Source organism: Rahnella ecdela (genome assembly GCF_019049625.1).
GTDB lineage: Bacteria > Pseudomonadota > Gammaproteobacteria > Enterobacterales > Enterobacteriaceae > Rahnella > Rahnella ecdela.
Map to the genome: position 1 here is coordinate 57,672 of NZ_JAFMOY010000128.1, position 115,343 is coordinate 173,014.

Sequence of the window (115,343 nt, forward strand, 5' to 3'; positions counted from 1 at the left end):
CTGGCGAATACCCTGAAAAACACCGTGAATACCGCCATTCAGCAGCGTACAGCCGTGGGGATCTCCGGTTTGCTGATTGCGCTTTATTCCGGTATCAGCTGGATGGGGAATCTGCGTGAGGCCATCCGCGCCCAGTCGCGCGATGTGTGGGAACGTAATCCGCAGGATCAGGAAAAGATTTACCGCCGCTATATCCGCGACTTTATTTCACTGACCGGGCTGGTGCTGGCGCTGATTGTCACGCTGTCGCTGACGTCGATCGCCGGTGCCGCGCAAAAAACCATTGTTGATGCGCTGGGTCTGGGCGGTATCGAATGGCTGCGTCCGGTGATGACCAGCATCACGCTGGTGATTTCGATTGCCGCTAACTATCTGCTGTTCCTGTGGATTTTCTGGATGCTGCCACGCCACAAGCCGCGCAAAAAAGCGCTGCTGCGCGGCACATTACTGGCGGCGATTGGCTTTGAGGTGATCAAATTCGTGATGACCATGACGCTGCCAAAACTGGCCACTTCGCCTTCCGGCGCTGCGTTCGGTTCGGTTATCGGACTGATGGCTTTCTTCTATTTCTTCGCCCGTCTGACGTTATTTGTGGCGGCGTGGATAGCCACTGCAAAATACAAAGATGACCCGAAAATGCCGGATCCGCGTCAGAAAGCAGGCAAAAATGGAAAAAACACCACGGAAAACGACAGTGAATACACGCCGGACAACCTCATCGTGCCAGATGAAATGCATATATCCGCCGTTAATTCTGACAATGAACCAAAAAAGCAGTGAATAATGCCAGATAAGGTATTATGGCACCCTTTAAACCAGAATAACTGACTGAGCGCCGTACTTTTATTTCGCGGTTTTGCAGTCAGTTACTCTGACTTTTACCCATTCGCCAAACTTATGATTGGCGAAATCCCACCCGGCTAAAACATTCCCCCGTTCCGGCTTTAAATGCGCTTTTTCCGGCCTTCCGCTGCGTTGAAATACCGCCCTGCTCTGCATAAGATGCCTTTTCGATATACATTTATTTACATTAGATCCCTCCCACTCATTACAAATAAGAAACACTTATGCAAGCCACTATCACTCCAGAATTAGAAGCTGACGCCAACCTGGTGAGTCAGAACTCCCGCGGCAAAGTTATCGTGGCATCGCTAATCGGTACGGCCATCGAATTCTTCGACTTTTATATTTACGCCACTGCCGCGGTCATTGTTTTCCCGCACATTTTCTTCCCGCAGGGTGATCCGACGGCCGCCACGTTGCAGTCTCTGGCCACCTTTGCCATCGCCTTTATCGCACGTCCAATTGGCTCTGCACTGTTTGGTCACTTCGGCGATCGCGTCGGGCGTAAAGTTACCCTCGTGGCCTCTTTGCTGACGATGGGCGTGTCTACCGTGGTCATCGGCCTGCTGCCGACCTACGCGACCATTGGCGTCTTCGCCCCGTTACTGCTGGCGCTGGCGCGTTTTGGTCAGGGTCTGGGACTGGGCGGTGAATGGGGTGGCGCTGCGCTGCTCGCCACCGAGAATGCTCCGGCGAAAAAACGTGCTCTGTACGGTTCTTTCCCGCAGCTTGGCGCGCCGATTGGCTTCTTCTTCGCTAACGGCATGTTCCTGCTGCTTTCGTGGCTGCTGACGGACGAACAGTTCATTTTCTGGGGCTGGCGTGTGCCGTTCCTGCTGTCTGCGGTGCTGGTGATCGTCGGTCTGTACGTGCGTGTTTCCCTGCACGAAACGCCGGTATTCGCCAAAATTGCCAAAGCCGGTAAACAGGTGAAAGTGCCCATCGGCACGCTGTTCACCAAATACAAAAAAGCGACGCTGCTGGGCACTTTCATCATGGTTGCGACGTACACGCTGTTCTACATCATGACCGTGTATTCACTGGGCTACGGCACTGCCGCGCAACCGCTCGGGCTGGGGATTCCGCGTAACGAATTCCTGCTGATGCTGATGCTTGGCGTGATCGGTTTCGGCGTAATGGTGCCGGTTGCCGGTCAGCTGGCGGATAAGTATGGCCGTCGCAAAACCATGATTTGCATTACGCTGCTGATGATCGTCTTCGCGCTGTGCTTCCCGACTATTCTGGGTGCCGGTTCACAGGCGCTGGTGATGGTGTTTCTGCTGTGCGGATTTATGGTGATGGGGCTGACGTTCGGTCCGATGGGCGCCCTGCTGCCGGAACTTTTCCCGACAGAAGTTCGTTATACCGGCGCATCCTTCTCCTATAATGTGTCTTCGATACTGGGTGCGTCCGTCGCGCCGTATATCGCCACCTGGCTGGCAACCCATTACGGGTTGTTCTACGTGGGCGTGTATCTGGCCTCGATGGCAACGCTGACACTGATCGCGCTGCTGTTGTCCAAAGAAACTGCCCATCAGTCACTGTAACTGACCCGACACCGTGCCCGGTATGCGCCCGGCACGGTGCCTTCAGCGAAGGTTCCTTATGCGCTTACGACGATTTATCCTGCCTGTTCTGATCCTGCTTATCGTTACTGCTGCGGCCTTTTGGTATTTCTGGCCTCATACGTCCAATCCCAACGCCCTGTGGAACATCATCAGCAAGAAGTGCGTGCCGAACCAGCAAAGCACGGGCAAACCTGCCCCCTGCGCGCAGGTCGATGAACAGCAAGGTTTTGTGGTGCTGAAAGACCTGAACGGCCCGCTGCAATATCTGCTGATGCCGACTGCACGCATCACCGGTATGGAAAGCCCTGCGTTACTGGAACCCGTCACGCCGAACTTTTTCAGTCAGGCGTGGAATGCGCGACATTACATGGCGGATAAATACGGAAAACCGATTGATGACAGCAATGTCTCGTTGGCTATCAACTCGCAATACGGTCGTTCGCAGAATCAGCTGCATATTCATATTTCCTGCCTGTTACCGCAGGTGAAAACCACGCTGAGCAAAGACGGCGGGCAGATGGGATATAACTGGCAGGAGCTGCCCGATAAACTGCTCGGCCACACCTATCTGGCGCGCAAAGTCACCGCTTCTGAACTGAATCAAAAAGGCGCTTTCCGTATTCTGGCTGAAGGCGTGCCTGAAGCAGATAAGAAGATGGGGCATTTCGGCATGGCAATGGTCAGTCTGCCCGGTGGCGACTTCCTGCTACTGGCAAGCGAACGTGACTTGCTGAAACTCAATAACGCCTCGACCGAGGAAATCCAGGACCATAAGTGCGCGGTACTGGATCCGCTGCCTCAGCCTTAAAACCCTATCCCGGCCTCCCCCTTCTCAGGGGGAGGAGTTTACTCAACAGGACTATTTCTCTTTCATCTGCTGCAATATCGGACCGCACTGGTTTTCTTCATTATCGCTTGGGGAAATCAGGGCGAGTAATGCAGCGGCTGGAGCCACCACCGCGCCGAGTGCGACAGCGGCTGCACCACGGGCAATCAGCGGCCCCGGTTTCACACCGGCATCCGGATTTTTGTAGGTGCCGCGCACGTATAGCGGTGAACGCAGGGTCAGGATACGTACGCCCTTACTTTCCGGGTTGATCGACAGATCCAACCGTTCGGTCGCCATATTGGTGTTGCCGGTAATGTTGATCACCGCATTTTCGGTGTCGAACACAAACAGCCTTGGTGTCACCAGCCCGTTCTTCACGTTGACGTTGGCAGCAGCGCAGTTGATCGCCACTTCGTCATCGCCGAACAATTTGCTGACCACGTAGTTACCCACATTCAGCCCCGCCAGTTCCATCAGCCCGCGGCTGATCACGCCGTCGTTGATGAGGATTTTCATATCACCGTTGCTGGTGCCCAGCAGCGCCGCAACGGAGTTCCCGGTACCGGTCAGCGTGGCGTCACCGTTCAGGTCGCCCAGACTGCGCTCCATCGACTGCACGCTTGGCAGCAGCTGTTTCAGCTTCAACTTACGGGCATGAATGTCAGCCCGCGCCTGCATCGGTGATTTGTCGCCTTCAAGACGGATAGTGGAATTCAGGTTACCGCCCGCCACACCGAAACGCAGCGGATCCAGCAGGATTTCACCGTCGGTAAGTTTCAGATGGGTACTCAAGTCACTCAGCGGCAGAGATTTTCCGTGCTCGATACGTTTGGCGCTGAACTTCACATCGGCGTCCATAACGCGCCAGCTCTTGGTATCGAATTTCTCCACCGGCAGTACTTTATCGGAAGGCTGGCGGGTGGTTTCCCCACGTTTGGCTTTGTCTTTATTGGAATCAGCACCAATCAGCGGCGCGAGATCCGCAAAGCGCAGTTGTTTGGATACCACATCGCCGGTCAGTTTAGGGCGGGGTTTGCTGGCCTGATAGGTCAGTGAACCGTGAATATCGCTGTCACCAATTTCGCCGTTAAAGTTCTGATAACGGTAAATCGCGCCGTTTTTACCGTGTAACGTCGCCGATAAATGGCCGTCAGTAGAGTATGGTGGAGTTTGCGGCAACAGCACGCCGGTCAGACCGTACAAATCAGACAGCGTCTGACCGGAGAATTTCAGGCGTAAATCCAGACCGCCAAAATTCATCGGATCCTGCAAGGTACCGGCTACCGCCACCCGCGTATTACCGGAGCGTACGTCGGCCTGTAACGGGAACAACGCGTCAGGGTCTTTCAGCGCCAGCATACCGCCGATTTTACCGCTGCCGGAGAGCGATTCGCCGTTGTATTTACCCTCAACTTTCCAGCCAAAAACGTACGGCGGAGTTTTGGTTTTCGGCGCGTCTTTTTTATCGCCAACCACTTCGGTAAACGGCAGCGGTTTACCCAGCGGATCAATCACAGCGCGGAAATCGGCTTTCAGCTTCGCGTCTTTATAATCGATTTGTCCGCGGTCAAACACGATGTCATTGAGGGTAAATGACCAGGCTGAAGGCGGCTGTGCCGGGTCTTTGGCGTCGCTGTTGGCAAGATTAAACGTCCAGTTATTTTTGCCATTATCGAGGCGCAACAGCGAAGCATCCGGTTGTTTCAGCCAGATACGCGGAATAAGGACTTCTTTATGAAGCAGCGCGAGCGGCGCAATGCTGGCGTCTACGCGGGCGAGTTTCACCATCTGCGCGTCTTTCTCGCCGGTCTGGACGTCGGAAGGATTGCCGAGCACGATATCTTCGGCATGAATATGCGGCCACGGAACCCACGCACGCCAGCCTGCCTCATCTTTCTGACGCGACCAGTCCACGCCTAAATTGCCGCGAATGGCGAAAGTACGGTTCAGTTCAGCGCTGACCTTTTGATTGATGGTAGGTTTGAGGCGGTTCCAGTCGAAGGTCGCGATAAAAATCACGACAGCGATCAACAGAATCACAATGATGCCCACAACCCAGGAGATCACTTTACCTGTGCGCGTCATAAAGCTGTTCCTTTCAGACAGTTAACGAATCCCAGAGTTTAACCATAGTTGAATTCGTCACAGCTTGCCGGAAACGGCAGGGAAAAAGGAAGTGAATCGGGGCGGGAAAGCAGGCAATAAAATCAAGTAAATCAGCAAAATAACAATGAATCACACCCCCTCTGCGCACCGGGCAATTTGAGACTTCGCCTCAGCGGGTAAGGTGTGATCCATTATCCTTTGAAATGTATTGGCAGGTTATCGAGATTGTCGAACGTCGCCGGACGCGCCAGAAAATAGCCCTGAGCGGCGAGCGCATCAGAATTACAAACCATCGCCCATTCCGTGGCAGTTTCAACCCCTTCGATGATCACGCCTTTGCTGTAGCGGTTCATCAGCGTCACCAGCGTGTAAAACAGGCGTGAGCCCTCTTCGCTCTGTCCCAAAAGAATAAACAAATCGCGGGCGATTTTGATGTATTCGTAATGCCAGGTGGTGAAAGAAGAAAAGTTAGCGATCCCTTGCCCAAAATCGTCGAGCCATAACCGGTCCGATTGCTCAATTTGCGACAGCGGAATACTCAGCGCGTGTTCAGCACTTTCGACCAGCTCAAAACGCACGTAAGGCATCGCGTTGATTTGCGCTTGCAGTGCCATGTCAGATTGCAGCATTTCCAGAACCTGACCATCGACGTTGATAGAAGCCAGTAATTCGTGGTCGATGAACAGGCTTTGCCAGCGCTGTAACAGGTCGAGTTGCTCCTGCACAATTTGCAGGCGCTTGCCCACGGCTATCGCAACGAAATATTCTTCTGGCGAAATGAATTTGTGCGGATCCGCAGGGTGGAAAACCCCGGTCAGCAGTTCAATCCCTAACAGCTTTCCTGTCGTGCGATAAATGGGTTGAAAACGGTACACTCTCTGACACTGACGCCAGTAAGACTGTGCTTTTACGCGTTCAATCGCAGTAAAAGAAGGCGTAATCAGCCCTAACATCATCTTAGTTATCATATTTTTCTGCCGTCATGAATAAGAATCAGATCATCAGGGGACATGCGGCAACATGTGTTGCGTGACTACGATGGGTTCCATGTCTGCAAACCGGACTTCAGAGAAGCACGTCGTTTCATGGCGGCAAAGTAGCCCGGTTTCCTGGCTTTCATTAGTAGAGTTATCTATCGGCGTAGCGAGCAGAAACTTTAATCACTCCGCATTTCTCTGCATGATTTGCGCATAAAAAACCCAAAAACCGGGCTGGAAGTTCCTTTTTGCAGGCTCTACATTAGGATGTTAGAAACATTTTTTTGACGTTTTATTTACAATCCGGAGAGAGAAATGCCTTACGTAAATATCAAAATCACCCGTGAGGGGGCGACGGCAGAACAGAAGAAGGCCCTGATTGCCGGTGTGACGCAGTTGCTGGTGGATACGCTGGGTAAGAACCCGGCCAGCACTTTTGTCATTATTGATGAGGTCGATACCGATAACTGGGGTCTGGGTGGCCGCCCGGTGACTGAACTGCGAAAAGAAAGTCAGTAACATCTCCAGGTGGAAGTGCTGCTGCTTCCACTTTTCCCTTCGTTTTCACTTCGCTTTTTCTTCTTTTTTCTATCTCCTGCACAAAAAATAAAACCTCGTTTTAATTTAATTGACTGACCGCATTCTTATGAAGAGACTAGAGCGCAATAATGACGGTCTTTTCTTTCCTTTCGTTTTAATGCTTCAGACATAGGCCAGGTACAATGACCCGCAAAAACATTGCCGTTATCGGCGAATGCATGATCGAATTATCTCAGAAAGGCGATGCCCTCCACCGTGGTTTTGGTGGCGACACGCTGAATACATCTGTTTATATTTCCCGCCAGGTTTCCCCGGATGCGCTGAACGTGCATTACGTTACCGCGCTCGGCACTGACAGTTTCAGCAATGAGATGTTGCAGGCGTGGCAGAAAGAAGGCGTGGACACGAGTCTGACTCAGCGTCTGGAAAACAAACTGCCTGGCCTGTATGTGATTGAAACCGACGACACCGGCGAGCGCACGTTCTACTACTGGCGCAATGATGCCGCCGCGCGTTACTGGCTCGACAGCCCGCAATCCGAAGAGATTTGTCAGAAGCTGGCAGAGTTCGACTATCTGTACCTGAGCGGTATCAGCCTTGCTATCCTTAACGATGAAAGCCGTGACCGTCTGATGACCCTGCTGAAAGCCTGCCGTTCACGCGGTGGCAAAGTCATTTTCGACAATAACTACCGTCCGCGTTTGTGGGCCAGCAAAGAACAGACGCAGGCCGCGTACAACGCGATGCTTTCCTGCACGGATATCGCTTTCCTGACGCTCGACGACGAAGACATGTTGTGGGGTCAGAAACCGTATGAAGAAGTGATTGCGCGCACTCACGCGCTGGGTGTCAGCGAAGTGGTCGTGAAACGCGGAGCCGACAGCTGCATCGTGTCCAGCGCCGAAGGCGAGCAGCATGATGTGCCAGCCGTGAAATTGCCGAAAGAGAAAGTGATTGATACAACCGCAGCAGGCGATTCCTTTAGCGCCGGATATTTAGCAGTGAGGCTCACCGGTGGCAGCGCGGTGGAGGCGGCAGTGCGCGGGCATGAAACGGCAAGCACCGTGATTCAGCATCGCGGGGCGATCATCCCGATGGAGTTTATGCCGGGGCGTGCATAAGGCGGTTTGTTTACCCCTCCCCTTCGCAGGGGAGGGAGCCGATCAAGACCTTTATTGCGTCGCCGCCGAAGCCGCCGGCACCTCGGTTGCCGGTGCATCTGCCGCCGGAGTTGTCTCTGCCGGCGCCATCACTTTGTCATACACCGCCCGCAGTTCACCTGCATTCAGCTCAGGTTCGCCCTTCGGCTGTGCAATAAGCATGGCTGGTTCACGGGAAAGCTGCTGTTTCAGCTCCTGATTCAGTACCGGTAACGTCAGCGTGGAAAGGAATTGCTGACGCAACTGCTGGTACTGCTCTGGCGCAATATCCACGACGCCGTTCTGCTGCGAGCGCAAACGCTGGCTCATCAGTACATCTGTGTCTGTGCGGGCGTAGGTCGCGAAAAGTTTGCTCAGTTGATCGTTCTTCTGCGCAATCAGCGCATCAAACTCAGACTGTGAAATACCTTTATCACGCACCACCAGCAATTCTTCGGACAAACGCTTAAACAGCTCGGCAAGTTTCGCCTGTGGCGCTTCGATGCGAATCGCACACTGGGCGCGCTGATATTGCACGTTGCAGTCAAAACCCAGTGCCGGACCCGGTGTGGTGGCATCTTTCTTCGTTTCGAAAGCGCTTTTCAGAGCTTCCTGCAAATGCCAGAACAGCGCCTCACGGGCTAAATCACTGCGCCAGTATGCAGAAAGCGCCTGTGAATCCTGAATCGGCTGCCAGACGTTGTCCCACATTAACGAGAGGCGATCCTGAGTCAGATTTTCATCCATCACTGTCATCGACCTGGTGGTGACTTCCGAAAGCGTCGGCAAGGTTTGTGGCGTCTGACGGCTGCCCTTGAGCACGGAGAAGGTCCGGTTGATTTGTTCGCTTAGACCACGTCCGTCCACATTCCCGACCACAAACAGCGTCATTGCATCCGGGGTATACCATTGATGATAGAATTTGATTAATGCTTCGATATTGACGGGTTTTGTCGGTAACTGATCCGGACTGTGGCCGACCAGAGTCGAACCTGCCATACGCGCACGCCACCAGGCATCCTGCGTATTTTGCGGTAAAGAACCCACCGGATCCTGCGTTTCCTGACGCGCAGTGCTGACAAGCGCCGGTGTCACAGAAATTTTACCGGCAGTATTCGCCAGCCAGTTCAGCGCATCCTTGAGAAGATCAGGACGGTTATTGGGCAGGCTCAGGTTGTACATGGTGAAGTCGTAAGAACTGACAGCCGGTGGCAGCGGGCGCTGCGGATTAATACTTTGCTGCCATAAAGACTGTAACTGAGACGTGCTGAATCCTTCGCTGTGCATCAGTGCCAGACGCGGAAGGAAATGGGCATAGCCCGATTGCTGGGATGATTCTGCCAGCGAGCCGGTGCGAACCACCAGGCGTAATTCAATACGATCGCTCGGGCGTTGCGGCGTGGTCAGCAACTGCCAGGTAAACCCATTGTCCAGCTTGCCCTGCTGCCAGGCAGGATCAGGCTGTAATGCTTCAGCTTGCACATGACTTGCGGCTGCTGCCAGCAACAATCCACCAATGAGTAAACGGATTTTGGTGCCCTGCATGTGAACCCCTACGTAATGACAATCTAATTTTAAATTTGCTGTCCTGCCGGTGTCAGTTGACTCGCCCACAGGAACTGAATGCGTAAGTTTAAGGACGAAAAATACAGCCCTTCGTTAGACCGCGCTTTTTCTGCAAAGTCGCGCAGTCATCAAAAATATTCTGGGAATTATCGCCGGATGCGGCGTTCTGCGGACATATTATGAAGATAATCCACCGGTTACATCAAGTAACCGGTGGATATTAGGGGGATTTGAGGCTAAAAAGATGCGTTTTTAGAAACGTTTAACGATATTTTCGTCCATCATCAGGCCATTATTCAGAAACCTGAGGCGGACTTCTCAGCCTCTGTCAGACCTTTCTGGCCGTTCAGTGTCGCTTTTAACTGCCCCTCATCGAGCTGATCGCACCATTTTGCAACCACGATAGTCGCTACACCGTTACCCACTAAGTTGGTCAGCGCACGCGCTTCAGACATAAAGCGGTCAATCCCCAGAATCAGCGCCAGACCCGCAACCGGCAAGTGCCCTACCGCCGAAAGTGTTGCAGCCAGGACGATGAAACCGCTCCCCGTCACCCCCGCCGCACCTTTTGAAGACAACAACAGCACCACAATCAGGGTGATCTGATGCCAGATATCCATGTGGGTATTGGTGGCCTGAGCGATAAACACCGCCGCCATCGTCAGATAAATCGAGGTGCCATCCAGATTGAAGGAATAGCCCGTCGGGATAACCAGTCCGACGACTGATTTCTTACAGCCCAGGCGTTCCATTTTATCCAGCATACGCGGAAGTGCGGATTCAGAAGATGACGTCCCGAGAACGATCAGCAGCTCTTCTTTAATGTAATTAACAAACTTGAAGATGCTGAAACCGGTAAAGCGTGCGATAAGCCCGAGCACCACCACAACGAACAGAATACAGGTCAGGTAGAAGCACAAGATAAGCTGGCCGAGTTGCACCAGAGAACCGACGCCATACTTACCGATAGTGAACGCCATCGCCCCGAAAGCCCCCAAAGGAGCCAGACGCATAATCATGTTGATGATGCCGAAAATGACCCCTGAGAAGCTTTCAATCACATTGAAAATCAGCTGGCCTTTGTGGCCCATGCGGTGCAGCGCAAAGCCAAACAGCACAGCAAACAGCAGTACCTGCAAAATATTACCGCTGGCAAACGCGCCAATCACGCTTGATGGGATAACATCAAGCAGGAAAGGAATGATGCCCTGGCTTTGTGCCTGTTCGGCGTAAACCGCGACGGCTTTGGCATCCAGCGCGGCAGGATCGACGTTCATTCCCGCGCCCGGTTGCACGATGTTGACGATCACCAGCCCGATAATCAGCGCCAGAGTACTCACGATTTCAAAATAGAGCAGCGCGATGGCCCCTGTGCGTCCCACCGCTTTCATGCTTTCCATGCCTGCGATACCGGTGACGACGGTACAGAAGATGACAGGCGCGATGATCATTTTGATTAACTTAACAAAACCATCACCTAACGGTTTCATTTGCGCGCCGATATCCGGATAAAAATGCCCCAGCAGCACGCCCGCAGTAATTGCTAAAAGAACCTGAAAATACAGACTCTTGAAGAGTGATTTTTTCATGAATACCCATCCTGAAGTGAGTGCATCGCCCTTGGTTTTTTAAGATCAAAGATAATGAGGCGAGTGCATTGAAGTAACATCAACACAACATGATGGAAATATTTCGTTTATCTGTGCAATGACGACTCATGAAAAACCAGAGCGGAAACCATTCAGCGCGGATTTAAGTAAGTAAAGAAACCAAAGAGAGTCACAAAAGTGGCCGGCAGGAGGGAGGTTTCCTGCCATTCAGAGCATTCAGGAAGGCTGACAGAATTTGCGTTCGAATTCTTTTTTGGAAAGCGGCGGGGAGAATAAATACCCCTGTCCGAGGTGAATATTTTCGTTCAGCAGCCACAAGCGCTGCTCTTCAGTTTCAACTCCTTCGGCGACCAGCTGGATATTCATCGCACGCCCGATAGACGCCACAATGTTCACCATGACTTCGTCCTCAGGCAGAACGCTGACAAAGCTGCGGTCGATTTTGATGACATCAATCGGCAGCGACCGCAGGCGGTTGAGATATTCAAGACCGGAATAACCCAGGCCAAAATCATCCAGTTCAATCGACACGCCCGCTGCGCGTAATTCGCTCAGTAGCACGAGCGCGCGATCCAAATCTTCAATTCGCGCCGTTTCGGTAATTTCCAGAACCAGCTGTCCCGGATTGATTTTGTAGCGACTCAGCAGGCTGCGCAATTCCGGCAGGAAATTACGCTGCTGTACCTGAACGCCGGAAAGATTAACCGATAAGGGCAGCGTGATCCCGCGCTGTTGCCAGTCCGCGAGTATCTGGCAGCCGAGCTCCAGAATTTTGTATCCCAGCAGACTCATCACGCCAATTTCTTCAGCCAGCACGATGAAATCGCTTTCCAGCCCGTAACTGCCATCAGCCATTTTACGTCGCAGTAAGGCTTCCGCGCCGACCACTGCACCGGTTTTCATATTCATCTGCGGCTGGATAAACAGCGTGAAATCGTTTTGCTCCATGGCATGCAGAATTTCGTTTTCCTGCAATAAGCGTTTCTGAATCTTTTCGGTCAACTCAGGTTCGAAGAATAAAATCTGATTTTTACCCAGCTGATAAGCGGAAAGTCTGGCGGCTCGCGCGTTAGACATCATCTGCTGCGCACTTACCGGGTATTCGTCCGTGTGCTGAACGATGCCAATACTGCCCGTCGGATGCAGCGACATATTACCCGCGTGACTTTCCTGCGGTGCATTAATGCGTTCCATGATTTGTCGCGCCAGCCGCATCGCCATAAAGGGACGCGCGATATCTCCCGCGAGCAGAGCAAATTCGTTGTAACTCAGACGCGCCATCAGGCAGTGTTCTGGCAGCACCTCCATAATAGAAGATATCAACGGGCAATCGACATGGCCGTCATCGCGCAGGCTTTCGATGCCGATCAGCAGCAGGTGGAAACCTTTTTCCGGCTCCGCTGAACTGAGCCGCTGTTGCAGGCGCTGCACGAACTGTTCTTCATTATTAAGACCGGTTTCAGAACGCGGCAACGCGCTTTCACTATTTTGCGGTAATTTTTCTCGCTGTTGCTGATTGCGGTTATAGCTGCGTACCAGCATACCGATTTCGTCATCTTCATGACGTTCAGGCAAGGTCAGCTGATGATAAGGAACGTCGCTTTCCGGCAGGGATTCCAGCTCGCTGGCTATCGTTCGCAGCGGTTTGACGATCAGGCGATTAATCACCCAGCTCAGGGAAATCGTCAGGATCAGCGCCAGCAACAGATAAGTGGTCAGCATGGTCGACAACGCACTGACGATAAACTGATACATCCGGTAGGAGTCAGCCTGCAGGACCAGAAAGGCCAGCGGTTTTGGTGCTTTGGGGCTGGCAGCAGCAGAATAAAGAGGTACTGAAATGGTCACCGGCAAATTAAACCCGCGGATAACCCATTGCGGCACGGGGCGGCCAGGCGGGAAATGCGTGTGCAACGCCGCGATTTGGTTTGGCATCACCACATCGGCACGACTAAGAATACCCACCGGTTGCAGCGTATTGAGGATATCCTGAGTTTCTTCCAGATCGACATCCAGTACGGCTTGCGACAGCGGTTCACGAACAGAATGTGCAATATTTTCAAGTTGCTGGGCGTAATCGTCCCTCCTCTGTTGCACAAAGTGAAACAGCTGGATGACGATAAAGATACAGATAGTAAATGCAGCGATGCCTGATACCGCCGCCATCTGTTTGATCGTTAATGAACGCCTGACCCGCAACTTAATTCTCCATCAACCGCAGACACGTTTTGACCCGCTTACCTTATCAGGAACGGTACTTCTGCGCAGTATACCTTATAACGGGTTATTACGAGGCCCAACTCAATATTTTGGCTATAAAAAACAACATGTTTGCCGGAATGCTTCTACACTAATTACCCGTTAAGATAATTAACTTACGAAAAACATACATTACAAAGCTTAATCGGATACCCACAGAGACAGAACATCCCGAGTTCAGCACAACTTATGAAGTTTATGCACCATACATCACAAAAAAGACAAACTTTTCCACTATTTTAAGACAAACAAGCAGCAAAATAAAACTAAAAACCTTTAGCAACAGCGAGTTATGTAGCCATCCTTTTTATACGGGAAATTCCTATTTTTTGTAAAAAATGCTCTATGCTGTAAAAGAACTGATATATTAAGACGAGTCTTATTCCCATATAAAACTTTAAAAAAATTAAACTTTTCACTCCCTTTGTTAACGGCCATTCAGGGTCGTTTTGACGTCCAGAAAACACCGATATATATAATCCTACCGGGCGGGATTTATGAATAAATATGACGATATTAAACGTTTTATGGATAAGACGAAGTTGGAAAAGCTTGATTATAAAGAGCTTAATGAAAAATCAACGGGTGAATCTATCACCGGTTCAATGAACCAATGGACGTTGATTAAACAAGTCTCAGCCAGCGAAGAGCCTGCCGGGCCTCTCGATAATGGCCGTTCGACGCAACCGACCCCTCAATCCATTTCCGCGGATGAATTTTCGCTATCTGCTGCACATACGGTGAATGAACATCAGGCTGCACATCAGATTGCGCAGCCATCTGTGATGCACGCGCCAATGTCCTCAGAAGTTACGCCTCCGGCTGCCGGATTTGGCTTGCTGGATGCGCTGCGTGAAACGCTGCCACCGGCAGCGGTAGCATCTACAAATCCTGCGCCTGCAGCACCGGCGCCAGTACAAACGGTGCAACCCGTGACGCAACCGGGTCAGCATCAGCCTGTTCACACGGCACCGACGTTACACGCACAGTCTGTTATTCCTGACAGCGGTTCGGGTTTGCTCGATTCGCTGCGTAAAGCCATGCCTGAAGCACCAAAATCTCCGGTTCCTGCTCAGGCTCAGCCCGCGCCGGTTCAGGTGTCTCAGCCAGTGCAACAACCGGCCGCGACGGTGTATCACCAGCCGCCGGTACAAAATCCAGCGCCCGCTTACAGCCCTGCGCCTGTGCGCAGTCCGGCGCCAGTGGTGTCCGCGTCCCCGGCGTCAGCTGATGTTAACCAGCGCTTTAAACAGATGTTTAAACAGAGGGCTCCGCAGCCTGCAAGTGCTTATTTACATCGCGACACACCGCTTCAACCATTGTTAGAGATGATTGCCTCATGCCGTTAGTTTGCGTTTGTTCACCGAAAGGTGGGGTAGGAAAAACCACGGTGGCCTCCAACCTGGCCTATTCGCTCGCCCGCAGTGGCAGCAAAGTGCTGGTCATCGATTTTGATGTGCAGAACGCCCTTCGCCTGCATTTCGGTGTACCTATTTCCGATACCCGCGGTTTTGTGGCCGGTTCGGGTAATGAATCCGACTGGAGCCAGTTTATTCTCAAGGCCGGTTCCAATACGTTTGTATTGCCTTATGGCGAAGTCACCGAAGACCAGCGTCTGGAGTTTGAACACCAGCTGGCGACAGATCCGCATTTTTTACAGCGCGGATTAAATACCGTCCTGAATTATCCGGGTTTAATTATTATTGCTGATTTTCCTCCGGGTCCAAGTCCGGCATTAAAAGCGGTTCAGTCTATTGCAGATTTACATGTCGTGGTCATGCTTGCAGACACCGCGTCATTATCTTTATTGCCGTTAATGGAAAAGAACAAATTAATAGGCACGCCTCTTAATAATAAGAAGGGTGAATATTACGTCGTTAACCAAAGTGACACCCGCCGGACATTAAGTCGCGATGTCACGCAATTTTTCGAACAACGTTTAAACGAAAGATTATTAGGCACAATCCACAGGGATGAATGCGTGCCAGAGGCCAATGCCTCGCAGCGCTCTATTATTGATTTCAGTCCGGTATCTGCTTCCGCATTTGATATTGAACTGATCAGCAAAAAAGTCGCCGCCATTTTAGGGATTAAAGTTGGTGATGGTGAATTACACGCCGCGCCTAAATCTGGCAGTTATTAACTATCACTGTTAACAGCGACCCCAAAGCGATGAATAAATTCCTGTTTTCCTTACTTGTGCTTCTGCTGCTGCCGGTGGCAGCAGTCATCATCATCACCCCGATGGACAGCCAGAAGCAGTACATTTTTGGCCTGATCAGCATCGGGCTTTTATTCCTGCTCGGCATCAGTAAAAGCCGTCGTATTAGTGTGGTCATGGTGATCATGTCCATAATAATGTCGACGCGTTATATTTACTGGCGCGCCACGGAAACACTGCATTTTAATTCCACGATTGAAGCTATTTTAGGGATCGGGTTATTCCTCGCGGAGCTGTACGTCTGGCTGATTTTATTGCTGGGCTATCTGCAAACCACCTGGCCGTTAAAACGCACTATCGAACCGTTGCCGGACGACATCAGTTTGTGGCCCACCGTCGACGTGTATATTCCTTCTTATAACGAAAGCCTCGACGTGGTTCGCGATACCGTTCTGGCGGCGCAGTGCATCGATTATCCGAAAGATAAAATCAAAATTTACGTGCTGGATGACGGTAAGCGCGACGAATTTGCTGTGTTCTCAGCGGATGCCGGCGTGGGTTATATCACCCGAAATGATAACTCCCACGCCAAAGCGGGTAACCTGAACCATGCAATGAAACTCACCAAAGGCGAGCTGATTTGCGTGTTCGACTGCGACCACGTGGCCACCCGCGCATTTTTACAGGCTACCGTCGGCAGTTTCCTGAAAGACCCGCGTCTGGCACTGATCCAAACGCCTCACTATTTCTATTCGCCTGATCCGTTCGAACGTAACCTTTCCGCTGGCCGCACTATGCCAAACGAAGGCGCCCTGTTCTACGGCCCGGTTCAGCAAGGTAATGACAACTGGAACGCGACATTCTTCTGCGGCTCCTGTGCGGTTATCCGCCGTGTGGCGCTGGAAGAAGTCGGCGGATTTGCCGTAGAAACCGTCACCGAAGATGCTCACTCTGCGCTGAAAATGCAGCGTCGGGGCTGGAATACCGCGTTTCTGGATATTCCGCTGGCAGCCGGTCTGGCAACGGAACGTCTCGGCCTGCACGTCATTCAGCGTACCCGCTGGGCGCGCGGCATGACGCAGATTTTCCGCGTCGATAATCCGTTATTTGGCCGTGGCCTGAAATGGCAACAACGTCTGTGCTACCTGAACGCCATGCTCCACTTCCAGTTTGGTCTGCCGCGCGTGGTCTTCCTGACCGCCCCGCTGGCGTTCCTGCTGTTTAACCTGAACATCATTTCCTCGTCCGCCAGCCTGATTTTCGCTTACGCGCTGCCGCACCTGGTGATGTCGCTGTACATCAACTCCCGCATGAATGGCCGTTTCCGTTATACCTTCTGGGGTGAAATTTATGAAACCGTCATGGCATTCCACCTGATCCTGCCAACGATCGTGACCCTGTTCGCGCCAAAACGCGGCAAGTTCAACGTAACGGACAAAGGCGGTTTGCTCGATGTCGGCTTCTTTGACTTCAACATCGTAAAACCGCATCTGATTGTCGCCATTCTGATGATTATCGGCATCGGATACGGCGTGGTGCGCGCCATCTTCCACGATTACTTTGCCATTGATCCCAACGTTATTGCGCTCAACGTCGCGTGGGGCAGCTTCAGCGTGCTCATCCTGCTGGCGGCGATTGCGGTGGCGAAAGAAACCCGTCAGGTGCGTAAAACCATCCGTATTGATGTGGCGATCCCGGCCATTATTCATTACGCCAACGGGATTTCACTGCGCACAACCACCATCGATATGTCGATGGGCGGTGTGCAGCTGGTGACGCCGGATGTGCGTTATCTCGAAGAAGAAATCGAAGAAGTGGAAATCCAGCTTTCATCAGGCGCCGAGAGTTTCCCGGTCAGCCAGGTCAGCGGAAATAAAGAGCGCATTCGTCTGCAATTTGAAAACCTGCCGCTCTCGAAACGTCGTGAACTGGTGCGGGTGGTGTTATGCCGTGCGGATGCCTGGATTGGTGAAGAATACCCGCCAGATAACCCGTTCAAATCACTGCTCAGCATCATCCGTTGCGTGTTCGAGTTGTTCTACAACACGTGGAAAGAACGCCGCGCTAAAACTAAACCCGCTGACGCCACCAGCAAGAGTGAAGCAGCATGAATCGACCACGTAAACCGACCGTAAAGCGCCGTTTCTCTGCTGTGCCGGGCTCATCCCTGCTCAGGAAAATCACCACCGGTTTATTACTGACGTTCAGCAGTCTGCCGTTCACGCAGGCTGAAGAAACGCCTGCACCGGCGGTTGATCCTGCCACCAGTTTACCTGCCGCACCGTCGTGGCTGCCGCCGGTGACACCAATGCCGGAAGACACCGCAACGCCGGCCAGCAATGCTATACCCGCAACGTCTGCCCCGGCGACTTCCGCTGACGCGCCACAGGCCGATACCACACCGGTGAACAACAGCAGTTCGCTTTCCGCGCCCGTGGCTCCCGTGACCGATCCGGGGGCTGCACCTGCGCCGGTTGTTCCGCTGGTTCAGCCAGTCACCAGTAATATTACCGTGGCAGAAATGGGCCAGCCAAACGGCCTGACCCTCAGCGGCGGCCAGTTACAGTCAGGCATTCTATTCACGCTGCCTGCGGATGAGGTCGTGACAAACGCCCATCTTTCGCTGGCACTTAAAATTTCTCCGGCGCTGATTGCCCGCGATACCACACTCGAGTTGATGCTCAACGGCCAGCCGCTGGGTAATCTGCCGCTGAATCAGAGCAGCAACGGCGGCGATGTTTACGATCTGGACATCCCGTCTGCGATGGTGGTGTCCAGCAACAACCTGAGCTTCCGCGTGCATGACAGCAACACCATGACCTGCGAGAAAGATCAGTCGGACAAATACTGGGTCACGATTTTGCCGACCACCAGCATTGGTCTGGAAGGTCAGCAGCTGAATATCGGCCGCAATCTGGGTAATTTCCCGCGTCCGTTCTTTGATGGCCTGCAAATGCAGGAGTCCAAAATCACCATGGGCTTCTCGGCGTCGATGAAACCCGGCGATGTCAGCGCAGCGGCGATGGTCTCTTCTTATCTCGGCATGTTGTCTGATTATCGCAGCGTCGATTTCCCGGTCATTCTGAACGATTTGCCCGATCAGAACGGGATTCTGTTCGGCAAGCCGGGCGATAAAATCGGTTCGTTGACGCTGCCACCCAGCAACGGGGCATCCATTCAGATTATCGATAACCCGATTAATCCGGTCTACAAACTGCTGCTGGTGCTCGGCAATGACGACAATGAACTTCGTCAGGCCGCGTATCGCCTGATCAACGGCGGTTTGCCGAATAACGTCGATCATCTGGATGTCGCGCAGCAAACCATTCCTGCGAGCAAACCGTATGACGCGCCGCGCTGGATTGACACGTCACGTCCGGTAACGCTGGGTGAACTGGCGGGCAAAGATCAGGATTCACTGATTTCTAACGGGATTTACCACGACGGTATTCAGGTGGCGTTCCGCGCCGCGCCGGACTTGTTCATGTGGGATGGTCACAATATTCCGGTGCGCATTGATTATCGTTTCCCGACGGAAAACTGGATTGATGAAGATAACTCGAGACTCAATGTCTCCATCAACAGCAATTATCTGCACAGCCTGACGGTGAACAAAGTCGGCCTGATCGAGAATATCTGGCGTCGTCTTGGCGGCGACAGCCGTCAGGAACGTTACACCATTCAGCTCGCGCCATACCTGATTTACGGGGATAACCAGCTGCAATTCTATTTCGACATCAAGCCGAAAAAAGATGCGCCGTGCAGCATTCTGACCAGCGATAACATCAAGAGCCGTATCGATCCGAAATCCTTCATCGACCTGAGCGGAAGCTATCACTTCGCCCAGTTACCGAACCTGTCGTATTTCGTCGGTGCCTCTTATCCGTATTCCAAGCTGGCTGATTTCTCCGACACCCTGATGCTGTTGCCACAAGCGCCGACGGCGGATGAAATTCACACTTTGCTGAACCTCACTTCACGCGCAGGTAAAGCCACCGGAGTGCCGGTCAATCACGTTCAGGTGGCCTTTGGTCTGAAAGGTGACGAACAAAATAACCCGCTGTTTGACCGCGATATTCTGGCCGTCACCACCCTTGGCGACACGCCGTTCAATCAGCAGTTGCTGGCTGATTCGCCGTTTAGCGTCAATGCCAGTTCGATGGGCGTGAAAACGCCAACCGAAGTGCAGCGACTCGTGGCCTGGCTGACCGGTGACTGGTACCGCCAGCCAGTGGATGCTGACCGTTATCTGTCCTCGACCGGCGCGTGGCGCGGCTTCGTCAGTTACCGTTCGCGCTGGTCTAACGATCACGTGGTCGTGGTCGCGACCGGCACAGACGATCAGCAGTTGCTGAAAATCCATAACGATCTGAAATCGCCGAAAATTAACGCCAATGTGCGCGGTGACCTGGCGATCATTACCGATGAAAACGGCATCCGCAGTTTCTCCGTCGGCCAGCAATTCCCGACCGGACAAATGCCGTGGTACATGATGGTGCTCTGGTACGCCAGCACGCATATTGTGATCCTGTCGCTGATTGCCACCCTGCTTTCGCTGGTAATTGGACTGAGCCTGTTCGTTGTCCTGCGTCGTCATGCGGCTAAACGTCTGGGTCAGAAATGAAAAGCATCGGCTGTATAACAATAACAATGAAAGTCGCCTGTATTTCAGGCGACCCTCTGGCGATTACCGGAGCTGGAAAATGAAAAAACATAAACTGTCCCTGGCGGTGATCAGGGCTATTTATCTGGTAGGGATCGCCGGAGTCGCAAGTTTTAGCGCCGCTACATTTGCAGCGGACACCACCAATCCTGCCATGAAAGCCCTGTTTGATCAGGCCGCTTACTGGCACGAACGCGCGCATGATGATCTGGCCAAAGACGCCTTGCAAAAAGTGCTGCTGGTGGAACCGAACAATGCGCAGGCGATGTATCTGATGTCGCTGTATTCCATGCAAAGCGGCGATAAAGCGACAGCCAATCAGTGGCGCGAGAAGCTGGTCAGCGTATCACCGGACGATCCGCGGCTGGCGTCGCTCAACAGCGCCAAAGCGATGCAGTCTATTCCACCGGCTCAGCTGGCTTCTGCCCGTCAGATGGCGGCGCAGGGGAACGTCAGCGGTGCGCTTTCGGCGTATCGCACTATTTTTAACGGCAACCAGCCACTCGACAGTCTGGCGACCGAATATTATCTGACGATGGCGGGCGACAAATCGCTCCAGCCGCAGGCGATTGCCGGATTACAACAGCGCGTCGCCTCACGTCCGGATGACACACAGGCACGTCTCGGACTGGGTAAAGTGCTGACTTATCAGGAATCGACCCGTCGCGATGGCATTAAGTTGCTGAATACCATGGCCGGTTCCAGCACCGAAGCGGATCGGTCGTTGCGCCAGGCGTTACTGTGGATGGCACCGCAGGAAGGCGACCGTGATTTGTATCAGGGTTATCAGGCGCGTCATCCTAATGACACCGGCGTAATGGCCTATTTCCAAAAAAACATTGGCGGCGCGGCGAAAGGTCAGGGCTTTACTGCGCTGAACAGCGGCGACGTCACCAGTGCAAAATCCAAGTTTGAAACAGTGCTGGCTGATAACCCGAATGACGCCGATGCACTGGCCGGTCTGGGTTATATCGCCCAGCGCAGCGGCAACTTTGAACAGGCGTCGCAATATCTGAGCAAAGCCGCCGCACAGGGCGGCCCGAACAGCGCGCAGCTGAGCAATCAGGCGCAGGATTCGGCGTTTTACGCGCAGTTAGCCAAAGCCAAAGACGCTGCGGGTTCCGGCAGTTACGATGCGGCGCTGGCGGCTGTCACCCCGCTGACGCAGGTCGGTGGCGAGAAAGGTCAGTCTGCCAGCTTATTGCGTGCGGATATTCTGCGCCGCAAAGGCGATCTGGCTGGGGCTGAGCAGCAATACAGTGCGCTGGGCGATAACGCCGATGCCCGCGCCGGATTGTATTACGTGCTGCGTCAGCAAAACAAAACCGCCGAAGCGAACCAGGTTCTGAAAACCCTGCCAGCCGGATTGCAGGCCAAGATGAACCCGCCGACCGTGGCGGATGTTATCGAGCCGATGCGCCGTCAGGCCGCACAGGCGGTGGCAAACAACGATCCGCAGCGCGCACTGAATATTCTGCAACAGGCGCAGGAACGCCAGCCGTCGAACGTCTGGGTGAAACTGGATATGGCGCGCATCCTGCAATCGCAGGGTCAGACCGCGCAGGCGCAGTCGATCATGGCACCTTCTTCGCGTCCGGGCGCGTCTTCAGCGGATTTGTACGCAGCAGCGCTTTTTGCTTCCGAAACCAAAAACTGGTCCACCGCCAATGCCCTGCTCTCGCGCATTCCGCGCAACAGCCAGAATCAGGGAATGCGTGAACTGGCGCAGCGCGCCAACTTCAATGCGCAGATGGCGGATGCCGAAAGCTATCTCCAGCAGGGCAATACGGCAGCGGCGTCGAATACGCTGCGTGCACTGGCACAAAATCCACCGACCGAACCGGCAGATGTCGGCGCACTGGCGAAAAACCTGGCAGCTTCCGGTCAGCTTCCGCTGGCGGTGCAGCTGGTGCGTCAGAACATGCGTCAGGGCGTCAAGGGCAATGCAGGAGATTATGCCGATCAGGTCACCGTGCTCAATCAGGCGGGTCTGAGCAACGAGGCGCAAGCCTTCCTGCAAAATCCGCAGATTCAGTCCGGCACTTCACCGACCGCGCTGGCGAATCTGCGTAACGGTTTCGTGATCACTCAGGCTGATCAGCTGCGCGAGCAGGGTCAGTACGCCGCGGCTTACGACAAGCTGGTCGTCGCATTGCAGGCGGATCCGCAAAACCGCGACCTGATGCTGGCGATGGCGCGGTTGTATCAGTCTGGCAAACTCAATAAACAGGCCGGTCAGGTTTATAACTACCTGATGAGCAACGATACACCGACGCAGGATGCCCGCGTCGGTGCGATTAACGTGGCACTGGGCGAAGGCGATAACCAGCGGGCAAAAACCCTGATGGAAGGCCTGACCGGGCCGCGTACACCAGACCGCCTGCTGTTAGAAGCACGCGTTGCCGAAGCACAGGGCGATCACCAGCAGGCGCTGGCGTTACTGCGTTCCGCGAAGGGCAAGATGATCGGGCTGGAAGGCGCGGACAGTTCGGCGCAGGTCGCCGGATTGCAGATAAGCGACAACCCGTTCATCAACCGTTCAACGCGCACTTCGGCTTCACGTCCGGCGACGCAATCCTCTTACGGCACCGTGTTGCCGTGGCAGGTATCTGATCAGGTTTCCACGCCGGGGAATATTCCGGCAGCCACTGCACAACCCGCAGCCGTGGCGCAACGTAATGCGACTGAAAAACAGATCGACGAAATGCTCGACGATTTGCAGGGCAAAACGGCCACATGGGCGCAGGGCGATATGTCGATTCGTGGTCGTGACGGTGAAAGCGGTCTCAGCCAGCTAACCGAAGCCAAAGCGCCGATGACCTTTGCCTTCGTGCCGTTTGATACGTCCCGTCTCAGCATCGGCGTCACGCCGGTTTCTCTCAGCGCTGGCAGCCCTTCCGGCACCGGCAACTCCCGCTTCGGTCAGGGCGCACTGGCGGCAGCGCAGTCTGCGCAAAAAGACGTGGCAGCCGCCGCAGCAGCAGCCGGTCTGGATATCGCCAACTACAGTACATTTGCCAAATTGCAGGCGGCTGCCGCGGCGAATTCCAGTACCAACTGTACGTCAGCCAACGCCACGTCCGATCAGTGCGTAGCGTACAACACCATTACCGGCACGGATCCGACAACCTATTCTGCGCCATCCGCTGGCAATCAAAGCGCGACCGGCGTGGAAGTAAACGCCGCGCTGACCGGAGACAGCTATAAAGCGGATATCGGTAGTACACCGCTCGGGCAGGATCTGAACTCGCTGGTCGGGGGCGTGCAATGGGCACCGAAACTGACGGACTTCACCACCCTGCGCGTGACGGCTGAGCGTCGCGCCGTCACCGACAGTATTCTGTCTTACGTCGGGACCAAAGATAATTACAGCGGCAAGGAATGGGGTCAGGTCACCAAAAACGGCGGCAGTATCAATCTGTCCTACGACGATGGCGACGCCGGTTTCTATGCTGAAGGCGGTTACTACAGCTATCTGGGTAATAACGTGAAGAGCAACCAGTCGGTGAACGCCAATGCCGGTCTGTATGTCCGCCCTTACCGTTACGACGATCGCGAGCTGAAAACCGGTATCAACGTCGGTTACATGAACTTCGACAAAAACCTCAGCTACTACACCTATGGTCAGGGCGGTTACTTCAGCCCGCAAAACTATGTCAGTGTCTCCTTCCCGGTGGAATACACCCAGAAGTATGACGACTGGGATCTGAAACTGTCCGGCGCGGTGGGTTATCAGTCTTATTCTCAGGATAAGAGCGCCTACTTCCCGAATAACCCGGACCTGCAGAAACAACTGGAAGATCTGGTGGCAGAAGGTTACGGCACTGAAGCCTATTACGGCGGTAAAACGCAGAACGGCATCGGCTGGAATGCGGGCGTGGGCGGTAATTATCATCTGAACAAAAACATGCAGATTGGCGGCAAGGTTGGCTACGATACTTTCGGCGATTACAACGAAAGTACAGCGCAGGTCTACTTCCGTTACCTGATGGGTCAAAATTAATCGCGGTGAAATAAAACCATGCAAGAACATAACTATACTCAGGTCGCGCAGGAATATTATCGCCAGCGTCATACCACACCGGGCTGGCAAAGCCTGGTGCAAGTACTATTTTCAGGTATTCTGGCCTCCGCCGACGACGAAGATGGTCGTCGTTTTCTCACGCTGATGGGAAATAATCTGGCGCGTCAGCATCAGCTTCCGGCCTCTGCGACACTGGGCGAGCTGGAAGACAATATCAATCACATCCTCAGTCGTTTCGACTGGGGTGTGGTGAAACTGGAAGCCACCCAGCAACAGCTGGCGCTGGTCCACATTGCGTGGCCGGTGTCACCGCAGGGGCAGGATGACGAACTCTGGCGCATTGCGCTGATTTCTCTGTTCGAAGGTCTGTATGCACAGTGGTTGTTATCGCAGGGCGGACAGTCGTATGTTCCGCTGCGCTGGCAGGAAAGCACACCGGAAGGCGCGTTCGTTTTCCGTTATCAAAATGGTTTGTAAGGGATCCTTATGTTGTTATTGCGACGCTACAGTCTGGTGCTGTGGTTCGGCCTTGTTTTCGCGTTTTTCAGCTCTGCCGTAATGGCTCAGGACTCTGGCTGGTCAGCGTACAAAAGCCGCTTTCTGATGCCAGACGGGCGCATCATTGATACCGCCAATAAAAACGTCAGTCACACAGAAGGCCAGGGATTCAGCATGCTGCTGGCGGTCTTCAATGACGATCAGGCGACATTCGACAAACTCTGGCAGTGGGCGAATAACGCGCTTTACCGCAAAGATATCGGTCTGTATTCCTGGCGCTATGACCCGAACAGCACCCCGCATGTGGCGGACACGAACAATGCCTCTGATGGCGATACGCTGATGGCCTGGGCGCTGCTGCTGGCGGGCGATAAGTGGAACGACAGCCGTTACACCAAAGCTTCCGAAAAATTGCAGGCGGCGCTGATCAAATACAATGTGATTGATTATGCCGGCTATAAAGTGATGCTGCCGGGCGTGAAGGGTTTTAATCAGACCAGCAACGTGACCGTCAATCCGTCCTATTTCATCTTCCCAGCGTGGCAGGCGTTTTATGCGCACAGTCATTTAAAAGTCTGGAAGGATCTCGATGAAAGCGGTACCGCAATGCTCAGTAAAATGGCGTTTGGCGAATTCCGCCTGCCGACCGACTGGGTGGATATGCAGGCTGATGGCACCATGAAACCGGCAAGCCGCTGGCCAACGCGTTTCAGCTACGATGCCGTGCGCATCCCGCTGTATCTCGGCTGGGCGCATCCTGGCAGCCCGCAGCTGGCACCGTTTATCCTGTGGTGGCAGAAATCGCCACGTAACACGACGCCCGCCTGGATTGATGTTATGACCGGTACTAAAGCCAGCTACAACATGTCGCCGGGTCTTTTAGCCATCCGTGATTTCACTATGGCCAACGCCGGAGCCATTAGCCCGAACCTGGCGCCGAAAGACGATTACTACTCTTCGACTCTGCAACTGCTGAGCTGGTGGGCAAGTCATAAAGGGTAAATACGATTTGAAATAACCCCCACTATTTTTATAACGTGTTGGGTTAATGAAGACAACACCACAAAATGGATTTTATTATTCATTTTGTGGCTACTTCACTATTTGGTCATTACCTATTAAATAAGAAATTTTATTATTTTCATCATGAATAATTGTCATTATATCATTATATTCAAGGCATCTTTCTTCTGACTTTACTTCATCAAAACAATAAAGTTTTCTGTTAGAAAAAGAAAACCAATTTGAATTATCTTGAGATACTTTCTTAAATCCATTTCCGCCATCTGTTACAGAAATGTAATAAACTCCATTTTCTTCAGGCTTCGGTAAACCATATTTCTTTTTAATAGCGCCTTCGTGAACTTCCCACCAGATTATTTTACCTTCCTGGGTCAAAGGAGGTTGTTTGACCACAATAACCATTGCGCCTACATCTTGATCTACATGTATAATTTCAGGGTTTCTGGTTATAAGTCGAAATATAAAAAGTGCAGCCAGCAGAACGCACACTGTAATGTTTTTTTTGCTCATCACTAACTGGCCAATCCATTTGATACAATGGCGTAAAAATATCCTTATCATTTTGTTATTGAATCCCCGCCGATATAGTAATTTGTTTTTTTATCCATTCCGTTTTGAATCATCATTAAATTATTTTTTTCAATGCATCTTTTTTCCGATTTAATTTCATCAAAACAAATCAGATCATTCCTCGATAGCGAATACCATGACGAAAAATCAGCTTCTGATACTTTTTTAAATCCCTCGCCGATATCTGCGATTGCTACAGAATAATAACCATACTCATCAACATCAGATATCTCACGTTTTTTCAGGAGACTATCCTTGTTGTTTTCCCACCAAATTATTTTACCGATCTGAGTTATAGGGAAATTTTTTACAACTATGTCAGTAACCCCTTCTGCATGGTGTACGAAAATTATTTCTGTTTTTCTAAAAAACAAGAAGTATGCTGATAAAGCAAAACATAGAACAGTGACTATCACTACTATTTTTCTCATGGTTTTCCACCTGACAGATAAATATCCGTTTCCATTTCAGTCACAAAAAGATATTTTTCATTTTCATAACTTACTCCTTAAAAAACCAACTGATAACCATTCCATTTTTTATAAAAATATTTTCATTTAGTAACGTAATCTCCCTTTATAAAATAGTCTGTTTTATTTTTCATTCCATTATGAATCTGCATAAGGAAGTTTTTCTCAATGCATCGATCCTCTGACTTGATCTCATTAAAACAATAGAGATCGGTATGTTCAAAACTAAACCAATATAAATTAGCTTCTGTAACCTTCTTAAAACCATCACTCCCATCTAATATAGAAACATAATAATTACCAGCAGCATCTACTCTTGGTAATTGATATTTAGCATTCATCATATCCTTATTATTTTCCCACCAGTAAATCTTACCCCACTGCGTAATGGGAAAGTTTCTAACTATGATGACGGTACTATCTTCATCTTCGTGAACATAGATAATTTCCGGTTCTCTTAAAACAAAAAAACAAGTTACTATAATGAGTATAAAGATTATGAAGATGCCGGATTTTTTATTCATCTAATGCCTCCTTTAATAGAAATATTTGCTTCCATCTCAGTCGTAAATGGTTTAAATCCCAATTTTTCCCAACGATGCAAAACAAACCAGATTCGGAAAAAACGTAACATTTTAAATTGAGGATTTGAAATATCTTTCTTATCCAACCCAAAATGATCCTGAACTTTATAATTAATAACTGCCTGATATTCATTTTTGACAATCGAGAGTGACGTCAATGTTATCTGAGTGGCATAAGTATCGTGTACGGTGATCCCCATACCATTAAAGTTATCTTTGAATCTTTTGAATTTTGGAAGGAAGCAGGACTGTAAATTTTTTCTAAGCAATACTTCTATATCTTGAGCGTGACGGTTATTTCCCCAATTTATGTCATTAAGCAGGGTCTTCTTTATAGTATTTAAACTGCTAATCTGGGAAAAATCATATCTAATCTGTCTCTCAAGTGCCATATTCAAAAGATAATCCCTGAATGGCAACCCGCTGTTCTTTTGCATATGGTTGATCATCTTCACGATCAGTCCGCTGTAAACACCATATAACGCGAAAGGCTTAGACAGTTCCCTCATTTCATCAAAAAGAATATCGCTGCATTGTTTCACTGAAAGCGTACTTTTTATTTCCGGATAAGGTTGAAGAAGACGTGACGCCTTTTTTGGAAAGTAATCAATGAGTAAAGAAGATGGCCGGTCGGGAAAATTAAAACCCGAAAAAGGAGAGGCTTTTATCTCTTCAATTTTAGTCAGGGTTTACTCTTGCTGAAACATCATTCAGATGAAAGACAGACCTGAGTTGCTGCTCCGTCATATCACCATACTGCAAATCATCTGAGGACCTCGCTCCTGCGGGTGTAGTATATATTCTGGCAGGCAATCTGATCTGTGGCATATCAATCCCTTTTGAATAAACTCCAACGGCTCCATTCATAAAGCGAATAGATAGAATTCGCCTATGTTAAAACAAAATAAATTCACGAAAATAATCCATCGTGTTATTTTGTGGTGGTCATTACCTTAGTGTTATTGTTTAAATAATTATTGATCTGGATTGCAAATTTTAATAATTAAATAATAAGTATACTTAAAAACAGTTAGCGCACTCCTCCCGGCAATGTGGAGAAAGTTATTATGATCCGTTACGATAAAAAGTAAGCTGGGTTTGTTTGGCTATAATAGCTAACATAATGCTGTCTTTCGAAACGAGAAGAAACTGTGAAAATAATCCCACCCGAACGCCCGGAAGCGTCAATTCAGCGCCTGATTTCTGCCCTTATGCCGGTAAGTACGCCGGTGAGCGTGGTGCCGCGCAAAAGATTGTCATGGTCGTATCAGGGCAATCCGCAGTTTTATTTGTTCCTGGAAGGCGAAGTTTCGGTTCTGCGCGCCACTGACGGACTGGTTATGGCCACCGCCTATGATCCGCTGCTGTTTGGCGTGGCTGAAGCGATGCAGGGGATTCATTGCCAGACATTACGCGTCGATACGCAGGCAATAATTCACCGCACCGATGCCGCGCAGGCGATGGCGATTTTCAGCAAAAAAAACCTCTGGCAGGATGTCGCAGCGGCGCTGTCCTACTTCAGCAGTTATCTTTTCTACCGTGATGCGCTGGTCGTGCAGCAACGTACCTACTCAGTCATCAGCAACCATTTACAGGAGATGATCCAGTTACCTCTTGAGACCCGTTTGCGCATCTCCATTCTTGAATATATTCAGGAGAGAACGCACTTATCCCGCAGCACTGTACTAAATATTATTCATGCCCTTAAACAAGGCGAATATATCTCGACAAGTCGTGGCGGATATTTACTGGAAATGAAACCTCTACCAGAAGAGTTTTAATAACTGTGCAGATATTAATAATTCTCATTCCCCCAAAGTTTAGATTTAAACGTATTATCCTTTCAAAACGCCGGATTTTTTAATTAGTATCCCCCCACACAGCATCATGCACATTAGATTCTGCCCTGCAGTGGCAGAAGAATCCGGGGAATAATATGAAAAAAACTCTTATCGCTTTAATCGTGGTAAATGTCTGCGCGGTTTCCAGCGTTTATGCCGCAGCTGACACCAATACCTGGTACGGCGGCGCAAAACTTGGCTGGTCTCATTACTTCGATGCCAGCGGCAAAGGTGATTTCAACGATAACGTCAGTCAGGCGACGGATTTTGACTTCGACAAAGATAATGTCAGCGGTGGCGTATTTGGTGGCTATCAGGTCACTTCCTGGCTTGCCGTAGAAGGAGGTTACGACTACCTCGGTAATATGAGCATTCATGGCAATCACGGCGTTTCCGGCACAACGATGGAAAGTCAGGGTCTGCAAATGTCGCTAAAAGCCAGCTACGGCCTGACCGACAGTTGGGATCTCTATGGTCGTGCCGGTGCGATGGCCTACCGCGCTGAAACCAAAAATGCCGGTCACAGCAATATGGAAACAGGCATACGTCCGCTGGCAGCCGTCGGTACAGAATATGCGTTTAACAAAAACTGGGCAGGCCGTCTGGAATATCAGTGGGTCAGCAACGTGGGCAATTCCAATCAGATTGGCGTGAGCAGTGATATAAGCTCCGTCTCCGCAGGTGTTGTGTATCGCTTTGGTCAGCATGACGAAACCCCGGTTGCCGTTCCTGTCGCTGTTGCAGCAGAGGCAGCACCAGAAGTGACTACCTTCAACATGAAATCTGACGTCCTGTTCGCTTACGATTCAGCGACGTTGACGGCTGAAGGTAACGCAGCCATTACTCAGCTGTATAACAGCCCGGAAATGCAGGCTGCCAAAAACAGCTCCACGATGGTTATCGGCTACAGCGATCGTCTGGGTTCTGATCAATACAATCAGCAGCTCTCTTCAAAACGTGCTCAGGTTGTTGCTGATGCACTGATTGCTCAGGGTCTGTCAGCTCAGAATGTCAGTTCAGAAGGCCGCGGCAGCAACGATTCCGTCACCGGTACCCAGTGCGATAATGGTATGCCTTCTGCGCAGCTGAAGGATTGCCTTGCGCCAGATCGCCGTGTCGTGATTGAAATCACCGGTCAGAAGTAAGTTCCAAATTTTCCCTCTGCCGGCTGCTAAGTGGCGAATTTATATCGTGCTCAGAAGCCCGCCATGCGGATAAACGAACCATTAATGTGGTAGCAGTAACCTCAATAACCGATCTTCCTTCACACCGAGATCGTAGAAATAGCATCCAATATTTCATTAAGTCCCTTTGCCCGATACTTGTTATCGGGCTTTTTTTTGGCATTTTTTCAGGCTACGCCCATAAAAAAACCCGCGAATTCGCGGGCTTTTTCATTTCTGCTGTTAAACCGGTTTACGCCACAGTCTGCGTTGTCCCGGTTTCATCCTGATCAACAGCAAAACAGGCAACGAGCTGGTCGCCGTACTGCTTCAGCTGCGGCTGGAACTGTTTGCAGGTGCCGAACGCACGGCGGCAGCGGGCGTTGAACGCGCAACCGGCTGGCGGATTCAGCGGGCTTGGCAGTTCACCGGTCAGCTTGATGCGTTCACGGCGATCGTCCGGATTCAGACGCGGCGTCGCGGACAGTAATGCCTGCGTGTACGGATGGCGCGGATTGCTGAAAATGGCGTCTTTCGAGCCCTTCTCCACGCAGCGGCCGAGATACATCACCATTACTTCGTCAGCGATATGCTCCACCACGGACAAATCGTGAGAGATGAAAACGTACGACAGCCCCAAATCCTGCTGCAAATCCATCATCAGGTTCAGTACCTGTGCACGCACGGAGACGTCGAGTGCCGACACCGGTTCATCGGCGATCACCACATCCGGATCCAGCATCAGACCGCGGGCGATAGCAATACGCTGACGCTGACCGCCGGAGAACATGTGCGGATAACGGTCGTAATGTTCGGTTTTCAGGCCGACTTTCGCCATCATCGCCAATGCTTTCTCGCGACGTTCTTCGCGGGTCAGTTGGGTGTTGATCAGCAAAGGTTCTTCAAGGATCTGGCCGACTTTCTTACGCGGGTTCAGTGATCCGTAAGGATTCTGGAACACGATTTGGATCTTCTGACGGCGCAACTTTTCAGCCGTCGCATCAGGTTTCAGCAAATCCTGCCCGCGATAATAAAGTTCACCGCCGGTCGGCACTTCAATCATGGTCAGCAGGCGACCCAGCGTGGATTTACCACAACCGGATTCCCCGACCACCGCCAGCGTTTTACCGCGTTCGAGCGTAAACGAAACGCCGTCGAGCGCTTTCACCGTGCGTTCCTGGCCGAAGAAGCCCTTCTTCACCGGGTAATGTTTTTTCAGGTCAATCGCGTGCAGCAGCGGCTGCGATTGGGTGTTATCAGGACTCATAAGTAGGTCTCCCGGCATCATCCAGCGGATAATGGCACTTCGACTGACGCCCGTTTGCGAGGTCACGCAGCGCAGGTTCTTCTTTACGGCAACGGTCAGTTGCATACGGGCAGCGCGGATTCAGCAGACAGCCGTTAGGACGGTCATATTTGCCCGGCACCACGCCCGGTAATGACTGCAAACGGGCTTTGTCAGTGGAGAATTCCGGCAGTGAGCGCAGCAGCGCCTGAGTATACGGATGACGCGGCGCACGGAAGATTTCCGTGGCTTTGGCCGATTCCACTACCTGACCGGCGTACATCACGATGATGTGATGCGCGGCTTCCGCCACCAGTGCCAGGTCATGGGTGATCAGCATCAGCGCCATGTTTTCTTTCTGTTGCAACTCAAGCAGCAGCTCGATGATCTGCGCCTGAATTGTCACGTCGAGCGCAGTGGTCGGCTCATCGGCAATCAGCAGTTTCGGACGACAGGCGATGGCCATCGCGATCATCACGCGCTGGCTCATCCCGCCGGAAAGCTGATGCGGATACACGTCGAGACGTGAAGCCGGATCAGGAATACCGACCAGATTCAGCAAGTCGATAGTGCGCTGACGACGGGTCTTTTTGTTGCCGCCCTGATGCACCTTGATGGCTTCCATAATCTGGAAACCGACGGTGTAGCACGGGTTGAGGCTGGTCATCGGATCCTGGAAAATCATCGCGACTTCGGCACCGACAATCTGACGGCGCTCTTTTTCGCTGATGCCCTGCAGGTTGCGGCCACCGAACTCAAGTTTTTCCGCCATCACTTTGCCGGGGAAGTCGATAAGCCCCATCAGCGCCAGTGAACTGACCGATTTACCGGAGCCGGACTCACCGACAATCCCGACCACTTCGCCCTGTTTCACGCTGTAACTGATACGGTCTACGGCGCGGAACGGCGTCCCTTCGTCACCGAAGTGAACGGAAAGTTTATCCACGGTCAGCAACGTTTTGCCGACCTGAACGTCATTCATTAATGTTGTTTCCATCTCCAACCCCTTACTGCTTAAGTTTAGGGTCGAGGGCATCACGCAGGCCATCACCCATCAGGTTAAATGCCAGCACCGTCAGCAGTATGATCACGCCAGGGAAGGTCACAACCCACCAGGCACTTTGAGCAAACTGTAAGACGTCTGACAGCATGGTGCCCCACTCCGGCGTTGGCGGCTGTGCGCCCATACCGAGGAAGCCCAACGCTGCCATATCGAGGATGGCGTTGGAGAAGCCGAGCGATGCCTGAACAATCAGCGGCGCTAAGCAGTTAGGTAAAATGTTGACGAACATCTGACGGGCAGAACCGGCACCGGCAACGCGCGAAGCGGTCACGTAGTCACGGTTCACTTCCACCAGCACCGCAGCGCGGGTTAAACGGACATAGTGCGGTAAGGCAACGAACGTCAGCGCCAGCGAGGCGTTGACTATTGACGGGCCGAAAATCGCCACCAGCACCAGCGCCAGCAACAGGCTTGGCAGCGCCAGCATGATATCAACCACACGCATGATGATGGCGTCCACCACACCGCCGTAGTAACCGGCAAACAGGCCGAAAACCACGCCGAGGATCAGCGAAAGTACAACGACCAGACAACCGACCAGCAGCGATAAACGCGCGCCGTACATCAGACGCGTCAGAATATCGCGGCCCACGTCGTCGGTGCCCAACAGGAATTTCCAGCTGCCGCCTTCCATCCAGACCGGCGGGCGCAGCAACGCGTCACGGAACTGTTCAGCAGGCAGATGAGGTGCAATCACGTTCGCGCCAATTGCAATGACCAGCATGATAATGATGTAAGCCAGGCCGACAACGGCCCCTTTGTTACGCTTGAAGTAATGCCAGAATTCGCGCATCGGCGGCATCGGCACTGGCGCAGCCGTCACTAACTCGTTAGCGACCGGCTCAGTGGTTTGAGACATTGTGCGCCCCTTATTTCTTGTGGCGAATACGCGGGTTGACCACGCCGTAGAGCACATCTACCAGCAGGTTAACCACGATGATCAGAGTAGCGACCAGCAACACCCCGCCCTGTACGACCGGATAGTCGCGGCGCTGGAGTGCGTCGATCAGCCACCGGCCGAGTCCCGGCCAGGAGAAGATAGTTTCCGTCAGGATAGCGCCACCGAGCAGCGTACCGACCTGCAAACCAATGATGGTTACCACCGGCAACAGTGCATTGCGCAATGCGTGGACGACGATGACCCGCATACGGCTGACGCCTTTGGCGCGCGCGGTACGGATATAGTCTTCACCCAGCACTTCCAGCATGGAAGAACGGGTCATACGCACAATCACCGCCAGCGGAATGGTGCCCAGAACGATAGCCGGTAAAATCATGTGCATCACGGCATCGACGAAATCACCCGGCTCGCCCCAGAACAGCGTGTCGATCAGCATAAAGCCGGTCAGCGGCAGGCTGTCATCCAGGAATACGGTATCGCTTATTCGCCCCGATACGGGCGTCAGATTAAGCTGTACCGAGACCAGCATCACCAGCATGATCCCCCACCAGAATATGGGCATCGAGTAGCCGGTCAGTGATATTCCCACGGCCGTGTGGTCGAATATCGAGCCCCGTTTTACCGCCGCCAGCACACCCACCGGAATACCGACAATGATCGCGAAAATCATCGCACAGATGCCCAGTTCCAGAGTGGCTTTAAAGCGCGGTACGAATTCCTGCCAGACAGGGGTGCGGCTTTTTAAGGAGGTGCCCAGGTCGCCATGCAGCACCCCGTTCACGTATTTGAAATATTGCTGGTAAAGAGGCTTGTCGAGCCCCATATCTGCCATCAGCTGGGCGTGACGTTCGGGGGAAACCCCGCGCTCGCCTGCCATGATGGTGACCGGGTCGCCTGGTATCATGTGTACGAAGGCAAAAGTCAGCAAAGTAATGCCGATAAACGTTGGGATAACTAACCCCAAACGTCGGAGTATGAACTGCAACATATCCCGTACTCTCTGTATAAAATGCCCGGAAAACCGTAGCTCGCCGGGCTTATTGTGGCTCACATTTCTTTCTTGAGAATCAAGGCGGTACTGAATGGCCCGCGAGCAAGGCGGAGGAGCACAGCAATCAAGACATACCTTCAGGTAGGCGAAGATTGCGAGCACCACACAACGCAGCTCCCGGGTTATTCAGTAGGCGATCACTCCATTGAGACGTTTTCGAAGTGGTGTTTGCCTAATGGATCAACGACATAACCTTTGACTTCTTTACGAACAGGTTCGTACACGGTGGAGTGAGCGATGATCAGCGCAGGTGCCTGGTCATGCATCACAACCTGAGCCTGCTGGTACAGCGCAGCACGTTTGGCGTGATCAGATTCAGCACGGGCTGGCTGGATCAAATCTTCAAACGGCTTGTAACACCAGCGGGAGTAGTTGGAACCGTCTTTAGCTGCAGCACAGCTGAACAGGGTCGCGAAGAAGTTATCCGGATCCCCATTGTCGCCGGTCCAGCCCATCATCACAGACTGGTGCTCACCGTTCTTGGCACGCTTGAGGTATTCGCCCCACTCGTAAGTCACGATGTTGGCTTTCACGCCAATTTTCGCCCAGTCAGCCTGGATCATCTCAGCCATACGACGTGCGTTCGGGTTGTACGGACGCTGTACCGGCATCGCCCACAGATCGATAGTGAAACCGTCCGGGTGACCTGCTTCTTTCAGCAGTTCTTTGGCTTTGGCTGGATCATACGGGTAATCCACCACGTCTTTGTTGTAGCCCCACATTGTTGGTGGGATCAGGTTTTTAGCTGGCTGGCCAGCACCCTGATAAACCGCATCGATGATGGCTTTTTTGTTCACAGCCATGGTCAGTGCCTGACGCACTTTCACTTCATCCAGTGGTTTTTTCTCAACGTTGAAGGACAGATAACCCACGTTCAGACCTGGTTGTTGCATCAGGTTGATGGATTTATCTTTTTTCATTGCTGCGATGTCAGCCGGGTTCGGGTACGGCATCACCTGGCATTCATTTTTCTGCAATTTCGCGTAACGCACGGAAGCGTCAGGCGTGATGGAGAAGACTAAACGGTCGATCTGCGGCTTGGTGCCCCAGTAGCCCGGGAATGCTTTGTAGAGGATGCGTGAATCTTTCTGGTATTGCACAAGCTGGAACGGACCGGTACCGATTGGATCCAGGTCAACTTTCTCAGGCGTTTTCGCTTTCAGCATGTTGTCAGCGTATTCCGCAGACAGGATTGAAGCGAAGTCCATCGCCAGGTCAGCCAGGAATGGAGACTCAGGGCGGTTCAGTACGAACTGCACGGTGTTGTCGTCCACTTTCACGATCTTGTTGATCAGATCGCCCATACCCATACCTTCGAAGTATTCGTAGCTGCCGCCAGAAACACCGTGGTAGGCGTTATTTTTGTCCAGCTGGCGCTCGAAGGAGAACACAACATCGTCGGCGTTGAAATCACGGGACGGTTTGAATTCCTTGTTGTCCTGCCATTTCACGCCTTTGCGCAGATGGAAGGTATAGGTTTTGCCATCGGCAGAGATGTCCCACTTTTCAGCCAGACCAGGCTGGATTTCAGTGGTTCCGATTTTGAATTCAACCAGACGGTTGTAGATAGGCACGGAGCTTGCGTCATACGTGGTGCCTGAGGTGAACAACTGAGGGTTAAAGCCTTCAGGTGAACCTTCAGAACAATACACTAACGTTTTTGCCTGGACACTGGCCGCAACGGTCAGCGCAATCAGGCCCATACTGAATTTCAGTAGCCCCGACTTACCTAAAGAGATTGTCATCGCTTCTGCTCCATCGATTAATGGTGATGTGGATGTGTGTGTTGTGTATACAGCTCACGTCACCCTTTATTTTTATTTGCGGGTGACTGTGTTTGCTCGTGTGCTGCAATAAGTCCAACCAGAGCATGGTGAACTGCCATTTTTTTCCTGCGATCTGTAAAGTATTCCTTACAAAAGCTTACCGGAAATAATCACTGGTCTTCCTTGGGGCTATCAATTTGGCAACTCCTATCCTTGACGTCAATATAACCATCAGGCATTTACACAGACTGTGAGTTACAACAAACAAACATAAAAAAACATTTCTTTAACAGAATCAGGATGAATGTTCAGTCTGAACATCAAATAACCACACAATCCACTTAGTAAAAGAATATTCCTGGGGGTTTTGCCCATATTATTTCCCTAAAAATTTCTGGCTAAATGATGAATATCTAAACGGTTATTTTTGAGATTGGGGTGGAAACCAGCTGAAAATGCTGAGAAGTGCAGCAAACGGTTGCGGCCATTCAGGGAACTTGTTTGCTACGGCACCGGCAAAAGACCCCAAAATAGCGCATATGCACACTGGTGGTGCAGGTGATTATCTGTGCGGGTTTTGGCTGTTTTCTCGCCAACAGGGATATGGCAGACGGACATTGCTTGAAACCAATATGTTAACCAAATTTTAAATTTTGGCGTAGTTATTGCTAGTATTTACGCGCTCATCCCTCGCCAGATTTGCACGCGGGTTCCTAAAAACGGTCATCGGCTCAAACCTCCTTCGGAGGTTCTCATCCTCATTTACTACAGACGAAAAAAAACCTGCTTTAAAAGCAGGTTTTTCAAATGTGGTCGGCGAGAGAGGATGACGCGCATCTTCGATGCTTGCCCTGCGGGTCGTTGCTAAAGCAACGTTGTCTCGCTTCGCGCGGCTCAAACCTCCTTCGGAGGTTCTCATCCTCATTTACTACAGACGAAAAAAAACCTGCTTTAAAAGCAGGTTTTTCAAATGTGGTCGGCGAGAGAGGATTCGAACCTCCGACCCACTGGTCCCAAACCAGTTGCGCTACCAAGCTGCGCTACTCGCCGAATGGGGCGCATCTTACTGCGACCCCCTCAGAGCGTCAACGGCTTTTTATAACATCCGAACTGACTGACCAGATTTTATCCGATACGCCGTCAAAACAACCTATAGCTTCTGTTCTGCCTGAGGTTTTGCACACCAGTTGTTGGCAGGATTGATACCGCCGTCAGGCGAGGTATAGCCCAGACAACCCAGAATTGAGTCGAACAATTCAACGTGACGTTTCTTCGCCCCCACCCGCTGTTGCGCCTGTAACTGCTCAAACGCCAGTTTGTGGTCCGGTTGCTCGAGGAAACTGTCAGATGCCCATACCATCATCGGCACACGGAATTGCTCCGGCGGTGCCATCTCACGTGGCGTACCGTGCAGATGCGAATTCTCATCAATCGATTCACCGTGGTCAGAGGCATAAAACACCAGCGCTTTCTTATCACGTAGCTGATCGATCACGTTATCGATGAAGGTATCGGTGTACAACACGCTGTTATCAAAGGCATTGATCAGTTCCGCTTTGGTACAGGTATTGCTCTTACATTCCGGCGTATAACGGGCATAACTGCGCGGATAACGTTGCGAATACAGATAATGAGAGCCTTTGGTATGCAGGATCACCAGATGCTTACCTTTAGGGTGCGTCCTCAGCGATTCCTGTAACTCATTGACCAGCAACATGTCATCGACCGGCTTCCCGTCGTTACGCTTTTCAGAAGCGATGATTTCGCGGAAAGAAAAGTTATTGGTATCCGCGTTGTTGTAGAACCATAGCTCGCTTTGCATGGCGAACAACTCTGAGGTGAAGCCCAAAGACTTCATCACAGCAAAAATGTTCTGCTCTTTCAGGGTGCGCTGCGGGTTATCCGCGGTACCGCCTTCGCGCACAAACATACAGCGCAGCGAGAGCTTGGTCGCGGTATCGCAGGACGTGCCACGGAACGCCACGAGATTCTTCTCTTTCGACAAACGCGGCGTGGTGTCGCGCTCATATCCCAGAATGCCTAAGTGATCCCAGCGGGTGGTTTCACCGATGATGAAAACGACGTAGGTATCGTCGATATCGGCGGGCGGCACATAAGTGAATTCCTTCGCCGGATCAAAATAATTGCCGGCATCCTGGCTCTCATTAACCTGCGTATAAGCATATAAACCCAGCGCAGCCAGCCAGTTTGATGGCAGATAAGAGTGCGCGACGACGCCGCCATAACTTGGCAAGTCGACGTTGGTTTTCTTCTCATTCACACTTTGCTCGTGGTCGAGATAACGCAGCGGCAGCCAGACCAGCAATGCTGTCGCCAGCAGAACAATCAATGGCAACGCACGTTGGCCGGGCGTTCTTATCTGTTCATTCAGTGTCAGGCTCAGGCTGTTTTTCCAGATAAGGAACAACGGAACCGCACTGACCAGCGCCATCCAGACAAACAAATGCCACCCGATAATTTCTTTACTGAGGTCGATATCCGTAGTCATGACAGAAACGACAATGCCGTAACCGATCACCACGTTGAACATCACCATGTAATAACTGGCGGCCACCGAAATCAGCACCAGTAACGTGGCGATTATGCGGAAGAACAGTTTTCCCCCCAGCGAAATTAAACGCAGGACGAAAAAGGTAAACAGGACGATGGCACACACTTCGGTGACAGCCTGAACCAGTTCAACAGAAGTGAAATGATTAACCAGAGCGGCAAAGCGGCGTTGAAACACGGAGACATTCAGGAAAATGCCAATGTAAATCGCTAACAATAAAGAGATATTTTGCTGCGATAGAGTCTTCACTCTATTCATGTAATGTGGTTTTCCGGAAGTTTTTTGAAAGATTCTGAATCATTGTGACATGTTTATGCCCGTCGAGTTCACGGAATATGCTGAGATTACGTTTATATACATACCCGCATGAACATCGGGAAAGAAGCGCTCTGCAAAGGAAATCAGGTGATCAGGGAGAGTATTTCAGGCATGAAAAAGGAGGCCGGAGCCTCCCTGATATTTCATTAAAACGCCCTGGTGAAGGCGGTATGACAAAAATTACTTAATATTCAAGGTTACATCGATGTTGCCACGGGTCGCATTGGAATACGGGCAAACCTGATGGGCTTTCGCTACCAGTGCTTCGGCTTCACTGCGCTCGAAGCCCGGCAGGGTGATATCAAGCTGAACCTCGATACCGTAACCGCCAGGAATTGCACCGATACCTACTGCACCTTCAATTTTCGCATCCGCAGGGATCTTAATCTTTTCCTGGGCTGCCACAGCTTTCAGTGCGCCGAGGAAACAAGCGGAATAGCCCGCTGCGAACAGCTGCTCAGGGTTGGTGCCGCCGCCCATACCGCCCATTTCTTTAGGAACACCCAGTTTGACGTCAAGAACGCCGTCGTCAGAAGTCGCACGACCATCACGGCCACCGGTAGCTGAGGCATGAGCACGATACACAACTTTTTCAATAGACATATTTCGTTCCTTAATCAGTGAGAGTTATAAAATACTAAACGATTTAATAGCACACTACTTATTTGATTCTATCAAACGAGTCTGTGATGCTCCTTCAGACTCGTCTGTTTAACACTCTTCAAAACCAAGTTTTACGCTTTATCCTGAAGTTTAGTCCGCAAGACTTCCAGCTGCTGCTTCAGCGCCACAATCTCGCCAACTTCACATTCGGTCGCACACAAAATGGCTTCGGGGATACCCTGCGCTTTTTCGCGTAACGCCCTGCCTTCTGCGGTCAGGGAAATAATCACCTGGCGCTCATCGGCTTTCGCCCGCTGACGCATCAGCAAACCGGCGGTTTCCAGACGCTTTAACAGCGGCGTTAAGGTGGCAGAATCGAGAAACAATTTTTCGCCGATTTCAGATACCGTCACTTCATCACGTTGCCAAAGCACCAACATCACCAGATATTGCGGATACGTCAGATCGAGTTGCCCGAGCAATTTTCGGTAAACCTTATGCAGCGCCAGGTTCGCAGAGTACAGCGCGAAACACATCTGTTGATCCAGATGCAGCATGCTGTTTTGTGTTGAATCGGTGTCTGTTGTCATGTTCATGTCGCCAATATATATAGTGCGCTATATTATCGCAAGCTATTTTTTATCTGAACGGAGCCGGTCCGGATCAGAACCCTTCAATTCGCTGCAACATATACGGATAGAAAGGGTTAGACGAAACGCGCATCAGCTGATCCATACTGACCACCAGCGCACCGCTTTCACCCCGCGCGGCCAGTGTACCAAGCCGGAGCCCAAATTGCGCCGGACCCTGCGGATTGCGCCCGTACAGTGAATCGTCTGTCGGAAAAGGCAACGCGACATGCGAAAGCGAATAAAACTCAGAGGGATAATTCAGCCCGAGCGGCATAACGGAAGTGCTGTTCTGCCCCGCCAGCGTGGTTTTCGCTACTGTGGCCGCGTCATCCGGCGAAGCATTGGTAATCACCGTCGTCTGATAGGCACGGGCAGGTGCAGGCAACAGGCGTTCCACGGCGGTATCCGATGAAGGGCGCAGCAGCGGGCCGACGTAGGCACTGCGATTAATATCAAACAGAACCAGCTGGCTGCCATTGGCGGGAAGCTGATTAAACAACGCCGTCACCACCGCGCGGGCACTGACCGTAGAATCGACCACCGACTGAAAAGCCAGCACGGGCGGCAACTGTGCCAACTTGCCGTTCTGCGCATCTTTACTGATCTGCTGCTGCAAAACATGGGTTAGCAGATAGGACTGACGCGCCGCTTTCACCGGAAATGAATTGTATTTGAAAGGATTAAATTCCGGCATCAGATTCAGCCAGGCAGTTTTGGCAAAGGCCGGAAAAATTGCCGGCCAGCCCGCATATCCGGCAAAGCGGGCAAAGCTCGTCACGCCAATCATCGGGGAAATCAACACCACACGGGCTGGTCGCGCCAGCGCCGGATCATCGAGCGAATCCAGCGTGTATTTCATCGCCAGCGCGCCGCCGTTGGAGAAACCTACTAGTTGCAAAGGCACATCCGCGCCGGCTACACGCCGCGCCTCACGAATTGCCAGCCTGGTCGCCGCCATCCATTGCTCCCAGTCCACGCTGGTCAGCCCGCCCGGCACCGTGCCGTGTCCCGGCAGGCGGATACCGACTGCGACAAATCCACGACGGCGATAATCCTGCGCAATATGCCGCAGGCTGTAAGGCGAATCGGTCAGACCGTGCAACAGCACCACCGCGCCCACCGGTTTTCCATCCGGCATCAGCTCATAAGACCGGTTCCAGTCTTGCGCAAAATGTTCAGGATAAATCGGGCTGCGATCGTAATAACGGTTCAGCGGGATACGGTCTTCTCTGTCGAGTTTGTCCGTCACTTCCTGCTTTACCTCAACAAAAGCCCGCTGCTCGGCGCGCAGATAGGCGGGCCAGTCGCTGTTATCCAGTTGCTCGGTACTCAGCTCGTCCGGCACCAGTTTGTGCCACGGCTCAAGCGGCGGCCCCTGCAAGGCGTCATAAGTCCGCACACCCAAAAGAGTAATAATCACCAGAATCAGCGCCAGTAACAGTTTTTTCAGGCGTTCATAAAGACGACGAAGTTGCATCAGGTCGGAGATTCCTAAAGAAAGTTTGGCGCAAAGATTGAGTTAAAAAATATGCCGCTTCTGAGCAATAAGAGAAACACCATAATGTTATCAGGATTGGTGAGGACGGCGCGAAGCGCAAATTTTCGCCCCATTTTTGTTCAGTTGCATTCCCTCTGTGGTGCAACAAATATACAACACGGTCATGCAACAAAACATAAACCCAACAAAATCAATGAATAATAATCTGGCACAGGCTTTGCTTAGATGAATTCAATCTTGTATACCAGATGGGATTCTAAAAATGCCTTCAGCTTCAGACACCGTCGTATCACCCTTTCGCGGTTTTACCTTGCGGGAATGGCAGCAGCATTACCGCAGCGCGCCGGACAGCCTGCGCACCACACTCTCCCTGGTTCTGGGAAGTTTGAGTCAAACCGATAATGCCTGGATTTATCTCGCCACGGCAGAGCAGCTTGAAGCACAAATCATCCGTCTGGAAACCCTGCGTGATCAGGCCGAAGGTTCGCTGAGCGCCCTGCCACTGTTTGGCGTACCGTTCGCCGTCAAAGACAATATGGATATCGCAGGCTGGCCGACGACGGCGGCGTGCCCGGCCTTTGCCTATACCGCAGAAGCCGACGCCACCGTGATTGCCAACCTGAAAGCCAGAGGCGCGGTTGTCGTCGGTAAAACCAATCTTGATCAGTTCGCCACCGGACTGGTCGGCACCCGCTCCCCTTACGGCGCGGTGCGCAATACGTTTAATCCTGATTACGTCAGCGGCGGCTCCAGTTCTGGCTCGGCCTCCGTTCTGGCTCGCGGTCTGGTGGCGTTTTCATTGGGTACCGACACCGCCGGCTCCGGTCGCGTGCCGGCTGGTTTTAATAATGTCGTCGGACTGAAACCGACCAAAGGCTGGCTATCGAATACCGGTGTGGTGCCGGCCTGTCGCCTCAATGATGCCGTTTCCATTTTTGCGCTCACCGTGGGCGATGCCCAGACCGTTGCCCATGCCGCTGGCGGATATGACGCCGCCGATGCCTATTCACGTAAAAACCCGCATACCTCGCCGGTGGCCTTTCAGGCACAGCCGCGCATCGCCATTCCTGACCGTGTGGAATTTTTTGGTGATGATTTGGCACAGGCGGCTTTCAGTGAGGCACTCGATCGCCTGCAACACAATGGCGTTACCCTGGAAACGATTGACTTCACGCCGTTCCGCGAGCTGGCGGAGCAGTTGTATTACGGCGCATGGGTGGCTGAGCGCACTGTGGCCGTCGGCGAAATTTTCGAAGAAAGCCCGGTGGTGATGGACCCGGTGGTGCGCGCAATTGTCGCCAACGGCCTGAACTACACCGCGTGCGACGCCTGGCGCGCCGAATATTTACGCGCTGAGCTTTCACGCAAAATCAATCTGGCGCTGGAAGGATTTGATGCGCTGGTGGTGCCGACCTCGCCGACCATCCGCACGCAGGAAGAGATGGTGCAGGAGCCGGTGCTCTACAACTCGCAGTTCGGCATTTACACCAACTTCACCAATCTGGCGGATTTGTCCGCGCTGGCGCTGCCTTCAAGTCTGCGCGCCGACGGCCTGCCTGCCGGTATCACGCTGATCGCCCCTGCCTGGCACGACGATGCGCTGGCGAACTTTGGCCGTCAGTGGCAGCGAAGCCTGAGCCTGCCGCTGGGTGCAACCAGGCTGGCGATGAAGCCCGAAGAATTCATGACTTCCGCGCCAGCCAGCGCTGCCAGCGTGCGCGTCGCCGTGGTGGGTGCTCATCTGACCGGTATGCCACTCAATTTCCAGCTCACCAGCCGGAACGCGGTGCGCGTCGAGCAAACCACTACCGCCGCGACCTACAAACTTTACGCCCTCGCCAACACCAAACCGCCAAAACCCGGGCTGGTGCGGGCTGAAAGCGGCAGCGCAATTATCGTCGAATTGTGGGATATCCCGCTGGCGCGCTTCGGGGAGTTTGTTGCTGAAATCCCCGCGCCACTTGGTATCGGATCGCTCGAACTGGCCGATGGTCGCATCGTAAAAGGCTTTATCTGCGAGCCTTGGGCGATCCCGGAAGCCACGGATATCACGGCATTTGGCGGCTGGAGAAGTTACATCCAGAGCCTGAATTCTTCACCGGTAAAAAGCTGAGGGCGTGCACATGTTTAACACCGTTTTGATTGCTAACCGTGGCGAAATCGCCTGCCGCGCCATCCGCACGCTGAAACGTCTGGGCGTCACTAGTGTGGCTGTTTATTCCGACGCTGACCGCAACGCACCACACGTCACACAGGCCGATATCGCTATCGCACTGGGCGGCGAAAAGGCCAGTGACAGCTACCTGATGATCGACAAAATTCTGGCCGCCGCGAAAGAAACCGGCGCACAGGCAATTTATCCGGGATACGGCTTTTTATCCGAAAGCGCAGAATTCGCCGACGCCTGCGAAGCAGCGGGAATTGCGTTTATCGGCCCCACCGCCGGACAAATCCGTGAGTTTGGCCTCAAACACCGCGCCCGCGAATTAGCCGGAGCCGCGAATGTGCCGATGACGCCGGGCACCGGTTTGCTCGCAAGCATTGAAGATGCCGTGAAAGCAGCCGCAGACATCGGTTACCCGATCATGCTGAAAAGCACCGCTGGCGGCGGTGGCATTGGCCTGACACGCTGTGACGATGAAGAGGCATTGCACGCCGCATGGGACAGCGTGAAGCGTCTCGGCGAGCAGTTTTTCCGCGATGCCGGGGTGTTTCTGGAACGCTTTGTCGATCGCGCCCGTCACGTCGAAGTGCAAATTTTTGGCGACGGTAAAGGCCGCGTGGTAGCGCTCGGTGAACGCGACTGTTCGTTGCAGCGTCGTAATCAGAAAGTGGTGGAAGAAACGCCTGCGCCGAATCTGCCGCAGGCCAGCCGCGAAGCATTACACCGCGCCGCCGTGCAGCTGGGTGAATCGGTGAATTACCGCAGCGCCGGAACCGTCGAATTTATCTATGACGCCGCGCGCGACGAATTTTATTTCCTCGAAGTAAATACCCGTTTGCAGGTCGAGCATCCGGTCACCGAAATGGTCACTGGTCTGGATCTCATCGACTGCATGCTGAAAGTCGCCGCAGACGAACCTCTCGACTGGCGAGCGATGGAAAAAGCCCCGCAGGGTGCGTCGATGGAAGTGCGCATTTACGCCGAAGATCCGCTGAAGAATTTCCAGCCGAGCCCCGGCGTTCTGACCGAAGTGTTTTTCCCCGAAGACGTGCGCGTTGACGGCTGGGTGTCTACCGGCAGCGAAGTGTCAGCGTTTTACGACCCGATGATCGCTAAACTGATTGTTCATGGCACTGACCGTCAGGACGCGCTGGCAAAAATGTCGGCCGCGCTTGCCGCTACACGTCTGCACGGCATCGCCACCAACATTGATTATCTGCGCCAGGTAGTCGGCACGCCGGTTTTCCGCGACGCCCAAATGTGGACACGCATGCTCGACAGTTTTGCTTACGCGCCAAACGCCATCGAAGTCATTGCGCCCGGCACGTACAGCAGCGTACAGGATTATCCGGGCCGTCTCGGTTACTGGGATATCGGCGTGCCGCCGTCCGGTCCGATGGATGATTTTGCCTTCCGTCTCGCTAACCGCATTGTCGGTAATCATCTTGATGCTGCGGGTCTGGAATTCACGTTACAGGGGCCGGTGCTGCGTTTTCATTGCGACGCCATTATCGCGCTGACCGGCGCACGCTGTCCTGCCACGCTCGATGGCGAACCGGTTTCTTACTGGCAGCCGGTGGATGTAAAAGCCGGTCAGACGCTGACACTGGGACGCGCGACGCAGGGCTGCCGCACCTATCTCGCGGTGCGTAATGGTTTCGACGTGCCGGTCTATCTCGGCAGCCGCTCGACCTTTGCGCTCGGGCAGTTTGGCGGGCACGCAGGCCGCACGCTGCGCGTCGCCGATATGCTGACCGTTTCGCAGCCGGAACTCGCCGCCTGCACCACGCCTGCGCCGGTCGGTCTGCCGCAGGCAGCAGCGGAAAATATCGTGCCGCCTTACGGTGATATCTGGAATATCGGCGTGCTTTACGGGCCGCACGGCGCACCGGATTTCTTCACCAGAGAATCCATCGACACTTTCTTCGAATCCGAATGGCAGGTGCATTACAACTCCAACCGTCTCGGCGTGCGTCTGGTCGGCCCGAAACCACAATGGGCGCGGCAGGACGGCGGCGAAGCCGGTCTGCATCCGTCGAACGTGCATGACTGTGAATACGCCATTGGCGCCATCAACTTTACCGGCGATTTCCCGGTGATCCTGACCCGCGACGGGCCAAGCCTCGGCGGTTTCGTCTGCCCGGTCACTATCGCGAAAGCCGAATTGTGGAAAGTCGGACAGGTGAAACCGGGCGATAAAATCCGTTTCCATCCAATCAGTTTTGAACAGGCGCAGGCGCTGGAACTGGCGCAGCAGGGCACGCTCGATTCGCTGATGCCGATCAACGCAATGGCATTGCCGGTGCCGTCGCTGCTGCCCGATACCACCGCCTCCGCCACAGTTCTCGCGGCACTTCCGGCCACGGCAGATCGTCCATCGGTGGAATACCGGCAAGCCGGCGACAGCTACGTGCTGATTGAGTACGGCGATAACGTGCTGGATCTGGCAGTGCGGATGCGTATTTACCTGCTGATGAACGCCATCAAAGCCGCCGGTCAGCAGGGCATTGAAGAACTTTCTCCGGGCGTGCGTTCGCTGCAAATCCGCTACGACAGCCGCGTGCTGCATCAGACGGCGCTGCTCCAGCATTTACTGACGCTGGAACACAACCTGACCGATGTCAGTCAGCTCAAAATCCCTACCCGCATCGTGCATATGCCGATGGCTTTTGAAGATTCCGCCACGCTCGGCGCGGTCGAGCGTTATCAGCAAACCGTGCGCGCCGACGCGCCGTGGCTGCCGAATAACGTCGACTTCATCCAGCGCACCAACGGACTGGCGAGCCGCGATGAAGTGAAAAACATCATTTTCGATGCCAGCTATCTGATCCTCGGACTCGGCGACGTGTATCTCGGCGCGCCGTGCGCGGTGCCGGTCGATCCGCGCCATCGCCTGCTCAGCTCCAAATACAACCCGGCGCGTACGTTTACCGCCGAAGGTACGGTCGGCATCGGCGGCATGTACATGTGCATCTACGGCATGGACTCACCGGGTGGCTACCAGCTGGTTGGCCGTACGCTGCCGATCTGGAACAAGTTCCTGAAAAACGAGCAGTTCAAAAACGGCGAGCCGTGGCTGCTGCACTTCTTCGATCAGGTGCGCTTCTACGAGGTCACCGAAGCCGAACTGGACATTCAGCGCGAAGCGTTCCGTGAAGGCCGCGCGCAAGTTCGTATCGAAGAGACCGAATTCGATTTTGCGCAATATACGCAATTTCTTGCCGACAACGCCGCCGATATTGCTGATTTTCGCGAGAAACAGGCTGAAGCCTTTACCCGCGAAGTGGCGCACTGGCACGAAGCCGAAAGTGCAGCAGTGGAAGCCGCCGCCAATGCCGTGCAGTTAGTAGAAGACGATGCGGGTCAGGACGGTCATTTAGTCAGCGCCGATCTGAACGGTAACGTCTGGAAAATCCTGGTGGAGCCGGGTCAGCAGGTCGAAGAAGGCCAGCCGCTGATCGTCGTCGAAGCCATGAAAATGGAACTCTCGGTAAACGCGCCGTGCGCCGGCACCGTACTGAAAATCAGTTGCCAGCAGGGCCGCCCGGTCGGGCCGGGTGATGCCTTGCTGTGGCTGGACGCAGCCGTTTAACGCTATCGACAAAAAGGGAATATTCCATGCAACTGACGGGCCCGAAATCTTCACGCAGTAAAAGCCGTCCTGAAGGACTGGCGGAACGTATTTATCAGCAACTGAAAGACGACATTTTCAGTTTCCGCCTGCTGCCGGGTGACCGGTTCAGCGAAAACGACATCGCCGATCGCATGGACGTCAGCCGCACGCCGGTGCGGCAGGCGCTGTTCTGGCTGGAACACGAAGGCTACGTCGAAGTGTTTTTCCGCAGCGGCTGGCAGGTTCGCCCGTTCGATTTCGACTTTTTTGAGCAGCTTTACGATCTGCGCATTGTGCTGGAACTGGAAGCGGTGAAACGTCTGTGCGCTCTTCCGTCGTCCTTGCAGCCTTTGCAACTGGCCGAGCTGAAAACGTTCTGGGTCGATCAGCCGCAGCTGGCAGACGGCCAGCTGGTTTCGCGCTATGACGAAGAGTTTCACATGACACTGGTGGCGGCGGCGGGTAACGCCGAAATGGCGCGCATCCACCGTGAGCTGACGGAGAAAATCCGCATCATCCGCCGGCTGGATTTCACCAAAGGTGAGCGTGTGAACGCCACTTACCAAGAACACGCGAGCATTTTGCTCGCCATCATTCATCAACACACTGAGGAGGCACAGCGCCAGCTACACGATCACATTGCCGTCAGTAAAGCCGAGGTGCGCAAAATTACTCTGCATATGCTGCACCGGGCGCGGGCGGAGAGTGACGAGGGCAACCCGTCATGACTTTTTTAAATGTTTTTTCGACTTCCTACATAACAGCGTTCTCTTAACTTTTTCCAGAGGGTACATCTATGCAACGTCGACGTTTTATTAAAGCCTTTGCTCTTTCCGCTACCGTAGTCAGCATGGGCTTAGCCTGGAGCGCGCAGGCTGCCGACACCATCAAAGTCGGTATCATGCATTCGCTTTCCGGCACCATGGCCATTTCAGAAACCCCGCTGAAAGATGTGGCGCTGATGACCATTGACGACATCAACGCCAAAGGCGGTGTGCTTGGCAAAAAACTGGAACCGGTGGTGGTCGATCCGGCGTCTAACTGGCCATTGTTCGCTGAAAAAGCCCGCCAGTTGCTGACGCAGGATAAAGTCGCGGTGGTGTTCGGCTGCTGGACGTCGGTGTCGCGCAAATCGGTGCTGCCGGTGTTTGAAGAGCTGAACGGTCTGCTGTTCTACCCGGTGCAGTACGAAGGCGAAGAGATGTCGCCAAACGTGTTCTACACCGGCGCCGCGCCTAACCAGCAGGCTATTCCGGCGGTGGAATATCTGATGAGCGAAGACGGCGGCGCCGCCAAACGCTTCTTCCTGCTCGGCACGGACTACGTGTATCCGCGCACCACCAACAAAATCCTGCGCGCCTTCCTGCATTCCAAAGGCGTGAAAGACAGCGACATCGAAGAAGTCTATACGCCGTTCGGTTACAGCGATTATCAGACCATCGTGTCCAACATTAAGAAATTCTCCGCAGGGGGCAAAACCGCGGTGATCTCCACCATCAACGGCGATTCCAACGTGCCGTTTTACAAAGAGCTGGCAAATCAGGGCGTGAAAGCGACCGACGTACCGGTGGTGGCATTCTCCGTCGGCGAAGAAGAACTGCGCGGCATCGACACCAAACCACTGGTGGGTGATCTGGCCGCGTGGAACTACTTCCAGTCTGTTGATAACCCGACCAACAAGAAATTCGTCGCCGAATGGAAGGCCTACGCCAAAGCTCACAAACTGCCAAACGCCGATTCCGCTGTTACCAACGACCCGATGGAAGCGACCTATGTCGGCATCCATATGTGGGCGCAGGCGGTGGAAAAAGCCGGGACGACGGACGTGGATAAAGTCCGTGCCGCGATGGCCGGACAGACCTTCGCTGCACCTTCCGGTTTCATGCTGACCATGGATAAGACCAACCATCACCTGCACAAACCGGTGATGATCGGCGAAATCGAATCCAACGGTCAGTTCAACGTGGTCTGGCAGACCGACAAACCGATCCGCGCCCAGCCGTGGAGCCCGTATATCGCGGGTAACGATAAAAAGCCAGATACCCCGGTGAAAACGACTAACTGATCACTCATGAGTCGCCATTAATACCCCACCCCAACCCTCCCCTTCGCAGGGGAGGGAGCAAATCGGCGCCTTTCACTCCTTCCCCTGCGAAGGGGGAGGCCGGGAGGGGGTTTAGCAACGAAATCCGGGCAACAGGAAAACATCATGACGCATTTTTTATCTCACTTCAGGCCACTGCTTTTCCTGCTTTGTTGCCTTCCGCTTCTGGCCGAGGCGGGCGCAGCGAATGACTTTGCTGCCGCCAGCCGCAGTCAGCAGGCCACTTTATTACAGCAATGGGCGGCGGATCCGCAGCCGGAAAGACTGCCGCTGCTCGAGGCGCTGAAGCAGGAAAACGTCGTCATCGACGAAGCGAAACACGCGTTCATCCAGAACGGCGATCAGCTGACACCGCTGGAAGGCGACGTCAAACCGCAGGGCGACGCTAAAAAAGTCTGGCTGAACAACCGCCTGCGTATTTTGATTGCCAATGCGCTTTCCGCGCATCGTCTGGTCAGCACCGACAGCGCAGTCCGCTTGCAGGCCGCAAAATCCTTACAGCGCGAAGCGCAGGCCGATCAATTGCCGCTGTTGACTCATCGGCTTGAACTGGAAAAAGACAGCGCGGTTCACGACGCCCTTTCCATCGCGCTGGCGAATTTACAGCTGACCGATGGCAGCCCGCAGGTGCGCCTGAAAGCCGTTGAGCTGCTCGGCACGTCGGGCGATCCGGACACACAAGGCCGTTTGCAAAGCCTGACTGACACGAAAACCGAGCCTGATGCGACAGTGCGTAACGCCGCGCTCAGCAGCCTGAAAGCAGTGCAGCATCGCCTGATGATCGGCGATTTACTCGGGCAGGCCTTTACCGGTTTATCGCTCGGCTCAATTCTGCTGCTCGCTGCGCTCGGTCTGGCGATCACTTACGGCTTGCTGGGCGTGATTAACATGGCGCACGGCGAGATGTTAATGCTCGGCTCCTATTCGACTTACATGGTGCAGTCCCTGTTTCAGCACTACGCGCCGGGGCTGCTGGCGTTGTATCCGCTGGTGGCGCTGCCGGTGGCATTTTTTATCACGGCGGGGATTGGCATGGCGCTGGAGCGCACCGTCATCCGTCATCTCTACGGTCGTCCGCTGGAAACCCTGCTGGCGACGTGGGGCATCAGCCTGATCCTTATTCAGGGCGTACGCGTGCTGTTTGGCGCGCAAAACGTCGAAGTGGCGAATCCCGGCTGGCTTTCCGGCGGCATTCAGCTGCTGCCCAATCTGGTGCTGCCGTACAACCGCATCGCGGTGATCATCTTTGTATTGCTGGTCCTCGGCCTGACCTGGCTGCTGCTCAATAAAACGCGCCTCGGTATGAACGTACGCGCCGTAACGCAAAACCGCGCGATGGCGGCCTGCTGCGGCGTGCCGACCGGACGTGTCGATATGCTGGCGTTCGGCCTCGGTTCCGGCATCGCCGGTCTGGGCGGCGTCGCGCTGTCGCAGTTGAGTAACGTCGGCCCGGAACTCGGTCAGGGTTACATCATCGACTCCTTCCTGGTCGTCGTGCTCGGCGGCGTCGGGCAGCTGGCGGGTACGGTGGTGGCGGCCTTTGGTCTTGGCATTGTGAACAAAATTCTTGAGCCGGAAATCGGCGCGGTACTGGGCAAAATCCTGATCCTCGCGCTGATAATCCTGTTTATCCAGAAACGTCCGCAGGGACTCTTCGCCTTCAAAGGCAGGGTGATTGACTGATGAGCCAGCCGCTGACGATTACCGGCGTACAAAAAGCGCCGAAGATTGCGATTTCGGTGGGCACGCTGGTGCTCATCCTCCTGATTGTGATGCCGTTTCTGGCGCTGTTGCCCGCCACAAATCCGCTGGCGATCTCCACTTACACGCTGACGCTGGTCGGTAAGATCCTCTGTTATGCGATCGTCGCGATCGCGCTCGATCTGGTCTGGGGCTACGCCGGTTTGTTATCGCTCGGCCACGGATTATTTTTTGCGCTCGGCGGTTACGCGATGGGCATGTATTTGATGCGCCAGGCCGCAGGCAGCGGACTGCCGGACTTTATGTCGTTTCTGTCGTGGACTGAACTGCCGTGGTTCTGGGCAGGCACTCAGCATTTTGCCTGGGCGCTGTGCCTGATCGTTCTGGTGCCCGGCGCGCTGGCGTTTGTGTTCGGCTATTTCGCCTTCCGCTCAAAAATCAAAGGCGTGTATTTTTCGATCATGACGCAGGCGCTGACCTACGCCGGTATGTTGCTGTTTTTCCGCAATGAAACCGGCTTCGGCGGCAATAACGGTTTCACCGGTTTTACCACCCTGCTCGGTTTTCAGGTCACCGCCACCGGCACGCGCGTGGGATTATTTCTGGCGACGGTTATGGTGCTGGTCGCCAGCCTCGCACTGGGTTTTGCGCTGGCGAGAAGTAAATATGGCCGCGTGCTGACCGCCGTGCGCGACGCCGAAAACCGGCTGATTTTCTGCGGTTACGATCCGAAAGGTTTCAAGCTGTTCGTCTGGACGATTTCCGCCATGTTATGCGGTCTGGCGGGCGCGCTGTATGTGCCGCAGGTCGGGATTATCAACCCCAGTGAAATGTCGCCAACCAATTCCATCGAAGCCGCCATCTGGGTGGCGCTCGGCGGGCGTGGCACGCTGATCGGCCCGATTATCGGCGCAGGCATCGTCAACGGCGCGAAAAGCTGGTTCACCGTCGCCATTCCCGAATACTGGCAGTTTGTGCTCGGCGGCATGTTTATTCTGGTGACGCTGTTCCTGCCACAAGGCGTGATTGGTCTGCTGCGCAAGAGGAAATCCTGATGAGTCCGATGACCATGACCGAAGACCTGTTTACCCAGCCGCATCTGGCGGACAGGCATCGCCAACAGACCGACCCGATTTTGCAGCTGGAAAACATCAATGTCAGTTTTGACGGATTTAAGGCGCTGACCAATTTGTCGCTGAACATTGGCGTCGGCGAATTACGTTGTGTGATCGGCCCGAACGGCGCGGGGAAAACCACGCTGATGGACGTGATCACCGGCAAAACCAAACCGCAAAGTGGCCGCGTTTTTTACGATCAGCGTACCGATCTGACCAAGCTGGATCCGGTGCGCATCGCGCAGTCCGGCATCGGGCGGAAATTCCAGAAACCGACGGTGTTTGAAGCACTGACGGTGTTCGAAAATCTGGAAATCGCGCAGAAAACCAATAAGTCGGTGTGGGCGTGCCTGCGCGCCAAAATGAACAGTGAACAGCGCGACCGCATTGATGAAATGCTCGGCACGCTGCGTCTGGCGGCGGAACGTCATCGTCCAGCGGGGTTGCTGTCGCACGGTCAGAAACAATTTCTGGAAATCGGTATGTTGCTGGTACAGGAGCCGCATTTATTACTGCTCGACGAACCGGCGGCGGGCATGACCGATGCCGAAACCGAATACACCGCAGAGTTGTTTAAACAGCTGGCGGGTAAGCATTCGCTGATGGTGGTTGAGCACGACATGGGTTTTGTGGAAACCATCGCCGACCACGTGACGGTGCTACATCAGGGGCAGGTTCTGGCCGAAGGTTCGCTGCGCGACGTGCAGGCCAACGAGCAGGTTATCGACGTGTATTTAGGACGCTGAGGAATTGCATTATGTTGCAGGTGAATGAACTGAATCAGTTTTACGGCGGCAGCCATATTTTGCGCGGCCTGTCTTTCGAGGCCAGAATCGGCGAAGTGACGTGCCTGCTCGGGCGAAACGGCGTCGGCAAAACCACGTTGCTGAAATGCCTGATGGGGCTAATCCCGGCGAAATCCGGCACCATCAGCTGGCAGGATCAGGTGATTAATAACCGCAAACCGCACCAGCGCGTGCAGGCGGGAATTGCCTACGTCCCGCAGGGTCGCGAAATTTTTCCGCGCCTGACCGTCGAAGAAAATCTGCTAATGGGTCTGTCGCGTTTTTCAGGCAGCGCAGCCAAACAGGTACCGGACGAAATCTACCATCTGTTCCCGATCCTGCTGGAAATGAAACATCGTCGCGGCGGGGATTTGTCCGGTGGTCAGCAGCAACAGCTGGCGATTGGCCGTGCGCTGGCCTGCAAACCGAATCTGCTGATCCTCGACGAACCTACCGAAGGTATCCAGCCATCGGTTATCAAGGAAATTGGCGCCGTAATTAAACAGCTCGCCGCCCGCGGCGACATGGCCATTCTGCTGGTCGAGCAATTCTACGATTTCGCCGCCGAACTCGCCGACAGCTATCTGGTGATGTCGCGCGGCAGCATTGTAAAACGGGGACGCGGGGAGGAAATGGAGGCCGAAGGCGTACGGGGGCTGGTGGCAATTTAGCATTCATCACACTCCACCGATAAAAATTTTCACGCCATCGGCGTGTCAGCATCACATTATTTGCGGCACGCCGCAGCGGTTTGCGTCATCTCACACTTCTTCCCTGCTAAAAATCCCGCTGCAAAATATTCGGCGCTCACCGGAAAATCATTTCGCTGTCCCCCTTTCTTCGCCTCTTTATACTGGCGCTCAGAGACTTTTCCCCACACCGGATGTTCAGGAGATTAACGATGACTACGCATCAGTTTCAGGCAGAACCGTTCCCGTTAGCATTTGATCCGCAAACTACCGCACTGATAATGATTGATATGCAACGCGATTTCGTCGAGCCAGGCGGTTTTGGCGAAGTGCTGGGCAATGACGTGTCGAAAGTCCGCACTGCGATTGCGCCGTGTAAACAAGTGCTGGATGCCGCTCGCGCGCAGGGAATGCTGGTCATTCATACCCGCGAAGGCCACCGTGCTGATCTGAGCGATTGCCCTCCGGCCAAACTGACCCGTGGCGGTCAGACGTTTATCGGCACAGACGGCCCGATGGGACGCATTCTGGTCCGCGGCGAAGCCGGTCACGACATCATTCCTGAACTGTATCCGGTTGCTGGTGAGCCGGTTATCGATAAACCGGGTAAAGGCGCGTTTTATCAGACTGACCTGCATCTGGTGCTGCAAAATCACAGCATCAGAACGCTGATCGTCTGCGGCGTGACCACCGAAGTGTGCGTCACCACCACCGTGCGCGAAGCCAATGACCGCGGTTTTGAATGCATTATTCCAGAAGATTGCGTCGGATCTTATTTCCCTGAATTCCAGAAATCTGCACTGGAGATGATCAAAGCCCAGGGTGCGATCTTTGGCTGGGTAAGCAACGCGGACGCCATCGTCGGCGGCTTGAAGGCATAACGTGCAATTGCCCGTCGTCTCGCTCGGGTATCTGGCTAAACACCGCCTCGCGCAGTCGCTGAAAGTGCACAGCCGCTTTCAGCATGCGGTGAACCTGATGGCAGACGACGGACATCTGCTGACGCTGCTCGATGCCAGCCGGTATCTGAATCTGCCGGATGCAGTGCGTGTTCAGCTGCCACACGGCTGGGACTGGCGGCACATGACCAGCGGGATAAGCGGGCTGGAGAATGCCTTGATCTGGCAGCCGGAAATCACACCGGCACATTCCACCCAGCGGCCGCAGCATTACGCGATTCTGGTGGACGAACTGAGCAGAGAAGCGGTGGAAAGCGAACTGATGCTGCTTCCCGGCGGTGACAGCACGAAGCGCCAGCCGCAGATTTGTGCGCAGGACTGCGCACAAACGCTGACGTTTCAGGTGTCACAGCTGGTCGGCTTCGGACGCGGACTGACGCCCGACGGCGACGATTATCTGCTCGGGTATCTGGCCGCATTATGGCGCTGGCAGAACGCACCACACATCGCCGGACATGTTCAGCTGATGCAGCAGATAGTCGCCAGCCAGCTGACGCGCACCAATGATATCAGCGCGCATTATCTGCGCCGCGCGTTGCACGGGCATTTCTCTGAGCCGCTTTGCAACCTGCTGATTCTGCTGACTACACCGGCCAGCAACGAACAGATCCGCAGCGCGGCTCAGAACGTCATGCAGTGCGGTGCCAGCTCAGGGACGGATTGTCTGGCGGGCCTTCTGCACGGAATACGCACGCTTCAGACCACGTTGTAACTCACTTTTTTATCTTCATGCCGGACGCCCTGCGCGCGCTGGCAGGGGATCCCTTTGCCTTAAAAAAACAGGCAGTAAGCACAGGTAATTGTTATGAGTGTCATTTCTCAGGTTTACAGCAATATGTATCAGGATTCGGTTTCACTGATGCAAATCTCCGCCAAAATCAGCAAACAGCCGGGTATCGGACAGGCATCTGTGGTGATGGGTACGCAAACCAATCTGGCACAGCTGGCGGATGCCGGTCTGGGTCAGGACATTTAAGCCGGTCCAAATGATCTGATTATTGCGGTCAAAGGCGATGAAGCGGCCTGTAAAGAGGCGATGACGCTGGCGTGCGAACTGCTCAGCAGCAAACCGCAGGAATCCGCCACAGACGGCGTGTTCGCGCCAAATCTGGTGAGTCTGGAGATGGCGCTGGAACGCCATCCGGTGATCAATCTGGCGCTGATTTCTGTGCCGGGCGATTACGCCGCCGCCGAGGCAATTAAGGCGCTGCAACTGGACATGAACGTGATGCTGTTCAGCGATAACGTCAGTCTGGCGCAGGAAAGGCAGATCAAGATGCTGGCCCGCGAAAAGAACCGGCTGGTGATGGGGCCGGACTGCGGCACTGCGATCATCAATGGTATGCCGCTGGGTTTTGCGAACGTCGTCAAACGTGGCGCAGTCGGCGTGGTCGGCGCATCCGGCACCGGTGTGCAGGAGGTCACCTGCCGCGTGGATCATCTCGGCGCGGGGATTTCTCAGGCACTCGGCACCGGCGGCCATGACCTGCATGAAGACATCGGCGGTATTTCCATGCTGTACGGTCTGGAAATGCTGGCAGGCGATCCGCAAACCAAAGTGATCGTGCTGATTTCCAAGCCCCCTGCCCGCGCAGTCGCGGAACGCATTCTTGAACAGGCCAGCGCCTGCGGCAAACCGGTAGTGGTGAACTTCCTCGGCGCAGATGTGGCGGATATCACCCGCGATCACGTTTACCCGGCAACCACTCTCGCAGAAGCCGCCGATAAGGCTGTGGCGCTGCTTGACGGCAAGCCATCCGTGGCGGCTTTCGGTGAAATCATCAGCCCTGAGCAATGCCACGCCTTACCGGCAACGCGCACCGATATTCGCGGCGTCTTTGCCGGTGGCACCTTCTGTTATGAGAGCCAGCTGATTTGTCAGCAGCACGGATTCAGCGCGACCTCCAACACGCCAGTTTCCGGCAACAAAAAGCCTGATGATTTATGGCGCAGCAGCGGTCACACCCTGATCGACATGGGCGATGACGATTACACCCGTGGCAAACCGCATCCGATGATCGACCCGACCCTGCGCAATCAGCGCATTGCCGCTGAACTCAGAGATCCTAAAACCGCCGTTCTGCTGTTTGATCTGGTGCTGGGTTATGGCGCCGCCGCTGAACCTGCCGCCGAATTGCTGGAAATCTTCGCACAACATCCGAGTGACCCGTGCCCGCTGCTGGTTGCCCATGTCTGCGGCACCGAAGCCGATCCGCAACAACGTTCACGTCAGATTCAAGCATTACGCCAGGCGGGTGTGATGGTTGCCGAATGCAACGCACAGGCTGCGCTGTGGGCCAGCCAGATTGCCCGCATTCAGGCAGAAAAGAAGGAAGCAAAATAATGAATACATTACTTAATCAGCCCCTTTGCGTGGTCAATGCCGGTCTGAATAGCTTTGCAGAAAATCTGAAAACCGCCGGTGGCAACGTTGTGCCCCTGAGCTGGCAGCCGCCTGCGCTGGGCGATATCGGTGCAGGTCTGAGCCTGGCGCAGTTGCTGCGTCATCCGCTGGTCGAGAAAGCCAACGAAATGGCGTTTACCCGTTATCTCAGCGCACAACCGGCTCTGGTGGATGTGCTGGCCGCGCGTGAGGCCATTCCGGCCATGAGCGAGCGAAAACTGATCCTGCATTCCGGTCCGCCTATCGCCTGGAAAGATATGTGTGGTCCGGTGAAAGGCGCGATTATCGGCGCGGTGATTTACGAAGGCTGGGCAACCGGTCATCAGAATGCAGAACAAATGATTGAAGCAGGTGAAGTGGCGCTTGAGCCTTGTCATCACTATCACGCGGTCGGTCCGATGGCAGGCATTATCAGCCCGTCGATGCCGTTGTGGGTGATTGAGAATAAAACCACCGGCAAACTGGCATTCAGCAATTTCAACGAAGGTCTTGGCAAAGTGTTGCGCTTTGGCGCCAACAACGAAGAAGTTCTGGATCGTCTGCGCTGGATGGCAAAAGAACTGGCACCGGCCATGAAAGCGGCGGTGTTAAAACTCGGTGAGCTGGAACTGAAACCGATGATGGCGCAGGCGCTGCACATGGGCGACGAAGTGCATAACCGCAATGCGGCAGCCACCGGTTTGCTGATCAAGCGTCTGATCCCGGCGTTGCTGGAATGCAATCTGCCTGCCGAACAGCTTCAGCGTTGTGTGGCATTTATCACCGGTAACGATCACTTCTTCCTCAATCTGTCGATGGCGGCCTGCAAGGCAATGATGGATGCGGCAGCGGACGTACCTTATAGCTCGATGGTCACCGTGATGGCGCGTAATGGCGTTAACTTTGGTATCCGCCTTTCCGGCACCGGCGACCGCTGGTATCAGGCGCCGGCCAATCCGGTGGAAGGCTTGTTCTTCCCTGGCTACGGCGTGGAAGATGCCGCTGCGGATCTGGGCGACAGCGCGATTACGGAAACGGCCGGTGTCGGCGGTTTCGCGATGGCGTCCTCTCCGGCCATTGTCAAATTTGTCGGCGGTACGCCAGCAGATGCTTCCAATAACAGCCGCAAAATGCAGCTGATCACCCTCGGTGGTAATCCGGCATTTACCCTGCCCGCACTGAATTTTGCCCCGACGGCGGCAGGCATCGACGCACGTAAAGTCGCCGATCGCGCCATCCTTCCGATCATCAATACCGGTATCGCCCACAAACTGGCGGGCGTTGGTCAGATTGGCGCGGGGATCACCACCGCACCGATGTCCTGCTTTACCGATGCCCTTCAGGCGCTTTCTCAGGGGATCCCGGCATGAAAAAACCTTTAGCCGTGGTGGCTGTCGGCGGAAACGCGCTGATCGCCGATGAACACAAAAATAGTATTCCGGATCAGTATCAGGCGGTTATCGAAAGCGTTCGTCCGGTCGTGGACATGATTGAAGCGGGCTGGGACGTGGTTCTCACCCACGGCAATGGCCCGCAGGTCGGGTTTATTCTGCGCCGATCGGAACTCGCAGCCGGGGAAGTTGCGCCAGTGCCGCTCGATTACGCGGTCGGTGATACGCAGGGTGCGATTGGCTATATGTTCCAGAAAGCGCTGCTCAATGAGCTGCAAACGCGCGGAATTTCTCGCAACGTCGTGGCGCTGGTGACGCAAACCGTGGTCAGCGCAGAGGATCCGGCGTTTCACAATCCGGTTAAGCCTGTCGGCGCATTTATGGATGAAGCCATTGCGCACCAGCGTCAGCAGGAACTTGGCTGGAGTATTGCCGAAGATGCCGGACGCGGCTGGCGCAGAACCGTGCCCTCACCGCTGCCGCTCGACGTTCTTGAACGGGAGACCATCAGCGCATTGCTGGCTCAGGGCTGCATTGTGATTGCCTGCGGCGGCGGCGGAATTCCGGTGGTTCGCGACGAACATCAGCAACTCAAGGGCGTCGAAGCGGTCATTGATAAGGATCTGGCATCAGCCCTTTTAGCGGAACAGCTCGGTGCTGATTTGCTGCTAATCCCGACGGGTGTGAGGCAGGTCGCCGTGAATTTTGGCACGCCGCAACAGCAATGGCTGAGCAATCTGAGTGTGGAACAGGCCGAAACCTTTATTCGCGAAGGGCAATTTGGCGCGGGCAGTATGCAGCCGAAAGTCGAAGCTATCGTGAAGTTTATCAATAACAGCCAGCAACAGGGAAAATACGCCAAAGGACTGATCACCACCCCGGAAGCGATTAAGGCTGCGCTGAATCATCAGACCGGCACCTGGATTTCAAATAATTAAAATAAGGACACCAAGATGGAAAATACGATTTTACTGGCAGTGAACGGTACGCTGATGCGCGGCCTGGAACTGAACCCGAACATGACCGGCGCGGGCGGCGTTTTCGTGCGCGAAGACAATACTGATGCCCATTATCGCTTATGGACTATTAACGACCGTCATCCCGGGATGATCCGCGTGATGCAGGGCGGCAACACCGTCAGTCTGGAAATCTGGGCGCTGCCACCGGCCTCTTTTGCGGCACTGCTGAGCAGCGAACCGGCGGGTCTGAGCATCGGCAAAGTGAAGTTGCAGGATGGCAGCGAAGTGCTGGGTGTGTTGGCGGAACCATGGCTGGTGGAAGGGCAAAGCGAAATCACCGAAACCGGCGGCTGGCGTCAGTATACCGGGCATCACCATACCCTCTGAAGGAACAGCCTTAACTGAAAAGGAACAGGTTATGCGTAAAACAGAAAGTGCTCCGAATACTGCGTCAGGATTGCGTATTGCCATGATTTTACTCGGCATTGCGGTCACGCCGGTTTTACTATCCTCATCAAGTCTGGGCAACCAGCTGTCAGGTTCTCAGCTGATTACGGTGGTTGCGCTCGGCGGCATGATCCTCACACTGCTGGCGGCCATCACCATTTGCGTGGGAGAAAAAGCCCGTCTGCCCACCTATGGCATTGTGAAATACGCGTTCGGCGAGAAAGGCGCGGTGGCGATCAACATTCTGATGGCAGTCAGCCTGTTTGGCTGGATTGCGGTCACCGCCAATATGTTCGGCCATTCGGTACATGATTTGCTGGCTCAGCACGGGCTGGACGTGCCTGCGCCGCTGCTGGTGGCGCTTGGTTGCTGCGTGTTTGTCGCCTCGACGGCATTCGGTTTCGCCGTGCTTGGTAAAATCGCGCAGGTCGCCGTGCCGGTGATTGCGCTGGTGCTGGTGTACATTTTGTATGTCGCGATGCACGGCCACGCGCCGGTCACAGAAAGTCTCAGCCAGATGAATACCGGCGTAGCGGTGTCTACCGTGGTTGGCACTATTATCGTACTGGTCGCGACATTGCCTGATTTCGGCAGTTTTGTGCATAACCGTAAACATGCGCTGATCGCCGCTGTGGCGGCGTTTCTGGTAGCGTATCCGTTGCTGTACTGGGCCGGTGCCATGCCGAGCGCGCTGAGCGGTCAGGGTTCCCTGCTCGGCGCGATGGCCGTTTTTGGCGCGGTATTACCGGCAGCCATGTTGCTGATTTTTGCGTGCATTACTGGTAATGCGGGGAATATGTTCCAGGGTACGCTGGTGGTTTCCACCCTGCTGAGCCGCTTCCTTAAATGGCAGATTACGCTGGCGCTGGGTGTCCTTTCGGCAATTGTCGGCAGCATGGACATCATGGCATGGTTCATCCCGTTCCTGCTGTTTTTGGGGATTGCCACTCCGCCGGTGGCCGGGATTTATATCGCCGATTTCTTCCTGTATCGCCGCCACGGCTATCAGGCAGAAGTGCTGACCCGCGAACCGCACATCAAGTTAATGACGTTTGTCGCCTGGCTGCTCGGCTCGGCGGTCGGTTTCATGACCGTTAAAGGCATGATGACGCTGACCACCATTCCGTCCGTGGATTCGATTCTGGTGGCGTGTGTTTGTTATGCGTTGTTTAGCCGGATGCAAAAGCACTGACGGAGAAAAGGGTAAAATACGGCATAATTAAGGAAATCAGTCATGACGACGGGTTTCCTTTTTTTATGGCAGGAGCGCCTTTGTATGCTGATTTCTGATGAAAGTATTCGTATCGTCCATCTGGTCGCGAAATACCAGAGCATTACCACCGCCGCCGATCAGCTGAACAAAGTCCCTTCTGCCATCAGTTATACCGTGAAAAAGCTGGAAGAAAGCCTGGGCGTGGCGCTGTTTATACGCAAAGGCAACCATATTGAACTCACTCCGGCGGGACAATATTTTAACTGTCACAGTCAGACCCTGCTCAGCGACCTTGATGCCCTGAAACGCAACACGGCGCTTATCCATGACGGCGTCGAACAGGAGTTTATCATTGCGGTGAATAACATCGTGCCGGTGCCGGTGCTGGTGGATTTTATCAGCGTGTTTGAAAGGACGTTTCCGACCACGCGGCTGTCGCTGAACGTTGAGGTTTATAACGGCTGCTGGGATGCGCTTTACAGCAAACGCGCTGATCTGGTTATCGGCGCGCCGCATAATGTACCGGGCAGCGAAGGCGTTATTACCGAAAGCCTGGGCCAGCTGGAATGGGATTTCGTTGTCGGTCCGCAGCATCCGCTCGCCACCCTGATGCAGCCGCTGAGCAATATCGAACTGCGAAAGTATCCGGCGGTGTGTATCCGCGATACCGCCGTGAATTTCGCCCATCAGCAGGCCTGGTTGCTGGAAGGCCAGAAACCGCTGTTTGTCCCGGATTTTGCCATCGCCATTTCGCTTATCGGACGCAATACCGGCATCGGCTATGTGCCTCATCATCTGGCTTTACCGTTGCTTAATAATGGACAGCTGGTGAAAAAACCGATGCAGGAACATAAACATGCGACACAACTTTTTCTCGCCGCCCGCTCCGATGGCGTGGGAAAAGTCTGCCAGTGGTGCATGGATTACCTGCTGGATCCGGGGGTAAAGGCGGAGTTGTGCGGGAATTGAAAAGTTTACAAATTGATTGAGACTAAAATGCCAAAAATCAAAAGTCACGAAGCCCTGGTGCGTCAGCGCAAGCGCTGGGTAATGCTGGCGGTACTGGTCGCGCTTATCACGGCAGGTTATCAGTGGTGGAAACAGGGGACACTCGTCTCCGAGCAGTGGAGTCCGAACAAACAGTATGTGGTGCGTGAGTACCGTACCTTCGAATTCATCCCGCGCATGACCATGCCGGGCGATGGCGGGCATTATTCCGGTTATATGCGCGTGTACAACCGCGACGGCAAGCAGTTTTACGAGGAGTATTCCGACCTGCTCGACTTTATCGAAGGTCCGTTCTGGGCGAAGGAAGGCGTTTACTGGATGGGCAATGATAACCAAGACATCGTACGGCTGCCGACGTCGCCGGTGGAGTGATTAACAGGCACAAAAAAGCCGCGACCTGCGCGGCTTTTAGCATATCAACGTAAGGTCGAAACCTTAGCTTCTGACTTTACGGTAGATAAACAGAACGACGATCGCACCGATCACTGCGACAACGAAGCTGCCGAAGTTGAAGCCGTCTACTCGACCAAAGCCGAAGAAAGTACTGATATAACCGCCGATCACGGCACCCACAATACCCAGAACAACAGTCAGAATAAATCCGCCGCCATCTTTACCGGGCATGATCCATTTCGCCAGAATACCTGCAATCAGACCAAAGATAATCCAGGATAAAATTCCCATTTTTCGACTCCTCCGAATTAATTTCCGTTACCGTGAATATTGTTCAGCCAAGTTAGCCAAACAAGAGCAAAACCATTCGGGTTCTGCGAGCAGAAAGTGTGTTTAACACTCAAGCCCCTCTTCGTGAACTGCTAGTAAAGTCTAGCACCCTTTCTACAAAACCGCTCAAAATCAGCAGGAAGGGTGAGAAACGCAGAGAAATCTAAGGCAATTTCAAGCTGTGTCAGCACGAATGCGGTTTCGTCAACCACCCGCACAAGGACGTAAAATTGCGTAAAATGTAGACCAAATATTTTGAACGAGATACTCAAATCAATCCGTTTTTCATCGTCAGCCATCCGGCCTATTATGCATCCATCGAAAGGCAAACACCTTTCACTCTCATAAACCTGAATGGATTAATCATCATGAAAAACGTCAAAATTTTTGCTGTAGCTGCAACCCTTTCCCTGATTTCTTTTGGCAGCTTCGCGGCTCAACAGATTACTCAGCCATCCGGTGATATGCAGAAAATCGGCGTAATTTCCGCAGCCAACTCCACCACCCTCGGCGGTCTGGAAGCGAAATTATCTCAGCAGGCTAAAGACGCAGGCGCATCTTCTTACCGCATCATCTCCGTGACCGGTAATAACAAACTGCACGCTGACGCTGAAATCTATAAATAATCTCCCGCGTAAACCCTCTGAAAAGCCTGTGGAAGCCCGACTTCCACAGGCTTTTTTATTTGCCAGTATTTTTATGCCAAATTTTTCCTTATTTCGCGATTGCATCTCTCCCATCCTGTTCACTATTCTGGTTTTTTCGCTCATCAGGAAAAGCCATGACTGTTACCGAATCTCTCCTTTCTTACGCGCTTGCTGCGGGAATTTTAACGCTGACGCCGGGACTTGATACCGCTTTAGTTCTGCGCACGGCAGCCAGTCAGGGCAGCAAAAAAGCGTTATCGTCAGCATTTGGTATCAGTACCGGCTGTCTTATCTGGGGCGCGATGGTCGCTCTGGGGCTGGGGGCGGTGCTGGCAGCTTCTGAAATGGCGTTTACGTTACTTAAGTGGACCGGTGCGGCGTATCTGGCCTGGCTTGGTCTGCAAATGCTTCTCAAACCCCGCAGCGAAATGAATATGGCCACGCCTGAGAACGGCGGAAAAATGCTACGTATTGGCAATTCTCCGTTCATGAGGGGGCTGTTTGGCAATGTACTGAACCCGAAAGTCGGCGTGTTCTATGTCTCTTTCCTGCCGCAGTTTGTCGCCACAGGTTATCCGCTCGGGCCTTATATTTTTGGACTCGCTGCCATGCACGCCGTCATTGGCACCCTGTGGTCAGTCACGATGATTTCTGCCACGCGCCCGCTGTCGCGCTGGTTACGTCGCCCGGCGGTGGTCAGAACGCTTGATCGCTTAACCGGCACCGTTTTTCTCGCCTTTGCAGTACGACTCGCTATGACTAAACGCTAACTAAAAGGAATGCTGTCATGAAGACCCGCCTCAGCCATGCCCCGACTGAAAACGATCTTGAGGAGATCAAAACTGCCCTGCGTAATTTCAACCGCAACTTTGTCCCGCAGTCGAAGTTTCGTGCGTTAGGTATTTTTGTGGAAGATGAGAACGGAAGTAAACAAGCGGGGATTGTGGCGGAAACGGTCGGCAACTGGATGTATATCCAAATGTTGTGGGTAGATGAGTCGTTACGTGGAAAAGATGTAGGGACACAGCTGATTGCAGAAGCGGAAGCAGAAGCTAAAACGCGGGGTTGTCGCTATTCACTGGTCGATACGTTTAGTTTTCAGGCCCGGCCATTCTATGAGCGGATGGGTTACGAAATGCAGATGGAGCTGGAAGATTATATCCGCGATACGCGTACGCCTGAGGATGCACCTTCTACCCATACGCGGTATTTCCTGACCAAAAAATTAGGCTGAATGATCAAAGCGCGGCTGCACGGGCCGCGCAGTTTTTCAGTTATTTAGCAGACAGGGCCAGCCATTCCTGAACCGCAGGTCGTTGCCACTGTGCCTCAGCGTAAGCCGCGAGTTTCTCCGGCATTGCGTCGCCATTGAGACGCAGACGGTTCAGCATCAGCGCCAGATCCACATCCGCGATACTCCATTCACCAAACAAATGTTCTTTGTCGCCCAGCAAACGCTCAGCGGCGGCATACAATTTTTCAGCGGCCTGCTGCCCGTTTACAGAAAGCGCCGGACATTTTGCCCCGGCAAACACCACTACCGTTGAGCGCTCCTGACGAATGGGCATCAGATCACTGCGCAGCCACGCCTGCACTTCACGCGCTTTGGCACGGTTTTCCGGATCTGCCGGATAGATAGCCGGAAACGTCGGCGCAGGGAAAAGTTCTTCAACGTATTCATCAATCGCCGAAGATTCGGATAACACAAACGTGCCATTGGTCAGCGTGGGAACGCGACGGGTCATGGACAGCGCGGAATAGGTTTCTTTCAGGTTCTCCGCATCCGCCAGGCTGACCGTTTCCAGTTCAAACGGGATGCCCTTTTCCGTCAGCGCCACAAAAGCTGACATCACGTAAGGACTGAAAAAATTAGCGTCAGAATACAAAATCAGCGAAGACTGGCTCATGGAAATCTCCTGAAAAAATAAAGCAAAGGAGAAAAACATAGCGCAGAAAGCGGGATGTGTCGTTAAAAAACCGGGCAGTAAAGATAAACGTTCGCATCCTGCGCACGTCTCCCTATACTGCTGTTATGTCGGCTGATTCAGCACCTTTTCAGGGAACTCCTATGAAGTCATGGCTCTTACCTCTTTTGCTGCTTGCCCCACTGTGTTCACAGGCGGCGTCCACTCCGAAAGAAATTAAAGCGCGCTTCAGCCAGTTTAAGGTCGGGGATAAGACCATTTGCCTCGATGATGTGACGTATGCGAATAACAACAAAATGAAAGTCATTGAGAATGGCTTTGTGGTGTCGAAGAGAAAAAACGTGCTGATTTATCAGAGCCATACACTGTTTTTGCTCGGCAATGACATCACCGTGAACATCAAGGCGATCATCGAAAGCCGCGCGGGGAAAACCGCTTTCAACAATCAGTTCAAGCAGGCCATGATTCAGGTTGACGGGCTCGACGATCCGGCGCGCGCCAATGAGAAAGCGAAAATCATTCAGTCATTCGAAGACGTCATTTCCGACAAGCATAATGAAACGCCTTACAGCTCCGTGGCGCTGACCGATAAGGGCTACATCATCACGCAGGTCGAAAGCCACTCCACGACCATCAGCGAATGCTATGTCACGCCTTATAAGAAACCGGAAAACAACAAATAATCAGAGGGAAATGATGACCGTTTTAGTACCGATGAGTGCAGCATTTTATCAGGATTTCGCCGAACAGCTGGCGAAGGATTATGCCGAAGAGAATGTGACCGCCGGTCTGTGGCAGGCGGAAACGGCGCTGGAGCGTGCGCGTAGTTCAACACAAAGCGCACTGCCGCAAGGTGTTGATACGCCGGATCAGTTTCTTTTTGAGATCAAAGCCGAAGAGCACGGCGAAACCGCGGGTTATTTATGGTTTTCCAGCGTGGAACGCTATGGCGTGCGCAGTGCGTTCGTGTACGAACTGACGGTGCACCCGCAATTTCGCCGTCAGGGTCATGCGGCGGCGGCATTCAGATTGATGGAAGAACGCCTGCGGGCACAGGGCTGTGTGGCAATCGAACTGAATGTCTTTGCCGGCAATCCCGGTGCGCAGGCGCTGTACGCCAGCCTTGGTTACGTCACGACGAAAATGAATATGCGCAAACCGCTTAGCGTGAATACTTAATAAATTCAGTGAGTTTTCCAATACGATCGTAAAGTTTTCGCGCCGTGTGGTTAGTGGTTTTCGTCGTCCAGTAGACATTGGCTTTGTCGTTCTGGTCGGCGTAAGCGTAAACCGCTTCTATCAGCTTCTGCCCGATTCCCAGTTTTCGCGCGCTGTCATCGACGTATAAATCCTGCAAATAGACCACCTGCTGCATGTGCCAGCCATGCTCGTGATTGATACAGTTCACCAGGCCTACCATTTTCCCTTCATATTCTGCCACATAGCCAAACATGTCGGCATAGTCAGGCTGCGACAAACGCTCGAAAGTATAATCAAATTGCGCCGGATCCAGATCTGACTGGTAAAAATCCAGATAATCACGCCAGAGAATTTCCCAACCTTCGCGGTCAGCAGGCGTTAACGGGCGGATCACTACATCTTGCTGCTGGCTCATCAGGTCATTCTCCTCAGGAAATGAAAACGTTACGGACGCGACTGCGGATAATGTATCAGGTCGTGGAAACGCACGGAATGACCACTTTCGTTGCGGTAAGCATGTGCGCAGTCGGCGGCAAATCGGAGGGCTTCACCAGCGTTCAGCACGCGTGTCACACCGTCTACGGTCAGCGTCAGTTCACCTTCAGTCACAATTACATGCTCAATAACACCGGCCTCGTGCGGCGTGGATTCGCTGCAACCGCCCGGTTCGAGATCGATAACAAACATATCCATCCGCAAAGTCGTGTCATAAGGGAATAACGGCACGACGCGCATCCCTGAGGTTTTGCTGTTAAAGGTGGTCAGTAAACCGTGACGATGCAATGCCGCTGAGTGTTCGGGTGGCGTTTCGAGAAATTCCGAAAACGAGACATTCAGCCCGCTGGCGATTTTCCATAATGTCGCCACGGTAGGACTGGATTCGCCGCGCTCAATCTGACCCAGCATGGCCTTACTGACGCCGGTTTTTTCTGCCGTCTGAGTGAGACTCCAGCCGCGTTCGCTGCGCACGGCCTTTAGCTGGCTGCCAATATGGCGGGTGAGTTCCTGCATTGTGTCTCCTCTGCGACGATGATCGTTCATCGCGATTGTGCGTTATAACGCACAGTGATATCTTGAGCGCATCAGATGTGCGCTATAACGCACATCAGCATACCGCCAGCGTCCGGTAACCCGAAGGATTTTCACAAATGGCCACACGTTTTAGTTTGCAGGATGTCACTTTTTCGGCGGTAATCGCCGGATTTGTTGCGGTGTTAGTCGGTTATACCAGCTCCGCGGCAATTATCTTTCAGGCGGCAGAAGCGGCGGGTGCCAGCGTGGCGCAAATCGGCGGCTGGCTGAGCATGCTGGGCCTGGGAATGGGCGTCACAAGTATTGGCCTTTCGCTTTACTACCGGACGCCCGTAGTGACAGCCTGGTCAACGCCAGGCGCGGCCTTGCTGGTCACCAGCCTGCCAGGCACGTCGCTTAACGAGGCCATCGGTGTGTTTGTTTTTGCCACCGGCCTGATCCTGCTGTGCGGCGTCACCGGTTTATTCGCCAGACTGATGCACTACATTCCACAGGCGCTTTCGGCTGCGATGCTGGGGGGGATTCTGCTGCGTTTCGGGCTGAATGCGTTTACCTCGCTGCAAAGCAATTTCGCCCTCGCGGGCACCATGTGTCTGGTGTATCTTCTGGCGAAACGCGCCCTTCCGCGTTATGCGGTGGTACTCGCGCTGGCGGCCGGGCTGATTGTCGCCGGATTACAGGGAGATATTGCGCTGCATGGCCAGACGCTGACGTTCGCGACTCCGGCATTTGTGATGCCGCATTTCACGCTGTCCTCACTTATCGGCATCGGTATTCCGTTTTTTGTCGTGACGATGGCTTCGCAGAATGCACCGGGGATCGCCACGCTGAAAGCGCACGGCTATCACCTGCCCGTGTCACCGCTGATTTCGTGGACGGCGCTGACGGCGTTAATTCTGGCGCCGTTCGGCGGATTTACCATCTGTATCGCCGCCATTACCGCCGCAATTTGTATGGGCGAGGACATCCATCCTGACCCGAAAAAACGTTATATGGCGGCGGTGGCGGCAGGCATTTTTTATCTGATTGCCGGTGTATTTGGCGGCTCTATCGGCATGATTTTTACCGCGCTGCCGGAGGCGCTTATACACACTATCGCCGGGCTGGCGTTGCTCGGCACCATTGCGGGCAGTTTGTACCGTGCGCTGGAAAACGAACGTCAGCGCGACGCGGCGATTATCACCTTTCTGATCACTGCCTCCGGCGTCACGCTGCTGGGTGTCGGTTCGGCATTCTGGGGGCTGACGGGCGGTGTAATTACGCATCTGATCCTCAGCATTCCGGCGCGAAACCGAGATAAATCCGCCGGGAAAGATTGAGTCCGTTCAAGTTATGGGTAACAGGTTTTCGTAACACGGCACAAAGTGACGGCGATCACATTTTCTGAGTGACAAACCCTCTTTACTGGGCGCAATCAGGCCCTTTAAAGAGCGAGAATTTCATGACTATTGCCACACAATCCTGCGTCGTGACCGGGAAAAAAGACGTCTCGGTGATCGACCAGACCATCGATTACACAGGCCAGGGTACGCTGGTGAAAATCACCCGTGGTGGCATCTGCGGTTCCGACCTGCATTACTACGAACACGGCGCGGTGGGCGATTTCAAAGTACGCGAGGCGATGGTGCTCGGGCATGAAGTGGTTGGTGTGGTGGAGAAATCGGACAACCCAAATTTGCAACCCGGCCAGAAAGTCGCGCTGAACCCAAGCAAGCCCTGCAAAGCCTGTAAATACTGTTTATCGGGCGATGAAAACCAGTGCACCACCATGAAATTCTTCGGCAGTGCGATGTATTTTCCGCACATCAACGGTGCGTTCACGCAGTATAAAATTGTCGACAGCAACCAGTGTATTCCTTACGACAATCAGGTCAGCGACCGTCTGATGGTGTTCGCAGAACCGCTGGCCGTTGCCATTCATGCCGTAAATCAGGCTGGCGATATTCATGGCAAAACCGTGTTTGTTTCCGGCGTCGGCCCGATTGGCTGCTTAATCGTGCTGGCGGCGAAAGCCAAAGGCGCCGCACAAATCGTGGTGACCGACCCGAGCGAACGCTGCCGCACGCTGGCACTGGCGGTTGGCGCAAACAAAGCGCTTGACGCCGCACAAGGCGATTTCAGCGAATATCAGGCAGAGAAAGGCTTCTTCGATGTCTCCTTTGACGCTTCCGGTCACCCTTCTTCTATCCGCCGTTGTCTGGAAGTGACCCGCGCACGCGGCACGCTGGTACAGGTGGGTATGGGGGCGGTAGTGAATGAATTTCCGCTGATGATGCTGATTGCTAAAGAAATTAACTGGGTCGGCAGTTTCCGTTTCACGGAAGAATTCAACACAGCAGTTGAATGGCTGGCGAATAAAACCGTCGATCCGATGCCGTTACTTTCAGCCGAATTCCCGCAGGAAAGTCTGGTGGAAGCACTGGATTACGCGATGGATAAATCCAAAGCATCGAAAGTGCAGCTGGTTTTCTAGTTCAGTCTGCAACGACACTCACAATATTAAAACGCCGTTTCATTTTATGATGTCCTCTGATTTTTATCCTCAGAGGACATTTGCATTATGGTAAAGGACAACGCGAAAAAGCAGGTAGCACTGCTGCTGGCGGACGGATTTGAAGAAGGCGAAGCGGTGATTGTGCTCGATATTCTCGAGCGGCTGGAAATTCAGGTCACTACGCTGGCCTGCCAGAAAAGCCTGGCGCTGCGCACGTATCACGGTATTCAGATGCAGGCCAACGAATTGCTTTCCGCACAGGGCGACCGTTTATTCGATGCCGTCGTCATGCCCGGCGGGCCGGAAGGTTCAGTGGCGCTGGCGGCCAGCAAAGAGGTGGTGGAATTTGTCCGGCGTCATGATGAAGCCGGTAAACTGATTTGCCCGCTGTGCTCCGCCGCCGCGCGCGTGCTGGGCGGAAACGGGCTGCTGAAAGGCCGTCGCTACGTGTGTTCCGGTGATTTATACCAAGACGTGAAAGACGGTGTTTACGTCAATCAGTCCTTTGTTGAAGATGGCAATTTACTCAGCGGTAAAGGATTAGGGCTGGCATTCGATTTTGCTTTCCAGCTGGCGTACCGCCTGACCGGTGACGCTGAAACCACCAATTTCCAGGCCGATCATATCGATTACCACCACTGGCGTGCCGACCAGAAACTCTGATCAAAATGCGGTGATTAAAACGCTGAACTTCCGGCGGATGACGAAGGTCGTCCGCCACTGTCAGTATCATGTCCGTTTTTGGCATTCTTCTCATCTCAATTCAGGCGCACACTGACTTCACACTCATCAGATGGAGTCCGAAAATGACACACTGTGCCCTGTTGAACATCGATGTTCAGCGTTCCTTCGAACAAAAAGATTTCTGGCAGCAGGATGATTTACCGGCTTTCAGCGCAGCATTAACCCGCCTGATCGACGGCTGTCAGGCTCGTAACGTACCGGTCATCGACGTATTTCACGTCAATCCTGAAGGCGTGTTTTCGCTGGATTCCGGTCTGGTAACGCCAATGTCTTTTCTCAGTCATCAGCCGCAACATGTGGTGCATAAACACGTCCACAATTCCCTGACCGAATCCGGCCTCGACGGCTGGCTGCGTGAAAACGGCATCACGCATCTGATCATCGCCGGAATGCGCACCGAACAGTGCTGCGAAACCACGGCGCGCGTGGCGTCAGATCTGGGCTATTCCGTGACCTTTGTGACCGAAGCGACACTGACTTTCCCGATGACCCACGCCAGCGGCGTCACGCTGAGCGCGCAGGACATCAAACTGCGCACCGAACTGGTTCTCGCTGACCGCTTTGCCACCGTCACCGACGTATCCGGTGCGCTGGCGCAACTCGACCGCGCTGTGTGAAGATAGCGTTTTCCCCTGCGGACGGATGAAACATTATGCAGCGAAAAGTCTACTTTGTGACGCTCCCCGGCGTGATGTCGTTAGACCTGACCGGTCCGGCGGAAGCGCTGCGCCTGAGCGGGCAATTCCATCTGCATTACATCGGGCCGCAGGCGGAAGTCATGATGTCGACCGGCCTGACGGTCAGCCATTTGCAGCCATTGCCTGAGAGCCTGCCCGCAGGCAGTATTCTGATCATGCCGGGCGTGGCGGAATCCGCCGAGAACTTTGCCTCGCCAGTTGCCCAAACGGCCTGCGACTGGCTGCATCAGCAAAAAAGCGCGATTGAAGCGGGGAGTTTAACGCTGGTGTGTATCTGCTCCGGCAGTCTGCTGGCGGGTAAAGCCGGGCTGCTCGACGGCTATCAGTGCACCACGCACCACGATGTGATCGACCGCTTACGCCAGCAGGTGCCCGCCGCGCAGGTAAAAGATAACCGGATATTTGTCGAAGACCGTTTTGTGCTGACCAGTGCGGGCATCAGCGCCGGTATCGATCTGGCGCTACATCTGATCGCCACGCATTCAGGGCCGCAAGCCGCACTGGATGTCGCCCGCGAAATGGTGGTGTATTTCCGCCGTGGCGGCGATGATCCGCAACTTTCCCCGTGGCTGCGTTATCGCAATCACCTGCATCCCGCCGTACACCGCGCGCAAAACCTGATGGCCGCCGAGCCCGAATCTGCCTGGCAGTGGAAGATGTCGCCGCCAGAGCACACGTCAGTAGCCGCCACCTCACCCGCTTATTCCGCCAGCATCTGGGCATCAGCGTGCGCGATTACCATGAACAACTGCGCATCGCCGTCGCACAGCAACGCCTGCAACAAGGCGCGGGTATCGAAAAAGCCGCCCTCGCCGCCGGATTCTCATCGGCAAGGCAATTCAGACGGGCGCAGGAACGGTGGGGATAAATCGTTCAACTCACCCAATTCCGCCGGTCTATTTTCCCCAGCCCCATCGCCAGTAATAAACCCCCGCCCAGACCGCAGGCAAACAGATACGCGACGTTCAGCAGCGGGTATTGCGGGAAATCGAGATGCTGGCTGCGCAGGCCGATGATGATCAAGGCATGAAAACCGTAGATCGCCAGCGAATGGCGGGAGATCAGCGCAAATCCGGGCAGAATACGTTGCGCCACCGCGTTTTTGAAAACCACAAATAGTGACATGGCGGAGATAAATACCAGCGGGCCGCTGTAGACGTAGAAAGTGTCGGCGAAATTTTGGTTTATCTGCATCTGCCGGTAGGTGCCCGTAGCAATCGCCAGCGTGCTGAGAATGAATGTAACGCTGGCGGCCAGCGTAATCGGGGTTTTTTCGGTATTAAGCTGGCTGATAGCACGCCCCATCAGGGCATACAGCACGTAATAAAACGTATCGCCGCCAATGTACAGATCAAGCGGCAGCAGATGGATTTTCTGCCACGTCACGGCAGGTAGCTGCGGATTCGCCAGCACGCCTAGCAGCATTCCGGCGATCAGCAGGTATCTGCCGGACACGGCTTTGACATTAATCAGCGGGGAAAGCAGGTAAATCACGATAATCGCGTAAAAGAACCAAAGATGATAAAACACCGGCTTTTCCAGAATCAGGCGCAAAGAAGGCCAAAATCCGATTTTTGTCATCGTGAGAATATAGAGCAGCGAGACGGTACTGTAGAACAACAGGCATAAAGTGACGCGAAGGAAATGCCGTTTCTGCGCGCTCTTTTCGCCAAAAAACAGCGCACCGGAAATCATAAAGAACAGCGGCACACAGACACGCGAAGCCGAATTGAGCAGATTGGCGACGGTCCATTCAGCGGTATGAACCGCAGCGAAATTGACCACCAGCGACGTACTGGCGTGGATAGCCACCACCATTATGCAGGCGAGCGCGCGCAGATTATCGATCCAGCAGATTTTTTGGCTCATTACCTGCGAATTCCTTCTTTATGTGGGTCTCTTTGCAGCGTAGCGAGCTTTTACGCGGCTAACAAGGCAAAAGCGCCGATCTCAGATTGTGCTGAACATAAATCAGAAGATTGCGTTGCGCTCAAATTATCGGCAAAATAGCCGATATTGCTGCCTCGCTTGCGAAACCCGCCCGGACAGTCTCTTATTTTCTGCTAATTTTCAAACAATTAGCCTTACGCCTGTGAAATAACTAAAAATGCATAATTCTCCAAATACTGCGTCCCTTTTGGGTCGGCAGGCACTTTTGTTCCCTCTGTGTCTGGTACTTTTCGAGTTCGCGACCTATATCGGTAACGATATGATCCAACCGGGTATGCTGGCCGTCGTGGCTAATTTCAATGCCGGGGAAGAATGGGTGCCGACATCCATGACCGCCTATCTTGCTGGCGGGATGTTCCTGCAATGGCTGCTCGGGCCGTTGTCAGACCGCCGCGGGCGTCGTCCGGTACTGCTGACCGGCGTGACCTTTTTCATCATCACCTGTCTGGCGATTTTGTTCGTACAAAATATCGAACAGTTCATGGTGATGCGTTTCCTTCAGGGGATCAGCCTGTGCTTTATCGGCGCCGTCGGGTATGCCGCGATACAGGAATCCTTTGAAGAATCGGTGTGTATCAAGATTACCGCCATGATGGCCAACGTCGCGCTGATTGCACCTCTGCTCGGCCCGCTGGCCGGTGCGGCGCTGATCCACGTCGCGCCGTGGCAGCTGATGTTTGTAATATTTGCCGTGCTCGCCGCCATTGCGCTGTGGGGTTTGTGGAAATCCATGCCGGAAACGGCTTCCCGCCTCGGTGAACCGTTCTCCATGCCCAGCCTGCTGCGTGATTACAAACATGTGCTGAATAACCGTCAGTTCGTGTGTGGCGCGCTGGCGATTGGTTTTGCCAGCCTGCCGCTGCTGACATGGATTGCCCAGTCGCCGGTCATTTTAATCAGCGGCGAAGGCTTAGCGGCCTACGATTACGGCATGCTGCAGGTGCCTATTTTCGGCGCGCTGATTATCGGCAACATGACGCTCGCGCGCCTGACCGGCAAACGCACGGTCGAATATCTGATTAAGCTGGGCGCAGGCCCGATGGTCGTCGGTTTGCTGGTAGCCGCCGTGGCCACGCTGTTTTCCGCGCACGCGTATCTGTGGATGACCGCCGGTCTGAGCCTGTATGCCTTCGGAATTGGTGTGGCCAACGCCGGTTTGTACCGCCTGACGCTGTTCTCCAGCGACATGAGCAAAGGCACGGTTTCTGCTGCAATGGGTGTGATCAGCATGATGATTTTCACGCTGGGAATTGAGCTGGCAAAAGTGGCTTACGTCGAAGGCGGAGCGGGCATGTTTAACATGTTCAATCTGTTCAGCGGCCTTGCGTGGCTGGCGCTGGTGGTGGTTTTCCTGCGTAGCCGTCAGGTGGTATTGCCGCCAAATAGCGTAGTTTAATACTAAAACGCCAATAACGCCGATGCCGGGGCGTTATTGGCGCAGGGAGTTTGGACACGGACTGCACGGAAGAACCGGAGCGTACACAGAGTACGTGAGGATTCTGAGTACTGCCCGGGTTCAAAATACCAAGTAAAATAGCCCCATTAAAACTTAGAATAACCCCATCGGTTTACTCGAATAAGAAACGAGTAAACATTTCGTTTGCTGATAGTGATCCAGCATCATCTTGTGGGTTTCGCGCCCGATACCGGACTGTTTGTAGCCGCCGAACGCCGCATGCGCCGGATAGGCGTGGTAACAGTTGGTCCAGACACGACCGGCCTGAATGTTGCGCCCCATGTGATAGGCCACGTTGCAATCGCGGCTCCAGACGCCCGCCCCCAGTCCGTACGCCGTATCGTTGGCGATTTGCAGCGCCTCATTCATATCTTTAAACGTGGTCACTGCCAGCACCGGTCCGAAGATTTCTTCCTGGAAAACGCGCATGTTGTTTTTACCCAGCAGAATGGTCGGCTGCAGGTAATAACCGTCGTTCAGTGTGCCTTCGAGTTTTTTCTTCGCGCCGCCGGTGAGCACTTCCGCGCCCTCTTTTTTACCAATTTCGATATAATCCAGAATAGTTTTCATCTGACCGGCAGAGACCTGAGCGCCCATCTGCGTTTCCATATCCAGCGGATTACCGGTTTTTATCGCCTCAACGCGTTTAATGGCGCGTTCCATAAAGCGTTCGTAGATAGATTCCTGCACCAGCGCGCGGCTCGGACAGGTACAAACCTCGCCCTGATTGAAGGCAAACAGCGCGAAGCCTTCCAGCGCTTTGTCGAAGAACTCATCTTCTTTGTCCATCACATCCGCAAAGAAGATATTTGGGGATTTACCGCCCAGTTCCAGCGTCGCCGGGATCAGGTTTTGTGCGGCATATCCTGCGATTTGCTGGCCGACTTCAGTCGAACCGGTAAAGGCCACTTTGGCGATGCGTTTAGACGTCGCCAGATATTCACCGATTTCTCCGCCTGCACCATTAACCACATTGATGACGCCCGCAGGCAGAATGTCCTGCACCAGTTCCATCAGCAGCAGAACAGAAAGCGGGGTCAGTTTTGCCGGTTTGAGCACGATGCAGTTACCTGCCGCCAGCGCCGGTGCCATTTTCCAGCAGGCCATCAGCAGCGGGAAGTTCCACGGGATGATTTGCGCCACCACGCCCAGCGGTTCGTGGAAGTGATAGGCGACAGTTTCGCTGTCGATTTCGCTGATCCCGCCTTCCTGCGCACGTACGCAGGACGCGAAATAGCGGAAGTGGTCGATGGCTAAAGGCACATCTGCGCCACTGGTTTCGCGGATAGGTTTACCGTTATCCCAGGTTTCGGCATTTGCCAGCAATTCGAGGTTTTGTTCCATACGATCGGCGACTTTAAGCAACAGGTTTGCCCGCTGCTGTACCGGCATTTTGCCCCAGTCGTCTTTGGCTTTATGGGCGGCATCCAGCGCCAGTTCAACGTCATCGGTGCTGGAACTGGCGACTTTACACAGCACTTCACCGGTGACCGGCGTCAGGTTGTCGTAATACCCTTTTTTCACCGGCGCGACCCATTCACCCCCAATGAAATTGTCGTATTGTTTTTTGAGTTTGAGCGGGAAACCGTATTCTTCCGGTTTGACGGCATGAGGGTTTTTATCATAAGCCATGATGGAACTCCTTTATGCAGCAGGTTTTAGCAGAGCGCTGCATAAAGTTTAGGCAGTGAAAATCTAACCGGCGGGATGTAAAGAGAACTCTTCGAGCGGCTTCACACCTTTTTTGCTGCAACGCTGGCGTTACCGCTTCCAGGTGGCGTCGTGCGCGCAAAACTCTCCCGCTGGAACAGGCGTTCAACCAGTTTTATCAGCTCGGGATGTTCGACACACCAGCCTGGCGCAATACGCCTGAAGTTGATGTACCCCAGACAGCAGGCGACGGCGATATCGGCCACGTTGAGGCTTTCAGAATTGAGCAGCGTACGGCTGGCCGCATGTTTTTCCAGTGCATCCAGCCCGCGCAGCAGCTTTTCCCGCTGACGCAAAATCCACGCTTCATTTCGCTTATCGGCATCGCGGCGGCCTTCCAACACTAATGCCACAGCGGCATCCGTCACGCCATCGGCCAGTGCTTCGATTTGCTTAACCCGCAAAGCTTCCAGCGGCTGCCACGGCAACAGCGTCGGCGCGACATTCATCAGCTCAATGAACTGCACAATAATCGGGGAATCATAGAAAATTTCGCCATCGTCGGCGACCAGCGCGGGGACTTTACCGAGAGGATTGAACTGCGTGATTTTGCAGCCCGGTTCATGAGGGGTATCGTTGATGAAATCAAAGGGGATGCCTTTTTCCAGCAACATCACCGAAATTTTGCGCACATACGGGCTGGTATAACTGCCGATCAACTTCATCAGACCCTCCTGTTTTCGCCGGAACCTCTTTTAAAGCTAGCAGCCGTGCCGGGGTTTACCAGTTACGGCTGCCAGATTTACAGGTTATTGCGCGGGAAACAGGAACGGGTTAATCCCGCTGCCAGACAAGCCTTTATCTTCCATGCGGTCATCGAGCAGCAGCGTCGCCAGGTCGTCGGCAACGGCGTCTGCCTGCGGATCTTTATCCTGATAAATCAGTTTCAGGTACGCGCCGCAATCATCACAGGATTCCGCTTTTACCGTTGCCTGTTCGTCGTCGATGGACCAAAGATTGAGATGTTCCATCTCATCGCAGTTACTGCATTTCGCGCGCACCACGTGCCATTCACTTTCGCAAAGATTGCAGTGCAGATAACGCAGACCGCTGGCCGCTATCACCGCAGAAACCGGAATACTGCCGCAAACCGGACAGAACTGGCGGTTTTCGCCGTAATCCGCACGCCCGACGCCCCGCAGTTGCGCCGCCATCTGCACCCAGTACAGGGACAACGCCGCCCAGATAAACGGTGCTTTGTCGGCGGGAACGTGTTTGAAATCCTGGCATAGCAGTTCTGTCGCCATCATTTCACGCTGAAGGTTCGGGGAGTGTTCAAGACGTTCCAGCACCGCACGCACCGGCTCAGAAGCCTCCGGTTTGAGGACAGCAATCAGCGCGTCCAGCAGTCTCAGCCAGTGCGACGTACGCGGGTAAAGACTGCAATCGAGCGGCGGTTTACCGGCGGCTTTTTGCAATTCGGCGCTCAGATCGATTTCGAGCGGGAATGTCTCAAGCACCTGCTGCTGCGCATCACAAATCGTGGCGGCAAAGTTCAGATACCCGTCGAGCGGGCTGTCTTCTGCCAGTTTTTTCAGGCGATCGGCACGGTTCTGGTAGAGCGTTTTCAGGTTAGCGAACAGTACCGGCGGAATGTCTCCCGCCGTTTTTTTACCGTCAGCCAGTAAGTCCTGCGCAACTATCTGGATGCTCATCCGGCTTTCCTCCCGCTCTCGTCTTGTTCTTTTTTCTGCTCTTCATCGCGCACCTGACGATACCAGCGCGGATGGTGATACTTCGCCCATGACACCGGTACTTTGCCGCCGGTCATCGCGTCAATAGAGCCTTTCGCCCAGGTCGCGGCGTAGATGTGCATGATGATCACCAGAATCAGCCCGATACCGGCCAGCGAATGCACCAGCAGCGCCAGACGGATCAGCGGGATCGGGAAGTAATCCGCAAACCACGGACGCCAGATAATGACGCCACTGGCCATCAGCAGAACCAGACAGCTGATCGCCGCCCAGAACACGCATTTCTGACCAAAGTTATAGCGGCCGGTGTCACCGACTTCATGGTTGGTCAGCACTTTGCCGATGTTTTTCGCCCACACGATGTCGTCTTTTTCCGGCAGATTGTGTTTCCAGTAACGGAAAAACATGCCGAGGAAAGAGACGAACATCACCACGCCGAAGAACGGGTGCAGAATGCGCGCCATTTGCGGGGTGCCGTACACGTTCATCAGCCAGTTAAACGATGGGAAAAAGAAGCCGATACCGCTCAGTGCGAGCGTCACAAAACAAAAGGCAACAATCCAGTGATTGAGGCGTTCCGCCAGGTTATAGCGCTGGATTAACTTCTCTTTTTTCATGGCCGTTTCTCCTCATCGTCATGTTTATCTTCTCCTTGCGCATGCTCTTCCTCTTTGACGTAATTCGGCCCCACGCCGAGGAAATGGAAGGCCGCCGCCGCAAAGGTCACCGCGAAGCCCACTGCGGCCAGCGGTTTCCAGACACCTTTCCATAAAGTGACCGCCGCGCTGATCGCCGGATCTTTCGGCAGCCCGTGATACAGCTGCGGGTTGTCGGCGTGATGCAGCACGTACATCACGTGCGTGCCGCCGACGCCCTGCGGATCGTACAAACCGGCGTGTTCAAATCCGCGGCCTTTCAGCTCGCTGACGCGTTCTGCGGCTAAATCCTGCATCGCGGTTTTGGTGCCGAAATGGATTGCACCGGTCGGACAGGTTTTCACGCAAGCCGGTTCCTGACCGACGCTCACGCGGTCAACGCACAGTGTGCATTTATAGGCACGGTTATCCTGTTTGTTGATGCGCGGAACGTTGAACGGACAACCGGCGATGCAGTAACCGCAGCCGATGCAATGTTCCGACTGAAAATCGACGATGCCATTGGCGTATTGCAAAATCGCGCCTTCCGCCGGACAGGCTTTCAGACAGCCCGGATCGGCACAGTGCATGCAGCCGTCTTTGCGGATCAGCCATTCCAGCTTGCCGTTTTGTTCCACTTCTGAGAAACGCATCACCGTCCAGGATTTCGCACTGAGATCCAGCGGATTGTCGTAAACGCCGGTATTAATCCCGACTTCATCGCGCAGGTCGTTCCATTCGGAACAGGCGACCTGACAGCCTTTACAGCTGATGCAGGTGGTGACGTCGATGAGTTTCGCCACTTCCTGCTGATGGTCACGGGCGCGCGGCGCTGGCGTGAATCCGTTGGTTGCGGACTTACGAAGTATGTCCTGTGATTGCATTGCCATAATTCGCCTCCGTTAGACCTTTTCCACGTTAACCAGGAACGCCTTGAACTCCGGCGTTTGCGAGTTAGCATCGCCGACTGACGGCGTCAGCGTGTTGGCTAAGTAGCCCTTACGCGTCGCGCCTTCAAAGCCCCAGTGGCAAGGAATGCCAATGGTATCGACGTGTTTACCGTCGATGGTCAGCGGCCGGATGCGTTTGGTCACCACGGCTTTCGCCACGATGAATCCGCGCTTCGAGGAGACTTTCACCTCATCGCCCTGCGCAATGTCTTTCGAGGCGGCCAGAGCTTCGCCGATCTCGATAAACTGCTCAGGCTGAGCGATGGCATTCAGTAACGCGTGTTTGGTCCAATGGCGGAATAATTCGGTGATCGAATAAGTGGTCGCCACATACGGGAAATCTTTGGCGGTGCCCATATTTGGCAGATCGCTGGCAAAAATACGCGCGACCGGATTTGAGATAACGTTCGGGTGCAGCGGATTGGTGCCAATCGGCGATTCAATCGGTTCGTAATGCTCAGGGAACGGGCCGTCGGCCATTTTGTCGGTGGAGAATAAACGCCCGACACCTTCCTGTTGCATGATGAACGGCCCGACGCCGGAACCCGGCGCTGCGGCGCTGTAATCCGGGACATCAAAGCCGGTCCATTTCGCGCCATCCCAGCGGATGATTTCGCGTTTCGGATCCCAGGGTTTGCCCTGCGGGTCAGCGGAGGCGCGGTTATACAGAATGCGGCGGTTGAGCGGCCAGCACCATGCCCAGCCTGACGTGCAGCCGAGACCGGAGGGATCGGCGTTATCACGGCGCGCCATCTGGTTACCGGCTTCTGTCCAGCTACCGGCGTAAATCCAGCAGAAACTGGCGGTGCTGCCGTCGTTTTTAAGATGCGCAAAGGTCGAGAGCTGCTGACCTTTTTTCGCCAGCAGATTGCCCTGATCGTCATGGATATCAGCCAGCGCTTTGCCGTTGGCTTCGCGGGCGATTTCTTCCGGCAGCGGGTCGAGCGGATCCTGATAATCCCACGCCATATTCATCACCGGCAGCGGATTCGCGCCGCCTTCTTTCTGGTACAGCTCGCGCAGTTTCATAAACAGGCGCGCGATAATTTTGCCGTCGTGCAGCGCTTCACCTGGTGGTTCAGAGGCCTGAAAATGCCATTGCAGCCAGCGAGCGGAGTTCACAATCGAACCGTTTTCTTCAGCAAAACAGGAAGATGGCAGGCGGAACACTTCGGTCTGAATATCGGCGGTCGGCACGTCGTTCATCGCGCCGTGGTTTTGCCAGAAGTTCGAGGACTCGGTCACCAGCGGGTCAATCACCACCATATATTTCAGTTTTGAAAGCGCGCGCGAAGACTTGTTTTTGTCCGGAAACGCCGCCAGCGGGTTGAAGCCCTGCACGATGTAACCGTTCATTTTGCCTTCGGTCATCAGCTCGGCCTGTTGCATCACGTCGTAGCTTTTGTCCCATTTTGGCAACCAGTCAAAGCCCCAGTCGTTCTCTGCCGTGGCATGATCACCCCAGAAGCTTTTCATCATGCTGACGAAGAAGTTCGGCGTGTTTTTCCAGAAGTTCACCTGTCCGTCCACCAGCGTCGGCGGCGTAATCTGTTGCAGATAATCGGTAAAGTTGGTCTGTTTTTCGGAAGGCAAAGGCATATAGCCCGGCAGGTTCAGCGACAGCAAACCGAGGTCGGTATAACCCTGAATATTGGAGTGTCCCCGCAGGGCATTCACGCCGCCGCCAGGCATACCAATGTTGCCGAGCAGCAATTGGATCATCGCCGCACAGCGGATGGTTTGCGCGCCGCCGGTGTGATGCGTCCAGCCCAGTGCGTACATAATGGTCGAGGTTTTATCGCGCGCGCAGGTTTGTGCCAAAATGGAGCTTATCAGCAGGAAATCTTCTTTCGAGGTGCCGCACAGGCGCTCCACCAGTTCCGGCGTGTAACGGGAAACATGCTCTTTCAGCAGATTCCAGACACAGCGCGGGTCCTGTAAGGTTTTGTCCTGCTTCGCCAGGCCTTTTTCATCCAGCTGATAGTGCCAGCTGTCTTTGTTGTAGGATTTTTTCGTCGCATCGAAGCCGCTGAACAGGCCGTCGTTGAAAGCATAATCTTCCCGCACCAGCAGGCTGGCGTTGGTGTATTCCCTGACGTATTCGGTCTGAATTTTATTATGCGTAATCAGGTAGTTGATCATGCCGAGCAGGAAGGCAGTGTCCGAACCAGCACGGATCGGCGCGTAAATATCAGCCACGGCGGCGCTGCGGTTGAAACGCGGATCGACGACGATGACTTTAGCGTTATTTTTAGTTTTCGCCTCAATCACCCATTTGAATCCGACCGGATGCGCTTCTGCCGCATTTCCGCCCATAATCAAAATGACATTGGCGTTTTTGATGTCCACCCAGTTATTGGTCATCGCGCCCCGACCAAAGCTTGGGGCTAATGCCGCGACCGTCGGGCCATGACAAAGACGGGCCTGGCAGTCGATCGCTACCATACCCAGCGCGCGGGTGAATTTCTGATCCAGCAGGCCGGTTTCATTACTGGCCGCAGATGAGCACAACATGCCGGTGGTCAGCCAGCGGTTAACAGTGACGTTATTTTCATTTTTCTCAACGAAGTTGGCGTCGCGGTCATCTTTCATCAGACGGGCGATACGGGAAATCGCCTCATCCCAGCTCAGTCGCTGCCATTTATCGGAGCCGGGCGCGCGGTACTCCGGATATCTCAGACGGCCTTCGCTGTGGATGTAATCCAGCACACCTGCGCCTTTCGGGCACAACGAGCCACGACTGACCGGATGATCGGCGTCACCCTCTACGTGGAAGATATTTTCAGAGACGTTTTTCGCGCCGTCGCCCTGGCTGTAAATCAGCATGCCGCAACCGACTGAGCAGTAAGTACAGTTGTTGCGGGTTTCACGGGAGCGAAGCAGCTTATATTGGCGGGTTTCCGCCAGCGCCATTGTGGGAGTAAATCCTAATAATGCCGCTGTAGTGCCGGCCATACCGCCCGCACATATCTTGAATAATTGTCTTCTGCTGACTTGCATGAAAGACTCCTTCCCATCATTTGTTAACACATTGCTTTCAAATTGGCGCTTTCCGACGCAGATGCGGAAGCGGTAAAATTAAAGCCGAGTATCCATAGTTTTTGTACGGCTTATGTAGCCGGAATGTTTATAAGGTTATTGCCAATGGATGTCCATCAAGTAAAAGAACTGGCCGAAAAAGATGATAAAAAAGTGACTCAGATCATCGGAGCCAGCCAAAAACCGGTGATGCAGCGCACACATCCTGGCGAACTGGAAAACGACTGGATTGCAGAAGAAGTCCCCGTCGCGCTGGTCTATAACGGGATCTCGCATGTGGTGATGATGGCGTCGCCGAAAGATCTCGAAGCCTTTGCGCTGGGATTTTCGCTGTCGGAAGGGATTATTGAATCGGCGGCGGATATTTTCGGGCTGGATGTGACACCAAACTGTAACGGTATTGAAGTTAACATCGAATTATCGAGCCGCCGTTTTGCCGGACTGAAAGAGCGCCGCCGTGCCATGGCGGGCCGCACCGGTTGCGGCGTGTGTGGCATTGAGCAACTGGGCGATTTGTTCCGTCCGCTCGCACCGCTGCCGTTTACCCAAACGTTTGAGCTGGCAAATCTGGATAACGCATTGAATCAGCTTAAATCCGTGCAGGAAATTGGCCAGCTCACCGGCTGTACGCACGCCGCTGCATGGATAACATCGCAGGGTGAATTACTGGGTGGCTGCGAAGACGTGGGACGTCACGTGGCACTCGACAAAATGCTCGGCCTGCGTGAAAAGCAAAGCGAATGGAAAACAGGTGCCGCGTTGGTGTCGAGCCGCGCCAGCTATGAAATGGTGCAGAAAGCCGCGATGTGCGGCGTCGAAATTCTGTTTGCCGTCTCCGCAGCCACGACGCTGGCGGTAGACGTTGCCGAAAAATGTAACCTGACGCTGGTCGGTTTCAGCAAACCAGGGCGGGCAACGGTGTATACGCATCCGCAAAGACTGCGTTAACACTTTAAGCATCACGTGCCTTTAGACAATTTAGGATTGTTTGCGGTTATCTGGTTCTAAGCCCCGTATAACAGGCGCTTACGAGTACCCGTACAAAGCATGGAGCATAGATAATCATTTTCAATATCATTTAATTAACTATAATGATCCGACTGATTACGCGGTGCTCACAATGACGGTGCCGCCCTACACTATGGAGACGATGAACATGAGTTATTCACTGCCATCACTGCCTTACGCATACGACGCACTCGAACCGCATTTCGACAAAGAAACGATGGAAATCCATCACTCTAAACACCACCAGGCTTACGTGAACAACGCGAACGCTGCACTGGAAAGCCTGCCAGAACTGGCAAAACTTCCTGTTGAAGAGCTGATCGCAAACCTGGACAAAGTGCCTGCGGATAAGAAAGTTGCACTGCGTAACAACGCAGGCGGCCACGCTAACCACAGCCTGTTCTGGAAAGGCCTGAAAACCGGCACCACCCTGCAGGGCGAACTGAAATCTGCTATCGAACGCGATTTCGGCAGCGTTGACGCTTTCAAAGAAACTTTTGAGAAAGCAGCAACCACTCGTTTCGGTTCAGGCTGGGCATGGCTGGTTCTGAAAGACGGCAAACTGGCCGTTGTTTCAACTGCAAACCAGGACAGCCCGCTGATGGGCGAAGCTGTTTCCGGCGCATCCGGTTACCCGCTGCTGGGTCTGGACGTTTGGGAGCACGCTTACTACCTGAAATATCAGAACAAACGCCCTGATTACATCAAAGCCTTCTGGGATGTTGTAAACTGGGACGAAGCAGCAAAACGTCTGGCTGAAGCGAAGTAATTTCGCTTTACCGCCCTTAACGGGCACGATGTTTCCGCCAATGGCGGGTCGCTGACCCGCCTTTTTTATGTCCGTTTTCATGGAGTAAAAGCCTGAGCCTGATCACTGTTTTATTGCCAATCATTTGCTCGTCCACTGCCCTTATCCGATCCCGCTCGCATTAATCAAAAATACGCTCCGCTCCCTATAAAGTTTCTCTTAAGTCCACCGATAGGTTGTTCACAAAGGCGTCACAAAACCACTTATTAATTTTAAAGGGATGTTCGACGGAGAATGAGAATGAGCAACGGAACAGGTCTTTCGCAGTGGATGAATAATCTCAAAGTCGGCACCAAACTGGGTCTGGGCTTCGGGCTGGTCCTTCTGATCGCGGTAGCGATTACCGCTGCTGGCATGATCAAATTTAACGATATCAGCCAGCGCGCTGAAAAAGTCGATTTCAGCAACCAGATGAATGCGTTGCTCAACGACGCCCGTCTCAGCCGCACGCTGTATCAGCTCAATTATGACCCGGCATACCTCAAACAAAATCAGGACAAAATCCACGCGCTTTCGCAGCTGATTGCGCAGTCGAATGACCAGCTTGAGTGGGACGCGACCAGCCTGGCCGAACTCAATCAGGTACCGGTTAAAATTCATGAGTATCAGCAGGCTCAGAACGCCTTCAAACTGGCGGTCGATAAAAAAGATGCCGTGCGCGCGAGCTGGAACCTTTCCGAAACTGAAGCCGTGGTGACGCGTTTACAAGATCAGTTGCGCGTAGAAGACGCCGATCCTTCCATTCGTCTTTCGCTGGCTGAGGTGATTCAGAAACTGATCAGCGTGCGTTATAACGTGCGCGGTCTCTTGCTGAGCATTAATAAAGAATCCGAAGCCAAACTGTTGCAGTCGATTGATGACACGCAGGCGAATGCCAAAAAGCTGAATGCGCTGCTGTTGCCGAATCAGCAGGCCACTCTCGCCCCGCTGATGAGCGCACTGGCAACCTATAAAAGCCACGTTGTTGCCTATATGCCCGCCTATGAAGATGAACAGAAAAACTCCCAGCTGCTGTCGGTAAAAGCCGCCGAGATGAACGCTCTGGTGGCGAAAATCTTCAAAAACGAGCTGGATAATACGCATCAGGATATCAGCCATGCACAGATGATCATGCTGGTGATTACCCTGGCCGTTATGCTGGCCGGCATCATTATTGCGTGGCGCATTACCCGCCAGATTGCCCAGCCGCTGCGCGATACGCTGAAAACCGCCGAAGCCATTGCTCAGGGTGATCTGACCGCCGCACATCCGACAACACGTCGCGATGAGCTGGGTATGCTGATGAACGCGGTGTCCGCAATGAGCCAGAATCTGAGCACCATGATTTATGAAATCCGTTCCGGCGTTTCGCAGGTGTCTCACGCAGCGGCTGAAATCGCTGCGGGGAATACCGATCTTTCCTCACGTACCGAACAGCAGGCCGCGGCAGTAGAAGAAACCGCCGCGAGCATGGAAGAACTGAGCGCGACGGTGAAGCAGAACGCCGATAACGCCCATCACGCCAGCAAACTGGCCAGCGAAGCCTCGGGCACGGCAACGCTCGGCGGCAAACAGGTCGGCGAAGTGGTTGATACCATGCAGCAGATTTCCGGCAGCTCAAAACGGATTGCCGAAATTACGTCAGTCATTAACGGCATCGCTTTCCAGACCAACATTCTGGCACTGAATGCCGCCGTTGAAGCCGCACGTGCCGGTGAGCAGGGTCGCGGTTTCTCCGTGGTGGCCTCTGAAGTCCGCACGCTGGCGCAACGCAGTGCGCAGGCGGCGAAAGAGATTGAAGGGCTGATTGCAGAATCGGTGGAACGCGTCAGTACCGGCGCGAAGCTGGTGGAAAATACCGGTCGTACCATGCAGGACATCGTTAAATCCGTCTCACATGTGCGCGATATTATGGGTGAAATCGCCTCGGCATCTGACGAGCAAAGCCGGGGTATCGCGCAGATATCACAGGCGATTGTGGAGATGGACAGTACCACCCAGCAGAACGCCGCGTTGGTTGAGCAGTCTTCTGCCGCCGCAGATTCCCTTGAGGATCAGGCCGCAACGCTGACACAGGCGGTCTCGGTATTCCGTCTGGCGGAAAACGGCAATACGCTGAATGCCCCGGCGTCCGCTCAGCTTCGTCGTCCGATGCTTGCCCCGGTACAGAACAAAACCAGCCAGGAAAACTGGGAAACGTTCTGATCTGTTTTTCCTGCGCGCAGTCGCCTGATTGCGCGCAGGTATTCCTTCTATTCCCGCTGCCCAATGCAGGTTATGCTTGAACGAGTGACATTTCAGCAGCGGAGAGCTTATGCATTATCCCGACGTGTACATCGGTGCTATCGAGCAATACCCCGATTTTTCACCCAGCGCGATTGCTAAACGCCAGGTCGATGGCGGCGTGTTACTCACCCCTTCAGGGCTGGAAGGCGATCAGCAAGCCGAAAAGTCATACCACGGTGGTGCTGACCGCGCCCTGTGTCATTTCCCACGCGAACATTACGCCTGGTTGCGTCAGCAGTTTCCCGAAGAAGAAGAACGTTTCCATCCGCCTGCTTTTGGCGAAAACCTTTCCACGCTCGGCATGACCGAAGATAACGTGTTTATCGGCGATATTTTCCGCTGGGGTGAAACGCTGATTCAGGTCACGCAACCACGCGCGCCCTGCTACAAGCTGAATCATTTTCTCGACTGCCAGAATTTATCGCCGCTGTTGCAGCAAAGCGGCCGCTGCGGCTGGTTATATCGCGTCGTGGGCTCGGGCAAAACCAGTGGCGATCGTCCGCTGGAATTACTGACGCGCAACAGCGATGTCTCCGTTGCTGAAGCGATTTCAATCGCGTTTCATATGCCGTTCGATGAAGAACAGTACCGGCGTCTGATGTCTGCGGCGGGAATTTCGGCGAGCTGGAGCAAAACCATGCAAATGCGTCTGGTAAATCGCAAGATAGAGGATTTCGGGCGGAGATTGTTTGGGAAGTAATTTTTACACCGGGGCAGAGCCGACTGGTCTGCCCGGGTGTTAGATCAAAATTCTTTCTTAGCGAAACCGGTCACCGCTTTCAGGCCCATTTCGCGGCCCAGTGCAGTCATCGGGTGAACCACCACGATGCCGCGCACGGTTTTCTTCAGCGTGCCCATATCAGCCTGTTCTTTCTTGGTGATTTCACGGCTGAACAGCTTTTCCAGCTTCTGCGCTTCGGTGCTGAGTTTTTTCACACGAACTTCTTTCAGACGCGCGATCTCGGCAGCCAGCTTTTCTTTCTCTTCTTCGTGCTTGTCGATCAGTTCAGCATTACCTGCCTGAATAACGGTCGCATCTTTGTGATTCAGTGCATCCAGCATATCGCTGAGACGCTTGATCTCGGCTTTTTCGACTTCTTTCATGGTTTCAGATCCGTTCATGCCGCAGCGGGCACGACTGTAAATTGGGAATAATAAACGTCAGTGTATCAGGAAGTGCGCGATTCTTCAGCTTGCTCCTGCGTTTCTGCCAGCCCCGGCGGCAAACCGCACATCTCGCACGCCCGCTCACCAATGCGGATCATCGCCGAAATATAGCGCGTATCAAAAACATAGCAGCACGACAACCGCAGCCCGTTACTGTAGCGCCCGCTCGGCGAATATAACTGCCCCGGCGTCATACAAATTTTATCTTTCAGCAACTGGTGAAACAGCGTGACGCAATCCACGCCCGGCGGGAAATCGACCCAAATCACGAAGCCACCGGCCGGTTGTGTAGCGCGAGTGCCCTGCGGAAAATGGCGGGCGATCAGCGCGCGAGCCTGCTCAACTTGTGACGCATAGCGCTTACGCAAAGCCCGCAGATGATGGTCATAACCGCCCGATTCCAGAAACACCGTCAGCGTTTGGGAAAGCAAAGCGGATTCCGCCATCGACGATACCGCTTTTAGTTTATGCAGCTTATCAGCAAAGCGCCCCCCTTCCACCCAACCGATACGAAAATCAGGGGCCAGCGTTTTGGTGAAGCTGGTGCAAAACAGGATCCAGCCATCGCGGTCAAAAGATTTCACGGCCGGAGACAGCGTCGCACCGAACTGAATTTCCGCATACAAACCGTCTTCAATCAGCGGCACCTGGTGATCGTTCATCAGGCGTGCCAGCCGTTTTTTCGCCGCCAGCGGCATGGTAAAGCCCAGCGGATTTTGCGCCGTTGGCATGGCGATCACTGCATTCAGGCGCTTTTCGGTGAGCAGCATTTCCAGCACATCCAGCGATAAACCGGTTTGCGGATCAGTCGGGATTTCCACCGCTTTCAGCCCAAGGCTCGCCAGCATCGGCAGCAGATAAAAATAAGTCGGCGTTTCCAGCCCAACGCTGTCGCCCGGTTTGGTGGTGACGCGCAGCGCCAGCTGCAACGCCTCCATGCAGCCGTGGGTAATCGTGATGTCAGCGGGTTCTAAAATCATGCCGAGCGTCAGTGCGCGGCGGGCGATTTGCTGACGTAACGCCGGACTGCCCGGCGGCAGCGCGTATTGCCCGATGAGATTCGGCTGGCGTCGCAAAAGTGACGACATAATCCGCCCGAGCTTTCTGGTCGGGTAAAAATCATTCGACTGCGGACAGGCCAGCGAAAGATTGGTGTAGGTCGGGTCGATTTGCGAGGCGAAGACTTTGTCGATCAAGTCCAGCACTTCATCTGCCGGTTCTGCGGCGGGCGTCTGCGGCTGCTCATGCGGCTGATGGGTCAGCGCAGGCAGCGCGGCACGGACATAAAATCCGGACTGCGGGCGCGCCTCAATAAACCCGCGATCTTCCAGCCGCCGGTATGCCGCCACCACAGTGTTAATACTGACTGACCAGGTTTGCGCGCTGCGCCGCACTGACGGCAAACGGCTGCCCGGCGCGAGTGTGCCGCGACGAATGGCGTCCGCCAGTTGTTCCGCCAGCTGGTTATATCGGGTGTCGCTGAAATCTGCCGTGTCAGTCATGGTGTCAGTTCCGTGAAAAGTGATGGAAACAGTTTTCCTTAAGGCAATCTGTAACCATGACAATAGCGTATTTTTGGTTCTGTTACCTTTCCCGGTCTCTGATTATTCTGGTTCTCTGGAAAACAGGGGATGCAGGAAAACTAAAATGATAGATACCGCTTTTGTCAGTTACGTCACCGTCATGTCGATAACGCCCGGCCCGAACAATCTGTTGCTCGCCGCTTCAGGCGTCAATTTCGGGCTGCGCCGCAGCGTGCCGATGATGCTGGGGATCACTCTCGGCTGCGTAGTGCAGTGCGCCCTGATGACCTCCATGCTGGCGATTTTACTCAGCTGGATGACGGTCGTGCGCCTGCCGATGGCGGCAATCGGCTGCGCGTATCTTTTCTGGCTGTCGTGGAAAATTTATCGTTCCGGCTCGCCGAAAGAAGGCGAGAAACAGCAGCCGATGAATATGATTAATGGCGCATTATTTCAGGCAGTGAACCCGAAAGCCTGGCTGATGGCGACCAACGTGGCGATTCTGTTTACGCCGCCCGATGGCAATATGCTGCATCACACGTTGCTGATTTGTATCGGCTTCGCGCTGATCAATCTGCCGTGCATTCTGGTCTGGGTGGTGATGGGTGACAGGTTACGCCAGGCGTTACGTGTGGAATGGAAGCTGAAAATGTTCAATACCATCATGGGCGGCATGATGGCGTTAACTGCGCTGTGGCTTCTGATTGGCGAAGTGCGCCATGCACTTAACTAAAGCGGATCCCCAAAATAGTTCGGGTTGCAGAAAGGCGGCAAGTGATGGAGTCACAATGAGCTTACACAAGTAAGTGATTCGGGTGACTGAACGCAGCCAACGCATCTGCAGCTCGAAGTATGACGGGGATTTATTTTTGCACCGGGGATAATCGTGAGGGCTGCTGATTACTGATATGGGCGATCAGCCCGGTCACGGACAGGACCATCGTGGAGCGGACGATTTGCTGGTAGCGCTGACGTTGCATGGCGATCAGCGATTCGTCGGCTTCTCCAGGTTTCAGGAAAGTCGGTGCCGGTGGCAGTTCAGTCACACAATGCAGTTCGCCGAACGGACCGAGAATTTCATCATCGGTAAAACGATACTCTTCACCGTCGTAATTCAGCTCTTCACGCAGCGCCATCAGTAATTCGGCATCTTCGTATTCATGACGGCTGATCACACCCAGCGCGTAAATCAGTTTGAGACGCACAGTCAAATCACCGAGCGGACCGGTACCGGTCAGTAACGGTTCGACGGCATATTTCACTGCGTAATCGTCTTTGCGGAAAACCTGCACCACCAGAATATCCAGCGCTTCGGCCAGCAATTCCACAGCGGTCATCAAAAAGCTGCGCACGGTTTTACCCGCATTAAGCTTTTCAAGTACACGGTTTTCAAACGCCTGAGCTTTTTCCATAGGGCTTACTTGCAGTAAAGTGCCGATGCTGACAGCGCCCCTGGCGTCATCCATGATGCGCGCATGTCGGGCAGAAACATCCTGCCCGACAGGGCTTTCTTTGCCTGGTGTTGGCGAAATCAAAATAAACGCAGTATTAGTGCATCGATTCGTAGAGAGCGACGGCTTTCGCCACAACTTCGCCATCTTCCGGCAGACCTGAAATCTGGGCGAGGGCAGCTTTTGGCCCTACTTTCTCCAGCAATTCTACCAGTTCTTTAGCTTGCGGGTCTTGTTCACTGCGGTAATGCATTGCAGCCGCAATTCCTCTGATCAGATTATCGTTCGGCAGACGGTATTCCTGCGTACCCAGCAACGGTTTAATCAGTCGGTCGCCTGCGCTCAGTTTACGCAGGGGCTGACGGCCAACGCGCTCAACGTCGTCATGCAGGTAAGGGTTTTCGAAACGGGTCAGAATCTTTTCGATGTAGGCGAAATGTTTTTCCGGGTCAAAACCGTAACGACGGATCAGCACTTCACCGCTTTCTTCCATCGCACCACGCACGACCAGACGGACTTTCTCGTCGAGGATCGCATCACGAATTGTCGCGTGGCCAGCCTGCTGACCGAGATACGCAGTGATCGCATGACCGGTATTCAGGGTGAACAGTTTACGCTCGACGAACGCCATCAGGTTATCAGTCAGTTCCATACCGGCGATTTGCGGCAATTCACCTTTGAACTGTGTTTTGTCCACAATCCATTCGCTGAAGGTTTCAACGGTGACTTCCAGCGGATCGGTGGTACCGGCAGCCGCTGGCGGAACGATACGGTCTACCGCGGAATCGACAAAACCGATATGCGCTTCAACCCAGGCTTTTTCATCTTCCGGCAGCGCGTTGAATACGTGCTGTTTAAACTGGCTGGTGCCGCGCACCATGTTTTCACAGGCGATGATATTCAGCGGCTTTTGGTTGCCTTGCTGATGACGCAACACCAGACCTTTGGCAACGTTCGGCGCGATTTTTTCAAGCACGGTCGGGCCGACGGCAGTGGTCACTAAATCCACTTCAGCGATCAGGTTAATGGCATCCTGACCGGCGCTGTTCACGGCATTCACATTGCTGACAGGCTCAACGGTGGCCTGTTCACCGACAACGTGCACGTCGTAACCTTTGCGGCTGTTCAGTGCATCCAGCAAAGCAGGGCTGACATCGGCAAACGTCAGTTCAATCCCGGCATCGGCAAGTAATTTACCGATAAAACCGCGACCAATATTACCTGCACCAAAATGTAATGCTTTCATATTTATTCCTTCAAATCGTGAGGAGCACCGGGCTCCGAATCAACAAGCGGGTCTCGCAAGACCCGCTTAGTAATTACTTTTCGATTAACCGCTCAATATCAGCCGCGAAGAATGGACAGAACTTCTTCAACGCTGGTGGTATTCGCCAGACGCTCGATAACACCGTCTTCGTCCAGCGCTGTGGTCAGCTTGGTGATGACGTTGATGTGCTCATTATTGCGTGCTGCGATTCCGACGACCAGACGTGCGCGGTCATCTTCATCATCGCCCCAGCGGATGCCCGCCGGATACTGGCAGAACACGATACCGGTTTTCAGTACGCGGTCTTTCGCTTCGATGGTGCCGTGTGGCACAGCGATGGATTCACCCAGATACGTCGAGGTCAGCTGTTCACGTGCCAGCATCGCTTCCACATATTCTGCCTGAACATACCCGCCTTTCACCAGTTGCTCACCGGCAAAACGAATCGCTTCTTCTTTCGTGCCCGCGCTCAGGCCGAGGAAGATGTTGCTTTCGCTGATACGGAACAGGTTTTCGTTTTCATTGTCCGCCACGATGCTGTCACCCAGCGTTGTGGTCACTTTCTCTTTATACTGGCTGGCTTTGTTCACTTCCACCAGACGGGAAGTCAGGTCAGTGTACAGGCCGCTGTCGAGGAAGTTGGTCAGTGAAATGTGCTGTGCATGCGGCACCTGACGCATGGCGCGTTCAGTCAGGTCACGGTGCGTAATCACCAGATCTACATCATCAGGCAGATTGTTGATGGCACTGTTGGTCACGCTGATGTTGGTCAGTCCTGCATCCTGCACTTTTTTGCGCAGAACACCGGCACCCATTGCGCTGGAACCCATACCGGCGTCACAGGCTACGATGATTTTACGCACCGTAGACAGGTCACCCGCCACACCTGCAACAGCAGGTTTGCCGCCTTTAGACTGAGCTTTCATGTCCTGCATACGACGGGTTGCTTCGTCCAGGTCGTCGCCATCTTTCGCTTTGGTGGTTTTCAGCAGGAAAGAAGAGATAACGAAGGACACTGCAAATGCTGCCACGATGGCCGCGATGTTAGCGAAGTACGCGCCTTTTGGCGTCATCGCCAGAACCGCCAGGATGGAGCCCGGAGAAGCCGGAGACACCAGACCGCCATTCAGCAGAGTCAGGGTGAACACGCCCGTCATACCGCCCAGAATAACCGCCAGTAACAGACGCGGGTTCATCAGAACATACGGGAAGTAAATTTCGTGGATACCACCCAGGAAGTGGATGATTGCCGCGCCGCCAGCAGATTGCTTAGCGCTGCCACGACCGAAGAACATGTACGCCATCAGGACGCCCATACCCGGACCCGGGTTCGCTTCGATCAGGAAGAAGATAGATTTACCGGTTTCAGTCGCCTGCTGGATGCCCAGCGGAGAGAAGATACCGTGGTTGATAGCGTTGTTGAGGAACAGGATTTTCGCCGGTTCAACAAAGATAGAGGCCAGCGGCAACAGGTTATGAATAACCATGATGTGCACGCCTGCAGCCAGCAATTTAGACAGTGCTTCTACCAGCGGACCAATTGCCAGGAAGGCCAAAATTGCCAGCAGCATACCGATAATACCGGCCGAGAAGTTGTTAACCAGCATCTCGAAGCCGCTTTTGATTTTACCGTCAACCCAGCGATCGAAACGCTTGATGCACCAGCCGCCCAGCGGACCTGCAATCATTGCGCCGAGGAACATTGGCATATCCGCACCAACGATAACACCCATGACGGTGATTGCGCCGACCACACCACCGCGGTCACCACCAACCAGACGACCACCGGTATAACCGATGAGCAATGGCAGGAGATAGGTGATCATCGGGCCAACCAGCTTCGCTAATGTTTCATTAGGGATCCAGCCGGTAGGAATGAACAGAGCGGTAATGATACCCCAGGCGATAAACGCGCCGATGTTGGGCATTACCATGTTACTCAGGAAGCGACCAAAGTTTTGAACTTTGATCTTAACGTCTGGTGAAAACATAAAACGCACCCCTATTGATACGCGCTGACAATAGAGCGCGTGATATCAGTTAATTATCGGTGACGGTTGTTTCGGTTTTTCTGCCACTGCTTTAAAAATCCGTCCGTCGAATTGCTGTCTGCGAGGCGGACTCTACCACGTGATTATAGGCCTCGCGTAGCCACCCGGCAGCGCGTGATGGAGATCACACGTACACGACCATCACCCCCTCACTTTTGGTGATCATGATCACAAAAACAGGCTGTAACCGAGCTACACAGGCGAATAATTGAACTCACAACCCTGAAAAATGTGACTTAAGTCACCATTTGTTAACGAGTCTTTATCATTAAAACGTGATATTCATCACAAAGTATTTTTAGGCGGACTTGTGCATTTCGCTTAAAAAGCATTCAGACGTGTCTCAGAAAGGGAAAACCGAGTTTACGGGGGAGATGTTGAAATAAAATTACAGGCAGTGGAAAGAAAAGCAAAACGGCGAACTGCCTGACAGTCCGCCGTATTTTACTGAGTTTATGTGCGGGGGATTATTTCCCGCCCTGCGCCTTCACGATAGCGGCCTGCAATTCTTCAGCAGACACGGCACCTGGCAACACGGTGGTGTTTTCCGCGGTCGCGCCACTGGTGGGCATCACAACAAAACCAGGCGTACCGCTGAAGCCCAGCGTACGCGCCAGTTCATCGTTCGAGGCGATGGCTTCGTGCGTTGCTTTGCGCTGTGCGTCAGTTGGCGCGGTGGCTTTCGCAGCTTTCACTGCGCCCGCGATATCAGCATCGGTCAGTTTGCCTTCGTCATGGCCGGTGCGGTAAATGCTGTTGTGATAATCAAAGTACGCCTGAGCACCTTTTTCTTTCCAGATTGCCATACCGGTTTCTGCGGCAGTGATGGACGCTTTCCAGCGGTCACCGAAGATTGGCCATTCTTTAAAGACGAAACGTACGTTCGGATTGGCTTTCACCGTCTGCTCGACCAGCGGTGCCATGTGGCTGCAATACAGACACTGGTAATCGAAGAATTCCACGAACGCCACTTTGGCATCTTTCGGGCCATAGCTTGGGGTCGCAGGATCATTCACCAGCGCTTTGGAATTGGCCAGCACTGCGCTCAGGGTTTGCTGTTGTTGCTGATCCGCCTGCTGTGCCTGCAATTTCTGGCTGACCTGCACCAGAATTTCCGGATGCTGCAACATGTAATCCGCCGCAATTTTACCAATGGCTTCCTGCTGCGCCGGGGTGAAATCTGCGGTTGCGCTGTCGGCAGCAAAAGCCAGCGTCGGAGCCAGCACAAGAGAAGCCAACAGAGTCATCGTCTGACGTTTCATCAAAAATCCTTAAAGTGAAATACGGGGAAAAACGGACAGTTGCCTTCAAAAGTAGAGGAATTCAGCCAGCTTTGCAGGCGAAAAATTGTCATTTTTTATAAATCCCGACGTAACCATCACTCAAAATGATAAGCGCCATCGCCCGACATGCGCAGGGTGATATCTGCCGGGCGACTCCCCGTCAGAACCCGCGCCACATTGGGCTCGTCCGTCGCAGCGTAAAAATCACTGGCCTGTGCAGGCGTCACACCACCACGAATTTTTCGATCAATTAATCTGCCGCGCAGCACGTCCGGACTGGCACGAATAAAGACGCTCAGATCGCAATATTCTGCCAGTTGCCGCCAGCCGTCATCGCCGAGCAGCAGCCAGTTCCCCTCAACAATCAGAATGGGCGCAGTCACATGAATCGCCCCTTCGACCGGTTCATGCAGCGTGCGGCTGTATTCAGGCCAACGGCTTCCCGGTTCGCGTAATGCCATCAGCGCGTCGCGCAGTTTCGTGACATCAAACGTGTGGGGCGCACCTTTTTTCTGACGTAAGTTATGTGTTTCCAGCCAGTCGTTGCGATGATGAAAACCGTCCATCGGCAGGGTCTGCAAAGGGACTAAATCCGGCGATTCATGGGAGAGCTTTTGCCAGAAAGCGGAAAGTGTCGATTTACCTGTGCCGGGAGGCGCGACCAGAAACACCACCAAAGGCCGGTTAAGCTCGCGCTGCTGTAAGGAAAAACGGTGCAGAAGGGGGAGGTGTAGCTGTTCAATATCCTGGTCGGGAAAATAAGCCTGCGTGGTCAGTCCGTTAATGGTCAGCGTCACGTTCATAAGTCAGTTCCTTGAGTAAATCCGTCACTGCCAGCGACAGTGCCGTCCTCACCAGATTACCGTAACGCGCCTTACTGAAAGTTTCAAAACCGGCAAACTTCATTTTCCCGACAGACTGGAACATCAGCGTGTTCTCCGTCACACAGCTCAAATTCTGGATAAATTCATAAGCGGTTTCTTCATGAAATTCCACAATTTCTGCCCCTGCTTTCAGGTGCTCGTCCAGCTGAGAAAACAGCAAAATATCTGCATAGACCGGTTTTTTGATTTTTCCCAGCGCATAAATCAGCCTCAGGGACACATCTATACTGTCCAGCGGGCCTGATTTAGCGAGTAAAGGCTTTACGGCAAACTCGCGGATATCCTCGTCATTATTGATAAAAAGGTGGGGAAGGAACTGTTTTATGCCGCTGAGCAAAATGGCATTCGCGGCATGCAGAAAATCATTGAGGTTCGTCTGGCCGGAGAGCGTCTCCAGCACCTGATCTTCAGTGAATACAGTCATCCTTCCCTTAAACGCCGTCATTAATGAGGAGAACCGATGATATTACAGCCCGGTAGAAACACCAAAATGGTTCAGCAGCACCTGCTCGGCCAGCTCATTCCAGACGCCGTGCGTCGGTGCCACTCGCTCCGCCAGCAAGGCAAACAGCGGATCGGTTTTGCCTAATTCTGCAAAATCCTCAATGGCTGTCAGCGGCAGGGAAATACCGTTATAGATAAGCTTTTTACCGCCCGGAATATGCGGCAGATTGAGGACGGTTTCCGGTACGGCGTCCAGTCCGCCAATGTGCGTTATCATATAAGAAGGCTGAATTCGTCCGGCTGCCGTCAGCGCCAGCGCCTCTTCCATATCACCGGTCGAACCGCCGGATGTGCCGACAATGTGCGTAGAACCGTAGTGAACGTTGTAGAAATTAAAGGGAACGCTGAAGTTTTTGTCAGTCGGTCCGGCAAAGAAATTCAGGCAACCGTCTTCACCTAACAGCGCATCGCCCAGTTCAATAACTTCCGCCACGGCCGCGAAAACAAAGACATCATCAAAACCTGCGCCGCCGGTCATTTCGCGCAACGCCGCTGCCGGATCAGACAACGTTTTGCTGTTGATATACAAAAGTTCGATGCCCTTTTCTGCCGCCATCGCTACCGGCAGAAGCTGTTCTGCGCGCGCCAGCCGCTGTTCGTCGATATCCACCACCACAACCCGCGCCGGACGCACATCGCCGTTGACTGCATAATCAATCGCACCAATGCCCATCGGCCCCGCGCAGGCCAGCAGCGCCAGATTCCCCCCCGCTTTGATGCCCATCTGATGCTCATAGACATATTGCGTCGTGTGATAACTGGCGTGATACGCGCCGATAATGCAGCACATTGGTTCGGCCAGCGACGCGGCGGCGAAATAGCGCCCTTCGTACGGCAGAACACAGCCCAGGTCGATAGCCAGTTTCGGGATGATCATGTACGTCGCGTTACCGCCAAAGGTTTCGTAGCTGTATCCGGCGGAATATCCGCTCGGCAGCCCCATCGCCGGTTGCAGCACGAAACGTTTTCCCACTTCAAAACGGTTTCTGAGATTTTTGCCCACCTGCACAATCACGCCCGCGCATTCGTGCCCGGTCACCGCCGGATGATCGGCGATATCTTCCGGCACGCGTTTATGCTCACCACCCAGCAACGCCGCTTTGTAGGTCGACAGGCAAACGCTGTCTGACACCACGCTCACCAGCAGTTCGTCATCGGTGATTTCCGGCAGTTCGAACTCGCGGAGTCTTACATCTTTTTTACCGTAGATGGCGGCGACTTTGGTTTTCATGCTGTTGCTCCTTGCTGGACCGGGGAAGTGATGTCGGCAAACAACGCATCGAGCGCCGGATCGCCGAGATAATTTTTAATCAGAATCAGTGGCTGGTCGGTCACACGCTGAGCGCGGCCTTCGAGGCTGGCGTGGGTCACAATAATGTCGGCATCGGCGGGAATGTTTTCGATGGAGTAATGCTTCACTTCGATTTCATAACCGGCTTTTTGCAGCTTTTTACGAAACGTCGTCGCACCCATCGCGCTCGAGCCCATTCCCGCATCGCACACAAAGGCAATTAACCGGATACTGGCCGCAACAGGCTGCATCCCGCTTTTGCCTTCGGCTTTGCGCTTTTTGCTGGCGGCCTGAGAATCTGCAAAACCGTCCTCCGCAGGGGATTTATCGAATTTCAGAATGGCGGAGGCAACGACAAAAGAAACGACGGTTCCGGCCAGAACGCCCGCGCAGGTTCCCATAAAGCCCCCGCGCGGCGTCAGCGCCAGATAGGCAAAAATAGAACCCGGACTTGGCCCCGCCACCAGCCCCGCACCAAACAGTTCGAAGATGTAAATACCGGTCATACCGCCCGCAATTATGGCGATAATCATCAGCGGTTTCATCAGCACATACGGGAAATACAGCTCGTGGATACCGCCGAGAAAATGGATGATCATCGCGCCGGGCGCGGACTTTTTGCTCAGCCCTTTGCCGAACAGCGAAAACGCCAGCAGGATGCCCAGACCGGGGCCGGGATTGGAGGCCACCATGAAATAAATCGATTTTCCGGCAACGGCGGTGTCCTGCATTCCCAGCGGATAATAAACGCCCTGGTCGATCGCGTTGTTCAGGAACAACACTTTGGCCGGTTCATTAATCACTGACAGCAGCGGCAGATAACCGGTCGCCACCAGCGCTTCAATCCCCTCTTTCACCACGTTATTGGCCGCCATCACCGCCGGGCCGATCACTTCATACGCCAGCAGACAAAGCAGCATACCGAGAATGCCGAGAGAGAAATTATTGATGACCATCTCAAAGCCCGCCGGAATGCGCTTCTCCAGCAGTTTATCGACCTTTTTGATGACATATCCGCCCAGCGGCCCCATCACCATCGCGCCGATAAACATCGGAATGTCAGCCCCGACAATCACCCCCATCGTACCAATTCCGCCCATCACGGCACCGCGTTTTCCACCAATCAAATGCCCGCCGGTAGAACCGATCATCAGCGGCAACAAGTAAGTGATCATTGGCCCGACAAGCTGGCCGAAGTGCGGATTGGGTGTCCATCCGGTTGGGATAAATAACGCAGTAATAAAACCCCAGGCAATAAACGCACCTATATTGGGAATAACCATAGCAGTGAGAAAGCCGCCAAAAGCCTGCACTCTGGCGCGCATTGATTTATTAGCCATATTAAAATCCTGTGTGGTGTTAGGATAAAACTAATAACGCTGAATGATATTAATTAATTCCTCAGTGTTTTTTGAATTGAGTAATTCATCAATAACTTCATCTTCGCAAAGAATTTCACTTAACGCCTGAATCGCCTCTATGTGTGAATCAGAATCTTTCGCGGCTAATCCGATAAGCAAACGAACCGGCGGGCTTTCTGCGTCAAAGCTGACACCCTGACGCAGCAGCGTAAAGCTCAGCGCCGTGTGCAGCGCCCCGCATTCCGGCCTTGCATGAGGCATAGCAATACCGGGGGCGAGTAAATAATAAGGGCCAATTTCGCGGGTAGTGTCTTTAATCGCCTGAATGTAATCTGGTGTAATATATTTTCTTTCCAGAATATTCTTCATTGATAAATCTATCGCCTGAGACCAGTCGTCAGCGGATGAATATATCGCAATACTTTCACGATCGAAAAAATCCATTAATGATGGCATTATTCATCCTTATTTATATCAATGAGTATTTATATTCAGGAGCATATTCTCTGAAATGAATTTAATCAAACCGACAAGAATTTGTGAACTGCATTATAAAAAAATGAATAGAGATAATATAATACGACAGAGATCACACGAAAAACGTAATTTTCATAAACTATGACATCACGCAACAGGCTGTTTGTGAATTAAACCACAAAACGGGATTTTTTATTATTATCGTAATTTGTGATCTCCCTCTGATTTGCCTTATTGCGTTTGGTTTTAAGAAATAAAAAAGCCACGCATTTGAGCGTGGCTTCTGTATATCACATCTTAATCTGGCTTAGTTGCTGAAATCGCCCTGGGCGACTTTTTGCGCCTGAAGCAATGTCTGCTGTTTGCCGACCAGATTTGACATCATCGTGTTGTACTGTGTGGCCTGTTGCTGCGTCGGGAACTGTACGCCGCCATTGGCGAAAGCGACCTGAGTCCCCTGCTGTTGCAGGTAATCACCGACAGAGACGATATCCTGCGTGAAGCTTTGCAGCGCTGGCACCAGCGGAGTCAGCACGTTCGCCGGCTGGGTTACCACAGTGTTGTACACCTGACCATAAACCGCTTTCAGATCATCCGGTTGTTTCAGTGCGGCCATTGCAGTATCAGCTTTCACTTTTGAGTCACGCAACTGTGCATTCAGCATGCTCAGCGTGCTGGCTGCCTGCTGCAACGCGCTGCGCTGGGTCATGTAATCCTGCGGACTACGCACCTGACCAATCGCGCTGACCACCGGGACAAGGCTGCCTTCAACGGCACCTTTCATCTGGCGGGAGAACGACAGGATGATGCCGTAGTCATTCGCGTAATTACCAAAACGTTGCTTCTGATCTTCACTCAGCGAAGGCAGGTTTTGCCCGCTGCGCATGACGGTATTTTGCAAATAATCGATAAAGGCTTTGCGTTGTTCCGGTTCTTTATCGCCACATGCAGTGAGCTGGAAAACCACCAGCAATGCGATAAACGGCGCCAGCCAGCGAGAAAATACACCGCTTCTGATCCCTACAGCCATGAGTCCTGACTCCTGATTTCAATGTTCTTCTTCCGGCCAGTTCCCTGCCGATGCTGTGCATTCCATGCGGGTTATAGGATAGAACAATTGGGGAGAGAACGCTTTTTAAAAAAGCGTAGAAAAGTTTTAAATTTGAAGTTCAAGGTCAGGAGCAACACCGCGGGCTCGCCGCCCACACTGGCCCGCAGCTTTTTAAAAAATAAAGAAAGTAAGGTTGTGAAGTCAAAGCCTGAGGCCGGTTCCAAAATACCGCCGGAGGAGAGGTGCAAAACCGCGTGTCTTTTTACGCGGGTTGTAACCCGAACGGAGGGCTCCGCGCAGCGGCGGAATTTTGCGGCTGTCGCCACGGCAGCTGAAACATAGTCAGCGAGCAGAGCGCGCTGTGAGAAAACGCGGGAGTCCAGAGGGAGAAGGTTTATTCTCCCTCTGGTCGGTGTGGGCCGATGCCCACGACCTTGACTTTGATTTTGACTTTAAAAAGTCAACTGCTTACTGAAGCAGCGAAATATCCGCAACTTGCAGGAACAGCTCACGCAGTTTAGACAGCAACGTCAGGCGGTTGATACGCACCGCTTCGTTCTCATCCATCACCATTACGGTATCAAAGAACGTATCGACGGTTTCGCGCAGCGCAGCCAGTTCCACCAGCGCTTCTTTGTACTCACCGGCCGCAAACAGCGGTTCCAGTTTGTCGCGCAGAACCACCAGATGCGTTGCCAGTTTCAGCTCAGCGGGTTCTTTCAGCACAGATGCGTGAACATGATCCAGCAGAACGTCTGTCGATTTCGCCAGAATGTTGGATACACGTTTGTTGGCCGCAGCCAGCGTTGCCGCTTCGTCCAGCGTACGGAAGTAGCTCACCGCTTTCACACGCGCATCGAAATCTGCCGGTTTGGTCGGACGACGTGCCAGCACAGCCTGAATGGTATCGACAGCGTGACCTTCTTCCTGATACCACGCACGGAAACGACCGAGCATGAAATCAACCACTTCATCGACAACCTTGGCGTTAGTCAGCTTGTCGCCATACAGACGCACCGCTTCTTCGGTCAGGGTTTGCAGGTCGAGCGAAAGGTTTTTCTCAACGATAATACGCAGAACACCCAGCGCTGCACGACGCAGTGCGAACGGGTCTTTGTCACCTTTCGGATGTTGACCGATACCGAAAATACCGGCCAGGGTGTCCATTTTGTCTGCGATTGCCAGCGCGCACGCCACCAGCGAGGCCGGTAATTCGTCGCCCGCAAAGCGTGGCTGATACTGTTCGTTCAGTGCAACCGCGACTTCTTCCTGCTCGCCGTCGTGACGCGCATAGTGCATGCCCATCACGCCCTGCGTGTCGGTGAATTCGAAGACCATGTTGGTCATCAGGTCACATTTTGACAGCAGACCGGCGCGTTTAGCGTTCTCAACGTTGGCGCCGATTTTCTCAGCGATCCAGCCGGACAGCGCCTGAATACGGTCAGTTTTGTCGCGCAGTGTACCCAGCTGTTTCTGGAACAGTACGGTTTCCAGACGCGGCAGGTTATCTTCGAGACGTTTTTTGCGGTCGGTATTGAAGAAGAATTCGGCATCAGCCAGACGCGGACGCACCACTTTCTCGTTACCGGAAATGATTTGCTGCGGATCTTTCGATTCGATGTTGGCCACAAAGATGAAGTTCGGCAGAAGTTTGCCCGCGGCGTCGTACACCGGGAAATATTTCTGGTCGCCTTTCATGGTGTAAACCAGCGCTTCAGCCGGAACTGCCAGGAATTTCTCTTCGAATTTTGCGGTCAGCACCACCGGCCATTCAACTAGAGACGCGACTTCTTCCAGCAGGCTTTCGCTCAGATCAGCGATACCGCCAATCTCTTTCGCTGCTTTCTCGGCATCCTGTTTGATCAGCGCTTTACGCTGCTCGTAATCAGCGATGACTTTACCGCGCTCCAGCAGAATTTGCGGATACTGATCGGCATTATCAATCGTGAATTCAGGCTCGCCCATGAAGCGGTGACCGCGAATGGTGCGGGCAGAATCGATACCGAGGATTTTCGCCGGGATCAGTTCATCACCTAACAGCAGAGTCACGGTGTGAACCGGACGCACAAACTGTATGTCAGAATCGCCCCAGCGCATCAGTTTAGGAATAGGCAGTTTAGCCAGAGAGGCCGCGATCATCGCAGGCAGCAGTTGTTGGGCGCTTTCACCCTTGACGTGCGCACGATACACCAGCCATTCACCTTTGTCGGTGACCAGACGATCGGCCTGATCAACGGTGATACCGCAACCGCGAGCCCAACCTTCAGCGGCTTTGCTTGGTTTACCTTCAGCATCGAACGCCTGCGCCACAGCCGGGCCACGTTTTTCAACTTCGCGGTCAGCCTGAGATTCATGCAGGCCGGAGACTTTCAGCGCCAGACGGCGCGGTGCTGCAAACCACTTAACTTCGCCGTGTGGCAGATTCGCCGCATCCAGCTCCGCAGTCAGGTTAGCTGCAAAAGATTCAGCAAGGCTGCGCAGAGCCTTCGGTGGCAGTTCTTCCGTGCCGATTTCCACCAGAAATGTTTTTTCAGTCATGGACTTATCTCACTTCTCGTTCTTTTTGCACATCGGGAAGCCCAGCACTTCGCGGGAAGCGTAGTACGCCTCAGCTACCGCTTTAGTCAGGGTACGGATGCGCAGAATGTAGCGCTGACGTTCAGTCACAGAAATCGCTTTACGCGCGTCGAGCAGGTTGAAGCAATGGGCTGCTTTCAGGATGCGTTCGTACGCTGGCAGTGCCAGTGGCTTTTCGAGAGCCAGCAGGGTTTGCGCTTCTTTCTCGTGCTGTTCAAAACAGGTGAACAGGAAATCGACATCGGCGTATTCGAAGTTATAAGTCGATTGCTCAACTTCGTTCTGATGGAATACGTCGCCGTAGGTGGTTTTGCCCAGCGGACCGTTGCTCCAGACCAGATCGTAAACGCTGTCCACGCCCTGGATGTACATCGCCAGACGCTCCAGACCGTAAGTGATTTCACCGGTCACAGGTTTACATTCCAGGCCGCCGACCTGCTGGAAGTAAGTGAACTGCGTCACTTCCATGCCGTTCAGCCACACTTCCCAGCCGAGACCCCAGGCGCCGAGCGTCGGGTTTTCCCAGTTATCTTCAACGAAGCGGATATCGTGGATCAGCGGGTCAAGACCCAGCTCTCTCAACGAGCCGAGGTACAGCTCCTGGATGTTTTCCGGTGAAGGTTTAATCATCACCTGGAACTGATAATAGTGCTGCAGGCGGTTTGGGTTTTCGCCGTAGCGCCCATCGGTCGGACGGCGTGAAGGCTGGACGTACGCTGCCGCAAAAGGCTCAGGGCCGAGTGCGCGCAGGCTTGTCATCGGGTGCGAGGTGCCCGCGCCGACTTCCATATCCAGCGGTTGAACAATGGTGCAGCCCTGCTGCGCCCAATAATCTTGCAGTGTCAGGATCAGGCCCTGAAATGTCTTGGTATCAAACTTTTGCATGTTGGATTCGCACGCGAGAAAGTGGGTTTAAAGAGAGTCCGACAGTATACCCGCTGAACGGAAGATAATCAGCCAGAATCAGGCAACTAAGGCATACGGAGAGGCAGTGTTTAGGTTTCAGCGAGAATTTTCGGAAAGTTAAAGGGGCTGATTGCCCCTTTTACCGTTAAAACCGCGCGCTGATCCCGGCGTTATAGGAAGTCTGCTCGCCGGAATCCAGACCGGTAGTTTGCGAAACAGCGGCAAAAGCCGAGACGCTGTGGGTTATCTGCACGTTTAGGCCTGCGGTCATATCCACCCAGTCGTTGTCCTGCTCGCCGGTGGTGCGGCTGAAGCGGGTGCGGGTGGATTTGATTGCGCCGGTGGCGGTGTAGGTATCATCGCCAAACTGGCGGTCGTAGGTGACCTGAGCATACGGATTGACGATGCCCAGTTGTGCATTAAGCCGCCAGCCCAGCGCGCCGATTTGTGAATGGGATGTCTGGTCGCCAAAGCGCATTGAGGTGCTGGTGTCGCCCTGTTCGTTATAAGCGTTGATACTGCTGTAATCCCAGCTGTACTGCGCCACAGGACCGGTTTTCAGTACCGGTAAAATTGGGAAATCCCAGCCAGCCGTGACGCGCCCGCCCATCTGTTTGCCATCGGTATCGCCGCGTTCGGTACGGGTCACCGGCCCGAGCGTGATACTGCGTTTGATGTCGTCATAGTTGAGCGATCCATAATGTAAATCGCCGTTGATCCAGCCGTTTTCGGCGATTTTGATGCCCGTAAATACCGTCGCCATTTTGCCACGTGTACGGTAGCTGTAATGGTCGGTCGGATCCTGTTTGTCGTCTGAACCGGAAATCATCAGCCCGATCATCCACCGATCGGTCATCTGATAATCCATCCCGATATTGAGCGAGTTAGAGGTTAAATCGCCGTCGCCCAGTGACGGATTCATTTTGCTGTCAGCGCTTTGTCCGGCGTAACCGCCAAACATGCCAAAAGTACCGGCATCGTTATCCTGCGTGCGTAACTGCTGATAGCGGCTGTCGAGCAATCCTTGTGTATTTCTCGTCAGTGCCAGCGATCCCTGATTCAGCGCCGTGACTTCCAGCGGCCCGTTGAGCACCGACTGCATGTATTGCGCGATCAGCGCATGTGCCTGCGGTGTCGGGTGGAAATGGTCTGCAAACAGGAACGATTTACTGGCGTCGAAGCCCGGCATACCGGAGGTACATTCGGAAGCAGATGTCCCGACCGGACAGGCAGTGCCTGCCGTATTGGCAAATCCGTACATCATCGGATCCGCCACCACTTCATTGAACAGTCCGTTGATATCCACGCGCGCAATATTGCCGCCGGTTTTCGCCAGCGCAATATCCTCAGTGGTGTTGTAGGTCTCTGTCAGGCCGCCCGCCGCCACTTTTAAGGTGTCATACGCCACTGCCAGCCCTTTGGCGATAGTGTCCTGCACCAGCGGAATGCGCGAACCTTCCACCGCAGCAGCAGCCAGTGCGTTGTGAATGGCTTCGGTACGGGCATCCGCGTTCGGCGTGTTTTGCGCATTCAGATAGGCATAAGCCGCTTCGAGCGCCTGTTGCTGCACCGGCAGTAATCCGATTTGGATCACGCTCTCCATCAGCACCGGCGTCAGGCCGATATTGGGCACCGTCGGTACGACAACCGTTCCCGCACCTGCTTTGAGTAAATCATTCACCTGAGACGCGGCCTGCGTGGCGCTGTTGGTGGCAATTTGTAACGCCGTGATAGGGTTCAGGCTGAGCGCGGCCGCCGCCAGATCATTGCCGCCAATCCAGTGAATATACAGCCCGTTCGGATCGGCTTTACCGCCAGTGGAGGCCAGATAATTTTTGACCTGATCCTGCGTGGTGTAGTCAGAATCCAGCCCCGGCACCGCAACACCGCCGCCTTCGGCATAGTTCAGTCCGCCCTGTGAAGAAGGCGTTAACGTCGTACCGAAGTCTTTCGCCAGTATTTCGTCATAGAGCGGATGGATATTGCTGTCATAAGTCCAGCGGCCAATATTGCCGGTATCACTGAGACTGTCGCCGAAAACATAAAGCTGATCGTAAGCCTGTGCCGTTGTCTGTAACCCAAGACACAACGCCACCGCGAAAGCCCCTTTCGTCAGCCGCAAGACAGAAATTTTGTTGCCGGTCATAAGTGTGATTTCCCTAAAAAATCGGCGTGGTCGCGCTAGGATTTAACGTAAGGATTACGTAATGATTGGCTTTAAATATTGTTCAGATCCGACCAGCGTCAAGGCAGAGATTTAGAAATTGCGACGTTGCAGAGTTATCCGAGAAGTCACACACTGACGCCACGCATTTAAGCCTCTTATAAGGACAACAGAATGGCGACTACCCGATGCAGCTGGGTTTCGAAAGAGCCGGTTTACCTCGAATACCACGATAAAGAATGGGGCGTTCCGGTCCTGGATGGCCGCGAATTGTTTGAAATGCTTTGCCTGGAAGGCCAGCAGGCGGGGCTGTCGTGGATTACCGTGCTGAGAAAACGTGAGAATTATCGTCAGAACTTCCACAATTTTGACCCCAAACGCATCGCGAAAATGACCGATGAGGATGTGGAGCGTCTGGTGCTCGACGCGGGCATTATTCGCCACCGAGGCAAAATCAAAGCCATTATCGGCAACGCACAAGCATATCTGGCGATGGAAGCCAGCGGTGAAAGCTTCTCTGAGTTCATCTGGAATTTTGTTGGCGGCCATCCGGTCATCAATAATCCGCCCGGACCGGAAGGCGTTCCGGCGAAAACGACGGTGTCTGATGCGATGTCCAAGGCGCTGAAAAAGAAAGGCTTTAAATTTATCGGATCCACGATTTGTTACGCCTTTATGCAGGCCGCCGGACTGGTGAACGATCATCAGTCTTATTGCTTCTGCCATCCCGCGAATCAGCCGTTATGATCCGCGCTGCGCAGTCCGCCGACACTGAAGCCATTTTGATGCTCTGGCTGCGTAGCTCATTACTTTCCCATCCTTTTATTGCCGATTCGTACTGGTTTGAAAGTCTGCAAATGGTCAGGGAAGATTTTCTGCCCAAAGCCCGCGTCTGGGTCGATTGCAGTACAAATGATGAAATTTGCGGCTTTATCGGCGTAATGAATCAGCAGTTTATCGGTGCGCTGTTTGTTGAAGAATCTCACTACGGCGACGGCACCGCGCAGCGGCTGATGGCAGCGGCTAAAGAGGAATACCCGGTACTGTTACTGGAGGTCTATCAGCAAAACCACCGGGCTGTGGCGTTCTATCATAAAGAAAAGTTTGAAATATCCGCCCGTACCCGCCATCCCGGCACTGACTTACCAACCTTTATCCTGCGCTGGTTCCAGCCGCTTTCGGAATAAGTTCCTGAAATGAGTAAAAATACAAAAAGGGATATCCGGAATTCTCCTACTGCTTAACACCGCAAAATTGCGCATAAAGAGCGCCAGAACGCCGCAGGACAGATGTCCTCTCGTTGCATTTGTTTATGTTTTGACACCTTTTTCTGTGCAACTTGTTGGAAAGCAGGCAGTCATAATGCAGCGGTAAAGTTCTTAATAAAAACATCATGAAGGAAATAAGATGAGCAAAAGATTACTTGTGGTTGCGGGCGTACTTTGCGTCACTTTGGGCCTGTCAGCCTGTACCACTAACCCTTACACCGGCGAATCAGAAGCAGGGAAATCCGGCATTGGCGCAGGTATTGGGGCCGCGCTCGGCGCTGGCGTCGGGATGCTGTCTTCCTCCAAACACGATCGCGGCAAAGGCGCGCTGATCGGCGCAGCAGCCGGTGCCGCACTGGGTGGCGGTGCAGGTTATTACATGGACGTGCAGGAATCTAAACTGCGCGACAAAATGAAAGGCACCGGCGTCAGCGTGACCCGTCAGGGCGATAACATCGTGCTGAATATGCCGAACAATGTGACGTTTGATACCAACAGCAGCACGCTGAAACCGGCGGGCGCTAACACGCTGACCGGTGTGGCGATGGTACTGAAAGAGTATCCGAAAACTGCCGTGAACGTAGTCGGTTACACCGACAGCACCGGTACCCGCGCGCTCAACATGAAACTGTCACAGCAACGTGCTGACGGCGTGGGCAGTGCGCTGATCACCCAGGGTGTTGAAGGCAGCCGCGTACATACCACCGGCGCTGGCCCGGACAATCCGATTGCGACCAACAGCACCGAAGCGGGCAAAGCGCAGAACCGTCGCGTCGAGATCACCCTCAGCCCGTTGCAGTAAATTTTGTCGTACCCTGATAAAAACGGAGCCATTCGGCTCCGTTTTCTCGTTTGTGATATTCTGCCGCCACGTGCCTTCCCACCTGTGTAACGGATGCCAGTATGTCTCTGAAAGCCATTGCGAAAGATCTCGGTCTCTCTGTCACCACCGTCAGCCGTGCGCTGAACGGTTACGATGACGTTTCAGCGGACACCAAAGCCCGGGTTCAGGCGGCAGCAGATTTGCGAGGCTACCGGCCAAACACCCTCGCGCGCCGGTTGAAAATGGGTAAGATCGACGCTGTTGGCCTCATTTTCCCCTTCACTTCTCATCCGTTAAGCAATTCCGCGTTTATCGAAATGGTCGGTTGTATCACCCGCGAACTGGCAAAATACGAAATCGATTTACTGCTGGTGCCGGATGAACTGGGCACGTTTTCGTGGCGCAGACTCATCGAAAGTAAACGCGTCGATGCCATGCTGGTGGCGCATACGCTGGATAATGACCCGCGTCTGCTGGATTTGCAGCAGCGTAATTTTCCGTTTCTGGCGCTCGGACGCAGCGGCTGTCTGACGCAGGATTACGCCTGGTTTGATTTTGATAACCGCGCCGGAATGCAAATGGCAGTCGATCATCTCGCTGCGCTCGGGCATCAGCGCATCGCGTTTCTCGGCGAAAACAATCAGCAATCGTTTATCGGTCAGCGCTTTCAGGGTTATCTCGACGGATTATGCGAAAACGCGCTGCCGCATAATCCTGATTACGTGCATAAAATCAGCCCGAGCCGTCGCGCCGGATACCAGACCACGCAGGCGCTGCTGGCTCTGCCGCTGCCGCCGACGGCGATTGTCTGCGACTGCAATATGCACGGCGAAGGCGCAGCACTGGCACTGCATGAAGCCGGATTGCTGCTCAGCGGTGGTGTTTCCCTGATTATCTTTGACGGATTACCATGCGACAGCGTGCCCGATGTGGCCGTAACCGCCATCCGTCAGGGCACGCGTGAAGCGGTCGGGTTACAAATAGCCACCATGACGATGGCGCTGATCCGCAACGAACCGCTGAAGAATTTGCAGGTTCTCTGGCAACCCGAATTGCAGGCGGGCGTGACCGCCCATCCACCGCGCTGATATTTCCCCTTTAGGTTATTTTTCCACCCTATATCACAGTTTTTAGTCTTCACAATTCCCATCCGAAACGTTTCGGATCAATAGTTACTGCACCTGATTGCGTCTTATCAGCGCAATTTTTTGTTTGGAGCAGAGATTATATGGAAAACCAGATTGTTCATTTAACCGGCGGAAATACCAGCCTGATCGTCCGCTGCACCCCTTACGCCGAAATTCTTTACTGGGGAAACCGCCTTAGTGAGTTTTCAGCAGATGACATCATTTCGATGAGCCGCGCCGTGCCTAATGGCCGGATTGATGTGGAAGCGCCGGTAAATTTCAGCGTCGATTCAGGACGCGGTTCTTTCGGCACGCCGGGTATGGAAGGCCATCGCGACGGGCTGGACTGGTCGCCAGTGTTCAATACCACGCAGGTTAAACACGACGAAAATCATCTTCTTATCACCACCGAAGACGCGATTGCCGGTCTGCAATTTCGCAGCGAATTGCGCCTGGATGACAGCGGCGTTTTGCAGGCGCGCAATGCGCTGACCAATCTCACACCCGGCACCTATCAGGTGACACGACTGGCCGTGACGCTGCCGCTGCCTGAGCGCGCCGCCGAAGTGATGGCGTTTCATGGTCGCTGGATCAAAGAGTTTCAGCCGCACCGCACGCTGCTGGATCACGGCGGCATTATTCAGGAAAACCGCCGCGGCAAAACGTCCTCCGAATATTTCCCGGCGATGATGATCGGTCATCCGGGTTTCTGCGAAGAACAGGGCGAAGTCTGGGGAATACATCTGGGCTGGAGCGGCAACCATCGTCTGCGCGCCGACATCAAAATTGATGGCCGCCGCCTGATACAGGCCGAAGCGTTGTATTTCGCCGGCGAACAGCGCCTGGAACAAGGCGAAACGCTGGAAACGCCGTGGCTGTACGCCAGTTATTCCGCCAGTGGCCTGAACCAAATGAGCCAGCAATTCCACCGCTTTGTGCGTGAGCAGATTTTACGGTTCCCGATCGAAAAACCGCGTCCGGTACATCTCAATACCTGGGAAGGGATTTATTTTGATCACGATCCTGACTATATCATGCAGATGGCGACAGAATCGGCGGCGTTAGGCGTTGAACGCTTCATTATCGACGACGGCTGGTTCCGTGGCCGTGACCACGACCGCGCGGCGCTCGGTGACTGGTATCTCGATGAGAAGAAATACCCGCACGGCCTGAAACCGGTGATCGACCACGTTAAAAATCTCGGCATGGAATTTGGTATCTGGGTCGAGCCGGAAATGATTAACCCGGATTCCGATTTGTATCGCGCCCATCCGGACTGGCTGCTGGCGTTGTCGGGTTATCAGCAACCGAGCGGGCGTCATCAGTTCGTGCTCGATCTGAACAATCCGCAGGTCTTTGATTATCTGGTGGAACGCATGAGCTGGCTGCTCGGCGAGCACGACGTCGATTACGTGAAATGGGACATGAACCGTGAAATCGTCCAGCCGGGGCATGAAGGTCGCGCGGCGCTGACGGCACAAACGCAGCAATTCTACCGTCTGCTGGATGTACTGGGCGAACGCTTCCCGCACATCGAGTTTGAATCCTGCGCGTCCGGCGGTGGCCGTATTGATTTTGAGGTGCTCAAACGCAGCCACCGTTTCTGGACGTCCGACAATAACGATGCGCTGGAGCGGCAGAAAATCCAGCGCGGCATGAGCTACTTCTTCCCGCCGGAAGTGATGGGCTCGCACATCGGCAACAAGTTGTGCCACGCCACCTCGCGCCAGCACAGCATTGAGTTCCGCGGCCTGACCGCGCTGTTCGGCCATATGGGCATTGAGCTGGATCCGGTGAAAGAAGGCGAGGCTGAACGCGCCGGTTTTGCGAAATATACCCGCCTGCATCAGCAGCTGCGTCCGCTACTGCACAGCGGTGACGTGTACCGTGTGGATACGCACGATGAGACGGTGCTGATTAACGGCGTGGTCAGCGAAAACAAGGATCGCGCGGTGTTCCTGGTCAGTCAGCTGGCGATGCCCACCTGGTCATTACCCGGTGCATTACGCGTGCCGGGGCTGAAAACGGCTGCCCGATATCGCGTGACGGTGCTTGATGAACCGGCATTGCTGAAAGGCGGCGGCAGCGGTCATACCATGCGCATGCAACCGGCGTGGCTGCATGAGTCGCCGGTACTGAGCGGTGAATGGCTGGCAAATGCCGGGCTGGCGTTGCCGGTGCTGGATCCTGAAAGCGCCCTGCTTCTGGGCTTCGAAGAAATCAGATAACAACAAAAAACGCCGGTACGAAAGTGCCGGTTTTCATGGTTTCGGCAAGGAAATCACTATGAACTCTACACAAACTTCCGATCGTTGTTTCTATAAAAAAAATACTAACTTCTGGATATTTGGCAGCTATTTCTTCCTCTACTTCTTCATTATGGCGACCTGTTATCCGTTTTTACCGATCTGGCTTTCAGACATTATCGGCCTGAGTAAAACGGAAACCGGCATCGTATTTTCCAGCATGTCGCTGTTTGCCATTCTGTTTCAGCCGATTTTCGGCATCATTTCTGACAAGCTTGGCCTGAAAAAACACCTGCTGTGGATCATCGCCGTGCTGCTGTTCCTGTTCGCGCCGTTCTTCATTTACGTTTTCGCACCGTTGTTAAAACTGAATATTGTGCTCGGCGCCATTCTCGGCGGCGCGTATATCGGTTTCGTGTTTGCGGGTGGTTCAGGCGCGACTGAGGCTTACATTGAAAGGGTCAGCCGCAACAGTTCGTTCGAATACGGCAAGGCGCGGATGTTCGGGTGCTTCGGCTGGGGGATTTGCGCCTCGACGGCGGGCGTGTTGTTTAACATCAATCCCGACATCGTGTTCTGGATGGGATCCGGCGCGGCGATCATTTTGATGATTTTGCTGCTAATTGCCCGTCCGCAGGAAAACAATAACGCGCAGGTTCTGGATGAACTTGGTGCCAATCAGCCGCAATTTTCGCTGAAAACGGCAGCTTTATTGCTGAAAGAGCGCAAGCTGTGGATGCTGATTTTGTATGTGATTGGCGTGGCCTGCGTGTATGACGTGTTTGATCAGCAGTTCGCGACATTCTTCAAAACGTTCTTCGCCTCGCCGCAACAGGGCACGGAAATGTTCGGCTACGTCACCACCGCCGGCGAACTGTGTAACGCACTGATTATGTTCTGTTCACCGTGGATTATTAACCGCATCGGCGCGAAAAACACCCTGCTGCTGGCGGGCACGATTATGTCAATCCGCATTGTCGGTTCATCATTCGCGACGACCGCCATTGAAGTGATTCTGCTGAAAATGCTGCACGCGCTGGAAGTGCCTTTCCTGCTGGTGGGCGTGTTCAAATACATCACGCAGATTTTTGATGTCCGGTTCTCGGCGACCATTTATCTGATCGGGTTTAACTTTGCCAAACAGCTGGCGGCCATCTTCCTTTCCGCCTTTGCCGGTAATTTGTATGACCGCATCGGTTTCAGCGATACCTATCTGATCCTCGGCGGTATTGCCTTTAGCGTGACGATCATTTCGGCCTTTACGCTGAGCAGTCGACCGAAGCCCGAAGCGGTTTCGGGTGTGCAAACGGCGGAAGGTTTGCGCTGACTTGCGGATGCAGCCTTTCGGCACTCTGTGCTAGTCTCCGTGGGACAAGCATGAGGGGAGAAAGGCTGTGAGTAAAAAACAGGAACCGGGCGCGGCGGTTCGCGCCACGATACGTGACGTCGCCAGCGCCGCCAAAACGGGTAAGACCAGCGTTTCACGTTATCTCAACGGTGAACAACACCTGCTGTCCGATTCGCTGAAAGAGCGCATCGGACGGGCAATCTCCCTGCTCGATTATCAGCCGAGCCAGATGGCGCGCAGCCTGAAAAGCGGTCAGACGCGGTTAATCGGGCTGATTCTCGCCGATATTACTAATCCCTATTCTGTCGATGTAATGCGCGGCGTTGAAGCTGCGTGTCGTCAGGAAGGGCTGACGCTGCTGGTGTGCAATACCAACAACGAGCTGGATCAGGAAAAGCATTACCTGCAATTGCTCAGCAGTTATCGCGTGGACGGCATTGTGGTGAACGCCGTCGGTATGCGTGAGGCGGCGATTTCCACGCTGCAACAGGCCAATCTACCGATGGTGCTGATCGACCGCAAAGTCGCGAATTTCGCTTGCGACGTCATCGGCCTGAAAAACGAAGAAGCCACGCAGTTGATGACCGATCACCTCGTACAACAAGGTTTCGAGGCACTGCTTTTCGTCAGCGAACCCGCCACCGTTAATACCCGTTTCGACCGCCTGCGCACGTTCCTGCAACGTATGCAGCAATCCCCGCAACTGACGGGCGAACAGGGTGAAATTGAGCTGTATAACACGGAAGGGCTGGACAATTTACTGCGCGATTTTGTGACGCGCCACGCGGATAAACACAAAGCCGTAATGTGCGTGAACGGCGCACTGACGTTACAGGTCGCGCGCGCCATGCAGCGCCTGAATCTCCGCTGGGGGCCGGACATCGGTTTATCCGGTTTCGATGAACTGGTGTGGGCCGATCTGGCGGGCGTGGGCATTACGAC

The 115,343-nt window shown here is 53.7% G+C and carries 95 protein-coding genes, 1 tRNA gene, 1 other RNA gene and 4 pseudogenes (2 of these 101 cut by a window edge); 54 read left to right on the forward strand and 47 right to left on the reverse strand.

Annotated features, from left to right (window positions below; translation table 11 throughout):
* From yhjD to J1784_RS15045, 3 genes are all read left to right on the forward strand, one after another.
* Window positions 1-780, forward strand: the 3' portion of a protein-coding gene (gene yhjD / locus J1784_RS15035) for an inner membrane protein YhjD (protein WP_217149906.1). 345 nt of this gene lie to the left of the window's left edge; 780 of the gene's 1,125 nt are visible here — the last part of the coding sequence; the start codon falls outside the window, past its left edge; the stop codon is at window positions 778-780.
* Window positions 781-1,067: 287 nt separating this feature from the next.
* The gene (locus J1784_RS15040) at window positions 1,068-2,390 is read left to right on the forward strand and encodes an MFS transporter (protein WP_217149907.1); all 1,323 of its coding nucleotides are present in this window, start codon (window positions 1,068-1,070) and stop codon (window positions 2,388-2,390) included.
* 58 nt (window positions 2,391-2,448) lie between these two features.
* Window positions 2,449-3,219, forward strand: coding sequence for a CDP-diacylglycerol diphosphatase (locus tag J1784_RS15045; RefSeq protein WP_217149908.1), 771 nt, complete (start codon window positions 2,449-2,451; stop codon window positions 3,217-3,219).
* A 51-nt stretch (window positions 3,220-3,270) separates the two neighbouring features.
* On the opposite strand, the gene J1784_RS15050 is transcribed toward J1784_RS15045, so the two are convergent.
* Window positions 3,271-5,325 carry an AsmA family protein gene (locus J1784_RS15050; protein ID WP_217149909.1) on the reverse strand — a complete coding sequence of 685 codons (2,055 nt, stop codon included), beginning with the start codon at window positions 5,323-5,325 and terminating at the stop codon, window positions 3,271-3,273.
* 212 nt (window positions 5,326-5,537) lie between these two features.
* Window positions 5,538-6,314 (reverse strand): cyclic-guanylate-specific phosphodiesterase, encoded by a 777-nt coding sequence (gene pdeH, locus J1784_RS15055; protein WP_217149910.1) that lies wholly within the window; start codon window positions 6,312-6,314, stop codon window positions 5,538-5,540.
* Window positions 6,315-6,617: 303 nt separating this feature from the next.
* Between pdeH and J1784_RS15060 the strand changes: the two genes are divergently transcribed.
* Both J1784_RS15060 and kdgK read left to right on the forward strand, forming a co-directional pair.
* Window positions 6,618-6,842, forward strand: coding sequence for a 2-hydroxymuconate tautomerase family protein (locus tag J1784_RS15060; protein ID WP_338019911.1), 225 nt, complete (start codon window positions 6,618-6,620; stop codon window positions 6,840-6,842).
* 203 nt (window positions 6,843-7,045) lie between these two features.
* Window positions 7,046-7,984 carry a 2-dehydro-3-deoxygluconokinase gene (gene kdgK / locus J1784_RS15065; protein ID WP_217149911.1) on the forward strand — a complete coding sequence of 313 codons (939 nt, stop codon included), beginning with the start codon at window positions 7,046-7,048 and terminating at the stop codon, window positions 7,982-7,984.
* Between the two features lie 51 nt (window positions 7,985-8,035).
* Here kdgK and J1784_RS15070 read toward each other — a convergent pair whose 3' ends face one another.
* The 3 genes from J1784_RS15070 to hmsP form a co-directional block, all read right to left on the reverse strand.
* Window positions 8,036-9,547, reverse strand: a complete 1,512-nt coding sequence (locus J1784_RS15070) for a M16 family metallopeptidase (protein ID WP_217149912.1) — start codon at window positions 9,545-9,547, stop codon at window positions 8,036-8,038.
* A 317-nt stretch (window positions 9,548-9,864) separates the two neighbouring features.
* Window positions 9,865-11,157, reverse strand: coding sequence for a dicarboxylate/amino acid:cation symporter (locus tag J1784_RS15075; protein ID WP_217149913.1), 1,293 nt, complete (start codon window positions 11,155-11,157; stop codon window positions 9,865-9,867).
* Window positions 11,158-11,394: 237 nt separating this feature from the next.
* Window positions 11,395-13,377: a biofilm formation regulator HmsP gene (gene hmsP, locus J1784_RS15080; protein WP_217149914.1), complete on the reverse strand. Its 1,983-nt coding sequence runs from the start codon at window positions 13,375-13,377 to the stop codon at window positions 11,395-11,397.
* 557 nt (window positions 13,378-13,934) lie between these two features.
* On the opposite strand from hmsP, the gene J1784_RS15085 reads away from it, so the two are divergent.
* From J1784_RS15085 to J1784_RS15115, 7 genes are all read left to right on the forward strand, one after another.
* Window positions 13,935-14,786, forward strand: a complete 852-nt coding sequence (locus tag J1784_RS15085; RefSeq protein ID WP_217149915.1) for a cellulose biosynthesis protein BcsO — start codon at window positions 13,935-13,937, stop codon at window positions 14,784-14,786.
* Window positions 14,777-15,580, forward strand: a complete 804-nt coding sequence (gene bcsQ, locus J1784_RS15090; RefSeq protein WP_217149916.1) for a cellulose biosynthesis protein BcsQ — start codon at window positions 14,777-14,779, stop codon at window positions 15,578-15,580. The genes J1784_RS15085 and bcsQ overlap by 10 nt, the downstream gene beginning before the upstream one ends.
* Before the next feature lie 29 nt (window positions 15,581-15,609).
* The gene (gene bcsA / locus J1784_RS15095) at window positions 15,610-17,709 is read left to right on the forward strand and encodes a UDP-forming cellulose synthase catalytic subunit (RefSeq protein WP_217149917.1); all 2,100 of its coding nucleotides are present in this window, start codon (window positions 15,610-15,612) and stop codon (window positions 17,707-17,709) included.
* Window positions 17,706-20,222, forward strand: coding sequence for a cellulose biosynthesis cyclic di-GMP-binding regulatory protein BcsB (gene bcsB, locus J1784_RS15100; protein WP_217149918.1), 2,517 nt, complete (start codon window positions 17,706-17,708; stop codon window positions 20,220-20,222). The genes bcsA and bcsB overlap by 4 nt, the downstream gene beginning before the upstream one ends.
* A 79-nt stretch (window positions 20,223-20,301) precedes the next feature.
* Entirely contained in the window at window positions 20,302-24,264 is a 3,963-nt protein-coding gene (locus J1784_RS15105) for a cellulose biosynthesis protein BcsC (protein ID WP_217149919.1), read from the forward strand.
* A gap of 18 nt (window positions 24,265-24,282) precedes the next feature.
* The gene (gene bcsD / locus J1784_RS15110) at window positions 24,283-24,762 is read left to right on the forward strand and encodes a cellulose biosynthesis protein BcsD (protein WP_217149920.1); all 480 of its coding nucleotides are present in this window, start codon (window positions 24,283-24,285) and stop codon (window positions 24,760-24,762) included.
* 9 nt (window positions 24,763-24,771) lie between these two features.
* Complete coding sequence (locus J1784_RS15115) at window positions 24,772-25,785, forward strand: family 8 glycosyl hydrolase (protein WP_217149921.1); 1,014 nt, start codon at window positions 24,772-24,774, stop codon at window positions 25,783-25,785.
* Window positions 25,786-25,875: 90 nt separating this feature from the next.
* Here J1784_RS15115 and J1784_RS15120 read toward each other — a convergent pair whose 3' ends face one another.
* The 5 genes from J1784_RS15120 to J1784_RS26645 form a co-directional block, all read right to left on the reverse strand.
* Window positions 25,876-26,316, reverse strand: a complete 441-nt coding sequence (locus tag J1784_RS15120) for a DUF943 family protein (protein WP_217149922.1) — start codon at window positions 26,314-26,316, stop codon at window positions 25,876-25,878.
* A gap of 47 nt (window positions 26,317-26,363) precedes the next feature.
* Entirely contained in the window at window positions 26,364-26,807 is a 444-nt protein-coding gene (locus tag J1784_RS15125; protein WP_217149923.1) for a DUF943 family protein, read from the reverse strand.
* 122 nt (window positions 26,808-26,929) lie between these two features.
* On the reverse strand, window positions 26,930-27,370 hold the full coding sequence (locus tag J1784_RS15130; RefSeq protein ID WP_217149924.1) for a DUF943 family protein: 441 nt from the start codon (window positions 27,368-27,370) through the stop codon (window positions 26,930-26,932).
* The gene (locus J1784_RS15135; RefSeq protein ID WP_274387330.1) at window positions 27,367-28,116 is read right to left on the reverse strand and encodes a DUF3289 family protein; all 750 of its coding nucleotides are present in this window, start codon (window positions 28,114-28,116) and stop codon (window positions 27,367-27,369) included. The genes J1784_RS15130 and J1784_RS15135 overlap by 4 nt, the downstream gene beginning before the upstream one ends.
* On the reverse strand, window positions 28,109-28,297 hold the full coding sequence (locus tag J1784_RS26645; RefSeq protein ID WP_338019909.1) for a DUF3289 family protein: 189 nt from the start codon (window positions 28,295-28,297) through the stop codon (window positions 28,109-28,111). The genes J1784_RS15135 and J1784_RS26645 overlap by 8 nt, the downstream gene beginning before the upstream one ends.
* Before the next feature lie 284 nt (window positions 28,298-28,581).
* On the opposite strand from J1784_RS26645, the gene J1784_RS15145 reads away from it, so the two are divergent.
* Both J1784_RS15145 and ompA read left to right on the forward strand, forming a co-directional pair.
* Window positions 28,582-29,211: a helix-turn-helix domain-containing protein gene (locus J1784_RS15145; protein WP_217149926.1), complete on the forward strand. Its 630-nt coding sequence runs from the start codon at window positions 28,582-28,584 to the stop codon at window positions 29,209-29,211.
* 155 nt (window positions 29,212-29,366) lie between these two features.
* Entirely contained in the window at window positions 29,367-30,416 is a 1,050-nt protein-coding gene (gene ompA, locus J1784_RS15150; protein ID WP_217149927.1) for a porin OmpA, read from the forward strand.
* A 271-nt stretch (window positions 30,417-30,687) separates the two neighbouring features.
* Here ompA and dppF read toward each other — a convergent pair whose 3' ends face one another.
* The 11 genes from dppF to J1784_RS15205 all read right to left on the reverse strand — a co-directional run bounded on the left by dppF (window position 30,688) and on the right by J1784_RS15205 (window position 42,102).
* Window positions 30,688-31,701, reverse strand: coding sequence for a dipeptide ABC transporter ATP-binding subunit DppF (dppF, locus tag J1784_RS15155; RefSeq protein WP_217149928.1), 1,014 nt, complete (start codon window positions 31,699-31,701; stop codon window positions 30,688-30,690).
* A complete protein-coding gene (gene dppD, locus J1784_RS15160) occupies window positions 31,691-32,701 on the reverse strand; it encodes a dipeptide ABC transporter ATP-binding protein (RefSeq protein ID WP_217150042.1) in 1,011 nt (336 codons plus the stop codon). The genes dppF and dppD overlap by 11 nt, the downstream gene beginning before the upstream one ends.
* A gap of 25 nt (window positions 32,702-32,726) precedes the next feature.
* Window positions 32,727-33,641 carry a dipeptide ABC transporter permease DppC gene (gene dppC, locus J1784_RS15165; RefSeq protein WP_217149929.1) on the reverse strand — a complete coding sequence of 305 codons (915 nt, stop codon included), beginning with the start codon at window positions 33,639-33,641 and terminating at the stop codon, window positions 32,727-32,729.
* 10 nt (window positions 33,642-33,651) lie between these two features.
* Window positions 33,652-34,671, reverse strand: a complete 1,020-nt coding sequence (gene dppB / locus J1784_RS15170) for a dipeptide ABC transporter permease DppB (RefSeq protein WP_217149930.1) — start codon at window positions 34,669-34,671, stop codon at window positions 33,652-33,654.
* A gap of 200 nt (window positions 34,672-34,871) precedes the next feature.
* The gene (gene dppA, locus J1784_RS15175; RefSeq protein ID WP_217149931.1) at window positions 34,872-36,479 is read right to left on the reverse strand and encodes a dipeptide ABC transporter periplasmic-binding protein DppA; all 1,608 of its coding nucleotides are present in this window, start codon (window positions 36,477-36,479) and stop codon (window positions 34,872-34,874) included.
* 831 nt (window positions 36,480-37,310) lie between these two features.
* A non-coding RNA gene (locus J1784_RS15180) (RtT sRNA) lies at window positions 37,311-37,440 on the reverse strand.
* Window positions 37,441-37,473: 33 nt separating this feature from the next.
* A tRNA-Pro gene (locus J1784_RS15185) sits at window positions 37,474-37,550 on the reverse strand.
* 100 nt (window positions 37,551-37,650) lie between these two features.
* The gene (gene eptB / locus J1784_RS15190; protein ID WP_217149932.1) at window positions 37,651-39,330 is read right to left on the reverse strand and encodes a kdo(2)-lipid A phosphoethanolamine 7''-transferase; all 1,680 of its coding nucleotides are present in this window, start codon (window positions 39,328-39,330) and stop codon (window positions 37,651-37,653) included.
* Window positions 39,331-39,570: 240 nt separating this feature from the next.
* Window positions 39,571-39,993: an organic hydroperoxide resistance protein gene (locus J1784_RS15195; protein WP_112291684.1), complete on the reverse strand. Its 423-nt coding sequence runs from the start codon at window positions 39,991-39,993 to the stop codon at window positions 39,571-39,573.
* Between the two features lie 131 nt (window positions 39,994-40,124).
* Window positions 40,125-40,589: a MarR family winged helix-turn-helix transcriptional regulator gene (locus J1784_RS15200; RefSeq protein WP_420803976.1), complete on the reverse strand. Its 465-nt coding sequence runs from the start codon at window positions 40,587-40,589 to the stop codon at window positions 40,125-40,127.
* A 67-nt stretch (window positions 40,590-40,656) separates the two neighbouring features.
* Window positions 40,657-42,102 (reverse strand): alpha/beta hydrolase, encoded by a 1,446-nt coding sequence (locus J1784_RS15205; RefSeq protein WP_217149934.1) that lies wholly within the window; start codon window positions 42,100-42,102, stop codon window positions 40,657-40,659.
* A 283-nt stretch (window positions 42,103-42,385) separates the two neighbouring features.
* On the opposite strand from J1784_RS15205, the gene atzF reads away from it, so the two are divergent.
* From atzF to J1784_RS15290, 17 genes and pseudogenes are all read left to right on the forward strand, one after another.
* Window positions 42,386-44,236 carry an allophanate hydrolase gene (gene atzF, locus J1784_RS15210; RefSeq protein ID WP_217149935.1) on the forward strand — a complete coding sequence of 617 codons (1,851 nt, stop codon included), beginning with the start codon at window positions 42,386-42,388 and terminating at the stop codon, window positions 44,234-44,236.
* 10 nt (window positions 44,237-44,246) lie between these two features.
* Entirely contained in the window at window positions 44,247-47,879 is a 3,633-nt protein-coding gene (gene uca / locus J1784_RS15215) for an urea carboxylase (RefSeq protein ID WP_217149936.1), read from the forward strand.
* 26 nt (window positions 47,880-47,905) lie between these two features.
* A complete protein-coding gene (locus tag J1784_RS15220; RefSeq protein WP_217149937.1) occupies window positions 47,906-48,628 on the forward strand; it encodes a GntR family transcriptional regulator in 723 nt (240 codons plus the stop codon).
* Window positions 48,629-48,696: 68 nt separating this feature from the next.
* Window positions 48,697-49,965 (forward strand): urea ABC transporter substrate-binding protein, encoded by a 1,269-nt coding sequence (gene urtA, locus J1784_RS15225; protein ID WP_217149938.1) that lies wholly within the window; start codon window positions 48,697-48,699, stop codon window positions 49,963-49,965.
* A 144-nt stretch (window positions 49,966-50,109) separates the two neighbouring features.
* Window positions 50,110-51,687 (forward strand): urea ABC transporter permease subunit UrtB, encoded by a 1,578-nt coding sequence (gene urtB, locus J1784_RS15230; protein ID WP_217149939.1) that lies wholly within the window; start codon window positions 50,110-50,112, stop codon window positions 51,685-51,687.
* Complete coding sequence (urtC, locus tag J1784_RS15235; protein WP_217149940.1) at window positions 51,687-52,760, forward strand: urea ABC transporter permease subunit UrtC; 1,074 nt, start codon at window positions 51,687-51,689, stop codon at window positions 52,758-52,760. The genes urtB and urtC overlap by 1 nt, the downstream gene beginning before the upstream one ends.
* Window positions 52,761-52,768: 8 nt before the next feature.
* Entirely contained in the window at window positions 52,769-53,566 is a 798-nt protein-coding gene (gene urtD / locus J1784_RS15240; RefSeq protein ID WP_217150043.1) for an urea ABC transporter ATP-binding protein UrtD, read from the forward strand.
* A gap of 11 nt (window positions 53,567-53,577) precedes the next feature.
* The gene (urtE, locus tag J1784_RS15245; protein WP_217149941.1) at window positions 53,578-54,276 is read left to right on the forward strand and encodes an urea ABC transporter ATP-binding subunit UrtE; all 699 of its coding nucleotides are present in this window, start codon (window positions 53,578-53,580) and stop codon (window positions 54,274-54,276) included.
* 230 nt (window positions 54,277-54,506) lie between these two features.
* Window positions 54,507-55,175, forward strand: a complete 669-nt coding sequence (locus J1784_RS15250) for a cysteine hydrolase family protein (RefSeq protein ID WP_217149942.1) — start codon at window positions 54,507-54,509, stop codon at window positions 55,173-55,175.
* 409 nt (window positions 55,176-55,584) lie between these two features.
* Window positions 55,585-55,965: pseudogene (locus J1784_RS26905) on the forward strand (oxamate carbamoyltransferase subunit AllH family protein); the annotation flags it as partial.
* 93 nt (window positions 55,966-56,058) lie between these two features.
* Window positions 56,059-57,597: pseudogene (gene fdrA / locus J1784_RS15260) on the forward strand (acyl-CoA synthetase FdrA).
* Window positions 57,597-59,006 carry a YlbE family protein gene (locus J1784_RS15265; protein WP_217149943.1) on the forward strand — a complete coding sequence of 470 codons (1,410 nt, stop codon included), beginning with the start codon at window positions 57,597-57,599 and terminating at the stop codon, window positions 59,004-59,006. Before fdrA ends, J1784_RS15265 begins: the two are co-directional and overlap by 1 nt.
* Window positions 59,003-59,965 carry a carbamate kinase gene (locus J1784_RS15270; protein WP_217149944.1) on the forward strand — a complete coding sequence of 321 codons (963 nt, stop codon included), beginning with the start codon at window positions 59,003-59,005 and terminating at the stop codon, window positions 59,963-59,965. The genes J1784_RS15265 and J1784_RS15270 overlap by 4 nt, the downstream gene beginning before the upstream one ends.
* Before the next feature lie 15 nt (window positions 59,966-59,980).
* Window positions 59,981-60,373 (forward strand): allophanate hydrolase-related protein, encoded by a 393-nt coding sequence (locus J1784_RS15275; RefSeq protein WP_238485541.1) that lies wholly within the window; start codon window positions 59,981-59,983, stop codon window positions 60,371-60,373.
* A 31-nt stretch (window positions 60,374-60,404) separates the two neighbouring features.
* The gene (locus J1784_RS15280) at window positions 60,405-61,625 is read left to right on the forward strand and encodes a cytosine permease (protein WP_217149945.1); all 1,221 of its coding nucleotides are present in this window, start codon (window positions 60,405-60,407) and stop codon (window positions 61,623-61,625) included.
* 84 nt (window positions 61,626-61,709) lie between these two features.
* Window positions 61,710-62,615, forward strand: a complete 906-nt coding sequence (locus tag J1784_RS15285) for a LysR substrate-binding domain-containing protein (protein ID WP_217149946.1) — start codon at window positions 61,710-61,712, stop codon at window positions 62,613-62,615.
* Between the two features lie 27 nt (window positions 62,616-62,642).
* On the forward strand, window positions 62,643-63,026 hold the full coding sequence (locus tag J1784_RS15290; protein WP_217149947.1) for a hypothetical protein: 384 nt from the start codon (window positions 62,643-62,645) through the stop codon (window positions 63,024-63,026).
* Between the two features lie 63 nt (window positions 63,027-63,089).
* On the opposite strand, the gene J1784_RS15295 is transcribed toward J1784_RS15290, so the two are convergent.
* Entirely contained in the window at window positions 63,090-63,338 is a 249-nt protein-coding gene (locus J1784_RS15295) for a GlsB/YeaQ/YmgE family stress response membrane protein (RefSeq protein WP_120132770.1), read from the reverse strand.
* Window positions 63,339-63,745: 407 nt separating this feature from the next.
* Here J1784_RS15295 and bhsA point away from each other — a divergent pair, with 407 nt between their 5' ends.
* The 3 genes from bhsA (at window position 63,746) to J1784_RS15310 (ending at window position 65,258) form a co-directional block, all read left to right on the forward strand.
* A complete protein-coding gene (gene bhsA, locus J1784_RS15300; protein WP_120507840.1) occupies window positions 63,746-64,003 on the forward strand; it encodes a multiple stress resistance protein BhsA in 258 nt (85 codons plus the stop codon).
* 155 nt (window positions 64,004-64,158) lie between these two features.
* On the forward strand, window positions 64,159-64,794 hold the full coding sequence (locus J1784_RS15305; RefSeq protein ID WP_120507841.1) for a LysE family translocator: 636 nt from the start codon (window positions 64,159-64,161) through the stop codon (window positions 64,792-64,794).
* A 17-nt stretch (window positions 64,795-64,811) separates the two neighbouring features.
* Entirely contained in the window at window positions 64,812-65,258 is a 447-nt protein-coding gene (locus J1784_RS15310) for a GNAT family N-acetyltransferase (protein ID WP_120507842.1), read from the forward strand.
* 40 nt (window positions 65,259-65,298) lie between these two features.
* On the opposite strand, the gene yfcF is transcribed toward J1784_RS15310, so the two are convergent.
* Complete coding sequence (yfcF, locus tag J1784_RS15315) at window positions 65,299-65,931, reverse strand: glutathione transferase (RefSeq protein ID WP_217149948.1); 633 nt, start codon at window positions 65,929-65,931, stop codon at window positions 65,299-65,301.
* Window positions 65,932-66,092: 161 nt separating this feature from the next.
* Between yfcF and J1784_RS15320 the strand changes: the two genes are divergently transcribed.
* Both J1784_RS15320 and J1784_RS15325 read left to right on the forward strand, forming a co-directional pair.
* Window positions 66,093-66,632, forward strand: coding sequence for a hypothetical protein (locus J1784_RS15320; RefSeq protein WP_217149949.1), 540 nt, complete (start codon window positions 66,093-66,095; stop codon window positions 66,630-66,632).
* A gap of 13 nt (window positions 66,633-66,645) precedes the next feature.
* The gene (locus J1784_RS15325; RefSeq protein ID WP_217149950.1) at window positions 66,646-67,128 is read left to right on the forward strand and encodes a GNAT family N-acetyltransferase; all 483 of its coding nucleotides are present in this window, start codon (window positions 66,646-66,648) and stop codon (window positions 67,126-67,128) included.
* Here the strand turns inward: J1784_RS15325 and J1784_RS15330 are convergent.
* Together J1784_RS15330 and J1784_RS15335 are read right to left on the reverse strand one after the other, a co-directional pair.
* Window positions 67,112-67,564: a GNAT family N-acetyltransferase gene (locus J1784_RS15330; RefSeq protein WP_217149951.1), complete on the reverse strand. Its 453-nt coding sequence runs from the start codon at window positions 67,562-67,564 to the stop codon at window positions 67,112-67,114. The genes J1784_RS15325 and J1784_RS15330 overlap by 17 nt on opposite strands.
* 29 nt (window positions 67,565-67,593) lie before the next feature.
* Window positions 67,594-68,160: a helix-turn-helix domain-containing protein gene (locus J1784_RS15335; protein WP_217149952.1), complete on the reverse strand. Its 567-nt coding sequence runs from the start codon at window positions 68,158-68,160 to the stop codon at window positions 67,594-67,596.
* 137 nt (window positions 68,161-68,297) lie between these two features.
* Between J1784_RS15335 and J1784_RS15340 the strand changes: the two genes are divergently transcribed.
* The 5 genes and pseudogenes from J1784_RS15340 to J1784_RS15360 all read left to right on the forward strand — a co-directional run bounded on the left by J1784_RS15340 (window position 68,298) and on the right by J1784_RS15360 (window position 72,985).
* Window positions 68,298-69,500 (forward strand): benzoate/H(+) symporter BenE family transporter, encoded by a 1,203-nt coding sequence (locus J1784_RS15340; protein WP_217149953.1) that lies wholly within the window; start codon window positions 68,298-68,300, stop codon window positions 69,498-69,500.
* A gap of 122 nt (window positions 69,501-69,622) precedes the next feature.
* Window positions 69,623-70,654, forward strand: a complete 1,032-nt coding sequence (idnD, locus tag J1784_RS15345; RefSeq protein ID WP_217149954.1) for an L-idonate 5-dehydrogenase — start codon at window positions 69,623-69,625, stop codon at window positions 70,652-70,654.
* Window positions 70,655-70,741: 87 nt separating this feature from the next.
* A complete protein-coding gene (locus tag J1784_RS15350; protein ID WP_217149955.1) occupies window positions 70,742-71,338 on the forward strand; it encodes a DJ-1/PfpI family protein in 597 nt (198 codons plus the stop codon).
* Window positions 71,339-71,481: 143 nt separating this feature from the next.
* A pseudogene (locus J1784_RS15355) lies at window positions 71,482-72,024 on the forward strand (isochorismatase family protein); the annotation flags it as partial.
* A gap of 47 nt (window positions 72,025-72,071) precedes the next feature.
* Window positions 72,072-72,985: pseudogene (locus J1784_RS15360) on the forward strand (GlxA family transcriptional regulator).
* Between the two features lie 5 nt (window positions 72,986-72,990).
* Here the strand turns inward: J1784_RS15360 and J1784_RS15365 are convergent.
* Complete coding sequence (locus tag J1784_RS15365; RefSeq protein ID WP_217149957.1) at window positions 72,991-73,986, reverse strand: acyltransferase; 996 nt, start codon at window positions 73,984-73,986, stop codon at window positions 72,991-72,993.
* A gap of 238 nt (window positions 73,987-74,224) precedes the next feature.
* Here J1784_RS15365 and J1784_RS15370 point away from each other — a divergent pair, with 238 nt between their 5' ends.
* Window positions 74,225-75,463, forward strand: a complete 1,239-nt coding sequence (locus J1784_RS15370; RefSeq protein ID WP_217149958.1) for an MFS transporter — start codon at window positions 74,225-74,227, stop codon at window positions 75,461-75,463.
* A gap of 153 nt (window positions 75,464-75,616) precedes the next feature.
* On the opposite strand, the gene exaC is transcribed toward J1784_RS15370, so the two are convergent.
* The 6 genes from exaC to fdnG all read right to left on the reverse strand — a co-directional run bounded on the left by exaC (window position 75,617) and on the right by fdnG (window position 83,512).
* On the reverse strand, window positions 75,617-77,155 hold the full coding sequence (gene exaC, locus J1784_RS15375) for an acetaldehyde dehydrogenase ExaC (protein ID WP_217149959.1): 1,539 nt from the start codon (window positions 77,153-77,155) through the stop codon (window positions 75,617-75,619).
* 101 nt (window positions 77,156-77,256) lie between these two features.
* Window positions 77,257-77,898, reverse strand: a complete 642-nt coding sequence (locus J1784_RS15380) for a glutathione S-transferase (protein ID WP_217149960.1) — start codon at window positions 77,896-77,898, stop codon at window positions 77,257-77,259.
* Between the two features lie 84 nt (window positions 77,899-77,982).
* On the reverse strand, window positions 77,983-78,888 hold the full coding sequence (gene fdhE / locus J1784_RS15385; protein ID WP_217149961.1) for a formate dehydrogenase accessory protein FdhE: 906 nt from the start codon (window positions 78,886-78,888) through the stop codon (window positions 77,983-77,985).
* A complete protein-coding gene (fdoI, locus tag J1784_RS15390) occupies window positions 78,885-79,544 on the reverse strand; it encodes a formate dehydrogenase cytochrome b556 subunit (RefSeq protein ID WP_217149962.1) in 660 nt (219 codons plus the stop codon). Before fdoI ends, fdhE begins: the two co-directional genes overlap by 4 nt.
* Window positions 79,541-80,452: a formate dehydrogenase subunit beta gene (gene fdxH, locus J1784_RS15395; RefSeq protein ID WP_217149963.1), complete on the reverse strand. Its 912-nt coding sequence runs from the start codon at window positions 80,450-80,452 to the stop codon at window positions 79,541-79,543. Before fdxH ends, fdoI begins: the two co-directional genes overlap by 4 nt.
* Before the next feature lie 12 nt (window positions 80,453-80,464).
* A complete protein-coding gene (gene fdnG / locus J1784_RS15400) occupies window positions 80,465-83,512 on the reverse strand; it encodes a formate dehydrogenase-N subunit alpha (protein ID WP_217149964.1) in 3,048 nt (1,015 codons plus the stop codon).
* A 144-nt stretch (window positions 83,513-83,656) separates the two neighbouring features.
* On the opposite strand from fdnG, the gene fdhD reads away from it, so the two are divergent.
* The 4 genes from fdhD (at window position 83,657) to yiiM (ending at window position 88,332) form a co-directional block, all read left to right on the forward strand.
* On the forward strand, window positions 83,657-84,499 hold the full coding sequence (fdhD, locus tag J1784_RS15405; protein ID WP_217149965.1) for a formate dehydrogenase accessory sulfurtransferase FdhD: 843 nt from the start codon (window positions 83,657-83,659) through the stop codon (window positions 84,497-84,499).
* Between the two features lie 208 nt (window positions 84,500-84,707).
* On the forward strand, window positions 84,708-85,328 hold the full coding sequence (gene sodA, locus J1784_RS15410; RefSeq protein ID WP_113876859.1) for a superoxide dismutase [Mn]: 621 nt from the start codon (window positions 84,708-84,710) through the stop codon (window positions 85,326-85,328).
* A 279-nt stretch (window positions 85,329-85,607) separates the two neighbouring features.
* Entirely contained in the window at window positions 85,608-87,551 is a 1,944-nt protein-coding gene (locus J1784_RS15415; protein ID WP_217149966.1) for a methyl-accepting chemotaxis protein, read from the forward strand.
* A 109-nt stretch (window positions 87,552-87,660) separates the two neighbouring features.
* Entirely contained in the window at window positions 87,661-88,332 is a 672-nt protein-coding gene (yiiM, locus tag J1784_RS15420) for a 6-hydroxyaminopurine reductase (protein ID WP_217149967.1), read from the forward strand.
* Between the two features lie 44 nt (window positions 88,333-88,376).
* Here yiiM and J1784_RS15425 read toward each other — a convergent pair whose 3' ends face one another.
* The gene (locus J1784_RS15425) at window positions 88,377-88,736 is read right to left on the reverse strand and encodes a YibL family ribosome-associated protein (RefSeq protein WP_120163138.1); all 360 of its coding nucleotides are present in this window, start codon (window positions 88,734-88,736) and stop codon (window positions 88,377-88,379) included.
* Window positions 88,737-88,801: 65 nt separating this feature from the next.
* Entirely contained in the window at window positions 88,802-90,301 is a 1,500-nt protein-coding gene (locus J1784_RS15430) for an aminotransferase-like domain-containing protein (RefSeq protein WP_217149968.1), read from the reverse strand.
* Window positions 90,302-90,446: 145 nt separating this feature from the next.
* On the opposite strand from J1784_RS15430, the gene J1784_RS15435 reads away from it, so the two are divergent.
* Window positions 90,447-91,055, forward strand: a complete 609-nt coding sequence (locus J1784_RS15435) for a LysE family translocator (protein WP_217149969.1) — start codon at window positions 90,447-90,449, stop codon at window positions 91,053-91,055.
* A 130-nt stretch (window positions 91,056-91,185) separates the two neighbouring features.
* Here the strand turns inward: J1784_RS15435 and J1784_RS15440 are convergent, their stop codons facing one another.
* The 13 genes from J1784_RS15440 to J1784_RS15500 all read right to left on the reverse strand — a co-directional run bounded on the left by J1784_RS15440 (window position 91,186) and on the right by J1784_RS15500 (window position 107,571).
* Window positions 91,186-91,734, reverse strand: a complete 549-nt coding sequence (locus tag J1784_RS15440) for an MltR family transcriptional regulator (RefSeq protein WP_217150046.1) — start codon at window positions 91,732-91,734, stop codon at window positions 91,186-91,188.
* Between the two features lie 136 nt (window positions 91,735-91,870).
* Entirely contained in the window at window positions 91,871-93,019 is a 1,149-nt protein-coding gene (locus J1784_RS15445) for a mannitol-1-phosphate 5-dehydrogenase (RefSeq protein WP_217149970.1), read from the reverse strand.
* 98 nt (window positions 93,020-93,117) lie between these two features.
* Entirely contained in the window at window positions 93,118-95,031 is a 1,914-nt protein-coding gene (locus tag J1784_RS15450; RefSeq protein WP_217149971.1) for a PTS mannitol transporter subunit IICBA, read from the reverse strand.
* Between the two features lie 527 nt (window positions 95,032-95,558).
* Window positions 95,559-96,353, reverse strand: a complete 795-nt coding sequence (locus tag J1784_RS15455; protein WP_217149972.1) for a DsbA family protein — start codon at window positions 96,351-96,353, stop codon at window positions 95,559-95,561.
* 116 nt (window positions 96,354-96,469) lie between these two features.
* Complete coding sequence (locus J1784_RS15460) at window positions 96,470-97,177, reverse strand: nucleoside/nucleotide kinase family protein (RefSeq protein ID WP_217149973.1); 708 nt, start codon at window positions 97,175-97,177, stop codon at window positions 96,470-96,472.
* On the reverse strand, window positions 97,155-97,682 hold the full coding sequence (locus tag J1784_RS15465) for an MltR family transcriptional regulator (RefSeq protein WP_217149974.1): 528 nt from the start codon (window positions 97,680-97,682) through the stop codon (window positions 97,155-97,157). The genes J1784_RS15460 and J1784_RS15465 overlap by 23 nt, the downstream gene beginning before the upstream one ends.
* Window positions 97,683-97,724: 42 nt before the next feature.
* Window positions 97,725-98,993 (reverse strand): zinc-binding dehydrogenase, encoded by a 1,269-nt coding sequence (locus tag J1784_RS15470; protein WP_217149975.1) that lies wholly within the window; start codon window positions 98,991-98,993, stop codon window positions 97,725-97,727.
* Entirely contained in the window at window positions 98,990-100,393 is a 1,404-nt protein-coding gene (locus J1784_RS15475) for a PTS mannitol transporter subunit IIBC (RefSeq protein ID WP_217149976.1), read from the reverse strand. Before J1784_RS15475 ends, J1784_RS15470 begins: the two co-directional genes overlap by 4 nt.
* A gap of 30 nt (window positions 100,394-100,423) precedes the next feature.
* Window positions 100,424-100,870, reverse strand: a complete 447-nt coding sequence (gene cmtB, locus J1784_RS15480; RefSeq protein ID WP_217149977.1) for a PTS mannitol transporter subunit IIA — start codon at window positions 100,868-100,870, stop codon at window positions 100,424-100,426.
* A gap of 328 nt (window positions 100,871-101,198) precedes the next feature.
* On the reverse strand, window positions 101,199-101,921 hold the full coding sequence (locus tag J1784_RS15485; RefSeq protein ID WP_217149978.1) for a DUF3053 domain-containing protein: 723 nt from the start codon (window positions 101,919-101,921) through the stop codon (window positions 101,199-101,201).
* A gap of 489 nt (window positions 101,922-102,410) precedes the next feature.
* Window positions 102,411-104,480 carry a glycine--tRNA ligase subunit beta gene (gene glyS, locus J1784_RS15490; RefSeq protein ID WP_217149979.1) on the reverse strand — a complete coding sequence of 690 codons (2,070 nt, stop codon included), beginning with the start codon at window positions 104,478-104,480 and terminating at the stop codon, window positions 102,411-102,413.
* A 9-nt stretch (window positions 104,481-104,489) separates the two neighbouring features.
* A complete protein-coding gene (gene glyQ, locus J1784_RS15495; RefSeq protein ID WP_120507875.1) occupies window positions 104,490-105,404 on the reverse strand; it encodes a glycine--tRNA ligase subunit alpha in 915 nt (304 codons plus the stop codon).
* 166 nt (window positions 105,405-105,570) lie between these two features.
* Window positions 105,571-107,571, reverse strand: a complete 2,001-nt coding sequence (locus J1784_RS15500) for an autotransporter outer membrane beta-barrel domain-containing protein (RefSeq protein ID WP_217149980.1) — start codon at window positions 107,569-107,571, stop codon at window positions 105,571-105,573.
* Between the two features lie 192 nt (window positions 107,572-107,763).
* Here J1784_RS15500 and J1784_RS15505 point away from each other — a divergent pair, with 192 nt between their 5' ends.
* The 7 genes from J1784_RS15505 to J1784_RS15535 form a co-directional block, all read left to right on the forward strand.
* Window positions 107,764-108,336: a DNA-3-methyladenine glycosylase I gene (locus J1784_RS15505; protein WP_217149981.1), complete on the forward strand. Its 573-nt coding sequence runs from the start codon at window positions 107,764-107,766 to the stop codon at window positions 108,334-108,336.
* The gene (locus J1784_RS15510) at window positions 108,333-108,776 is read left to right on the forward strand and encodes an N-acetyltransferase (RefSeq protein WP_217149982.1); all 444 of its coding nucleotides are present in this window, start codon (window positions 108,333-108,335) and stop codon (window positions 108,774-108,776) included. The genes J1784_RS15505 and J1784_RS15510 overlap by 4 nt, the downstream gene beginning before the upstream one ends.
* A gap of 220 nt (window positions 108,777-108,996) precedes the next feature.
* Window positions 108,997-109,659 carry an OmpA family lipoprotein gene (locus tag J1784_RS15515; protein ID WP_217149983.1) on the forward strand — a complete coding sequence of 221 codons (663 nt, stop codon included), beginning with the start codon at window positions 108,997-108,999 and terminating at the stop codon, window positions 109,657-109,659.
* A gap of 101 nt (window positions 109,660-109,760) precedes the next feature.
* Window positions 109,761-110,768: a LacI family DNA-binding transcriptional regulator gene (locus J1784_RS15520; protein WP_217149984.1), complete on the forward strand. Its 1,008-nt coding sequence runs from the start codon at window positions 109,761-109,763 to the stop codon at window positions 110,766-110,768.
* A 140-nt stretch (window positions 110,769-110,908) separates the two neighbouring features.
* Window positions 110,909-113,035 (forward strand): alpha-galactosidase, encoded by a 2,127-nt coding sequence (locus tag J1784_RS15525; RefSeq protein ID WP_217149985.1) that lies wholly within the window; start codon window positions 110,909-110,911, stop codon window positions 113,033-113,035.
* 58 nt (window positions 113,036-113,093) lie between these two features.
* Window positions 113,094-114,380 (forward strand): MFS transporter, encoded by a 1,287-nt coding sequence (locus J1784_RS15530; RefSeq protein WP_217149986.1) that lies wholly within the window; start codon window positions 113,094-113,096, stop codon window positions 114,378-114,380.
* 67 nt (window positions 114,381-114,447) lie between these two features.
* Window positions 114,448-115,343: the 5' portion of a LacI family DNA-binding transcriptional regulator gene (locus tag J1784_RS15535; RefSeq protein WP_217149987.1), read on the forward strand. The gene runs 139 nt beyond the window's last position; 896 of the gene's 1,035 nt are visible here — the first part of the coding sequence; its start codon is at window positions 114,448-114,450; its stop codon lies beyond the right edge, outside the window.

Bases quoted from the DNA above. Each gene is read 5' to 3' on its own strand.
- J1784_RS15275 (WP_238485541.1), top strand. From the start codon at position 59,981: ATGGAAAATACGATTTTACTGGCAGTGAACGGTACGCTGATGCGCGGC.
- J1784_RS15130 (WP_217149924.1), bottom strand. From the start codon at position 27,370: ATGAATAAAAAATCCGGCATCTTCATAATCTTTATACTCATTATAGTA.
- J1784_RS15320 (WP_217149949.1), top strand. From the start codon at position 66,093: ATGAAGTCATGGCTCTTACCTCTTTTGCTGCTTGCCCCACTGTGTTCA.
- J1784_RS15250 (WP_217149942.1), top strand. From the start codon at position 54,507: ATGACTACGCATCAGTTTCAGGCAGAACCGTTCCCGTTAGCATTTGAT.
- J1784_RS15125 (WP_217149923.1), bottom strand. From the start codon at position 26,807: ATGAGAAAAATAGTAGTGATAGTCACTGTTCTATGTTTTGCTTTATCA.
- J1784_RS15195 (WP_112291684.1), bottom strand. From the start codon at position 39,993: ATGTCTATTGAAAAAGTTGTGTATCGTGCTCATGCCTCAGCTACCGGT.
- J1784_RS15040 (WP_217149907.1), top strand. From the start codon at position 1,068: ATGCAAGCCACTATCACTCCAGAATTAGAAGCTGACGCCAACCTGGTG.
- sodA (WP_113876859.1), top strand. From the start codon at position 84,708: ATGAGTTATTCACTGCCATCACTGCCTTACGCATACGACGCACTCGAA.
- J1784_RS15465 (WP_217149974.1), bottom strand. From the start codon at position 97,682: ATGACTGTATTCACTGAAGATCAGGTGCTGGAGACGCTCTCCGGCCAG.
- J1784_RS15505 (WP_217149981.1), top strand. From the start codon at position 107,764: ATGGCGACTACCCGATGCAGCTGGGTTTCGAAAGAGCCGGTTTACCTC.
- J1784_RS15510 (WP_217149982.1), top strand. From the start codon at position 108,333: ATGATCCGCGCTGCGCAGTCCGCCGACACTGAAGCCATTTTGATGCTC.
- J1784_RS15115 (WP_217149921.1), top strand. From the start codon at position 24,772: ATGTTGTTATTGCGACGCTACAGTCTGGTGCTGTGGTTCGGCCTTGTT.
- urtE (WP_217149941.1), top strand. From the start codon at position 53,578: ATGTTGCAGGTGAATGAACTGAATCAGTTTTACGGCGGCAGCCATATT.
- J1784_RS15365 (WP_217149957.1), bottom strand. From the start codon at position 73,986: ATGAGCCAAAAAATCTGCTGGATCGATAATCTGCGCGCGCTCGCCTGC.
- J1784_RS15370 (WP_217149958.1), top strand. From the start codon at position 74,225: ATGCATAATTCTCCAAATACTGCGTCCCTTTTGGGTCGGCAGGCACTT.
- yiiM (WP_217149967.1), top strand. From the start codon at position 87,661: ATGCATTATCCCGACGTGTACATCGGTGCTATCGAGCAATACCCCGAT.
- fdhD (WP_217149965.1), top strand. From the start codon at position 83,657: ATGGATGTCCATCAAGTAAAAGAACTGGCCGAAAAAGATGATAAAAAA.
- J1784_RS15105 (WP_217149919.1), top strand. From the start codon at position 20,302: ATGAAAAAACATAAACTGTCCCTGGCGGTGATCAGGGCTATTTATCTG.
- atzF (WP_217149935.1), top strand. From the start codon at position 42,386: ATGCCTTCAGCTTCAGACACCGTCGTATCACCCTTTCGCGGTTTTACC.
- J1784_RS15475 (WP_217149976.1), bottom strand. From the start codon at position 100,393: ATGGCTAATAAATCAATGCGCGCCAGAGTGCAGGCTTTTGGCGGCTTT.
- idnD (WP_217149954.1), top strand. From the start codon at position 69,623: ATGACTATTGCCACACAATCCTGCGTCGTGACCGGGAAAAAAGACGTC.
- J1784_RS15500 (WP_217149980.1), bottom strand. From the start codon at position 107,571: ATGACCGGCAACAAAATTTCTGTCTTGCGGCTGACGAAAGGGGCTTTC.
- J1784_RS15415 (WP_217149966.1), top strand. From the start codon at position 85,608: ATGAGCAACGGAACAGGTCTTTCGCAGTGGATGAATAATCTCAAAGTC.
- J1784_RS15070 (WP_217149912.1), bottom strand. From the start codon at position 9,547: ATGCAGGGCACCAAAATCCGTTTACTCATTGGTGGATTGTTGCTGGCA.
- cmtB (WP_217149977.1), bottom strand. From the start codon at position 100,870: ATGCCATCATTAATGGATTTTTTCGATCGTGAAAGTATTGCGATATAT.
- J1784_RS15290 (WP_217149947.1), top strand. From the start codon at position 62,643: ATGCCAAAAATCAAAAGTCACGAAGCCCTGGTGCGTCAGCGCAAGCGC.
- J1784_RS15425 (WP_120163138.1), bottom strand. From the start codon at position 88,736: ATGAAAGAAGTCGAAAAAGCCGAGATCAAGCGTCTCAGCGATATGCTG.
- J1784_RS15295 (WP_120132770.1), bottom strand. From the start codon at position 63,338: ATGGGAATTTTATCCTGGATTATCTTTGGTCTGATTGCAGGTATTCTG.
- bcsA (WP_217149917.1), top strand. From the start codon at position 15,610: ATGAATAAATTCCTGTTTTCCTTACTTGTGCTTCTGCTGCTGCCGGTG.
- eptB (WP_217149932.1), bottom strand. From the start codon at position 39,330: ATGAATAGAGTGAAGACTCTATCGCAGCAAAATATCTCTTTATTGTTA.
- J1784_RS15350 (WP_217149955.1), top strand. From the start codon at position 70,742: ATGGTAAAGGACAACGCGAAAAAGCAGGTAGCACTGCTGCTGGCGGAC.
- urtC (WP_217149940.1), top strand. From the start codon at position 51,687: ATGAGCCAGCCGCTGACGATTACCGGCGTACAAAAAGCGCCGAAGATT.
- fdnG (WP_217149964.1), bottom strand. From the start codon at position 83,512: ATGCAAGTCAGCAGAAGACAATTATTCAAGATATGTGCGGGCGGTATG.
- bcsB (WP_217149918.1), top strand. From the start codon at position 17,706: ATGAATCGACCACGTAAACCGACCGTAAAGCGCCGTTTCTCTGCTGTG.
- J1784_RS15520 (WP_217149984.1), top strand. From the start codon at position 109,761: ATGTCTCTGAAAGCCATTGCGAAAGATCTCGGTCTCTCTGTCACCACC.
- J1784_RS15340 (WP_217149953.1), top strand. From the start codon at position 68,298: ATGGCCACACGTTTTAGTTTGCAGGATGTCACTTTTTCGGCGGTAATC.
- exaC (WP_217149959.1), bottom strand. From the start codon at position 77,155: ATGGCTTATGATAAAAACCCTCATGCCGTCAAACCGGAAGAATACGGT.
- fdxH (WP_217149963.1), bottom strand. From the start codon at position 80,452: ATGGCAATGCAATCACAGGACATACTTCGTAAGTCCGCAACCAACGGA.
- J1784_RS15310 (WP_120507842.1), top strand. From the start codon at position 64,812: ATGAAGACCCGCCTCAGCCATGCCCCGACTGAAAACGATCTTGAGGAG.
- J1784_RS15050 (WP_217149909.1), bottom strand. From the start codon at position 5,325: ATGACGCGCACAGGTAAAGTGATCTCCTGGGTTGTGGGCATCATTGTG.
- J1784_RS15435 (WP_217149969.1), top strand. From the start codon at position 90,447: ATGATAGATACCGCTTTTGTCAGTTACGTCACCGTCATGTCGATAACG.
- glyQ (WP_120507875.1), bottom strand. From the start codon at position 105,404: ATGCAAAAGTTTGATACCAAGACATTTCAGGGCCTGATCCTGACACTG.
- pdeH (WP_217149910.1), bottom strand. From the start codon at position 6,314: ATGATAACTAAGATGATGTTAGGGCTGATTACGCCTTCTTTTACTGCG.
- J1784_RS15450 (WP_217149971.1), bottom strand. From the start codon at position 95,031: ATGTTTTCACCAGACGTTAAGATCAAAGTTCAAAACTTTGGTCGCTTC.
- J1784_RS15045 (WP_217149908.1), top strand. From the start codon at position 2,449: ATGCGCTTACGACGATTTATCCTGCCTGTTCTGATCCTGCTTATCGTT.
- J1784_RS15285 (WP_217149946.1), top strand. From the start codon at position 61,710: ATGCTGATTTCTGATGAAAGTATTCGTATCGTCCATCTGGTCGCGAAA.
- J1784_RS15325 (WP_217149950.1), top strand. From the start codon at position 66,646: ATGACCGTTTTAGTACCGATGAGTGCAGCATTTTATCAGGATTTCGCC.
- urtD (WP_217150043.1), top strand. From the start codon at position 52,769: ATGACCATGACCGAAGACCTGTTTACCCAGCCGCATCTGGCGGACAGG.
- dppC (WP_217149929.1), bottom strand. From the start codon at position 33,641: ATGTCTCAAACCACTGAGCCGGTCGCTAACGAGTTAGTGACGGCTGCG.
- J1784_RS15380 (WP_217149960.1), bottom strand. From the start codon at position 77,898: ATGAAGTTGATCGGCAGTTATACCAGCCCGTATGTGCGCAAAATTTCG.
- bhsA (WP_120507840.1), top strand. From the start codon at position 63,746: ATGAAAAACGTCAAAATTTTTGCTGTAGCTGCAACCCTTTCCCTGATT.
- bcsD (WP_217149920.1), top strand. From the start codon at position 24,283: ATGCAAGAACATAACTATACTCAGGTCGCGCAGGAATATTATCGCCAG.
- J1784_RS15280 (WP_217149945.1), top strand. From the start codon at position 60,405: ATGCGTAAAACAGAAAGTGCTCCGAATACTGCGTCAGGATTGCGTATT.
- J1784_RS15265 (WP_217149943.1), top strand. From the start codon at position 57,597: ATGAATACATTACTTAATCAGCCCCTTTGCGTGGTCAATGCCGGTCTG.
- J1784_RS15440 (WP_217150046.1), bottom strand. From the start codon at position 91,734: ATGGAAAAAGCTCAGGCGTTTGAAAACCGTGTACTTGAAAAGCTTAAT.
- J1784_RS15330 (WP_217149951.1), bottom strand. From the start codon at position 67,564: ATGAGCCAGCAGCAAGATGTAGTGATCCGCCCGTTAACGCCTGCTGAC.
- urtA (WP_217149938.1), top strand. From the start codon at position 48,697: ATGCAACGTCGACGTTTTATTAAAGCCTTTGCTCTTTCCGCTACCGTA.
- J1784_RS15485 (WP_217149978.1), bottom strand. From the start codon at position 101,921: ATGGCTGTAGGGATCAGAAGCGGTGTATTTTCTCGCTGGCTGGCGCCG.
- J1784_RS15200 (WP_420803976.1), bottom strand. From the start codon at position 40,589: ATGAACATGACAACAGACACCGATTCAACACAAAACAGCATGCTGCAT.
- J1784_RS15335 (WP_217149952.1), bottom strand. From the start codon at position 68,160: ATGCAGGAACTCACCCGCCATATTGGCAGCCAGCTAAAGGCCGTGCGC.
- dppF (WP_217149928.1), bottom strand. From the start codon at position 31,701: ATGAGTCCTGATAACACCCAATCGCAGCCGCTGCTGCACGCGATTGAC.
- J1784_RS15270 (WP_217149944.1), top strand. From the start codon at position 59,003: ATGAAAAAACCTTTAGCCGTGGTGGCTGTCGGCGGAAACGCGCTGATC.
- bcsQ (WP_217149916.1), top strand. From the start codon at position 14,777: ATGCCGTTAGTTTGCGTTTGTTCACCGAAAGGTGGGGTAGGAAAAACC.
- uca (WP_217149936.1), top strand. From the start codon at position 44,247: ATGTTTAACACCGTTTTGATTGCTAACCGTGGCGAAATCGCCTGCCGC.
- yfcF (WP_217149948.1), bottom strand. From the start codon at position 65,931: ATGAGCCAGTCTTCGCTGATTTTGTATTCTGACGCTAATTTTTTCAGT.
- fdhE (WP_217149961.1), bottom strand. From the start codon at position 78,888: ATGAGCATCCAGATAGTTGCGCAGGACTTACTGGCTGACGGTAAAAAA.
- fdoI (WP_217149962.1), bottom strand. From the start codon at position 79,544: ATGAAAAAAGAGAAGTTAATCCAGCGCTATAACCTGGCGGAACGCCTC.
- J1784_RS15445 (WP_217149970.1), bottom strand. From the start codon at position 93,019: ATGAAAGCATTACATTTTGGTGCAGGTAATATTGGTCGCGGTTTTATC.
- J1784_RS15470 (WP_217149975.1), bottom strand. From the start codon at position 98,993: ATGAAAACCAAAGTCGCCGCCATCTACGGTAAAAAAGATGTAAGACTC.
- dppB (WP_217149930.1), bottom strand. From the start codon at position 34,671: ATGTTGCAGTTCATACTCCGACGTTTGGGGTTAGTTATCCCAACGTTT.
- J1784_RS15430 (WP_217149968.1), bottom strand. From the start codon at position 90,301: ATGACTGACACGGCAGATTTCAGCGACACCCGATATAACCAGCTGGCG.
- glyS (WP_217149979.1), bottom strand. From the start codon at position 104,480: ATGACTGAAAAAACATTTCTGGTGGAAATCGGCACGGAAGAACTGCCA.
- J1784_RS15530 (WP_217149986.1), top strand. From the start codon at position 113,094: ATGAACTCTACACAAACTTCCGATCGTTGTTTCTATAAAAAAAATACT.
- J1784_RS15305 (WP_120507841.1), top strand. From the start codon at position 64,159: ATGACTGTTACCGAATCTCTCCTTTCTTACGCGCTTGCTGCGGGAATT.
- J1784_RS15460 (WP_217149973.1), bottom strand. From the start codon at position 97,177: ATGAACGTGACGCTGACCATTAACGGACTGACCACGCAGGCTTATTTT.
- urtB (WP_217149939.1), top strand. From the start codon at position 50,110: ATGACGCATTTTTTATCTCACTTCAGGCCACTGCTTTTCCTGCTTTGT.
- J1784_RS15075 (WP_217149913.1), bottom strand. From the start codon at position 11,157: ATGAAAAAATCACTCTTCAAGAGTCTGTATTTTCAGGTTCTTTTAGCA.
- dppA (WP_217149931.1), bottom strand. From the start codon at position 36,479: ATGACAATCTCTTTAGGTAAGTCGGGGCTACTGAAATTCAGTATGGGC.
- J1784_RS15455 (WP_217149972.1), bottom strand. From the start codon at position 96,353: ATGAAACGTCAGACGATGACTCTGTTGGCTTCTCTTGTGCTGGCTCCG.
- ompA (WP_217149927.1), top strand. From the start codon at position 29,367: ATGAAAAAAACTCTTATCGCTTTAATCGTGGTAAATGTCTGCGCGGTT.
- J1784_RS15085 (WP_217149915.1), top strand. From the start codon at position 13,935: ATGAATAAATATGACGATATTAAACGTTTTATGGATAAGACGAAGTTG.
- kdgK (WP_217149911.1), top strand. From the start codon at position 7,046: ATGACCCGCAAAAACATTGCCGTTATCGGCGAATGCATGATCGAATTA.
- dppD (WP_217150042.1), bottom strand. From the start codon at position 32,701: ATGAATGACGTTCAGGTCGGCAAAACGTTGCTGACCGTGGATAAACTT.
- J1784_RS15220 (WP_217149937.1), top strand. From the start codon at position 47,906: ATGCAACTGACGGGCCCGAAATCTTCACGCAGTAAAAGCCGTCCTGAA.
- J1784_RS26645 (WP_338019909.1), bottom strand. From the start codon at position 28,297: ATGAATGGAGCCGTTGGAGTTTATTCAAAAGGGATTGATATGCCACAG.
- J1784_RS15120 (WP_217149922.1), bottom strand. From the start codon at position 26,316: ATGAGCAAAAAAAACATTACAGTGTGCGTTCTGCTGGCTGCACTTTTT.
- J1784_RS15525 (WP_217149985.1), top strand. From the start codon at position 110,909: ATGGAAAACCAGATTGTTCATTTAACCGGCGGAAATACCAGCCTGATC.
- J1784_RS15515 (WP_217149983.1), top strand. From the start codon at position 108,997: ATGAGCAAAAGATTACTTGTGGTTGCGGGCGTACTTTGCGTCACTTTG.
- J1784_RS15205 (WP_217149934.1), bottom strand. From the start codon at position 42,102: ATGCAACTTCGTCGTCTTTATGAACGCCTGAAAAAACTGTTACTGGCG.